The organism is Saliphagus sp. GCM10025334 (genome assembly GCF_042663485.1).
Taxonomy (GTDB): domain Archaea; phylum Halobacteriota; class Halobacteria; order Halobacteriales; family Natrialbaceae; genus Natronosalvus.
Genome location: NZ_JBHTAF010000002.1, coordinates 222297 through 337639 on the forward strand (window position 1 = coordinate 222297; position 115343 = coordinate 337639).

Genomic DNA, 115343 nt, shown 5'->3' on the forward strand with positions numbered 1-115343 from the left:
ATGGGGATTTACGGCGAGTCCGTCGACGTGATGGCGTTCGAGGACGGCGACCACCTCTCGTTCGGCGACCTGGCGCTCGAGGTTCGTCACGCGCCCGGACACACGGCCGGCCTGAGCTGTTTCGTACCCGCCGACGCACCCGACGAGGTCTACACCGGCGACGCCCTCCTCCCCGAATACACCCCGAACGTCGGTGGCGCCGACGTCCGCCTCGAGGGAGCGCTCTCGGCGTACGTGGAGACGCTCGAAACTTTGATCGAGGCTGACTACTCACGCGCCTGGCCGGGACACCGTGAGCCGATCGACGACCCCGCAGCACGCGCTCGCTACATCCTGACTCACCACGAGGAGCGCGCCTACCGGGTCGCAAACGTGCTGGCCGACGCTGGTCCCACAGACGCCTGGACGGTCAGCGCTCGTCTCTTCGGCGACCTCACCGACATCCACATCCTCCACGGGCCCGGTGAGGCGTACGCCCACCTCGAGCACCTGCGTGACCGCGGCGCTTTGACCGCCAACCACGAAGTGGGCGAGGCTGACGACGATACCGCGAGCGTCCACTACCGACTCACGGACGACGGGCGGTCCCGACTCGAGTCCCTGACCGACGGACGGTGGCCGCTCTCGGACGCCGTCCGCTAACCTCGCATCTCACCCGAATCGAACGAGCAACTGACGTGTGAATAAGGTCGAACTGGCCGCGTCACTCCTCGGGAAAAGCCAGCACGGACAAGCTGGAGCCGTCGCTCACGGGTAGTGCTCGATAAAATGGTAGTCAGTGGCGTTCCTTACAGGTCGCGGGGCTGGACCGTCTTCCGGTCGTTGTCTTCGGCACGTCGGGCAGCGTCCTCGAGCAGCTCGGACACTTCCTCGTCGAGTGCTTCGTAGAAGTCCGAAGCGACGTTCTTGTCATCGAGTGCTTCCTTTACGGCGGCTTTGACGATAAGGTCTGCCATACAGAATACCCGTTCCCGTTTCCCTACTATAAAGGTTCTGTTTGTGAGCGGCGAATTCGGGCTCGAGCGGCCCGATAGACCGTCTTTACGCACACCACCCACCAGAAAGTATATGTCGAAGGAAATTCCGGCGGGCGTCGGACCCCCTCGAATCGGCCCAAACTGCCCTCGAACGCGCTCGCGCGCGCTCTCGAGACGGTCTCTGAGTCACCACGAACGCGGCGCCTGGTCGACAGGGGCGGCAGACGATTCCGTTGCTTGTTTCGAGACTGGAAACTCGAGAGTCAGTAACCAAGGGCCGAGACTCGAGACTCAAGCCCGGGCAGTACGAGCGACGGCACAGACAACCAATTTGCCCGCCGAGAGTCGACTGGTGTCGAGAGACGGCTGGGTCGTGAAAGCGACTCCGTCGACGAATTCAGCGAACCGCGAACAGTCCGTCCTCCCCGCCAAGATAGACCGTTCCGTTGCTCACCGCGAGGTGATCACGGAGGACGCGGTGATCGTCTTCGAACTGCGGCACGTCCTCGAGGTGGAGACACCACGCTTCGCTGCCGTCTTCGACGTGGTAACCCTTGAGGAACTCGTTGCCGTTCCAGTCGGCCGTGATCGCGATGACCGTATCCCCCACGACGACCGGGTCGCTGTACAGGCGCATCTCGTCGACGGACCAGCGCTCGCTCGAGCCGTCGGATCCGGTGTCGAGGTTCGTCACACGGAGCGTCTGATCCTCGCCGATCGTTGCGAACGCGAGGACGTCGTCGGCGGCGAAGGTGCTCCTGCGGGACGAAACCGAGCCCACAGTCTCGCCCGTTTCCGGGTCCAGGAGCAGCACTTCTCTGTTGTTTCCGTCGTGAATCAGGACGTACTGATCGGTCGCCACGGGGCGCATCTGCCACATCCAGCCGGTCTCGGATACCCACAGCGTCTCGCCGGTCTCCGGATCGAGCGCGACGACGTGAGCCGTGTCTCCATCGATGCCGACCGTCGCGTAGACCCCGTCGTCCGTAACGGCCAGCGAGTACGCATGGAACGTGTCGAACCGACCGAGAAGGGAATCGCCTTCGTCGATCTCGTCGATCGAATGGCGTTCCCATGCGATCGATCCGTCACCTGGGTTGACGGCGTACAGACGCTCGTCGTCGTCACCACAGACGTAGAGCAGTCCGTTGGCGAACTCCGGCTGGTAGACCGACGGCGTCTCGTCGCCCTCGCCGAACCACTGCCGCCATCGAACGGACCCGGTGTCGGCGTCGAGGGCGGTCAGCGCCTCGCCACCGACGAAGATCCAGTCCCCGACGACGACCGGTGCGAGGTTCGGGCCGTCGTCGACTCCGACGTCGGGGCTCACCCACTGCAGCGAGCCCGTTTCTGCATCGAGGGCGTGAATCCGACCGTTGCCATCGTGGCGGTACACGTGCCCGTCGCTGATGGCGATCCCGTCGTTCGCCTCTACGTGTCCGTAACTCCAGGCGACCCCCTCGAGTTCGCTCGGTTCGTTCGCGGCGGAGACTGCACGCGTACTGCCGCTATTCGCGTAAAACGAGTACCAACCGTCGGACGGTTCGGCGTCGAACGTCGATTCGGTGGCGACCTCCGTTTCGCCGTCGTTGTCCGCGTCGCTCGAGTTCTCCGTGTCGTTCTCGGCGCTTCCCGAACCCACCGTCGCGAAGACGCCAGTCGTCAACAGGGCCGATCCGGATACGATAACGCTTCGTCTGTCGAATGTCGGCATACGCCAGCCACCACAAAGTTCCGTATTGCTATCGGCCTACTAACCGTAACTTTCGCGTCGAGCAACCGTTTCAATCGTGAAACAGTCCCCTTGTCAGTTTGATAAATGGCCGAAGGACGGCGCCACAGGTGAACGTTTGGACCAGCACTCGAGAATCGTATCAAGCCTAGGCCGGGACATTAACGAAAGGTTCAATGTCCCACTTATTAAAGATACCCCAATCAAAACATGCCCGATATCCGAAAGCAGATTACGAACTTGCACGAGAGAATCGAGGAATCTAATGACATCAGTGAGAAAGATAAGCAACTCCTCATCGCGTTCAGCGACGAACTCGACCTCCTCAAATCCAAGTATTCCGACCATCGTCACAACAAACTCCTCCGCCACTGCACCATCATGGCCGAACAAGCAGGGGAGCTCGCCGCGGCACTCGAGGACGAAGACGCCGCGAAAGACATCGTCCGCTGGATCAACCGAACGTACGACAACGAGTACACGAATCACGACTACCGAACAGCCCTTCGCGTATTCGGCAAACGCGTTACCGAGGGTGGAGACTACCCCTCGAGCATCGAGTGGATTCCATCGGGTACGTCCAGTAGCCACGATCCCGTTCCCGATCCGGCGGATATGCTCGAGTGGGAAGCGGATATCGTGCCGATGATTAACTCCGCGAGAAACTCCCGCGATGAGGCACTCATTGCCGTCGCATTTGACGCTGGGCCTCGAGCCGACGAAGTCCGGAATCTTTCCATCGGCGACGTGAGTGATAGCGAACATGGACTCCGGATCTGGGTCGACGGGAAGACCGGACAGCGGTCTGTCGACCTCATACCCAGTGTTCCATTTCTCAAGCGCTGGCTCAGTGATCATCCAGCACCGGAGGATAGTACCGCACCGCTCTGGTCGAAGCTGAACACCGCTGACGGGATTAGCTATCGGCAGTTCCTGAACTGTTTCAAAGACGCCGCAGAACGAGCCGGCGTCACCAAACCCGTAACGCCAACCAATTTCAGAAAGTCCAACGCAACCTACCTCGCGCGGAAGAGTATGAATCAGGCGTTCATCGAGGATCGCCAAGGGCGAAAACGTGGGAGTGACGCGACCGCCCACTACGTTGCCCGCTTCGGAACTGATAGCGAAGCCGAGTACGCCCGGCTCCACGGGCTCGAGGTCGAGGAAGAAGAAAACGAGCCGATCGGCCCGGTTGAGTGTCCTCGGTGTGAAAAGGAGACACCGCGCCATCGGGAAACGTGCGTCTGGTGTAATCAGCCACTCGAGTACGGCGCGATCGAATCGATCGAAGACGATCAGAAAGAGATCCGGGATCAGGTATTCCGGCTCGCGCAGGAAAACCCGGAGTTCCTCGAGGACATCCAGCAAGCGAGAAATTTCTCCGAGATCGTCGACGACAATCCCGATATCCTCGAAGATGCACAAGCGTTCGCCGAGTCCCTCTCGGACGAGTAGCGCCATTATTTGATGTTGCGTCGTATCCGATCGAGTTCTGCCTGAATTTTGTCGATGTCCTCAGCGGAAGCACCGTTCGAGAGGAGAGCCAGAGCATACGCTCGCGCTTCCGTGTCACCGTAGGCGAGAACCCGGGACAGGAACTCTGTGTTTCGATTCGCGTAGTGGCTCACTTCGGAGATTGGATTCTGGCTACTCATTGCTCTCCCTCCGTCTGGACGGTCGATTTGCGGACGGTACGTTCGCTAGAGCGGATGCTAATCGTTCCTGTAGGCATATTCTTGAGTTCGTTGTGTTGCCGGTTACGGCATCAAGTGATTCTCGACTCCGTGGGGAGATCTACTGGCTCTCGATGTGTGGGCCAGCAATCGTTGGTTTCCTTCAAGAGCCGATGCATGCTTCACACTCAGTACGAGGAACCTTGGATAAAAATAGGTTGATGAGGCCAGATAATTGCGCGACCGAAAAATAGTTTGCGCGAGTCGGATAGCAATTCGTATGGAACCTTCAGAGGACATCGTCACCGATATCCGTAATTCATGGGAGGTAGAAAACGACGCGTTTGGCCGCGTTTATGAAGCGATTCTGGGAATTTCTGAATTTACGAGACACGATGATATTGCTGAGGTCGCCAGATGTGCACCCAATACCGCAAAGAAGCATTTGAGACGGCTGAACCAGATGGGTATCACCGAATTCCGCAAATCAGGTCGTGCCCTCATGTTCCGTCGGAACGACGCGTACCTGGAATGGCGAGAGGTTACCCAGATCGCGAAAGATCACTCGATCCAAGATCTTGCTGAATGGGTTCGTGAGCTTGAAGTGAAAGAAGCCGAACTCAAAGAAGAATTCGGCGTTGAAGAACCGGATACCGCCTCGGTATACAGATCCGACAGTGATCGGCCAATACATGAGCTGATGCAGACGATCGGGACATGGAACGGTATTCAACGGGATATCCGCCTCTACGAGGCAGCGCGCCAACTCCAACAGAACGATGGTCGCCTGATATCGGCGTTCGTTGATACCCACACCGATGACCGTGCTTCCTCCGAGTCGCAATGACTACCACGAACCACATCCCGACGGTCAAGCGCTGGGACACCAATCCGGATAGGGAATCCCTGCGAGTGATTTACCGCTTTCTGAGCCGTCGTGAGGCGATCGAGAACGTCAGTCTCGAGCCACGTAGTTCCCACCCGCGTCTGGTACGTGCAACCGTTAGTGAACGGGGTTCGCCGATAGCACCTGGCGTTCTCGAGGTACGATGGTACGAAACGAGAGATTTCATCATCACGTATCAGACGAACCGTGAGAACGGTGACTCCCCACTCCTCCGATGGATACACCCTCCTGACGCAGATAAGATCAACGTATCACACAGCGGATCAGACGACGTGCAAACGCTGACACCGCCATCTCATCATCCAGGCGAGAATCGGTTTCATCCGCTCCGAGTTCTGCCCTACGTGCTTGCTACCATCGAAGAATGTACGAAATAAGGAAATTCACGTCGCCCCGCTCGAGAGCCTCGATAATGGTTGAGGCTCTTACTGAAGATAGTGAAATAGTCTATCAACCACAGAAACGAACAAATCGCCAAACCAACACCTCTAAGAGATTACCAGTTCCTCATGGAGAGTATGGCTAATGGTCCCGAATCTGCCTTCCGAAACAAGGTGACGAAATTTGTCGCCGACCGCCGGATTTTTGCGATCCACTGTGAGGATTGGTATGAGTGGGACGGACAAGGTGTTGCCATCTTCCCGGCCGATCCGCCAGATATGGATGCTGCACAGAGGATATATAATCAAATTGATCCAAATGATATTGTTCTGGCGCAACAAATCAATGACGGTCCCGATTACACCTATGGAATCGGTGTTGTTGATCAGCCGATCGCCCCCGGGCTGGACTCGAGTGAAGACGCTCCGAACGATATTCCGGTTCGTTGGGTGACGATGGCCTCCAATGGTGAGGGACTTAACAAAGCGCCAGTTGATGACTTTCCGACTGAGGCTGTCCAATCGATAGAGGCCGACCTGTTCGTCGATCTCGTGTATGGGCTTGGTCAGGAGAGTATGCCGCCCACTCCCGACGACATTATTAGCGAATTGGAACAGTGCTCACGTACGCCCCGACTCCGAGCACTCGTCAACGACGTACTCCCAGCCGGATGGGACTCATCCATTTCTAAAGAGGAACAACTCCTCGCGGTGGCACGGAACTTTCTTCACGAAACGGATCCCTCGGCAGAACTCTCGAATCGGCGGGGAGAAGCACAGGAAATCGTCGCGGAGCGTAAAAGAGTTGAGAAGAACACAGTGCAATCGAAATGCGGCCGCGAGATTTGGGATGAGAAAGACGAAGAGGATGGATACCAGGTAGGGTATTTCAATCCCGCTCTCAAGGAAATCGAACAGCGCTGGCTAACAGAAACACTTGATAGACCTAAAGAAATCACCCACCTAGCTCTCTCTGGCGAGGACTTCCATGATCTGCAACACGGGGATTTGGGAGAAGACGAGACCACCGTGTTTCCCGACGATATAGTTGATCGTGGACTCTTCGTCGCTCTGGAAGACGAACAGATCATTTCTTGTGGTAGATTTGGCAAGTCAGAGTCATCTATCAAAGACGGGCTCAAAATCCGAGAGTATCATTCACTGGATCGGCCGATTGCCGATAAAATCCCTGGGCACACGCGAGACGATCTCATTGAGTTTGATCAGCCACTGGAAATCGACGCCGAGACATACGACAGCCTACTCGGGATTTCTCGTCGACGTGTCTCGTCGACACAAACACCTAGTGGAGAACCACAAGCAAGCGGCCTTGATCGAAATGCAATCGACGCACTTCTAGAAGCCGAAGCAGCGCAAGCACATATCTATCGCGAGGCGCTGTCCCACCTCGTTGCAGGCAAGAACCTGCTGTTCTACGGTCCGCCCGGAACCGGGAAAACCCGGGCCGCAAGGATGCTGACGGACGCCGTCTGTGCGAACGCGGATCTCGTCACCGCTAACGCAGAGTGGTCTAACCATCACGTGGTCGGTGGCTACGAGCCAACGGGCGACAGTTGGGAATCGACACCTGGAGTCCTTACGGCGTCGGCACAAAGCTGTCGCGAGTCGCTTGCTAAAATGGGGGATCCGTCGTGGCTCATTATCGATGAGTTGAATCGAGCTAACTTGGACGAAGCTTTCGGCGAGGCGTTCACACTGCTGGACATCGACTACCGCGATAGCGTACCGATTGACTACGGGGATGATCCAGTGTATGTCCCGCTGTCCTTCCGCATCATCGGGACAATGAACACCTATGATCAGGCCCAGTTGTTCTCGCTTGGATACGCCTTCCGCCGCCGGTTTGCGTTCGTCGAAGTGCCACCGCTCTTCAACGACTCTGAGACAGGCTCGACCTCGGAGTCCACTCTGGACACACTTGGGGAGTCTCTGTCTGAACGATCGAAACAGGTGACCACAATCGTTGAGAAATCAGTCCCCGAGTTCTTTGAGACGACAGCAGTCGAGTTGTCAGCCGACGTCGCACCCGTGTTCTCGGCGTTCGCTGAAGAAGAGCGTGCAAAAAGCATTCTCGACGACCTACTGGCAGATGACTCGTTCCATCGAGAGGACATGAACTGCATTGAAGCGCTTGCGCTGTTCGGGCAAATCGTCACCGAGACCGACGTGATCGACATCGGGCAGGCGCTGATAATCGACGCGGTACAGTTCATTGTCGCTCACAACCTGCTCTTCCCGGAGGAGACGGGCTGGGAAACTGTCGACATAGCTGTCCGTGCTTACATCGTTCCGCAGTTCGAGCAGTTTATGTCGGAACTTCGGCGGGCAGAGACGGTAGATATTGAAAGCGATGCGCCCGAACGATATGACTACATTATCAATGTCGCCCGGATCCTCGATTGGCCCGACACCGCACGCCAGCTCGAACGTGCTAAAGAATCGAAGCAGATTCTCGACTGATGACTGAAATCGAGACCTACAGCAAGGCGACGCAAGCGCAGCTCTCGCTGTCGGATGCTCAGTGGGACGAATTGAGGACGTATCTTGAGGATCTTGCCAGCGATCTGGATCGAGCTGCAAGCGATGCACTTGGCGTTAGTGATATCGAGGAATCACCACCGGCAATCCGGAACGGCACGTTCGATCCTGGAGGTTGGATCGGGCAGTACCCAGGCGACATCCATGTCGTAGCGAATCGGTTCGATAAAGAGGAACAAAACTCACTCGTCTCGACGGTCGCCGAATGGGCCGATATGATCGGGGCGACAACCTTCGAGGCTGCCTTTCCTGTGTCGCCGGACATCCTCTTGGATAATCGCACGCAATTGGGAGGATACAGCAGCGCACTCATCGATATCACGGAGGTGCTCCGCACTCAACGGCTGCCGACACAGGTCAATCGTGACCAGGAACGAGGTTCCGCCACAACTGGCCGGCCACTCCTTCACGCGACGATGCAGGCCGAAGCACGTGGTACGCCTACGGTGGTCTCGGAAAATCTCCAGTTCTCGTTTAATACGCCTGCAAACCGGCTCTTGGTGCAGTTCCATGCCGTTCTCGCTGACCGGCTCCACGAACTAACAGACCGCTACAAGACGTATGAATCTGCATTCAGCGACCAACTACAGTACCACGAGGCGTTTCTGGAAGAGCCACTCCCGCGACAGCTATACGATGCTGCGATCGAGATGGACGCAGCCGAACCAAATCTCATCACCGCGATTCGAGAGGGCCAGACGGGGCCTGTATTGGAACTTGTAGACCTCTGGGAAACGTTCCAACGTCAACGCCGGCTTGAGCTTCGCATCTCTGATCTGCTCCAAACCGCCGTCAAACCACTCAGCAAATTATACGAGCTGTGGTGTCTTGGCCTGTTGCTTGATATGTTGATGACCCTCACCAACTGCCCGCCCGATACAGGCGAACTTGGCGATCTCTACACGTTCGGTGACACAGGGGCCAAACTCCACTACGATAGCAAATTGCGAAGGCATAGCAACTACTTGAGTCCTGAATTTAATGTTGGATCGGGCCGGCCTGATTTCGCCCTTAGCTATGGCGATGAAGTCGTCTGGATCGGGGACGCAAAGTGCAAGAGCTGGACGACACTGGAACTCAGCGACTACCAACGATTTTTCACGTATATCCTTGATTTTCTCAAAGCTGGCGATACTGGGACGATTCTTTATGCCGACTCTAAGAGACCCCCAGAGAGCCGGGGAATTCGTGATTTCGAAGTACAACACATTCCACTGCGACCGTTAGATCGCGAACCCGGCTATAGTCAGCTCAAGGATGAACTCAAAACGCGACTCATAGACGCAGGTGTCTTCAACGATCCCTCATAGTAAAATCGGCCATGATCCCAATTCACAAAAACTGATTCTGAGAACGACAATTGGAGACCACAACGTCATTTGACGGATTCGGTTGGCTACAGTTTCAATCTCCGCATGCGGAACAACGAGATCATGGTGTACCTCGTAGCCAGAAGATCGCGGGATAGGGAAGCCATCTTTGAACATCTCAGTGAATATCGAGAGGAAATTGAAGGAGCATTCGAGGATCCGTTAGAGTGGAGACCGTCTGATGGAACGTATAAGCTTGTTCTCAGGCGGGAAGCCGATCTTGAAAATAGAAGAGATGAATGGGGGACTACTGTGAGTGGTTGATTGATCGGGCCGAGAGACTCTATTTTGCTACTGGCCCTTACCTCGCCGGTTTCGACGCGAAATAGTAAGCGTCGATATAATCACCAACTCCACCAACTTTACCAACTCGTCTTTCTGGCCAGTGGATGATTTGCAAAGGGGCAGCATTGAACTCTATACCGGAATGGAATAACCCCCTTGTGCCTCAGTGCTATTCGATCTCGTGCTCAGATCAGTTCAACCGCGAAAAGACGCATCTGGGTCGCCTGAAATACATGAAATTGCAGTTTGAAGAAGAGGTCGAGTGATAATAGCCGACTAGCAATAGTCGGGTTTCTTCGATCTCATTACCGTTCTCCCGGCTCGGAGGTTGAACGGCCGTTGAGAAGGAGCATATTGACTCCGCAACCCGACTATCAGGAGTCGGGTCTCGAGTTCGCGTTCTGTCGCCAAAACGAGTATCTCAGTCGGTCGAAATAGCCGTATTCGTATTTAACCTGACGCCAACAAACAGCTCCCGACCCGACCCGGGTCTACGTACCGGTCTCGCCGACTATATCGACTCGGGTAACAAGAGCTACTCCCTTGGAGACGGTATGCTGTGATCCGACAGGAGCGATACCGACTACAGGGAGTCGGGTTCCGAGTTCTCCGTTCTATCGCGAAGACCAGTATTTCAGTCGGTCGAGATAGCCGAATTCGGATTTGCTGTGATCCAAAAAATTGCCACTATGTGCCCCGGCACGTTCCCGAGTCTAACGACCGGCTCGTCCATTGCCACCACCCTGATGAATAATATTTTACTCGCGTACGTGACGCTCGATCGCGACGAGAAGGTCGAAACTACCAACCCGAGGAAACGGTATACGTCCTCTATACAAACTCCGAGATGAGGGGGTAATCGACGACACCACCGAGAATTTGGATCGATATTGGTCGAGATAAATGGGTCAGACCGACCACTCCTTCAAAGCAAGAGGCAAGAAGTAAACTCGCTAAGATCATCGATTCGTCCATTGGAAAACAGACCAACTACCAACTCAACATGCCGGAACGTTATAATCAGTTTGTTAGAGCGATCGAAGCGAGAGCCGTTTCTCGAACTCCCGGTCAGTTTGCCTCCGGATCTGTTCCCGGACACCATGGATGTCGGACGTAAGTCCGAACTCGTCGTTGAGTTGCTCGAACTCTACGATATCGAGTATATTTTCTAGAAGGCCTACACGTCTGTCCTGCAACGCCTCGTACGTCCAGAGGGAATTGAAATAGTCGGCCAAGATAGGATCAATCTCGTCGCGTTTTCCTTGCTGGACGGCTCGAGACTGTTCGAGCAGATCCTTGAGTTTTCCTCGGTCAACCACCCCATCAGTTTCGGTGAAGTATCGGTTCGGGTGAATACTCCGGAAGTCCTTACCAGTGTCAAAGTACTGTGGCATTTTCTCGGCGAGGGGGAGATTACTCGCTCTGATGTTGTCGCTGTCACGGAGCAAGAGGAAGTTTCCGAGGTCGTTGACGAATCGCTGGGTGATGAACTCCTCAATGCTGTCGCGGCGTTGACGCTCGTCTTCGCTGAGGTCGTTGTCGTCCCGCCGGCACAACTCGATATAGGTTCGAATCGCCTCAGTGATTTCGACTTCGTCTTCTTCGAGTTGGAAGAATTCGGTCAGCCATATCGGGTTGTCGGCATTGTGTATCAGACTCTGTGGGAGAACGTGTTCGAGGTGGATACTGTCCATGTTCAGCCGGCGTTCGACGTACATGCCGTCCTCACGGAAGTGCACGTTTGCGATTTTGCCGAATAGTAGTTTCACGTTCTGTGGGTTCCACGCCTGCGCCTGAGTGACGATATCTACGAACCTATCGGAGAACATCGATGGGGTCGACGATCGCATCTCGTCAATCAGGTATCGGCGCGAGTCATCGTATACGTTCTCGCGGTTCTCCATTTCGGGCGAGAGTGAGAATCGGTGGATCGTCTCGATGAAGATCTCCTGGAAGATATTTGGGTCTTCCCCCACGAGAAGCCGTCTGAAGTTGAGTTTCTCGACTGTGTCGAGCACTTCGTAGAGCTGTTCGCCGCTCGCGTTCGACTCCGTTGCTGTGTGGTAGTAGAGCGCCAAGATGAATGGACGCCACTGATTCATCTGTTGGCCGTTGAGACGAATCAGCACCTCATGGCACTTCTCGTGTGCCTCAGTGAGAGCAAGGTCGGTGGGTTCCAGTACTGAATTTGTGATGTCCTTATAGTACTGAACGAGATCGTGGGCGTGGTCGAGAAAGTCTCGGGCGTCGTCGAGATGTCGCAATCGTGGCCGAACGTCGGATTCGAGATTACGGGTCGCGAACGCGTTGGTGAGTTCTGCACTGGCCTCCCCCACGGTCTCGATCTCGGGGTCGACAATGCTGAGGTGGACGGAGAGATAGTCGTCGATCTGGTCGTCGTCTGTAGCGAACGCGACCACGATGTCCTCCCACTTCTCGACGTACTCTTGTCGATCATCGGCATCAAAAAACGCGTTCACAACCGCTGCTCGAATGCGGTCGATCTTAGTGAGTTCAAGCCCACGATCGTTGAGAATTTCGAAGATCTGCATCCGGAAATCCGGTGCTGCGTTCCGGATGATGAACTCGCCAACGTGGTACGAGTTCTGGATGTAGTGGCTGAGGTTAATTAGCGCTAGCGCCTCGCTGTCGCTATCATTTGCCGCGTCGACGGCCTCCCCGACACGGTCTTTGTAGAAGTTGTAGGCGTCGAGCAACCGCCAGTTCGAGTCGTAGACCGGCGTAAAGTTTGAGAACGACGACGTATCAGGATTCTTTTCCTCGAGGACTTGATCGCTAATCCGGAATTCCTGGACGAGTTTCGAGATTCGCGTTGCATCGCCACGTCGACCGTCGACGTATTCACGTTCGTCTGAACAGAGATACTCCAATCGGGTTTCGGGGCCCAGCATGAGGGCTTCAAAGAACCCCAGGTCTGCGTCGTCGTCATCGTCGTGTTTATTGAGCGATAGACGTGGGACGTCTCCCTTAAGAGGGTTCTCGAAGCGGTAGAGGAGTGACTCGATCTGCTTGATGCTCCCTTTCCGTAGTTGATTGACTGTCTCCTGCTCGATCGACTCAGCATCGAGGGAGCGGAGTTCCTCGAGAATGGAGAGTAAAAGGATATTGATCGACGTGAGTCGCTGTTGGCCGTCGATGATCTCGTGTGTGTTGCTGTCTTTGTCGACAGCGAAGTACATCGAACTGAAGAACACGTCGGAGACGTCTGAGTCCTCGACGAGATCGGCCTCCGCAAACTGTTGAAGGTCAGACCACAGTTGTCGATGATGCTTTTCTTTCCATGAGAACAGACGCTGGTATTCCGGAACGTTAAACGTCCGATCTGAGAGAACGTCTTCTAACGTTCTCTTTTCCATCTCGAAATTCTCACCCGCGATTTGCTGCATCGCGACATGATCTGCGACCGCATTGATGTCGAGGTCAACATGGTCGTAGTCAATGTAGGTGTTGTAGAGCGTTCGAGCGTTTTCATCCATACCTGTGTGTCAAAGAGAACCCATATAGTAGTGTCGCGAATCACTACCAACAAGTGGTATGCTTTAACCGGTGAGAAAACGCCGGAGAGATACAGTGGAATACGTCAGTGCTGCTATATTCGGAACCAGCACACGTCAAGCTTCCCAGTCAAGAGCATTCAAGCCTCATCCGTTCCTGGCAAAAACATATATTACCAACATGTACCTTGTCGAAGTATGATCGATCCCGATATTGAGCGTGCACAAATACTCGCCAGACAAGCGAAACACGAGTCAGTCACAGCGGAGCGTTTGACTGAAAACAAGGTCGGGATCCAACGGTACCGGCTACACGACGACCCATTATACCGACTCCTTCGGGGCGATGAACAGCCCCATTTTCTATTCCATTCAAATCGGCATACACCCTCGTTCAATGGCCCTTCAGCCCCAAAGGAGATTCAACGATCACGTCGGTTTCGGGTTCTTCACCTCATCACTGATTCGAGGTGGTTAATGGTCGCTGGTAACCGACACGGAGACCAGAAACACGAAATCGTTCTGGACGAGATCAAAGCTACGAACTACGAAACCGGTAATTCACTTCGTTCGAGTTTTTCGAGAAACCTGTTCGCGTTGGAAACTGAAAGTGCTCACTATACAATTCCAGTTTCAAACGATTATGGGGTGGTAGCTCTCGAACAGTTGACCTACTATCTTCAGGAGACTCACGGAGCGATAGCCGGTGCCGTTGCAATCAATTCGGATGATGCAGGGTACACAATCGCTGGAAACGATTCGATTGAGTACAGTAAAGCCGACGTCCGGGCGAGACTTGATCGGGTTCCAGACGCTGCCATGGACGAAGCCAATGAATTACTGGCAAAAACAAACGATCCCGAGATTCTCGTCCCTCAACTAAATAGCCTCATCGAACGGGAAGAGCAATCGAGCCGATCGCTTGACGAGATGGTAAGTGAGGCGTCATCGGTTGAAGAGCTTCGCCGCGAACTCGAGACGCCGGCAGAACGCGCCCAACGGCGGACAAAAGAGCGGGCTGAACAAAAATATGAACAGGCTCGTGAGACCTTCAAACAGTCGGATCCGGAAGAGGTCGGGAGATGGGGTGCAAGCGTCGGACAGGCGGCCCTTCCATTAGCCATGGTAGCGCCAGGTTCAACACCTCTGTGGCTGGCCGCGTATTTCGTTCTCGGTGGTGCTGCTGGCGTTCACGCCAGTGGGAGTCAAGCATCACCATTAGCTGATGTAGATCCCGAGGCACTCGCTGCCCACATGACCGCGCTTGCACAGGCAGGGAAAGGTCTCGAAAACGTCGATGGTGAGGTAGCCGGTACGTTACTCGGTGCATTCACACACCTTGGAAGCCAACTCGCCCCCGAAGAATACGCAAAATGGATTACCGCCGCTGATCCGGAAGCAATTCTCGCAGGGGCCGAAGCAGGTGCAGAGTTCGCAATGAGTGACGATGTTACCGGTAGTCGACGACAAGGAGCGGTTGCAGGAGCAGGGCTAGGTGTTCTCGGGAGTTATACTACGAATGGCGATTCAGATGCTTTTCGTGAGATACTCGATGCAGATATATACGACGATTATTTGAAAGAGGTATCCACTGATAATACTCGAGCGCTCGAAACGCCATCAAAATAGGCTCTGGTTAGATTACTTTCGGATCGCTTTGAGGTCGCTTGGTAGCGAATTGTCTACCTGCGGTTTACAGCCCCGACCCTCGTTCGACTGACTTGAGGTATAGAGACCAGGCCTCATTATCTTCGGCAATATCGGTATCCTTGATTTTTAGAGTTTGATCTCGAGCCTAGTCTTTGTCGGGTCAAACGCGATGAGCGGACGCAGTAATTCAGCAATTGGCGTAACTCTACAACAACTACTATATTTGTTCGATCAGATGGAAATGTATGGCAGTCCACAACTGGTATCATCTAAGGGTGACATGAATGACAGGTGAGGCAATATCCGACTACATTTCCCCTAGTGAGGAGATCAAGACAGAGGACGGCAAAATCGATCCGACCGGCCTATTAGACGAAGTTAGTCTTTACAATCTCTACGATGAACGCGACTCGCCAGAGCAAGACGCCGAACGAATCCTCGAGATCACGTATCCAACAGACACACTCACGTCGATCATCAAGAACAGCGCTCGAAAAGTCAATGGAAACGATGGCTTCTCAGAAGGCGGGCAAGTAATAGGAGGCGGGTACGGGAGTGGTAAAAGTCACATCGAACTCGTGGTTTACCACCTCTTTGATTCACCAGAACTCGGGCGACGTTGGCTTGATCGACAGGGCATCGGCGTCGACCTTCCGAGCGAAACGCAAACCGCTGCCCTGCAAATGTTCAATCTGGACAGGGAATACAATCGCCTCTCCGAGGCCGTGGGCGACTATCTCGGAATCGAAGAGTGGGCCGAAGGAACCGACCTACCGACTGTCCATCAAATACGAGACGCTCTCGAAGACACACCGACCATCGTTCTCATCGACGAGTTCGAGCGGTGGTTTGGGATGGCCGACCGTGTCGAATACCGAGACGACAACCTTGCCTTTCTCCAGAATCTCCTCGAAGCGGCTGGCAGGGATGATACACAGCTCTCGGTTCTGATTTCACTGCTTTACGAAGACGAAGACGTGCAAGCGATCACGCAACGAACGAACCCGTTCACGCATGACCTCTCGTCTCGACGAGACGAGAAGATCGATTTTATCCTCCACCGACTCGTCGGCGAGGTCAATGACCCTGAGGGTGTAACTTCGCTTGCAAAGGAGTACACAGACGTCTATAGGCAAAACGACCAAATTCAACTCGACGACTATCAGGATCTCCAGGATCGAATAGAGCGTTACTACCCGTTCCACCCAGTCTTATTGACGCTCCTGATGGAGAAGTACTCCGAGCAGCGGATCAGTTCAGACGCGCGAGGTCTACTCCGGTTTCTCACCGAAATCCTCCGCGACAATTATCGTGAAGTCGATCTCATTCTGACGGGGAACGTGGATGTCTTCAAATACACTGATCGTTTCCAGTACATCGACAACGAACTCGTTGGGAAATACGTCAACGACTATCACCGGCTTCAGAAGGCCGACGAGACTTTTGACGAGTTCCACGAGGAGTTGCTGGACATCGTCTTACTACACAGTCTCGCCAGGGCCGGAGAGGAGGGTGCCAACAAGCGTCAGATGCTGATGGGTACGATGCGAAAAGGAATCAATGCCCACCGGATCATCCAGACTTTCACAGAAGATGTCTACGGACACGCGTGGCACATCCATCGTATTAACGGTGAGTACGCATTTGACGTCGACGAGAACCCAGCTGCCAGGATTGAGAAGAAAGCGGAGGACATTCACAAGCACGACGCCATTCATCGAGTCGAGTCTCTCGTCACTGGTGACCTCTTTGACGGACACAAAAACGTCCACATCCTCGATCCAGTGAACACCGAACAGGACATTCCCGATAACAAAGCGCTAAAGGTTGTCGTCACTCTCGGAGCGAAACGCAGCTATAACGAGGACTTCGAAGAGCTCACGACCGGTCAAGAGCGCGAGTTCAACAATACGATCATTCTTGTCACCCCGAGACAGCGGTCGAGCGTTGATACCAATACGGGCATCATAGAACTCGCTCGGAAGGTCGTAGCCGGCGAACAACTCCATCGGGAAGAAGAGGTACTTCCGGACGGCTTCAATGAGATTCACGACCAAAACTTCCAGAACCTCCGTGATCGCGTCCGAGACAAGTTCGGAACAGTTCACACGTCGACTGAACGCGGGCTCTTCCCACAGGATCTCCCGACAGGTGGAAACACGGACTTCTACACGGCGACCATTGAAGTAGTTAAACCCGACAGCAGTCAGCTCCGATCGGAAGTTGAGGATGCTGTCAATGAAGCCGGCGGGAGTGGCATCCAGTACGAACATTTGAAGAACGACTTCTATCGGAATCCGGCGTACACGACGCTCACGAGCGAGGACGAGCTTGAAGAGGCAATCAATTCGCTCTGTCGAGACGGCGTTCTCAAGGTGGGCAATTACTACGAGGAGAGAGTCGGAAGCCTCGGAAACGATACAAATCTCGTTCACGAGCAGTACGTTGCAGAAGAGGAGGATGTGCAAGAGAAAACGATCACGATAGACACAAGGAATACGGAAGAAGGAACGGTTGAAAAAGACGATACGTCCACCGGCGGAGGGGACTCCCGTGAACAGTCGAGCGCCACAACCGCCTTCCAATGTCCGCAGTGCGGTAATCAGCTCGAGGGGAACTCCTGCGAGTGCGGATTCGAGTTCGATGCAACGGATCTCGAAGAAGGGAAGGTAAAGATCGAAGGGGACTCGGACGAGATGGTCAATCAATTCCTTGATGACCTTGGACTGGACGAGCCTGATTCTAGAATCCAGGCCTACCCGATAATGGGTGACATCCAGGCAGACAACAAGCCCGACCTCATCGACGAACTCGAGCGTAAGATCGGCATTGAATGGGAGATTCACGAAGCGACAATTTCAGTCGAGGGAACGCTCACCGCCGGCGACCTCTCCCACTACGGGATCGGTGTCGACGCGTTGGACGGAAATGTGGTGCTCGACGAAACGTTCACTCTCAACCCGGACGAACCGATCTCGCGTCAGGGATTCCTCAGTTTGCTCTGGGATCTGAACGTCCCGGAGCAGGCCTCGCTGGCCGTCAAGTTACAGGTGGACAAGAATGAGTAGTGGGGTGTACGGAACCGAGGAGTTCGAATCCCTTATTCGGGAAGAGAACGTCCTCGACGGTGCGTTCGAATGCCTCCGTCGGATCTGGGACGATCCTGATGCCCTGAGTGACCGCCAGCTTACGGATTCCGAGTACCAGACGCGATTGTTCGAATCGGAATTGGAGAAGTTGTATCCACCACTGTACGACGATTTACTCGAGAAGGTGGGCGATCATCCGATCACGGAACTCGACGACGGGTGCGGCGTTATCATGGATGCGCTCAGCCTTCGAGAGGGATTCCGGCTCGAGCGAGAACTCGCAGACGATCACGGCTGGTCAGTTTCGCTCTCATGGGCACCGATCGAGCGGCTGCCTAGCGAGACCCAGTTCATTTGTCGAGAGTGGTTTGATGCGCAAAGCCCGTCTGCGGTTTCCCGGGATGACTTCCGGTTTGTCGGCGACCTGGACGTTCCGAAGCTTCCGAGCACGAGTCCGGAATACGTCTGGACTCGTCACCCGGATCAGCGCCTCGAGGGCGCACTGAAGGGGAATTACTCGATGGAAGAGGTCGAGGACATCTACGAGGACGTGAAGACGCTCCTAGAGGATATCATCTACGAGAGTGTCCACAACGAGTTCCTCGTGACTAGCGATCACGGATACGTGAATCACCTCGGAAACTCACCCTATTCGCTGACGGACGAGCAAGAGGAGGCATTATCGAACAAATTCAGTAGCCGATTCAGAGAGGTGGCGAATGGGCAAGCGTACCAAGTACTCGAGCGGGCGAAGGTTATTAAGCGAGTACGGGAGCATTACGTGGTACGCGGACATTACAAATGGACGAAACGTGGCGCAACGAAGAAGATCATGCACGGCGGTCTGAGCCTGCCCGAATGTATGACACCGGTACTGCGGATCACGACTTGAGGTAATTATGGAAACCTGGGACAAACTACCCCTGAACCTAATGGACGAATTGGCTGAGAGTGAATCATACCGCCGTGACGTATACCGCCCCATCTACTCACTCCACAAGTGGTGGGCGCGACGCCCCGGCTCCACGTTCCGGTGTCTTGGCCTTGCCGCACTGACCGATGACACCATCTCGAAAAACGATATTCTTACCAAGAGGACAACCGGGAGTCATGACGGCCTATATATAGATTCCTACGATGGTCGGATTAATCCAAATGACGAACACATAGATCGGGATGTGACTATTCTTGACCCCTTTGCGGGGGGAGGAACCACACTAGTCGAAATGAACCGGCTAGGCGCAAATGTCATCGGGTATGATCTTAATCCCGTTGCGTGGTGGACACAGAAGAAGTCGATGGAGGATGTAAACCTTGATGTCCTTGAAGAGGAATTTGAAAGGCTCCTTCAAGAAGTGCGAGATGACCTCAACGAATACTATTTGACTACTGACCCCGCTACTGGAAAGGAGTGCGAAGTTCTATACTACTTCCAGTCGCAGCATATTCCGTGCCTGACCTGTGATGAGGAGGTTCAACTATTCCCACGCTATCAACTTGCGAAGACTAAGAAGACTCGCCCCGGGGCGCTGTTCTGTCCCAATCAAGACTGTGGTGACCGAATAATCGAACTAAAAGATCGGGATAAAGGCCTTGATGAGGGGACAGAGGTCTCCGTTGCTGACGGCGAGACGGTAACCGTTTCTGAAGACGGAAATGAAGTATGTCCCAAATGCGGGCATGAGTTTGATCCGAATGATGGGACATACGGGTACGGCAAGTACACTTGCTCCAACGGACACAAACATGACGTGAAAGAAACACTCAAACGACAAGACATGCGCCCGCAATTTAGCCGGTTTGCTCTCCAATACGTAGACCCACGAGGTAATAAGCGGATTAAAGAATTCGAAGGAGAGGATGCAAAGCGTGCCGCTAGAGCAACTGAGGAATTGGAAAAACGCTACAATGAACTACTAATTCCCGAGCAAAACATCCCTGACGGGGACAAGACCGGTGCACTCCTCAACTACAATTATGGGAAATTCAATGAACTATTCACAGAAAGACATCTCCTGACTTTTGGTCTTCTATATAAGAAGGCAAAAGAGACCAGTCAAAGGGATCTCGAAGGTGCTGATAGCCAGAACATCTCTGAATTCCTGATAACTGCTGTATCTAATGCTATAAGGTTCAATTCTAAACTGTGTAAGTGGCAGTATCAGTATGCTCACGGGTACAACGTCTTTGACCGTCATTCCTATGTACCGAAGGTTCAACCAGTGGAAGCCAATCCCTTGAATGCTGAGGGGACGATCGCCTCGCTCCAACGTGCATTCGATAAAGTGTACAATGCAAAGGCATATTGTGAACGGCCATTTGAAAAGGTTAAAAATACAGTTTCAGGAGATGTTGAGCAGTTCTTCGTAGATAGCGAGTGTATCACATCCAACTGCGTTGAAAGACTAAATTGTAAAACAGGAGAAAGAATCGAGGAGGCAGATGAGTCTATAGACTATGTTATCACTGATCCACCCTATTATGATAATGTTCAATACTCAGAGCTTTCAGACTATTTTTATATTTGGTTAAGGGAGGCTCTCAAAGAGGAATATGATGAGTTCAAGCCGGAACTTGTTCCAAAAGCCCGTGAAATAGTCGCGAACACCAATGCCAATAAGGGCGAAGAGTTCTTCGTAAACTCTCTTTCAAACGTATTCTCTGAGTGTTACCGAGTCTTGAAAAAAGACGGCGAGATGGTTTTTACGTACCACCATAATGAGAACGAGGCGTGGTCTGTGATTCTTCAGGCTCTCGTAGACAGTGGGTTTACCATTACTGGCGCATATCCAGTTCAATCCGAGTTCTCCAACAATATGCACATCTCTGATGTAGACAATACAGAATACGATATTCTCATCTACGCGAACAAGGAACAGGTTGACGAGGAAATCACCTTGACAGAACTCCAGCAAAACTTATTCTTCGAATTGCAGGGCATGGCTGCTGATGAGCGTGAACGCCACGAAAACATCTCCAAAGCAGACCTAGGCGTCATCCTCCGTGGGAAGTGCATGTACTACTACTCCCGGCATTATCCCCATGTCTACTCAGAGGGAGAACAAGCCGGTATAGACGAGGCGCTCGACACGGTCGACTCGATCATTGAACAGGTTCTCGAAGGTTCGGTTAACCTCCCCCAAACCATCGATACCATCACTCAAGCGTACGCCGCGTTCTGTCAGCGCGGCTGGGAGGAGTACAACGACCTAAACAAGCATCTACTCGCCAAGAACCTCAACGTGAGCGACCTCGAGGACGAGAAACTCGTGAAAGGATCGCGCGATAAGAAAGAACCCGTCACGGCAGACGACCGAATCCACTATATCGAGAGCAAACTCAACAAGAACGGTCTCGGGGCCGACACACTCCTGGACATCGATAAGGTTCACTATCTCTATCACCTCTACAAGACCGATCAGAATACGGTCGAGTATCTCAAGGAGTGGAAAACGGACGACCTCGAGGAACTCGCCGAGTTCATGGCCGACGTAACGGACGATGATCGCTACGAGCGGGTAATGGAAATGGGGCTCTCACAGTTCTGACCATGCCACTCCACCAAGGATACAACGTCGTGACCGAACGCGTGGCCGAGACAGATAGCGAACTGGCCGCGCTGGAGTTCTTCCGGCGAGCGGCGCACGACGACGATATCGAGACCCCGGTGACGGTGACCGATCTCGAAGATCTGCTGTACAACACTGACGAAGAGGACCGAGGCGATGTTCTGGCCGAACTCCGTAAGACGCTCCGACAGACGAGGTCGCTTCAGGCGGGCGACGCCGTCCAGTTCTTGATCGACGGCCAGCTCGTCGACGACGTGGAGTTCAGAGTTCGGATCGAGCGGAGTGGCGAAGGGGTCTATCTGGATGTTGGGCAACTCTTCGTCGAAGAGCCAATGACGATCAGTGCAATACAGGCTGTCGCGCGGAAGTAATGGCTATCCATATACTCTGCGTAACCAATACGACTACCTGTTCTGCCATCTCCGGGAGCATCGAACTCACCCGTTTCTGGTACTCCGTGTCGAGGTAGCCGAAAGGCGAATCCATAATCACTGGGTAGATGTCACCGCTGAAGTATATTGGCTCTTCTTCGGAATAGTACCGCTCGCGAGCCAGTGAGACGAGCGAGATGATGGGCGAAAGGCCTGGCGAATGGAGGAGCGTACCGGGTTCTCAAACGAGCGAAGGTTATTAAACGAGTCCGCGAACACTACGTGATACGGGAACATTACAAGTGGACGAAACGTGGCGCGACGAAAAAGATCACGCATGGTGGACTTAGCTTACCCGAATGTATGACACCAGTCCTGCGAATTACGACGTGAGATAATCATGGAAACCTGGGATAAACTACCGCTGGAATTGATGGATGAACTTGCAGAGAAAGAGACCTACCGGCGAGACGTGTATCGCCCCATCTACTCGGTTCACAAATGGTGGGCGCGACGCCCCGGTTCGACGTTCAGATGTCTCAGTCTCGCGGCGATGACAGACGCCACCATTACGAAGGAGGACATTCTCACCGAGCGAACGACGGGAACACATTACGGTCTCTATCTGGACTCCTACCACGAGGAAATTAATCCGAACGACGAGCACATCGACCGCGACGTGACCGTTCTCGACCCCTTCGCAGGAGGGGGAACAACGCTCGTCGAGAGCAATCGGCTCGGCGCAAACGTCATCGGGTACGAGCTCAACCCGGTCGCATGGTGGACCGAGAAGAAGTCGATGGACGACGTGAACCTCGACGTTCTCGAGCGCGAATTCGAACGGATTCTTGAGGAGACGCGCGAGGAACTCGGGGACTACTACACCACTATCGACCCGAAGACGGGCCAGGAATGTGAGGTTCTTTACTACTTTCAGTCACAGCGCATTCCTTGTCTAACATGTGATGAGAAAGTCCAACTGTTCCCTCGCTATCAACTGGCGAAGACGATGAAAACGCGCCCAGGTGCGCTTTACTGCCCGAATCAAGACTGCGACGACCGAATCATCGAACTGGAGAACCGCGATAAAGGGCTTGACGAAGGGACAACGGTTACAGTTGAAAGTAGAAAGCAAGTGACTGTCTCTGAAGACGGGAATGAAGTATGCCCGAACTGCGGTCGCGAGTTTGACCCGAACGATGGGACGTACGGATATGGAAAGTACACTTGCTCCAACGGCCACAAGCACGATGTGAAAGAGACGCTTCAGCGTCGTGATGAGCGCCCTACGTTCGACCGGTTCGCTCTCCAGTACGTTGACCCTCGTGGTAAGAAACGAATCAAGGAATTCGATGAGGATGATAATCGACGAGTCACGCAAGCAGAAGAAAAATACAACGAATTACGTGATAGTCTCCCAATCCCCGAACAAAGGATCCCTGATGGAGACAAGAGTGGTGCTCTATTGAATTACAACTATGATAGTTTCGATGAGTTATTTACAACCCGTCATATTCTCACGTTTGGGCTCTTACTTGAGAAAGCAGATGCAGTAAGTAAACTTGATTTTGGGGAAGCAGATGGGCAAAATATCTCTGAATTTCTGATTACGACTATATCTGCATCATTAGAATATAATTCGAAGCTCTGTCGCTGGCACGCTGGCAATTCTAAAGGAATTAGTGTGTTTGAACGTCATGCTTTCAGCCCTAAGGTACAGCCAGTTGAACCAAACCCACTGAATGGGGCAGGAAACATCTCTTCATTAAAGAATTTCTTTGATAAGGTCTACGAGGCAAAACGATATTGTGAACGACCCTTTGAAAAGGTCAAGAACCGCCAGAAGGGGAAGGTAGAGCAATTTTATGTCGATAGCGAAGATATCTCTGAAGAGCGCGTCGCCGACTTGAACTGCAAGACTGCCGAGCGGATGGATGAAGATGACGAGTCTGTGGACTTCGTCATCACCGACCCACCGTACTACGACAACGTCCAGTATTCGGAACTCTCCGATTACTTCTATGTGTGGCTTCGAGAGTGTCTTCACGAAGAGTATGAGGAGTTCCAGCCGGAACTCGTTCCCAAAGCTCGAGAGATTGTCGCCAACAACAGCGCTAACAAGGACGAGGAGTTCTTCGTCGAATCGCTGGCGAACGTCTTCTCGGAGGGTCACCGTGTATTGAAACCCGACGGCGAGATGGTGTTCACTTACCATCACAATGAGAACGAGGCGTGGTCGGTCATCCTCGAAGCACTCATCCGGAGTGGATTCACCATCACTGGTGCGTATCCCGTTCAGTCGGAGATGCCGAATAACCCCCATATCTCGGATCTCGACAACGCGGAATATGACATCCTCATCTACGCGAACAAGGAGCGAGTCGACGAAGAAATCACGTTGACGGAACTCCAGCAGAACCTCTTCTTCGAGTTGCAGGACATGGCTGCCAACGAGCGCAAGCGTCACGAGAATCTCTCGAAAGCCGACCTCGGTGTCATTCTCCGTGGGAAGTGTATGTACTACTACTCCCGACACTACCCGCACGTCTACTCAGAGGGCGAACAGGCTGGTATTGACGAGGCGCTCAACACGGTTGATTCAATCATTGAGCAGGTCCTCGAAGGATCAGTCAACCTCCCTCAGAGCATCGACGCCATTACCACTGCTTACGCTGCTTTCTACCAGCGCGGCTGGGAAGAATACAATGACCTGAACAAACACTTGCTCGCCAAGAACCTCAACGTCAGCGACCTCGAGGACGAGAAACTCGTGAAAGGACCGCGCGATAAGAAAGAACCCGTCACGGCGGACGAGCGAATCCACTACATCGAGAGCAAACTCAACAAGAACGGTCTAGGGGCCGATACGCTTCTGGACATCGACAAAGTCCAGTACCTCTACCATCTCTACAAAACTGACCAGAACACGATTGAGTACCTCAAAGAGTGGAAGAGTGATGACCTCGAGGAACTCGCCGAGTTCATGGCCGATGTTACGGACGATGATCGCTACGAGCGGGTAATGGAGATGGGGCTCTCCCAGTTCTGACCGTGCCACTCCACCAAGGATACAACGTCGTGACTGAACGCGTGGCTGAGACGGATAGCGAACTGGCCGCGCTGGAGTTCTTCCGGCGAGCGGCGTACGACGACGACATCGATACGCCGGTCACGGTGACCAAGCTCGAAGATCTGTTGTACAACGCGGACAGGGAGATCGAGGCAACGTCCTCGCAGAACTGCGTAAAACCCTCCGGCAGACGAGGTCGCTTCAGGCGGGTGACGCCGTCCAGTTCTTGATCGACGGCCAGCTCGTCGACGACGTGGAGTTCAGACTCCGGGTCGAGCGGAGTGGCGAAGGGGTCTATCTGGATGTTGGACAACTCTTCGTCGAAGAGCCAATGACGATCAGCGCAACACAGGCCGTCGCACGGAAGTAACGGCTACCAATCAAAGATCGATTGCTACAGGTAGCCCGAATTTTGAAAAGCGCATTTCATTACCCTCGCGATTCTCGACACTACTCCGGCGTTTGGAAACTACTGACTTCGTTCTCGATCTGTTCGAGAATACCGACTCGAGCCTCCGTTTCGTCTGCTTGCCGGTGATCGTGGAGGAACGCGACGAGGTTGTCCAGGTTAGTCCCCGGCTCGTCAGTGACCTCGCGTTTGAGGATGCGTGCCCCGCCCGCCGCGTAACTCGTGAGAACGTCGATTTGAACCTCTGGATCGAAGATCGCGTCTGGATCCTCGGTGTGGGCGTAGGCCAAAGCAGCCGTGATGACCGCCAGACGCTGGTTTTGACCGATGTAGTTCCACCGCATTTCGCCATTGGTTTTGTGATTCTCGACCCAATGGTCACGTCTATAACCGACGCTGGCAGCGAAAACGAGGAATGGGATGCGGGACTCAAAGATTGAATCTGATCCTGAGGCGAGTTCTTCGATCGCCTCGTTTTGCTCGTAGTAGAACGTAGTGGGCATTATCGGACACCTCTATTCTCGGAAACAATTTCCGTGTACTCGTATTCGACGGACGGATCCTCAGAGGGGTCGTGGTACTTGAGCCGGTAGCGCTCCCCTGCTATCGCATCCATCTCGCCGGCGACCTCTGCCGTCCACTGACTCTGCGTGACCAATACGACTACCTGTTGTGCCATCTCCGGGAGCACAGAACTCACCCGTTTCTGGTATTCTGGATCGAGGTAGCCGAAGGGGGAATCCATGATCATCGGATAGATGCCGCCGCTGAAGTATATAGACTGTTCCTCGGAATAGTACCGCTCGCGAGCTAACGAAACGAGCGAGGCGATGAACGAGAGGCTAGCGACCTGCCGTTCACCGGTCGACTTCGCCACAGAAATCGTCTCCTCGGAGCCGACGTCCTTGAGAATTCGCAGAGAGTAGTCGTCGTCGATCTCAGCGTAGTAATCCTTTGCAATGATATCGCGGAAGATGTCGTTCACGCGCTCGTTGACGCTCTTTCTGACCTCGTCCTGGTACTTCTGGAATAACTCGTCGATTCGATCCCGGAGATACTCGGCCATCTGCGCGCGTCGCCTCGCGAGATCGGCTTTTTTGTTCTGCTCTTCTACTTCGTCGATTTGTTCCGTAATGTCGACTAATTCCGTTTCGGTATCCTCGATTCGTCCTTTAACGGTTCCAATCCGCTGATCGTATTCCGTAATCTGGTCCTCGAGTTGCTGGCGACGAGTCTCGAGCCGATTGATATCCTCGGTATCGATGTCTTCAAGTTTGCCGCTGATTTCCGATATCCGCTCCTCTTTTCGTTGAATTTCGTCGGTTACGTTACTACGCTGCTCTAAGAGGGTATTGATGTCATCGTAGATCCGTTCCTCGTCTTCTCCAATCTCGGTAAGCCGGCTAGCGATCTTCATCGCCGCTTCTTCTAGTTCCGAGGAGCCGGCTGCCTCTCGCCATTGATCGACATTCTGATACGGTTCGGTCTCCGGAACCAAATCACGCCCACAGATACACTCATTCATCTCGAGGAGGTCGTCGACGAACTGCGTCTTGATCTCGGACGGTATCTCGCCTTTGTCACGCTTCTTCTGCAGCATTTTCGCTGTTTCTTCGACAGCGGGTGCCGCAAACGGGACGTATCCTGCGTTCGAGATGCGCTCAGCGACCTGATCGTTTATACTTTCGATCTGTCCTTGTAAGCTTTCGATGTCCTCTTCGAGCCGTTCTCGCTCTTGTTGGAGATCGCGACTCTCTTCCAGTTCGTTCAACCGTCGTTTTACCTCTTCGAGTTCTTCCTCTGTCTTCTGCTTCGAATCGCGAGTTTCGCTGAGTTCGTCAGAGAGCGACGCTCTTCGATCCTCGAGATCGCTTCGTTCCTGGTATAGTCCGGAGAGTTCGTCGCTTCCGTGTCGGCTTACTTCATCCTCGAACTGTTTCCGAACGACGTTGAGATGACGTTTCCCCCGTTCGAGAATTGTGAGGCCCATTATGTTCTGAATCGCGGTTTGAATCTTCTCCTGGCCCCCGATTTCCGAGAGCTCGTCGATAGTCTCTCCATCGAAGAAGAAGATCTCCCGGAGGCGTTCGGGCATGATATGTCTGAGAGCGTCACCAGCGTTTCCGCGAACCTTTCGGTTACCGGACTCGTCTACAAATTCCAGACGAAGATTGCTGCTAACTTCCGTTCCGGTGAAATCGCTCCGTCCGTTTCGGCGTACGGTTTTCGAACGGGAGGCCGTGTATTCAATGCCGTCGTGGCCGAACGAGAGCCGTACTTCCACGTCGACGGTTCCATCCGATCCGGCTTCAGCCATCGCTCGCTCGCTAGCAACCTGCTCTGGTTTTGGGAGCGTAACATCTCCGTAAAAGAGCCACAAGAATGCGTTCAAGATGGTCGTCTTTCCGGATCCGTTCGATCCATGAATGACCGTGACGTTTTGATCACTACTCCTGGAGAAATCTATCGCTTGGTCGCCGTAGAACTGGCGAAAATTTCGGAGTTCGAGCCGGTCTAGTTCCATCTATTTGATCTCGTCTTCGATAATTGACTTGATTTCGTCGTTGATACCATGAGGTCGATCCATGTGCAGTTTATCTTCCTCTGCTTGAAGGATACGCCGCATGGCTCGTCTGACCGTCTCGTTATCCACTCCGTCTGGCGGGTCGGTTTGGCTCATGTTATCACTCATAGATCTAGAAGGTTAAAGTCTCTTTTCAGATCAGCCAGGGATTCTTGACTCGTGGGGATCGACGTGAGTTCCGCGTCAGGATGGTTCTTTGCACAGTCAGCAAACGTTGATGCGCGTTGTAATTCCTTCTGCACAAGCCGTCGCTCTAGATTGAAGGTTGAGTTTGACTTTTCGTGTCTAATTTCAGATGGAGGAGCGACGATGAAGTCGTGAATAACGGCGTGATCTTTCGACGGATGAAGCCGGAGAATGCGCCCCCTCCGTTGAACGAACTGTCGGGGATTCGATGAACTTGCCAGCACAAACGCGGTTTTGGTCGCAGGGACGTCTACACCCTCGTCTAAACATCGAATTGCCACCAGCACATCCAATACACCGTCCTCAAAGTCCTGGAGGAGGCGTTCTCGGGTCGGTTGATCCTCCTCGTAGGTGAATTTGTGTGTCTTCAAACCAAGTTCTTTGCCGAGTAGTTCGGTAACGGCGTTGAGCTGTCGTATCGTAGCCTCTCCTTCGGCCTGGATTTGGCCGTCACTACAATATACAAGGGTATGATGGATGTCTCCGCTCCGACGAACTAACGAACGGAGCTTAGACAGTTTGTTCTCGGCGACGCCAATCAGCCGTGCTCGTTTGAATAACAGTTGTTGAAGCTGCTCATCTTCTTGTAAATCGGCGTCACCAATATCACCAGAAACGTTCCCCATACGCTTGCCAATCGCCCTCGATAATGCGAGATACCCTTCGGATTCGTCGTCGGTCAAGTTGATGATGTGAGGAACGTAGTAATACTCGCAGAGATAGCCGCGATCTATCGCTTCCTCAAGACCGAATTCAAACACAACACCGTTTGAAAAGTAGTTCATAATCGCTTCAGTACCGTCATCATCGTACCACCGATTTGGAGTCGCCGACAGACCCAGCCGTGCACGGATACTTCGCGGAAGGTTCTTGCGGAGATGTGGCGCACCCATGTGGTGAACTTCGTCTGCAATTAATAGTGACTCAGTCCCGTCGAGCCGCGTTAACAGACTTTGGAAGTGGTCAGAGCCGAATGTCGCGTGCGTAGTGACGACTGCAACAATATCCCTCGCCCCTGTTGCGAATTCCGTAAATTGGCTGGCTAGTTCGTCCGTCCACGTTTTCCTCGATTTGTAGGCTCGTAGTGGAGTGACACCGAAATTGTCTAGCTCTGCCACCCATTGATCAACGAGATGCTGATACGGAGCCGCGATAATCAAAGCTAAACGATCACCCTGAAGCTCCGCAAGCTGGCTTGCTGCTAGCAATGACGTAATCGTCTTCCCAGTTCCCGTCGCCATATGAAGCACGCCTTGGCCTTGCTTCCTCATCCAAGTCTGGACAGCGGTAGTCTGATAATCTCGTGGTTCGAGCCAATTAGGTGGAGCTAGCTGCGACATCCAGTGTTATCTTCTATTACGAACTTCATGGCATATATCTCTACAGTACCGACCTTTTGAGCCGACCCATGATTACAACAGATGGACATCTATAATCCCTAACCCCCGTTTCGTGTGCATCACCTCGAGCTCGCGGAGGCGTAAGTAATTTTTTGAGCACGTGCCCTTAGGCACACTCCGTAAGGGGGGTTTCCCACCCGTTGGGACGAGATTTGACCCAACGAGTCCGATTCGGCGAAGACGCGCAAAACACCCCTCGAGTCGAAACCAAGGGTTAGCCAAAATACAGCGAAAACAGCCGCTAATTAGCCCCGTACGACAGTGTAGCCACTCACCAGGACAGCGCTATCTGAGGGTCGGATTCACCTTTCCGTACGCCCAGGTGTCAGGAGCCGTCTGCCACTGGACGGTCGCCTCTCGAAGCTCGAGCGGGTCACGACCGATCGCTCGCCACGCACGGATCGCTTCCTCGAGTACATCCTGGATGCGAGGGTTGGGTGAGCTCTTCAGCTTCGAGAGCACCATGTCGATCCGCAGCGTCGTCTCACCGCCCTCAGCGACCTCGACGAGGGCGGCCCCGTACTTGTTGCAGAACTTCTGCCACGCGTTCGACGACGCGCCCTTCGTCTCGAGGTTGTAGAGATTCGACACATGGTCGGCTGCGTTCTCGATGCCGAACTCGACCTGGTCGACAATCGCGGCGATATCCTGTTCGAACTTCTTGCTCGCAAACGAGACACTCGCGTTGTCGTTCCGGAGAATACCCCGGAGCCGGTCGAGCGTCCGGTAGATCGTGCTGATGCTCCGTCCTGTCTTGTCCGCCAGCTCGTTCGGGTGTACTTCGCCGCCATCAGTAACGAGCGTCTGGAGAACCCGCTCGTCGCTCTCACGGAGTCCAACGAACGTCTGCAGAATCATCGTGTTCTGCTCGGTCTCGAGTTCCGGCGTTGGATCGGCGAACAGCTCAACGGGATCGTCCGCTGCTGCTGCCTCGAAGTGGTCGTCCGGAATGTACGTCGTGTGGTCAGGTTTGACCGGCACGTTGCTCCAGGAGAGGGCGTTGATGAGCGTCTCGTCGATCTCTCGTCTGAGCTTCCGGTGGTCTGCCCACTGGAACGACCGATTGCTGTTCAGCTTCTTCTTCAGGAGGACGCCCACCTTCGGATGATAGAGCGGATCGGTCTCGTCCTTCTCGCGAACGTACTTCGGGTGGTAGTGCTTGATCTGCTTCCCGTACTGGTGGCCAGAGATCAGCCGTCTCGCGTCCGGCGTCGGTAACCGAACGCGGTGGTTGTATCCGACAATGTCCTCGTTGTCGACGCGGTATTCGAACTTGCTCCCCTTCTCGGTCGCACAGAGGTGCATCAGCCGCTGCATGATGCCGGCTCGACCGACGACCTTGGGACTCCACGACCGATTGAGACGAACGTATCGCTCGTAGGTCGTGATGTTACTCATCTCGTGTGGCCGGCTCGCGAGGTAGTCCGTATTGATCGGCAGACTCCCCACTCGAGCCAGCACCTGAACGAACGTCGGCAGCAGGTGTCGGAACTCGGTCGGCTCGAGGTTCGAGCCGGCGAAGCGGACGTTGATTCCTTCGTCCTCAGGGATGTTGTCGAAGGGCGTCGAGACCCGTTCGCCGGTCTCGTGGTGACGCATGTCGGCGAACCGGGGTTGGATGAGGAAGTTCGCCTTTCGCTCACCTCGTCCGTACCCGCTGATCCGGTACTCGTAGAGTCGGCTGCTCGCTACGTCGTCCTCGAGGCGCGGCGCGATCCCGCTCTTCTGGTATTTGAGATTGATCGTCCACTCTTCACCGTCGACCTCCGTCTCGATCTCGCCGGAGTAACCGTCGAACCGTTGGATAAGCAACCGTCCGAGAATCCAGTAGGGACTGAGGCCATTCTCGGTGAAGATGAGGTTCCCTTCGCACTCGTGAGGCGCGGTGGCGATCTGCCTCACGGGCGACACCCCAATTTATGATGGTTGGGACTGTACGGTTCAGGTAGCTTTCCCCCTTTTACGGGGGAAATTGAAGGAATCGTATTAAGCCTAGGCCGGGATTTGAACCCGGGCTCTCGTCCTTACCAAGGACGCGCTTTACCGCTAAGCTACCCAGGCAGGCATGCGTTGGTTGACCGGAGTCGTCTTTATGGGTTTCGATTCCCCTCTGAGTGTGTGCCGGGATGACAGAGTCTCTGAACGAACCTTCAGTGGTCTCCGGTTGACGTCACACGGTCGGTCGGAATCTCCGTTTCGACCGGCGGTCGCTCGAGGTCGCGTTGGCGTTTGCGGTTGTCTTCGCTTGCGTCTTCATCCGTGTCCTCGCTTGCACCTTCCTCTTCACCTTCACTATCGAAACCGACCTCGAGCGCCTCGAGGTCCGGGAGGCACTCTGCGGCCGGTGGAAAGCCGGATTCGGCGGTGGTAAGGACGTTGGCGGCGCTGGCGTTGGCGGCGCTGGCACTGGCGTCGGCCACGTCGGTGGCAACCGCGAGCAGTTCGGGCGCCGGGTCGGCGTCGGCAGCCGTCGCACCCGTTCGGATCGCGAGTTCGAGGACGTCCTGTTCGAGGTTCGCGTCGAGAGCGGCGGCGTCCGTCTCGTCGGCGTCCGCACGGGCGGTCTGGTCTCGGCCGAAGCGGCGAACAGTCCGGACGGCGGTGTCGGCGGCGTCGGTGCGAGCAAGGAGGTAGAAACCGCGGGCGACGAGGATATCGGCAGCGAGAATCTCGAGGTCGGCGGGGCTGTCGCCCGTGGTTTCGGCCCAGGGTTCGTTGTGGGCGAGCGCCCGGGTCAGCCGCAGGCCCTCGTAGATGAGCTGGACGCCGGCGGCGTGGTGAGCGATTCCCTCGAGGGAGGTGCCGGATTTTCCGTATACCGATTCGGCGGTCGACCGGTCCTCGGTCTCGGTTGCTCCTGGACCCTCCCTGCTCGCGGTTTCGCCGTTCGCTTCGTCGACGTCGTCGCGTCGCTCGTGCTTCCCACCGCTCGAGTCCTGGTCGCCCGCCGGTCGCGGGTTCGCTCGCTCGAGGACGGACGCGGACGCGAGTGTCAACACGCCGGGCGTCATCGAGGCCGTCTCGAGGGTGTCGGTGAGAAAGTCGTGCAGCGCTGCCGGTTCGACGTCCGCGAGCGCGTCGCGAGCGGCTCCTCGGCAGGTATCGACCCGATCCATCATCGGATGGTTACGGCGGAGCAGGCAAAGACCTTTGGAAAGGTGCCACCGACGAGTGGCATGATCGACAGTCGATCGGACGGATCGGTTCGAACGATTCGATTGAACCGCCCGGCCGCGCGAAACGCGCTCACGGTCGACGGGCTCGAGGCGCTCGAGGACGCCGTCCGCGCCGCCCAGGAACCAGTGATCTACCTCGAAGGAGCCGGGCCGGCCTTCTGTGCCGGCGCCGACCTGGACACCGTCGCCGACCTGGATCGCGAGGGGCCGAGGCGTTCGCCCGGTTGGGCCAGCGAGCCGCGCGAGCGCTCGAAACCGCGGACGCCATCACCGTCGCCGGGATCGACGGGCCGGCCAGAGGTGGCGGGCTCGAGCTGGCGCTGGCCTGCGACGTCCGCGTGGGAACGCCGTCGGCGACGTTCGGCGAGCCAGGGGTCACGTTCGGCCTGTTCGGCGCCTGGGGCGGGACGGTTCGCCTGCCGCGGATCGTCGGCGAGGGGAATGCACTCGACGTCGCGTGTACGGGGCGGGTGCTCGAGGCCGAGGAGGCCCTCCGGATGGGACTGCTGTCGAGAATCGAGTCCGATCCGCGGGCGGTCGCGGCGTCGATCGCGACGCATTCGGCCGATACCCTCCGGGTGCTCAAGGAACGCCTGCGCGACGATGCCGATCGAGACTCACAGGAGACACGCGAGGCGACAGCGTTCGGGCGGTTGCTCGAGGCGCACGCGGACGAAATCGCTGCGCGTCGATAGCGCTGGCGAAGGGTCGAACGGTCGAATCGCGGAGAACGCAGACGGTGAAGTTATCGCCAGGTTGTAAGCGTCGGCGCGTCGTCCGCTCGCATCGAGAGCCACGCATCGTCGACGGAGATGTCCGCGATGACGTACTCGTCACGGCGTCCGTTGGAGTCGATCGAACCGAGAACCGTGTCGTCCGACACGGCTGCACCAGAGATGTTATTCGCCACCATGCGAGTAGTTCACTCGCACACGAATATAAACTCGTCGGATGTAGTTCAGAGGCTCGAGGCCGAGCCTCGCGGCGAGCAACCACAGAAGCACTGCCTTTATACCGATTTTGACCGTACCCAGGTGGTATGAACGTAGCCGACGCGATGACGGTCCGCGACGACGTGGTGTCCGTCTCGCTGCCGGGAACGCGAACCGACGTGCTCGAGTACTTTCAGGAGCGGGCGTTTTCCTCCGTGCCGGTCATCCAGTCGACTGACGGGACGGCCGAGTACCGCGGACTCATCTCTCGAGAGACGCTGATCGAACAGCCCGACGAGGACCAGCTCGTCATGCTGATGGAGGATGTACCGACCACGACGGCGGAAACGAGCCTCGAGGAGGTCGCGAGGGTGATGGTCGAAGAGGGTGCGCGGCGCGTCCCCGTCGTGGACGGCGAATTCGAGGGAATCGTCACGGTCACCGACGTCGTCCACGCAATCGCGACGAGCGAGGCGGAGACCGACGCCGACGTCGGCGACTACGCCACCCGGAGCGTGAACACGACCTACGAGGACGTTCCGCTCCCCGTCGCGGAGCGCGAACTCCACTACGCGAACGCCCCGTACGCGGTCGTCCTCGACGACGACGGGCGGATGAGCGGCGTCATCACGGAGGTCGACGTCATCGACGTCGCCCGGATCGTCGAAGGCGAGGAGGAGACTGGCAACAACTTTCCGGACCAGGACGCCGACTACTCATGGGAAGGGATCAAGGGCGTCGGCAGTCGGTCGCTTCCCACTCGCGACATCGAGTTGCCGACCAGTCCGGTCAGCGAGTTCATGACCGAGGACGTGGTGACCGTCTCGCGGTCGAAGTCCGTCGAGGGGGCCGCTCAGTTGATGATCAGCAACGACATCGAGCAGATTCCGATGGTCACCGGCGACGACCTCGTCGGGATCGTCCGGGACATCGATCTGGTTCGGTCGCTGTACGACTGAACGACGTCACTGAGGGATTTCCGACTGCCAACCACCGACCGCCGATCGCTGAGACTCGTCGCGTCTCGACCGGTCCCCGACCCCACTCCCCACGGACTCGAGCCGACTCGACCCTGTGTCCCCGTCACGCAGCCTCGAAAGTGATTTTTGTCCGGCGGGGCTCGAGACGAGTATGAGCGACGAGGCTACGAGCCAGAAACTGACCGAACTCGCCAAGCGCCGCGGCTATTTCTTCCAGTCGTCAGACGTCTACGGCGGCGTCGGCGGATTCTACACGTTCGGTCCGCAGGGCGCCGCGCTGAAGGGTAACCTCGAGGACGCCTGGCGGGATCGATTCGCCGTCGAGGAGGGCAACATGGAGATCGACGCGCCGACGATCATGCCCGAACCCGTCTTCGAGTCCTCCGGCCACCTCGACACGTTCGATGACATGCTGGTCGAGTGCCCCGAGTGCGGCGAGAGCCACCGCGCCGACCACGTCGTCGAGGACAACACCGAGTACGAGGACGCCGAGAGCCTCCCGATCCCGGAGGTCGAGGAGATCGTCGCCGAGTACGAACTCGTCTGTCCGTCCTGTGGCGCCGGCCTGGCCGGCCAGGCCATCGACGACTTCAACCTCATGTTCGCGACGAACATCGGCCCCGGCGACTCCCAACCGGGCTACCTCCGCCCCGAGACCGCCCAGGGCATCTTCGTCGAGTTCCCGCGGCTCAAGGAGTACGCCCGCAACACGCTCCCCTTCGGCGTCACCCAGATCGGTCGCGCCTACCGCAACGAGATTAGCCCCCGGCGCTCGATCATCCGCACCCGGGAGTTCACCCAGGCCGAACTCGAGTTATTCGTCGATCCCGAGGGCGACGACCCGAACCTCTCGGCGGTCGAGGACGTACCCGTTCGGCTCTACCCGGCGACCGAACAACAAAACGAGGACGGCGAGATCCTCGAGACGACCATCGGCGAGGCCGCCGAGAGCGGCACCATCGCCAGCCCGTGGATCGCGTACTACCTGGGCGTCGCCCGCGAGTGGTACGCCGCCGTCGGCGTCGACATGGATCGCTTCCGGTTCCGCCAGCACCTCGCCGGCGAGCGCTCCCACTACGCGAGCGACTGCTGGGACGCCGAGGGCCTGATCGACGGCAACTGGATCGAGCTCGCCGGTTTCTCCGACCGGGGCGACTACGACCTCTCGAAACACGCCGAGGGGTCGGGCGAGCGCTTCACCGTCTTCCGCCAGTACGACGAACCCCAGACCGTCGAGCGCGCGAGCGTCGACCCCGACATGAGCTACCTGGGTCCGGAGTTCGGCGGCGACGCCGGCGCCGTCGCCGACGCCCTGAAATCGCTGGCCAAACGCGACCGCGAGGCATTCTCCGGTGACGTCGTCGAAATCGACCTCGAGGGCGAGAGCCACGAGATTCCCGTCGAGAAGACGGGCTTCGCCGTCGGGGACGAAACAATCGCGGGCGAACACGTCACCCCCCACGTCATCGAACCGTCCTTCGGCGTCGACCGGTTGCTCTACACCGTGCTCCACCACGCCTACGCCGAGGACGAGGTCGACGGCGAGGACCGGACCTACCTCGCCCTCGAGCCCGAAATCGCCCCGACCTTCGTCGGCGTCTTCCCGCTCCAGAGCGACGACGACCTCGAGACGACGGCAGACGAGATCGCGACGGCCCTGCGTGCCGAGGGCCTCTCGGTCACCTACGACGATTCGGGCAACATCGGTCGGCGCTACCGCCGCCAGGACGAGGTCGGCACCCCGTTCTGCGTCACGGTGGACTACGAGAGCCTGGAGGACGGCACCGTGACGGTTCGTGAGCGCGACTCGACAACCCAGACGCGACTGGCGATCGACGACCTCCCGGAGATGCTGGCGACGCTGCGGGCCGGCGACCTCGAGTTCGCGGACCTGGCGTAGGCGCGACCAGGGCTGGTGCTCCGTCTCCGTTCATCACAGCACGTAACTCGCGATCCCTCGAGTCCAACGGTAGAGCTGACCGATGACCGTTTTCCCTCGTTGACCGTTGAGGCCGTTTTCGACCCGCTCGACGCCCATCGACTGTACCGACGCGAGCACCCAGTGTCCTCGTCTCGTGAGTCAACCGCCACCGCAGCGATCGATCCACACAGATGTCACCACCGACGTTCATCAGCACCGACCGACTCGAGTTACGACCGCCCGAAGAATCGGACGTTCCCTTCCTCCTGGAGGGAGTGAATCACCCGAAGGTACGCCGGTACATCAGCGCCTTCAGGACTCCCTACAGCGAGGAGCGCTACCGAGACGAGCTGTGGGACCGCGACGTCGACGCCGATCCGACCTTGCTCGTCGTCCCGAAAGCGGGCGAGTTCGCGGGCGACCCCGTCGGCTCCGTCTCGCTCTCGCCGTTGATCGAGCGCGACGGCTACGCCAACTTCGGCGTCTGGTTCCACCCGAAGGCCTGGGGAAACGGTTACGCCCTCGAGGCCAGCGCCCACCTCCTCGAGTACGGCTTCCGGGAACTCCGCCTCCATCGCGTGTCGGCGACCGCGATGGCGCCGAACGACGCCTCCCGGCGTCTGTGTGAGCGCCTCGGATTCGTCCACGAGGGGACCGCCCGCGAGGCGCAGTTCGCCGACGGCGACTACGTCGACGTCGAGCGCTATGGCCTGCTCGAGCGCGAGTGGGATGATCCGAACACCGTGCTGGACGCCGATTGAGGCGAACGAAACCTACGACGGACGACGAAACCGGAAGAGACCGGGCGCAAGGCCAACCGTTTTGTTCGAATTCGTCGATATTCCTGGCATGGTGACGGATTCGGACGCGACGTGGGAGTACGAGACGGTCAGGCCGCCTCGAGAGGTCACCATGCGCGAAGCCGCCGATCCGAAGGATTTGCTCAACGAGTTCGGTAGCGAGGGGTGGGAGTTCGTCGACACGATCGACTACGCCGAGGGTGGCACGAAGTACCTCGTCTTCAAGCGACGGCGCACCGGTGACGACGATGACTGACGACCAGGTCAGCACCGCTGACACGATGCGCGAGCGCGCCGACGAGAGTCGGATCAAACTCTGGCTGCTCGTCGGCGCCAACCGACTCGTCGTCACCGCGGTCCTGACGGCCACGTTCTTCGTCCTGTTCTCGCTCGGAGCACTACTCGAGCCGGGCCTCTCGACGCTCCTGCGGGACCGGGCCGTCATCGAGGGGTTGTTCACCTCAATGATCACGGCGGTCATCACCACTGCCACCCTGGTGGTGACCATCGGACAGCTGATCGTCTCCCAGGAGAACGGGCCCCTCGGCGAGCAGCGACAGCGCATGAGCGCGACGATGGACGTCCGTAGCTACGTCGCCGAACTGACCGGTCACCCCGCACCCGCCGACCCCTCGGCGTTCCTCCGGGCACTCGTCGTCGCGACGCGCGAGCGGGCGACCGCACTCGAGGAAGCCACCGCAGATCTGTCGAACGAGACGGCCAGGGGCGAACTCGAGGAGTTCGTCGACAGCATCCTGGGAAACGCAGATACCGTCACCGACAAACTCGAGGGAGCTCGCTTCGGCACGTTCGACGTCGTCCACGCCGCCCTCGACTTCAACTACGGCTGGAAGGTCTTCCAGACCGAGCGACTCGAGGACGAGTACGCCGACGTGCTCGACGAGGACCAGCGAACCGCCCTCCAGGACCTTCGCCAGTCGCTCGCGATGTTCGGCCCCGCTCGCGAGCACGTCAAGACGCTGTACTTCCAATGGGACCTGATCAACCTCTCGCGGCTGATCCTCTACGCGAGCGTGCCAGCGTTGCTCGTCAGCGGCATGATGGTGACGTACGTCGACGCGATGACGGTCGTCGGAACGACCCTGGGCGTACAGAACCTGCTCTGGCTCGTCGCCGCCGCGTTCACGCTCACGCTCGTCCCGTTCTTCCTCTTGCTGGCGTACATCCTCCGCGTCACGACGGTGGCCAAGCGGACGCTCGCCATCGGTCCGCTGATCCTCCGTGACTCCCAGCGGTGACCGATTATCGATGTCGTAATCGACGAACTAAATATGCCGGCCGGTGAGCACCCACGGGATGGCCGATGAACTCAAGCGACGGCTGGTCCACGCCAGCGGGTCGGGGCTCGTCGCGCTCTATCTTCTCGCGGACCCCCTCGAGCTTGGGCTAACCTGGCCCCGGTTTCAGGTCCTGATGGTAGTTCTCGCACTCGGTACCGTCGTCCTCGAGGTCCTTCGCTTGTACGTGGGTCTCGAGTGGTGGCTCTACGAGAAACTCACCCGCGAGTACGAGCAGAACCAGTTCGCGGGCTACGGCTACTACATGGTGAGCATGACCATCGTCGTCCTCCTCTTTCCCGAGGACATCGCCCTGCCGGCGATGTTGATGCTCGCCATCGGCGACCCAATCGCGGGCTACGTCTCCGCGGACACCCTCACGCGATTCAAGGACCGCAAGACGCTCGTCACGATGTTCGTCGTCAGCACCCTCCTGGCACTGCCGTTCTTCCTCGAGACGCCGCTGGTCGCCGTCGCCGCGGCACTCGGCGCCACGATCGCCGACGGGATCACCATCCGCGTCCGCGAGTTCGTCGTCGACGACAACCTGACGATTCCGCTGTACGCGGCCGTTCTCGGTTCGGTTGCGCTCGCGATTGTGCCAATCTGAGACGGCGGGTATCGCCGACGGTTGTGCCGATCGCTACCCGTCGCGAGCGTCGTTACCAGCGAAACGTATCCGGCACCCACTTGCGGTTTGGATCCTCGGTGCGCTCCATCCACTCCTCGAGTCGATCGGCCATCGCGTCCCGGACGTCGGCGTAGGCCGGGTGGTCCACGAGGTTCTGCAGTTCGGCGGGGTCGGCCTCGAGGTCGTACAGTTCGTTCCGATCGGGGCCGTTGTAGACGAACTTGTGCTCGCGCGTGCGAACCATTCGCTGGGTGTAGAGGCCGAACTCCTCGCCGTGGTACTGGGAGAACGTCGAGTCGGGCCACGCCGGGTTCTCGCCCGCGAGCAACGGGGCGAGACTCCGGGAGTGGAACGATTCAGGTACCTCGAGGCCGCCAATCTCGAGAAACGTCGCCGCCAGGTCGTGGAGGTGAACCGGCTCGTCGCGAGTCGTACCGGGGTCGGTGACGCCCGACCAGCGAATCTGCAGCGGAATGTGGTAGGTCTCGTCGTACATCAGCGGCCCCTTGTTGAACTGACGGTGTGAGCCCGTGAAGTCGCCGTGGTCGGAGGCGTGGACCACGACCGTCTCCTCGGCGAGGCCGAGTTCCTCGAGCGCCTCGAGAATCCGCCCCGTCTGGTGGTCGATGAGCGTCACGAAGCCGAAGTACTTCGCGACGGCCTCCGCCCAGGTGTCCCAGTCGAAGTCCTCGACACCCCGGTAGTGCAGGAACTGTTCGTGAACCGCTGGTTTGCCCGCGTAGGTCTCAGCGTAGGTGTCCCAGGGCTCGAGGTCCTCGGGGTCGTACATCGAGGCGTAGGGTTCGGGGACGACGTAGGGGTGGTGTGGGCCGTAGAAGTCGGCGCGGTGGAAGAACGGAGACCTGCCGTCACCTGCGGACTCATCTCGGCCGTCGGCGTGCGCCTCGAGCGCCTCGATCGTCCGCTCGGCGAGGAAGTACGCCCGCGTGTCCTCGATGTCGACTGGCGTCTTCGCCGCGACGAGCGTCCCGTCGTCGGGATCGTCGTGGGTGTAGATTGCGTCCTCGAGGTCGGTCTCCTCAATGGGGGTGCCGCGGTGCTCGCGGTACTCCTGGTACGCATCGTCGATGTCGTCGTGATGGACGTCGCTGCCACCGAGGTACTCGAAGCCGAAGTCCTCGGGCGTCTGGTCGCGTCCGACGTGCCACTTGCCGGTGTAAGTCAGGTCGTAGCCGCTCTGGGCGAGCAGCTCCGAGAAGGTCGGTAACTCGGGCGGGAGGTTCGGCTGGATCGCGTCCGCCTCGTGGGAGTTGTTGAGCATGCCGTGGGCGTGGGGAAACAGCCCCGTCAGCAGCGATGCGCGGGCGCTCGTGCAGATGCTGATCGGCGTTACGGCGTGAGTGAACCGGACGCCCTCGCTCGAGAGGCGGTCGAACGTCGGCGTCTCGACCGGCGGGCCGTCGGGTGCCGTACAGTCGTACCGTTCCTGGTCGGTGAGGACGAACAGGACGTTCGGGTTCGGCGGCGAGTCGGTCATCGGGTTCGATACATCGAGCGGAGGGAAAAGCCTGGTCGGTCGATTCAATCGTCGCTCGGTCACTCCGTCACGAGGCCGTATCGAAATCCTCGAGCGATGATGAGTTCAAGCAGTCGTGCTGAATACACAGCGCGAATGTGGCACGAGACGATAGACGATCTACGAGAGTTGATGATCGGTTAGCAAAGTGTCAAAACTGATCACTCTAAGCTTTCAATCGCCTTAAAATCCGATCCTCCGCACGTACAGCCACTTCTTCCAGAGAGTCTAATGGGTCCATCAACCACTCGTTTGCCGGAATGCACTTTTCCACAACGAGTACACATTGCGATGACTACATTTTTGGCTTTTCCCATCGGTATAACGGAAAGTACTACGGACCTTCTAACTAGTGTTAGCCAACATTCACGACATTATGGAGAAGTAGATACCGCACCGACCAACAGAGACAAGGGTAGAGAGACCTTTTGAGAGTGATATGGGCGACTCTGACGATTTACCGGGCTCTGGCTCTGATCTGGCTATCGAGCGAGGTGAAACCTACGACCACGCTGAACATGGCCAAGTCAAAGTTACGGGGATTTGGAAAGGAGTCGAACAAGTAGACAAGGCTCGTCACACCGATGAGAGGGACATCTTCATTGTCCGCTACTCCGCTGAAATTAATGGAGAACAAGTTGATGAACTCACCGATACGTTAGATGAGTTTCTCCAAGCGATCAACTGAATGTTCCGCGATCAATGAGCATCCGAACGTATTGGCTGGTTCGATCCTAATCGAATGAAATAAACGGCGCCGCTGTGCTGCATCCATCCTCTAAGTCGGCCACCTCAATTCTGACAGAAATCAGGTGGTTTGTTCGGCGTCTGCTGAACTCAGAGCGCGACTGGAGCACGAGCCGAGGGCCGATCTACGGAGGGTGGTGATCGATTACTACATCGCTAGATAATATCGGAGATAAGAGATCTCATCGACGGCTAGTAAAAGCACTCTGCATGTTTGAACCGGCCTGAGAGAACGGATTTCCGTACAAAACCGTTAAGTCTAAATGCGAATAATTGACAGTATGGATCTCGATCCGCACACCGAAGATCAACTCCAACTTCTCTGTGAGGGCCGCAATCGCACCGTATGTGACCTCCTCACCGAGGCAGATGGGCCGCTCCATGTAACGGAGCTAGCGGATCAACTCGTGGCTCGTGACGTGAACGTAGTCAATTCAGCGACCTACGACGAAAAACTCGACAACGTGACGTTCGAACTCCACCACGTACGGTTGCCGAAGTTAGCAGAGGTTGATCTGGTCGAGTACGATCTTGACGCGAATCTCGTCTCCCAGAAACCCTCACCGGCGTCCATGGTGGAGTGGCAGGACGAGAAGGCTCTCGCAACACTGGTAACGCACCTTCCAACCACTCACGGAAGCGAAGCGGGCGATGTGGGGGTGGTCGAAGGACTTGACTCGGCCTTCGAATACGCACGGAAACTGGCCGACGAAGCCGAGGAAGAGTTGTTCGCCTTATACGCCACCACCGATCTCCTCGAAGACGAGTGCGTCCGTCACGGCGAGCGCGCCCTCGATCGTGACGTGACAATTTCCATCGGCTCGCAAAACGAGACAGTTCGTGAACGGTGCCGAGAGGGACTACCAGAAGCCACCGTGTGGGAACCGCAACTTGACTGGCTCAATACACCGACCTATCCGCGGGTGGGTCGGCTCATTCTCATAGATCGGCGGAAAGTCATGTTTTCCGTCCTTACGGAACCGCCATCCGAGAAGGGGTCTCCCGAGGAGATTGCGCTCATCGGCGACGGCAAGGAGAATCCGCTCGTCGTTCTCGTACGCGAACTGCTCGGGCCGCGGCTCGACCACCTCGACTACCAAAACGACGACGTTCGAAGCCACCTCCCCACGTACAATGACTGACGAGAACACCCCGCCCGAGCCAAACGACGCGACGCGGACGAAGAGTCTCAGCTATGAACTCGATGCGGACGAACGCCCTAGCAAAGCAGTCGTCCACGCCGTCGCAACACTAACCGACACGCCGATGCTCAATCTGAACCCGTTATACCATACTATCGATCCCGAACACTTGGATGGCCTGATTACCGGTCGAAAGAACGGCGAATCCATCACAGAGAGTTCAGTTTCCTTCCATTACAACGGGTGTCAGGTTACTGTGGATCAACACACGGTTCGGGTGCAGATTGATCACGACTGAAAACACCAGCAACGTCATTTCGCGTCGATAGAACTCTCAGTGTTACGTTCGCAGCTGTATGTGCCGGCTGGTTTCGGTGCGAACGTGTGAAATAAACGAAGGCTGCGTGCTGTATCCATCCTCTGTATCTTGCACGCCGCTTCTGACAGCAGCTTGTCGATTAGTCACGGCCTCTGCGAGATACAAGGCGCGAATGTTGCACAGGTTGAGAGTTAACCAGGAGGTAGTAATCGCTCAGGACAAGTGGACCCGTTACCGTTACCGTCATCCGTGAACGCCCCCGCCGAAACGGGTGGAGCCCGAGCGGGCGGTTTTTAGCTTATTGCAATCGAGCGAACGGAGTGAGCGAGGCCCGTAGTAAAAAGGTCGCGTGTGACATGCCTTAGACGCCCCAGATCGCGACGATGCCGAGCGTCGTCACGATCGTCAGGAGCAGTTGCAGGGGGGCACCGAGCCGTGCGAAATCGGTGAACCTGTAGCCACCCGGCCCGTATACCATCAAATTCGTCTGGTACCCCACGGGAGAGAGCAAGGGTGTACTCGCCGCAAACATTACAGCCAGCATGAACGCGTACGGGTCGCCGCCAAGGCGAACGGCGGCGTCGAACGCCACCGGAATCATCAGTATCACACTCGCGTTGTTGCTCAGCATTTCCGTCAACAGCGCTGTGAACAGGTAGAATAACCCGAGGACGACCACGATGTGGAGGCCACCAGCGAGGCCGATGACGTGGGCAGCGAGAAAGGCCGCCGCACCGGTTTCTTCCATCGCGACGCCCAGGGGGAGGACGCCGGCGAGCAGGAAGATCACGCTCCAATCGATCGCATCGTACAGTTCCCCCGGTTCGAGGACGCCCGTTGCAACCATTGCGATCACGCCGGCGATTGACGTGATGAGGATCGGAACCACCTCGAGAGCGGCCAGTCCGACAACCCCAGCGATGATGGCGATTGCAAGCGGGAGTTTTGCTCGGCGGAACGCCGGTTGCGTAAATTCTTGGGCGACGATGACGTCTCGATCAGCCCCTAACCGATCGAGTGCTTCGCGACTCGCTTGCACCAGCAAGATATCGCCACCGCGGAGCGGTCGCCGATCCATTCGTGTGTGAACGATTTCCGGGCCGCGACGAATCGCCAGTACGGTCGCTTCGTACTGTTCACGAAACCGGGCGCTCGCCAGCGTCTCTCTGACGAGCGCCCCGTCGGGTGCAATTACCACTTCCGCGAGTACCTGCGGCGTCGCCCGCTCCTCGTCGGTTGCGTCCGCTCCGTGCGAGACGGCATCTACGCCGGAGACCGCTTTGGCATCGATTTCGAGGTTCGCGTCGTGAACCACGCTCTGTGAAACGTGGTCAAACCCTTCGAGGTCAACCACGTCGAGAATCGCCTCCTTGTCGGTCCGAACGAGGAGAACGTCCTCGGTCTGGAGCACCTTCTCCTCGATCGCCGCACCGAACGTGTCACCGTTGCGGAGGAGCGTCACGGCTTCGACCTCCACGTCAACGTCCGCTAACGCTTGTTGGACGGTTTGGCCGATCACGGGTGACCTGTCAGGGACGGCGACCTCGGTGAGGTACGGCGCTACCTCGAACTCGTCGGTTAACTCTCTCCGTGGAGTGAGGCGTTCCGGGAGCAAGTAGGGGGTCGCAACGAGCAGATAGAGCGACCCCGAGGCTAAGACGAGCGCCCCCAGCGCGGTGAATTCGAACATGGAGAAGGGCCGCCCCAGGTACTCTGGTCGAGCCACGATCGAGCTCGCGAGGAGATTAGTCGAGGTGCCGATCAGGGTGAGCATCCCGCCCAGCATCGAGGCGAACGACAGCGGGATTAGGAGACGAGATGGCGACGTATTCGTCCGGCGTGCGAGATCGTTCACCACCGGGATCATGATCGCTACTACCGGCGTATTGTTAACGAAGCCCGCAGAGAAGCCGGAGACGCCGATGATCGATCCAAGTTGTCGTCGCTCGCTATTCCCGGAGAAGGCGGCGAGTCGTTCACCCAACAATTGCACTGCGCCGGTTCGGCGCACCCCATCGCTCAAGATGAACATCATCAGCACGGTGATCGTTGCGGGGTTGGCGAAGCCGGCAATACCTTCCTCGGGAGTGATCGTCGTCCACGGCTCGAGGAGGACGAGAACGACGATCAGGAGCAGCGCCGTCACGTCGATCGGGATCGGCTGCGTAATAAAGAGTGCGAGCGCGACGGCGATGATGCAGAATACGATTAGCATTTCGATCGTTAGAGAGGACATCACCCCCACTTGTCGAAGCGGGTACTCGGTGACGCACTGCGCAGTTACTGCACCTCGATCACGCGAGAGTGCGGATGAGCAGACCGTTCGAAGAAGCACAAACCCTGTACCATTCGGCAAATACATACCGCACTCACTACCTTCGGGATGAAGTGTTCCGGTCAAGTCGAATCGTCGATTTCGATGAAGTCGTTTCTTCCACAGTGACAGGTCGCACGACCCAGCAGTGTGAGCCCACCATCCACCAAGCGAAACCCGGTGTGGACTGTATCACAATGGGTGCAACCCACCAGAACAACGTTGTCTCGGTTGAGCATGACACGATAACCATTGGTAGTATCAGAAATCATCTTTTCTGAACTAACCGTATATTATTAATTCGAGTGTGAATAAGCGGAACTGGTAACTTGGCTCTTCGATACTGTGTTCAGTTCGCATCCGTATGTCTCGGTTGGTTCTGCCTCGCGTGAATGAAATAAACGAGGCTGATGTACTGCATACCTCCTCTGGGCCTTGTTTAGACGCGACCGAGATCGGCACTAACGCTTCGTTCTCAAAGTATGAAACCGTACTGTGAGGTGCTTACCACCGGATTCTGTTTAGCCAAAATGACTCCTGACCCGCTCAACTGGGAGCGTCTAAACAAGGCCCACCCTCTGTATCTCGCACGTCGTTTGTGACACTTGATGAATAGGTTGAGAGTAGTATGCAAGATACATAGCGCGACTGTGGAATTAGATGAGAGTCGATCAACGAGAGTCGATGATCGGTTAGCACAGGTGAAGTACATAGAATATCAGTCAAAAATATATTCTTTGTCTGACAAAGTCAGCGTGCGGAGTAGAGAGTGAATATCCAATAGCGATCTTTCCTTAATTCGAACTATTCAAACTACAACTGAAGATAACGTATTTTCCGCGAGTAGACGCCTTTCCCTCGCAAGTACAACCTTTCAGAGTAGCGGTGTAGCCGGACAGATTGCGGTGTGGTACGATTAAGGAGATAACGAGGGCTCAAGCCGCGATGGGTCCGATTGGAGGGTAAAACCCATGAAAAACGATGGAAACAGCACAGAAATAAGCCGACGTTCAGTGTTACGAAAATCAGGCGGTGCAACCGCTGTGGGTCTCGGAGTGGCAGCTACAGCAGGTTCAGCCAGCGCAGATAAGAAGAAAAAAGGGAAGAAGAAGAAGAAGCTAGATTGTCCTACATGTGACGAGCACAAAGGCGGTCCAACAAGATACCTGATCGCCCACCGACCACCGGGAAACCCTGACAATTGTCAAGAACTTTGTCTTCCCGAACCTGCAGCAAGAGCACACCTAGAACAGCACGAAGAGGACACCTGTGGGCATTGTTAGAAGATGAACGTGCCGTAGATTCCCACAGGGCTCATATTTTTGGCAATTATACAGAGTTTTGAACAGGGATCGGTGAGTACCTGTACCCTTAATTGAGGATTTTAGCCTGGTTTATTGAATATTTTAGTAAAGTCCATATTTGGGTTTGTATTCGTACTTTCGCAGGTCTACTGAGTGGGTAGTTCACTGGTTTAAGCGTGAAACAAACGAGCCCGTCGTGCTGAACTCTTCCTCTATATGCAGCACACAATTCCTATCAACGGTTGAAAATTTCACCAGAACCGGTCACGAGCAACCCAGCGCAGACGAGCGTCGCGACGGCGACGGTCCCCGCGAGGAGCCAGAACGCCGGTCGGAAGCCGGCGGTTTCCGAGAGGATGCCGACGACGGCAGGGGCAATCGCCCCCGCGCCCATCAACAGGGTTCGGACGACGCCGAGACTCCCGCCAGCGATCGAGTCGGGAATGGTCTGGACGAGGTAGGCCCCGCGGACGGGCCGGAATCCGTGAGACCCCAGGCCGATCCCGACGAGCGCAACGCCCAGCGCGAGCGCGGATCCGGTTCCCGTGAGCGCCACGAACACGACCGTGGCGACCGTGGCCAGCGCCAGTGCGGCGACGATCACCGGCAACGTGCCAACGCGGTCGCTGAGTTCGCCACTCGCGAGCTGGACGACACTGACGGCGAACAGGGCGCCGTAGAGGAGGTTCGCCGTGGCCGACTCGAGGCCGGCCTCGTTCGTCAGGTACAGCGGCGCGAACGCGACCAGGCCGTTGTAGGTAAACGAGAAGCAAATCGTCGCGAGGACGAACGCGGTAAACCGGCGGTCGCGAAACAGGCTCGCGTATCGACGGAGGCCGGGGTCAGACGGTGGTCTCGAGGCATCCGACTGGGATTCGTCGGAACTCGAGTCGACGCCTCGAGCAGCCCCCGGTAATCGTTTCGGCACCCGAACGAGAAAGAGCGCCCCCAGGACGAGCCCGATCGCGCCGGCGACGAGAAAGAGGAGGCGCCAACCGACGATTGCGAGGGACAGCCCCGCGACGAGGACGACCGCAGTCGGGGCGACGACGCCCGCGTAGGTGCCGAGCGTGTCGAGAAACCCCAGCGCGCGGCCCGTCCGCTCCGGGTAGGTTCGCGACAGCAAGCGGACGGCGACGGTCTTGTGCGCGCCGGTGCCAGCCCCCATGACGAGCATCGCGCCCACGAGCACGACGAACGGGGAGTCGACGACCAGGACGAGCGCCCCGGCGGAAGCGAGGACGACGCCACCGACGATCACCGTCACGGCGCCGATTCGGTCGGCGAGCACGCCCGAAGGGAACTGCATGGCGGCGTAGACGAGCATGAAGCCAGTGAACGCGGTGCCGAGGACGGCGTTCGAGACGCCGTAGCTCGCCTGGAAGGCGTCGAACAGCGGCGGGAAGGCGTATCGGAGGAACTTCGCGAGAAACCAGATCAGGGCGGTCAGGACGAGCGCGTCGTAGTGGGCGAGCCCCGCCAGCGAGGATCTCGACAGCGCCGCCCCAACTCTGGCCATCGCCTCGAGGTCGAGGGGCCAGCCACGAGTACGCATCGGTTCCGGCAGCGGGCGCTGGTCCGACTGCGCGTTCGGCTGGCAGCGGATACTCATTCGCCTGCGCGTTCGTCCGACAGCGGCCGTCACCGTGACAGGAACCGACGGCGCCGACTCGAGCACCGATCCCCTACTCCGTCGTCTGGGAGTACTTCGCAACCCACTCCTTCAGCGTGATCCCCATCGTCGCCTGGGTGATCGCGTTCGAACTCGCCGAGTTGGCGCTCTTGACCAGTTCCGCCTCGAGCGTCCGGGTCGGCACCTCCCCGAGGAAGTGCGGGATCGCCCGCTGGACCGCAAGTGGACAGCCGACCTCGTGAGCCAGCGCGTATCCCGAGATCGAGTGAGGAATCTCCTCACTGCAGTAGGTCGGATCAGGGTCGACCAGATCGTCGCCCACGAAGTCGACGTACTCGTAGCACTTACCCACGTCGTGGAGCAGACAGGCCGCGACCAGGACGTCCTCGTCGGGGTCGGCGCCGTGGAACTCGCGCTGGATCTCAGCGGACTCGAGGGCGACTTTCGTCGTCCCGCGGACGTGCTCGACGTTGTCGACCTCGTGGATGTTCCAGGCGTAGGGAACGTCGTGGATATCCTGCCAGCCCCCGCGCTCGAGCGCTAGCGTCCACGCCTCGATCACCTGCTCGCGGAGGTCGTCGTCCGCGATGGCCTCGAGTTCGGGGAAGGCGTCGCGGACCTGGCTCTCGGAGTCGCGGTCGGCGTCGTCACTCATCCGTCAGTCTCCATCCGTCCGGTCGACCTGCAGCGTCTCCTGACCGATGAAGCGCGGGCGCTCCTCGATGGCGAGGAAGTTGTCCACGTCCTCGCGGGCCTCCTTCGCCTTCCCGCGGTCGGGATCGTAATCCCGGGATCCTTCGCTCCCGAGGGCGTCGTAGAGCGCCTCGAGGTCCTCGAAATAGAGTTCCGCGATGCCGTCGAACTCCGCGTTCTCGGGGTCGGCGGGGAGGACGGTCGCGTAGCGGACGACGCCCTCGATCTCGCGGGCGATCGGCGTGTGGTTGTTTTGCCAGTGGTCGACGAACTCCTCGTGGGTCATGCCCTCCTGGCGGACGAGGAACGCCGAGTGCTTGTACAGGCCCGTCGTGTCGCCGTCGGTCTCGTCCTTCTGGACGATCTCCTCGCCGATGAAGCGGGGGCGACCCTCGAGGTCGAGGAAGTTGTCCACGTCCGCGCGGGCCTCGGCGGCGACCTCCTTCGTCGGGTCGTAGTCCCGGGAGCCGGAGCTGCCGAGCGCGTCGTGGAGGTCCTCGAGCGTCTCGAAGTAGAGTTCGGCGAGGCCGTCGAACTCGGCGTGCTCGGGTTCGGTGGGGAGCACGGTCTGGTAGCGGACGACGCCCTCGATGTCGCGGGCGATGGGCGTGTGCTCGTTCTGCCAGTAGTCGACGAACTCCTCGTGGCTGAGGTCGTCTCTCCGGACCAGCAACGCGACGTGTTTGTACATACGTCTCGAGAGACGGCGCGTCCGTTCAAAAAAGGTGCTGAACTGCGGTCGGGGTCAGGCATGGCGAATCCGGGGTGTCAGGAGTGGCGCAGCCAGGAGGTGGCGGTCGGGCGCTCCTGCGGTCGTCCGATCGACGAAAACGAGGCTCGAGACCGGCCGGTAGGATTAACCCTGTCGCGCTCGGCTTCTCGAGCGAACGCCGCGGCGACCAGCCCCGGCACGGTCCCGAAATCATGGCTCGCACCGCCCTCGTCCACCTCGTGCTCTTCATCGCGGTCGTGAGCGTCGCCACCCTCGCCGTCGGCGTGCTCGTCACCGAATCCGGGCTCTACGCGGACGCCCTGTCCGACGAGAGTGACCGCGAGCGCGCCGTCCTGGCGACCGAACTGACGATCGTCAACGATCCCGAGTCGGGCGCGACCTACGACGGGAACGGAACGACCACGATCTACGTCAAGAACGTCGGCGGCAAGACCCTCGAGCCGAGCGACCTGGAGGTCGTCCTCGACGGCGAGTACGTCACCGCACCGGAAACCAGGGCCGTCGAGGGCGACCATTGGCGCGAGGGGACGGTCCTCGAGGTAACGATCGACCGCCAACTCGAGCGCGGCGATCATCGCGTCGCCGTCTCCTTCGACGAGGCGCGGGCGACGCTCGAGTTCGTCCACCGCGTCGTCTTCTGGCTCGATAGCCAGCCGCCAGCGACGTGTTCGGCCGACGAGTGTACCGTCAACGCCAGCGAGGAGACCCTGACGCTGACGATGGGGACCGATCCCGTCGAGGAAGGCGTCGACGTGACCTACTCGCTGAACGACTCCGCGGACGAAAACGTCACGCTCGAGCGCACCACGGGGACGACGGACTCGAGCGGCGAGAACGCCACCGTACTCGACTTTAGCCCGCTGGCCAAGGAGACCGACGTCTCCGAATCGGTGCTGGTGACCGTCGACGCGGGCTGGGATACGCAGACGCTGGTCGTCCGGATCGAATCCGAAGGGTGACGGCCTTCGCCGCTCGCAGCGCTATTGACTGCCACCCGCTTGCAAAGCGGTTATTCGACCGGCCGTTGAGGGTCACCTGTGCGACTCGTCCAGCTATCGGTTCCGGAGGGAAAACTCGAGGCCGTCCGCAAGGCCCTCGACGAGGACGAACTCCCCTACGTCATCACGGACGAAACCAGCGGCCGCGGCCACGAGGCGCTCGTCTACATTCCGCTGCCGACGGGGATGGTCGAATCGACGCTCGATACGCTGCGCGCCCGCGGCATCGGTGAGGACGCCTACACGGTCGTCGTCGACGCCGAGACGGTCATATCCGAGGAGTTCGACGCGCTCCAGGACGAGAACGACGCCGGGGACGTCGAGTCCGAGCGTATCTCGAGACAGGAATTGCGGACCGAGGCCACCGAACTGACGCCGCCGCTCGACGTGTTCGTCGTGATGACGGTCGTCAGCACCGTCGTCGCCACGGCAGGACTCCTCCTCGACTCGGCGGCCGTGGTCGTCGGCTCGATGGTGATCGCGCCGCTGATCGGGCCCGCCCTGGGCGCGAGCGTCGGCTCCGTGATCAACGACGAGGAGTTGCTCGCCACGAGCGTCAAGTACCAGCTTCTCGGAGTCGTCCTGGCGATCGTCGCGGCGGCGGTCTTCGCCTGGCTCGTCAGGCTGGGGAACATCGTGCCGCCGGGGCTCGCCATCAGCGGCGTCGACGAGATTGAAGAGCGCCTCACCCCAGACCTGCTCTCGCTGGCCGTCGCGCTCGGGGCCGGTGTCGCCGGCGTGGTGAGCATCACGACGGGCATCTCTGTCGCTCTCGTCGGGGTCATGATCGCCGCCGCCCTTATCCCGCCGGCCGCCGCGGCCGGCATTGCCATCGCCTGGGGCGAACCGATGGCCGCCGTCGGCTCGACCGTCCTCGTCCTCGTGAACGTCCTCTCGGTGAACCTCGCCGGACTCCTCACGCTCTGGTACGCCGGCTACCGACCCGAACGGCTCTTCGATCGCGGCCTCGCCGAACGTCGCGTTCGCAAACAGGTCGTCGGCCTGATCGTCGTCGTCCTGGTGTTCTCGACGTTCCTGGGTGGGATCACCTACTCGAACTTTACGACCGCTACCTTCGAGGACGACGCTCGGACCGAAACCCAGGAACTGCTCGAGCAAGAGCAGTACGCGGCTTACGAACTCATCGCCCTCGATATCGAACTTACCGACGACTTCCCCTTCCGCGGGCCCGAACGGGTGATCGTCACCATTGGTGGCCCGCCCCAGGACGCCCCGATCGGCATCGCGACCGACCTCGAGGAACGCATCTCGGCACAGACCGACGACCCCGTCGCGGTCACCGTCCGCTACGTCGACGTCATTTCCCTCGGTCCGGAAAACGACAGTGACGAGGAGACGACCGACGGCGACGGGGCGGGTGTCGGTGAAGACGGGACGACGTCGCTTCAGCAACCGACGTCACTTCAGCAATCGACGTCGCTCGAGGTGCACGAGTGGACGCGAGAGAGGACCCGAGAAGTGGGAGTCGATCAGCGATCTCGAGACGGCAACTCCGGCTCGTACCCGATGGCATCGACGGCGGCCTCGAGCACCGCGTCGACGTTCTCGCCGGTCTCGACGCTCATGTAGAAGTCGGCCTCGACGTCGCGTGAGCGGTCGGCCTTGTTACAGACCGTGAACACCGGCAGGTCCGCGAACTGGTCGGCGATGGCGTCGCGCAACTCGAGCTGGTCCGCGAGCGGGTAGCCACACTCCTCACTGGCGTCGACGAAGACGAGGACGCAGTCGCCGAGGTGCTCGAGGGCGCTGACGGCCTGGGACTCGATCTCGTTTCGTTCCTGTGGCGGCCGGTCGAGCAGACCCGGCGTGTCGATGATCTGGTGGCGGATGTGGTCGCTGGTGAAGTGACCCAGGCCGATGCCCCTCGTCGTGAACGGGTAGGAAGCCGTCTCGCCGCGGGCGTTGGTGACGGCATTGACGAACGAGGACTTGCCGACGTTGGGGTAGCCGGCGACGACGATGGTCGGCTCCTCCGGGTTGATCTCGGGCAGATCCCGTAGGTCGTTGCGCGAGTCGTTGATGTAGCGCAGTTCGTCGTCGACCTGCTCGACGATGTCCGCCAGGCGGGCGAAGGCCTGTTTCCGGTACTTCCTGGCCGTGTCGACGTCGGTCTTGCGCAGCTTCGGCTGGTACTCCTGGTGGATCTCGCGGGTCTTTCGGCTGGCCCACATCACCTCCGAGAGGCTCTGGCGGAGGCGGTCGACGTCGACGATAGCGTCGGCCAGTTCCTCGTAGAACGGGTGGACGTCGTACTCGAAGTCCGGCCAGGAGGTGACGACGTTCTCGAGGTTGTCCGAGAGGATATTCGCCGCCGTCTGGAGCATCGACTGCTGGGCGTCGAGCCCCTTCTGAGCCCGACCGGCCCGCGAGGCCCGGGAGAACGCCTTGTCGATCAGCTCTTCCGACGTGGGCGTGGTCGGAAGGTCTTCGAAAATCATACTCACACTAGCGGCAGGGAGCTTAAAAGGTCGTTCGATACGCGGCGGTCGCTCACGAGCGGTGCGGTCTCGAGCGATTTGCCCTGCCGCAATCGCCGCGGGCCTCGAGTTCGCGGACCGAACAGTCGATTCCGGCGGACGATATATGCGCCTCGAGTCCCATACTACGGGTATGACAGACTGGCGTGCGGCAGGGATCGGCTTCCTCACGATCGTCGTTCTGAGCGTCTTCGGCGTCGTCGCCCCCGGCCTCGGCCAGCTGACCGCGGGGCTCGTCGGCGGCTTCGTCGCGGGCTACCTCGCCGGCGGCGGCCTCGGGTCCGGGTTCTGGCACGGCCTGCTCGCCGGCTCGCTCGGGGGCATTATCGCCGGCGTGATCCTGGCGCTCGTCGTCGCCGTCGCGGGCTTCGCGCTCGGTCCCGTCGGCGCCGCCATCTCGAGCGCCGCTGGCGTGGGGATATTCCTCGTCGCCCTCGTCCTCGCCATCGTCATGGCGCTCGAGAGCGCCGTCGCGGGGGCACTTGGGGCCGTGCTCAATCCCTGAGACGGCTTCCGGATCGCCACCCGGGTCACCTCAGGCCGTCTGCAGGTAATCGACGACCGACCAGCCGACAGAGCCGTCGTTCCACTCGATGTGCCACCACTGGTAGCCGTCGCCGGTCTGTGGCCCCTGGGTAACGACGCCGCGGGTTCCCCCGGAAACCGTCGAGCGAACGTCGTCGTAGACGCTCGGACCCGAGCGGACGTTCAGATCTGTCGTCGACTCGACGCGCGTTCCGTGACAGAACGTGGGGCAGGCCTCGAGCCACGGCTCGGCACACCAGGCCCAGACGTCGTCCGCGTGGAAGTGCAGCCCCCACCAGGTGTAGCCGTCGGCGGACTCGGGCCCGTTGATGACCCGCCCGACGGACCCCTCTGGCATCGTCGCGACGATGGTCGAGTCGGTGCCGGGCTGTTCGCGGGCGTTGAGGTCGGCCGTGGTGTGGACAGCCTGGTCCATTGCGAACGTTGCGCCACCGCCGCCACCGCCGTCGCCCACGAAGTCCATCAGCCGCGACCCCGACCAGTCGGGTCCCGGACACGCCGTCGAATTCGAACTCGAGCAGTAGCTATTGGTCGGCGCGTGGCGGTGCTCGATGATCCCGCCGCTGGCGTTACACGGCGCCGACATCGACGTGTAGTAGTTTCTCGGAATGTCGTAGGTGTCCGCCAGGTAGTCGATGAGGGCCGCCGAGCGCTGGTACATCGTGTCCGAGATGTATCCCTGTGATTCGGTCCACTCGTGTTCGATGCCGATCGCACTCGAGTTGAAGCCGCTGGCGTGCCAGGCGACGTTCGACTCGTCGACCATCTTCGTCGTGTGCCCGTCCGAGTTGCGGATCACGTAGTGGGCGGAGACGTTCGCATCGGGGTTCTGGAACCAGCTGATTGCGCCCGAGTACGACCCGACCGTCGTGTGCACGACGATCCAGTTGATGTCGTCGACACCGCGGTCTGCCCACGAGTAGTTGCTCGAGTCCGCCGCGACCCAGCGATCGACCAGTTCCTCGGCCGCGAGTGCCGACGTGCTGGTCGCTGCAAGCGATGCCGCGCCGCCGACCGAGAGGCCGGCCGCTTTCAGGAGTGTTCGCCTGTTTGCATCCATACCATTTAACATATAAGATAATTAAATAAATAATTTTTGTCTGGTCAGATATAGGAATTTTAGAAGGCACGTCCGGTATCGAGTGACTGCCGGGGCTCGAGAGGACGCTGTTGCACGAGGACGGTACCGCTGGACGATCACCTACCATTATACGACGGCGCACGTACTGTCCGCCAGCGAAAACGCATGTTCGACGAGATCATGGAGAAATTCGAGGGGTCGCCGAGCCAGCAGGCGGTCATCCGCCTCCTCCTGGAGCGGGGCTTCTCGGTCAACGACGAAGGCCGGGTCGTCTCGGGCGGAATCGAGATCCCCAACACGGGCATCGCTCGCGAAATCGACGTCGACCGGCGCGTCGTCGACTCGACGACGGACGTCATCCTGGATGATCCCGAGTTGCGACGGATTTTCCAGAACATCTCGCAGGTGCCGAGCCTGATGGACCTGGCACCCGTTCTCGACCTGACGGTGCTCTCGATCGAGGTCGCCGACGCCGAACAGGAAGGTATCGTTTCCTCGGTGACGGGAATCCTGGCCGACCACGGCATCTCGATCCGTCAGACGATCAGCGAGGACCCGGAGTTCACCGACGAACCGCGCCTCCACCTCGTCACCGACGAAGACCTACCGGGCGAGGTCATCACCGATATCCGCACACTGTCGTTCGTGCGCTCGATCGAGTTGCAGTAGTCTCTCGGATTCGTCGAGTTCCGGATCGTCTCGAGTCGTCGTCCCTTGGCGCTGATTATGCTATAGAACGTATAGTATTTTGATGTAAAATATATAGTAAAGACAGTCCAGCGAATCGGAAACCGTTCGTTATTCACCGCTGCACTCGAAGCCCCACGTATGGACCGACGCAGACCGCCACAGACCGAGGAAGGCTGGTACGTGCTACACGACTTCCGGTCGGTCGACTGGGACGCCTGGCGAAACGCCCCGGAACGCCGACGCGCACGCGCACTCGAGGAGGGCGTCGACTACCTCTCGAGTGCGACGTCCCTGACCGACGTCGACGCCGAGGAGGGTGGTTCGGCCGTCTTCTCCGTCATCGGCCACGAAGCCGATTTCATGGTGCTCCACCTCCGGCCGACGATCGCCGATCTCGACGCCCTCGAGCGCCGGTTCGAGGGGACGGCCCTCGCCGAATTTACCGAGCACACCGACTCCTACCTCTCGGTCACGGAGGTCTCGGGCTACATGTCCGAGGAGTACTTCGAGGAGGACGGGGAGGCAGACTCCGGCATCGCCCGCTACATCGAGTCCCGGCTCGAGCCCGAGATTCCCGACGCCGAGTACGTCTCCTTTTACCCGATGGACAAGCGCCGCGACGCCGAGTGGAACTGGTACGACCTGCCGTTCGACGAACGCGCGGAGTACATGTCCGGCCACGGTGACATCGGTCGGAAATACGCCGGTCGCGTCACCCAGATCATCTCCGGAAGCGTCGGCCTCGACGACCACGAGTGGGGCGTAACGCTGTTCGCCGACGACCCGGCCGACATCAAGGAACTGCTCTACGAGATGCGGTTCGATCCCTCGAGTTCGCGCTTCGGGGAGTTCGGCCGGTTCCGCTTCGGGCGCCGGTTCGCGCCCGAGAATTTGGGGGCGCTCCTGGCGGGCGAGCGGGTGTCGCAGGACGTGGACGACGGAGACGGGCACGGAAACGAACACGGACACGGCTCGAGCCACCACGACGAGGACGGACGCGGTCACCACCACGGGGGTGCCGACTCGAGCGGCCACGATCACGCACACGGGAGCGACGACGGAGACGACAGCGACGTCCGCGACGAACTCGAGGACCTCGGCGTCTACGCCGGGAAGCCCCACGGCGAGGACGTCCACGCGGTGGTGCTCTACTCCGCCGCCGACGTCGACGACCTCTTCGAGGAGGTCCAGGGCCTCCGGGCGAACTTCGATCACTACGACAGCCACGTCAAGACGGCCGTCTACGACGCCGAGGGCGACGGAGACGAGAGCGAGGCCGCCGTCGTCAGCCTCTGGGAGACCGAACGCGCCGCAAACACGGCTGCCGGCTTCCTCGGGGACCTCCCCGACGTCGTCCGACAGGCGGGCGACGACGGCGACTCCTGGGGCACGATGGGGATGTTCTACGCCGTCGAGCCGGATCACCGCGGTGACTTCGTCGGAACCTTCGAGGACGTTGGCGACGCGCTCGCGGACATGAACGGCCACCGGAAGACTACCCTACTGGCGAATCTCGAGGACGAGAACGACATGTTCATAGCCAGCCGTTGGGACGCCCGCGAGGACGCGATGGCGTTCTTCCGGAGCGACGCGTTCGCCGAGACCGTCGAGTGGGGCCGCGACATCCTGACCGAGCGCCCGCGGCACGTGTTCCTGGCCTGAGTGCTAGATACCTGCCTCGGGCGACTCGTCGTAAAAGAAGTAGCCGGCGACCCCCGCGAGGCCGAGCGCGAGGGTCACCAAGGGCCACTTCCCGAGTTCTCTGCCCGTGAATTTCGCGTGGATCGTGACGAAAATCGTGAGTCCGACGTGGGCGCTGAGGGTCGCCGCGAGGAACGTCTGGATGTCCATCGCTCGCAGGTTCGACCGCGAGCGGATAGGGATGGTGATTTCGACTCGATGAGCACGACGAGAGGGAAAAGTACACTTCGATCCACCCTCGAGAGTCGAGTGTGAACCGCCGCGCGTTCCTCGCTTGCGCCCCCGCCGTCGCCCTCGCCGGCTGTTTCTATCGTCTCGGACTCGCCGAGCGCGTCGTCGTTCTCGAGAAATCGATCGAGGGGGTCGAGGTCGACCTCGAGACCGCCGAACGACGGACGGTCACGCTCCTCACCAGGCGCGACGGCCCCGAGGGGCCGACCTACGAAACCGTTCACGATGACCTCGAGGGGGCGGTTTCCGACGACGAGCCGCTGACCTTCGAGGGCGACCTCCGCGAGGACCTCGAGTCCACGTACCCCGAGATTCGGCTCCGCGCTCGAGTTTGCGATTCGGCGCCGCTCGAGGACCCCGACGCCGTGAGTGGCTGTCGCTCGGTCTCGATCGTGAGCGAGGACTTCAACGAGGTTCGCGTCGGCGACGTGATCGACGTGCGCGAGAGCGACGACGGAATCGGGCTGCTCGAGGTTCACCAGCGGCGCGAGGATCGGTGAATTGGAGCGGTTTGGACTCGAGTTCTCGAACGACCTACCGGGCCCAGTAACAGCGATTCACCACGGCGTGGCCGCGAGAGAGCATCGCCGAATAGGCGATGGTCGTGAGCCGGGGAAGGGCAGGCGGTCAGTCGCCGTGGCGGTCCAGAAATCGCACCGCGAGCGAGGCGTCGCCGAGCGAGCAGACCGACGACTGACCCGCAGGGCAAGGAGGAGTGTTTTTGGTCTCTTGGCGAGCGCAGCGAGCCCAGGTCAGCGAGCACGTATGCTCGCCAGACAGCTTTTGCCGAGTGACGGCGAACCGTACGGTAGCAAAGCTACCGTCGGTGAGCCAGAACGCAGCGCAAAAGGTGGTTAGAAATCGTGGTCCGGATCGTCCTCGACGGCTCGCTTGAGCGACTCGCGTCGGGACTTGGCGTCACGGCCGGTGGCCTCGAGCAGGAAGTCGTTCTTCGCGGAGACGGCCTCGCCGGCGGCCTCGAGTTCGTCGGGGCCGAGTTCGGTGGGGTCGCGCTCGACGAAGTCGACGGCGAGTTTGTCCTTCTTGCCGGAGTACTGGACGGCGCCGACCGTGATGCGCTCGAAGACGGGGTTGTCGGGTTCTTCGACGACGTAGAGGTCGCTTCCCTTGAACTCCTCGGTGTCCGTGATCGAGCCGAAGTAGTCTTCGACGGTGGCTTTCATGTCGGGGATTCGGTCCTCGAGATGTTCGCCGCGGCGCATCTTGTACTCCTTCATGGCAGAGCCATATACGGGGTAGTGTTTACCTCTTTTCATCGTCGCCAGCGGCTGTGAGGTGAGAGTCCGTTCAGGCGTCGTCCCGGTCGCGATTAGGTCGCTTGGCTCGAGGGTCGAGGGTCGCTTGGCTCGAGGCTCGAGTCGTCGAGAGGGGTCTGTTCGGTTCTCGAGGCCTCGAGCGCAGCGAGGTCAGGAAAATCGAACCTGGGCCGACCGAAGCGCTACCGCTCGCGCTCGCCGAGGTATCCCTTGCGGCACTCGGGACAGATGTCGCCCGCGCGAAGGGAGCCGCGGTCACCAGGGGCGACGAACGAACACTGCGGACAGAAGAACTCGGTGTTGGCACCACCCTGTGTCGTGGCTTTGCTGGGGTCGGGCGCGGCCTGTGCGCTGGTGATGCCGGTGTACGACTCCGACTGCTGGGGCGACGGCTCCGGTTCGGCATCGACGAACACCGCGTCGTCGGTGACCGGTTCGTCTCGAGTGGCTTCGTTCTCGTTCACGGGTTCGTTTTCGCCTGGGTTCGCGCCAGAGCTCGAGCTCACACCCATGTCCTCCTCGACGAACGTCGTCTCGATACCGTCGGACTCGACGGAATCATTCTCGTCGGCGTCCGCACCGTCCTCCTCGGGCCAGGCGGTCGGTTCGGCTGCCGAACCGACCGGCGGGCCGACGTCGTCCGAATCGGGCCACTCGCCGTGTTCCCGGTCGCCGTCGTCGGGGTCGGGCTCGGGCTCGGAGAGGATTTCGGCGTCGTCGGTGATCGGGTCGCCGTTCTCGTCCGTGGGAAGCTCGAGGTCGTCCTCGGTTTCGTCTCCGTCCTCGGTTTCGGCTTCCGCCCTGGATACGGCTTCGGCTTCGGCTTCTGCCGCCGCCGCGTCTTCTCCTCCAGCTTCGGCGCCACGCTCTCCGGCGTTCGTGGCGGTTTCCTCGGTCGAGTCACCGTCCTCGAGACCGCCACTGGCTGCGTCGTCAATCCCGGGAGACGGGGGCTGGTCGGGTGCAGATTCGTCTGAGGAACGCGCGGCCGCGTCGGGGCCGAGTGCGGTAACCTCGGTGTTCTCGCTGGTGACGTTTTTCTCGCCACAGCGCTGACACCGCTGGTACTCGGTCACGGTAACGACGACCTCGCTTCCCCGTTCTTCGCGCTCGCGGTCGACCTCGGTCTCGTCGAAGTCGTGTCCGAGCAGCGAACATCGAAGGGCCATTGTGAGACCGTTCCAACCCAGGCCATAAAAAACGTACTGCAAGAACCGCCGTCGAGTGGGACAACGGCAAACGTCAAATCCCAGCGTCACGAAGGGCAGATCGGATGAGAGCGAAACGGGAGTTCCGGGACCGGTCCACGACGGAGGTCGCCGTACTCGACGCGCTCGTCGACCGAACCGAGAACGGGATGACGGTCTTCGAGCTTCGAGCCGAGGTCGCCGTCAGCATCGACGACCTCGAGGAGGCGCTCGCGACGCTCAAGGACGACGGGCTCATCGTGATCGACAACCAGACGAGCCGGACGGTCATCAAACCGGACGAGCGCGTCGTTCCCGACGAGAACGATCTCGACGAGGAGGACTCCCTGCTCGAGCGGTTGCGCGAGCGTTTTTCGTTATAGGTGGCCCCGGAAGCCTCGGTGGCGGGCGTTCTCGGTTCTAACTCCTGACTGCGCCAGGACGAGGCGAAGATGCGAGGCAGCCGTCGGTTTCGATTGGCTCGAGCGCCTCGCTCAGCTCGAGCGAAAAACGCGCCACCTAAACCCGACCGACCCCTCCACCGGAGCGTGCCCGACACGACGCCCGCAACCGACGCCGATCCCGCGTTCCCGACCGAACGACACGTCCTGGAGACCGACTGCGCGCGCTGCCCTCACCTCGTCGAGCACCGCGAGTGCATCTCCTGGGGGACCGGCCCGCTCGAGGCCTCGGTGCTCGTCGTCGGCGAGGCCCCCGGTCGGGGCAACCCGGAGGCCGAGCGCTGGCGCGGCGGCAACTGGACCGGCATGGCCTACACCTCACGACATTCCGGTCGACGCATTCGCGAACTGCTCGAGGCGGTGGGCTACGACGACGACGCCTTCTACACGAACGCGGTGAAGTGCTTTCCGGCGGATCCCGAGGAGCCGACGACGAATCGCGAGCCGACCGCCGAGGAACGGTCGGCTTGCCGGGGGCACCTGCTGACCGAACTCGAGCGGATCGACCCCGCCGTGATCCTCGCGACGGGTAAACACGCGACGACGACGGTACTGGCGTTCGAGGACGACGAACTCGACGGGTTTCTCGAGACAGTGCTCGAGCCCAGATGGTGTGATCGCCTCGAGGCGTGGCTATTGCCGATCCTGCACCCCTCCTACCAGGACGTCTGGCTCGGACGGCTGGGGTACGATCCCGAAGAGTACCGCGCGGACCTGCGGGCGCAACTCGACGCGCTGGTCGAGGACTGAGTCTCGGAGCGGCCACTGCTTGGACGCGAACCTGCTGCCTGGGCGCTAAACCACTGTCCGGAACGCGCCTCTGCAACTCGAGCAGAGCGAGGGTCGTCGCTCGAGTCGACCCCGCGACCCCGCCATCGCCGGCGGTGGTAACGTTCTTTGACCAGGCCGTCCCATCGTCTCGTATGTCGACGATATTCAGCCAGATCGTCGCGGGTGACATTCCTGCGCGAGTCGTGTACGAAGACGAAACCACGTTCGCCTTCCTCGACGCCAACCCGCTCGCACCGGGGCATACCCTGGTGATCCCGAGAGACGAGTACGAGCGGCTGAACGACGTCCCCGAGGACGTCGCCGCCGACCTGTACGCCACCATCCACCGCCTCGTGCCGGTGGTCGAGGCGGCCGTCGACGCCGATGCGACGACCGTGGCGTTCAATAACGGCGAGGCCGCCGGCCAGGAGGTGCCTCACGTCCACTGCCACATCGTCCCCCGATTCGACGGCGACGGCGGCGCCCCGATTCACGCCGTTGCGGGCGAGACGCCGGACCTCGAGGACGACGAGCTCGACGAGATCGCGGCCGCGATCGACGAACGCGTCTGAAGCCGTTGCGGTGAACCGGGTTCGGGCAAAACGGACCGCTGGACGTACCACCCTGCGACCGAAGGCCGAGAGTATTATTTCGTTCGACCGCGAGCCTCGAGCCATGCGCGGAATCGCCGGTATCGGGGCACGGTTTCGAGCCCATCCGGTCGCGACGACGATCGAGCTCGGGAGCTTTCTGACCTGTTTCCTCCTGTTGCTCGCGACCGTCGCGGCCGTCGCGAGCGGGCCGCCGACTGGGACCGTCACCGGCGATCGGCTGTGGCTCGTCGTGATCGCCGCCGGCGGCTTCTTCGTCGTGTTCTGGACGCTCGTCGTGCCGTTGTACGAACGGCTGCTCTGACAGCCGAACGGCTGTCCGGGTGGCAGGATCCGGACGATGCCGATCACTTCACGCGACGCCGATACGCAGTGCCACACCGTACGGAGACCACGCTGCTTACATACCACCCGGTTCAACCACGAGGTAATGAGACGACGCACGTTTCTCACGAGTACGACTGGCGGCGCGATTGCCGGCGTAGCAGGATGCATTCAGGATACGTCGGATGGAAACGGAAACGGCGGCAACGGCGACGATGGAAACGCCACCAACGGAAACGGCGACGCGAACGACAGCAATACCAGCGGCAACGGTGGCGACAACACGCTCCACGTCGCCACCTACACGTCGTTCGTCGACGCCCCGAGTGACAGCCCCGGCGTCTGGATCAAAGAGGAGTTCGAGCAGCGCTACGATGCCACCCTCGAGTGGCACACGCCACAGGGAGAACTCACACACTACGTCGAACGGTACAACGAGAGCGCCGAGTTCGAACCCGAGCTCTACTACGGGGTGAGCCCTCACGACCTCGTTCGCGTCGACGAGAACACCGACGGCGGCCTCTTCGTCGAAACCGACCGGTCGAAGCTCGAGAACGCCGAAGACATCGGCGAGCAACACGAGTTCGATCCCCAGGGACGCGTGATTCCAACCTACCGCGCTCTCTGTGCGATCGTCTACGACGGCCGGAACGTCCCGACGCCGGAGACGTTCGAGGACCTGCTCGATCCGGCCTACGAGGGACAGATCGGTATCCCGACACCACAGGACACGACCGGCCTGCTGTTCCTGCTGTGGACGCTCAACGAGTTCGGCGAGGGCGGCGAGTACGACTACCTCGACTACTGGTCGGACCTGCTCGACAACGGCGCGCGCGTGCTCGACTCCTGGAGCGACGTCTACACCCAGTTCGAGAACGACGAACTCCCAGTCATCGTCTCCTACGCGAACGATCGCGTCTACGCCAAGCGCTTCGGCAACGACCTCGAGAAACACCGGGTCGCGCTGCTCAACGGGCAGTCGTACGCGAACTACTCCGGCGTCGTCCGCTTCTCGAGCGGGACGAACGACGACCTGGCGCACAAGTTCATGGACTTCGTCCTCGAGCCGGAGGTACAGGCGGTCGTCGCCGAGCGAAACGTCACCGGCCCGACCAACGAGAAGACGGAACTGCCGGAGGTGTTCGAGGAGTACGCCAGAGAACCCGAAGAGCCCGTCTTCTACGACTACGAGGAGCTCAGCGGCAACCTCTCGGGGTGGCTCGACGACTGGAGTCGCATGGCCGCCGGTGGTCGCTGAGCGCGAAACGAAAATCGAGATGTTCGCCTCCGTCCCGCCGTATCACGTCCCCTCGCCGCACAGCTCGAGAGTAGCGTCGGTACGTCCCTCGAGCACAGCGTTCGCGTCACCGACGACGTCACTCCTCGCGCTGACTCCTGGCGTCGCGTCCGAGTTCGCCTTCAACGGCGTCGACTTTGTCGCTCGCGGTCATCTCGACCTCGCGCTTGTCGTCGACCTGCACGAGCGTCTGGACGTGCGCGCGGTCGACGGCCTCGTGAGCCGCCGCACACGCCGCGAACAGTTCGTGGACGTCTTCCGCCTCGAGCGTCGTCGCCATCGGCGTCGTCTCGTAGGTGACGTCGAACTCCTCGAGGGCGTCGATGGCGGCGGCCACGTCGGGCGTGATGTCGTCTTCGGTGATGGGCGAGACGCGAAGCAGTGCAAAGACGGTCATGGGTGGGCGTTGGCGCGAGCGGGAGTTAGTGGTGACGGTCGCCGACGTCGGTTCCGTTCTATACGGTTCAGCGTCCGGCGTCGCTCTCGGCCCCGGGCTCGAGTCCGAACGCGGCCACGGTCGACGGAGGTGCCAACGTGACGACCGATTCCGACCGTGCGAGTCCCGACGGCGGTGACGCGGGCGCGGCGATGCCGGGGGTCCCCTCCGCCGACGGTTCCGCGAGCCAAACGGCCGATCGGCGAACCGTCCGCGACCGCCTCGAGCGCCGGGCGCTCGCCGCCGGCGCCGTCGTCACGGTCGGGTTGCTACTCGCGATGTTTTACTACCCCGTGGCGACGGTGTTCGTCGAATCGGTCGTCGTCGAGGGTGTCCTCACGATCACGGTCTTCGCCGATCTGTTGACCGATCCGTTCTACTTCGGCGACTTCGCGCGGCTGCTCGCCGGCGAACCCCCGCTCGAGGTCCTCTCGGACCTCGTCTCGAGCGACCGTCGACTGGGCATCGTCGGCTTCACCGCCTACCAGGCGCTACTCTCGTCGCTCCTCTCGCTCGCGCTCGGCCTGCCGATGGCCTACCTCCTCGCCCGCTACGAGTTTCGTGGCCGGCGGACGCTGCGCTCGCTGACGATTCTCCCCTTCGTCATGCCGTCGATCATGGTCGCCGTCGGCTTCGTCGCCACCTTTGGCCGGAGCGGCACGCTCAACGCCGTCCTCGGGCCCCTCGGGCTGGGGCCGGTCTCACTCATGTACAGTCTCGAGGCGATCCTGATCGCTCACGCCTTCTACAACGCGCCGCTGGTCGCGCGGGTGACGACGGCGGCCTGGGAGTCCGTCGACGCGAGCGCGTTTGAGACCGCCCGCAGCCTCGGCGCCGGGCCGTTCCGGGCCTTCCGAGACGTGGTCGCCCCACAACTGTACCCCGCCGCGCTAATGGGCGCGGCGCTGACGTTCGTCTTCACGTTCGGGACCTTTCCCATCGTCCTCGCACTCGGTGGCATTCGGCTGTCGACCGTCGAGGTGTTCGTCTACCAGCTCGTCCAGAATCTCGACTACGCCGACGCCGCCGCGCTGGCGATCGTGGAACTGGTGATTTCGCTCGGCGTGCTCTACGGCTACCTCCGCTACGAGGCGAAACACACGGTTCGCTCGAGCGGGATTCGACCGCTTCCCCGGAAGTCGCTCGCGCCGTCGGCGTTCTCTGCGCGCGAACTCCTTCCCCGAATCGGCCTGGCCGTCTACGGCGTGATCGCCCTGTTCGTCTTCGTCGCTCCCATCGCGAGCCTGCTCGTCCGGAGCGTCACCACCCCCGGTGGCGAGTTCACCCTCGCACACTACGGCTTCCTCATCGAGCGCCAGGCGACCGCGGCGGCGTTTCAGGTTCGGCCCTGGCCCGCCATCCGTAATTCCCTGCTGTTCGCCGCCGCGGCACTCGCCGTATCCCTGCCGATGGGCGTCGTCGTCTCGGTACTGACGACTCGGCGCTACCGCGGGCGGAAACTCGTCGACGTGATCGCCATGGCTCCGCTCGCCGTCTCCGGCATCGTCGTCGGGATCGGCCTGCTCCGCGGTCCCGTCTTCGGGTTCGAGGTCTGGCACTACCGGATCACCGTCACGGGCGCGGTGGCCATCGTCGCCGCCCACGCCGTCGCGTGTTACCCGTTCGTCGTCCGCACCGTCGCGCCGGGGCTCGAGTCGATCGATCCCAGTCTCCTCGAGTCCGCTCGTGCGCTCGGGGCCTCTCGAACCAGGGCGCTTCTCGACGTCGAGTTACCCCTGGTCTGGCCGGGCGTGGTCGCGGGCGCGGCGTTCGCGGTAGCCATCTCGATGGGGGAGTTCTCCGCGACGGTGATCCTCGCGACCGGCACCGACCAGTACACGATGCCGATCGCGATCGAACGATTCATCGGGCGCCGCCTCGGACCGGCGACCGCCATGGGCGTCGTCTTGCTCGTCGTCACCGCGTTCAGTTTCGTCGTCATCGACCGCCTCGGGGGTGATCGCGTTGGCCTCTGAACGGAACGGGCTCGAGCGAGCGCAGGTGGCCGACCGCCAAGTCGACACGGTTGACGCGGACGCACCAATCGCGCTCGAGCTCGAAGGGGTCTCGAAGACGTACGACGAGACGACGGCCGTCGACGACGTCTCGATCCGCGTCCACGAGGGCGAGTTCTTCACCCTCGTCGGCCCCTCGGGCTGTGGGAAGACCACCACGCTCCGGCTCGTCGCCGGGTTCGAAGCGCCGAGTGTGGGAACCGTCCGATTCCGCGGCGAAGACGTGACCGACGTCCCGCCCGAGGATCGCGACGTCGGCGTCGTCTTCCAGAACTACGCGCTGTTCCCACACATGACCGTCGGCGAGAACGTCGCCTACGGGCTCAACTTCACCGACCCGCCGGGGGACGTCTCGCGCGAGGAACGGGTTCAGGAGTTGCTCGAGCTGGTCGACCTCGAGGGGATGGCCGACCGCGACCCCGACGAACTCTCCGGCGGCCAGCAACAGCGCGTGTCCATCGCCCGCGCGCTGGCGCCCGGCCCGGACGTCCTCCTGCTCGACGAGCCGATGAGCGCCCTGGACGCGCAACTCCGAGAGCGCCTTCGCGTCCAGGTGAAAGCGATCCAGCGGGAATTGGGGATTACGACGGTGTACGTCACCCACGACCAGGAGGAGGCCCTCGCCATCTCCGACCGCGTGGCCGTCATGCGCGCGGGGGCGCCCGAGCAGGTCGCCCCGCCGCGAACGATCTACCACCGCCCCCAGACGCGCTTCGTCGCCGAGTTCGTCGGGGACAACAACGTCTTCGAGGGCGAGGTGGTCGACGTCGACGTCCACGGCTACGGCGGCGAGACGCGGGCTCGAGTCGACGTCGCCGGGACCGAGTTCGACGTCACCGTAGCGGGGACCGATCCACCGAGCCGGGGCGAGTCGCTGACCTTCTGCGTTCGCCCCGAACACCTCGCGCTCGAGGCCCCGACCAACGCGTTCGCGGGAACTGTCGAGAGCGCGGAGTTCCTCGGGGAGACCACGCGCGTCCGCCTCGCCTGGCAGGGCCGGGACGTCGTGTTGCGAACGCGCGAACCGCTCTCGGGCGAGGTTCGAGTCGGGTTCGATCCGGGGGACGCGCACGTCGTCGGTCAGTGAGCGGTGAGCGGCAAACTCGCGTGAGCAGAGACAGACGGCGTCGAACGCAGCCGTATCCGATCACCCGAATAGATTCATCACCCTCGAGTCGAAGGGACACGTATGCCAGTCGAGCGACTCTACCGGCTGAACACGGCGACGTGGACCTTCGACAACAGCGCCGCGACCCAGCTACAGAACCCCGGCGAGCCCTACGTGGGCTGGTGTCCGTGCTACCTGCTCGAGCACCCAGAGGGACTCGTCCTGTTCGACACGGGCGTGAGCCACGAGATGGCGACGGCGCCGCTCGAGTACGGCCCGGCGGGAGCGCCCCACATGGCCGATTTCGCCGAGACGATCGACCTCTCGGCGGGGAAGCCTCCGGTCGAGCACCTCACGGACCTGGGTTACGAGCCAGGGGACGTGGACACGGTCGTTCTCTCACACCTCCACACCGACCACGCCGGCAACCTCGATTCGTTCCCCGAGGCGACCGTCGTCGTCCGGAAGGAGGAACTACGCTACGCGTTCTGGCCCGACGGCCCCCAGCGTCTGTTCTACCTCGAGGGCGACTTCCGCCACCTCCGCGAACTCGATGCGGACGTCGTCGCGATCACGGACGAGTACGACGTCTTCGGCGACGGATCGGCCGTCGCCTTCCCGACGCCCGGACACACGCCGGGTCACCAGTCGCTCGAGGTGGACCTCTCGTCGGGGACCACGATCCTCGCAGCCGACGCGGCGAACAGTCGCGCGGGCTACGAGCAGGAACTGGCGGCCTCGTTCGCGTGGTCGCTCGAGGCGTCGGTCGACTCGATCGCCGCAATCAAGGATCGTGCCCGGGTCGCCGACGCGGACGTCGTCGTCCACCACGATCCAGACGAACAGCGACGCCTGCCGGACCCGCCGAACGCGCTCGAGTGAGTCGTGTCACCTGAACGTACAAAATAACACATGGTTATATTTATGAGGTTGTCACACGCTACTATGGCCCATAGCGCGCGCCACCCTGTCAACTGACACCGACGAGTCGCACCCTCGGTGACACCTCGGACCGAAAAACGTCCTTCGTCGTACCGACCCCCTATATAATGACCACACGGAACACAAATCTCACCAACGCGATCCACCTCGAGCGGATCGAGCGAACGGCCCTCCCCGCGTCCGTTTCGACCCTTCTCGAGGCCTACGAGGAAACCGTCGACGAACGGGACCGGTTCCTCTGGAAGTGGCTCTATTACCTCTTTCCGGAGATTACCCTCTCGTGTGTCCGCCCCGACGACAGTCAACAGGTTCGAGAGAGTAAGCTGCTCGCGTCGCTGTACGTCACCATCCTCGACGACCTCGCGGAACGCGACGAGGACGTACACACGTTTCGGGAGGCCGCGAAAGCACCGTTCGACCACCAGACGGCCGACGAGACGCGTCCGGAGGTCGACGCGGCGGCCGTTACACTCGCTCACGAGGTCTGGGAACACGTGGACGACGGGCTCGCGTCGGCACCCCGATACCCGGAATTTAGCGACCTGCTCCGGTTCGACCTCGGCCGCACCACCACCGCCATCGAGTACACCTACCTGCTGAACCACCACCTCGAGCTGGCGTCCCTCGAGGAAACCACCGTCTACGACAGTTACAACATGATGCTGTTTCCCTACGCCACCATCGACCTGCTGTACTCGCCGGCGTTCGACCGTTCCGAACTCGGACGGTTACGGGACGTACTCAGACGCGCCCAGCAGATGACGCGCATCGGCAACTGGGTCACCACGTGGGAGCGCGAACTCGAGGAGGGAGACTGCAGTTCCGGCGTCGTCATCTCCGCCGTAGAACGGGACGTCGTTTCGCGCGAGCAACTGGAGCGCTTGCGGGCCGACCCCGCGACAGCCGATCGGGCCGAGATCGTCGCGCGAATCCACGAGGCGAATATCGAAGCCCGATTACTCGAACGATGGTCGGAGCACTACGATCACGTCGAGGGGTACGCCGCCGACATCGAGAGCGTCGACGTCGGAGCGCTTCTCGAGGGACTCGAGACAGTGCTCGCGTGCCATCTGGAAAGTCGGGGACGAAAATGAAGGGGCGTGTGAAAACGGAAGCGAACGCAAATGCGAAGGCGAGAACGACCGTCCGAAGAGCGACGTCGTCACCGCATCGCCGGACAGACGGGCACCGACTCGCCACGACCGGGGGCAGCCGACCCCACGAACGTCCCACTCTGGTGGTGATGGAACGTGACTGACCAGGAGCCAACCGATCAGGAACCCCGCTGGGATCGAGACTTCGTCCAGGAGGTGATGACCCGGTCCGAACTACTGGAACTGCTGGCCGATCGGCCGCGGACGGCCCGCGAACTGGCCGACCAGCTCGAGATGGCCCGGTCGACCGTCCACCGGGCGGCCGATACGCTCGAAGCGCACGGGCTGGTCGAGAAGCCGGCCGACCGCTTCGAGAGCACCGGTCTCGGCGACGTCGTCGCCGACGAACTCCGCACGTTTCGAACGAATCTCGAGGGCGCGCGACGGCTCGAGCCGTTCTTGAACACGATCGACGACTCGGCGCCGGAGGTCCCGGTCGAGCACTTCACCGACGCGACCGTGACCTGTTCTCGCCACCGACAGGCACACGTCGGCATCAAGCGCATAACCGAACTCATCGAAGCGACGGACTCCCTCCGGATGTTCTCGAGCATCATCTCGCCGCTCTACGTCGACGTGGCGCGACGGGAGATCCTGGATGGTATGGAAATCGAGGTGATCTTCGATCAGCAGGTCATCGAGATCATCCTCGAACAACACGTCGAGGAGGCGATGGAGGCGTTCGAAACCGGTCGGTTCGAGGTTTACGTCGCCGAAAACGTCCCGTTCGAACTCTTTCTCTTCGACGAGCGAGTGGGCCTTGCGGCCCACGACGAGTCGGGCATCGCCCGCGCGTTCGTCGAGACGACCGATCCCGGAGCGCGGTCGTGGGCCGAATCGCTCTACGCGGAGTACGCAGCGGACACGGACGCGTTTCGGCTGGAGTGACAACGGCGTGGTCACCACGTGCGCGACTGGAATCGCGACCGCTGGCGTCTCGAGACGGCCGTCAGTAGTGATTCGGCGCCGCCTCGACGGCCCTCGAGATCGGCGCTCCAGCGCATCCCGTTCGATAGATACAACTCGTTCGACTGGTGCAAATCCGTCGAGCGTTCGAAAACCTCCCGTTCGTGCTATTCAGCCGATCTGTCGCCGAATTATTCCATCGGGTATATACGACTCGCTGGTGTCCCTCTCGAACGATGGGACCTCGGTCCCTTCGAACGGACTACTCACAGGAATCTACCAATGACCAGTATGGACCGTAATCTCGATACCGCGGCACGGGACACCTCCATGGACGCGCACGAATTTCGACTCGACGACGATCGCGAAACGACGGTGTCGATCGCCGAGGCCATGGCGACGATTCGAGGCTGTTCGTCGACCGATCTGCGACCGCTCTACCACGACGTCGATCCGGCCCTGCTCGAACGCGTCGGCTCCCGGTCGAGCCGACAGTCGTTTCACTTCGTCAGCAACGGATTCGACGTCACCGTCCACGGCACCGGTACGGTTCGAATCGAGTCTCTCGAGTGATCGTTCGAGCGGTCGAGCGAGCAGCGGGCACAATCGTTCGAGTCGTAACCGGTGTACAGCGCGACCAGTCGTTCACGAACAGCCGTCGATTGCTGACCGACGGGTCCGGGAGCCACCGATTTTTAGCCGGCGAGTCCGGGAGCCGTCGGTCGTCGGCTCCTCGAGGAACGTTCACGTGGTTCGAACAGTACGGAAAATCCGATCAAAACACGTAGGAACCGAGATTATTCCCGTCACCACCCAACCCAGGGTACGATCAGCACATGACGACGAACATCCCATCACCAGCGCTGTTCGAGCAGGCCGGTGGAGTAACCTCGACGTTCGACCTTCTGGCCGACCAGCGGCGCCGCGTGGTGGTACGATACCTCGAGGAAACGACCGGCCCGGCGACCCTCGAGGAACTGGCCGAGGAAATCTCGGCTCGCGAATCGAGTGGTCGATTGCACTCGATCTCCGACCACGCGGACGCCCAGCACGACCACCTCCGGTCGATCACGATCTCGCTCCACCACGTACACATTCCCAAACTCGCCGACGCGGATGCAATCGACTACGACCCGGAGACGAAGACGGCCCTCCTCACCGAAACCGGGGAACGCATCGCCGACCGGATGGACGCAATCTGTGGCGAACCACGGGATACCTACGACCGCTCGTCGTAGTCTCCGCGACCGAACTCGACAACCGGTACCGTTTTGCACGGCCGCGTGACACAGTGAGGTATGAACCACGCCAGAGGACCGCTGCTCACGATCGACCTCGAGGACCGTTCGTGGGAGACCGAATCGATCGACGACGTACTCGAGCGCTACGTCGGCGGTCGCGCAGTCGGAACGAAACTCGCTCACGACCGGATTCCGTTCGACGCGGACCCGTTCGGGCCCGAGAACCGCCTCTTCTTCGCGACGGGGCCGCTCCAGCACTCGACGATGAGCTTCACCGGGCGGATGTCGGCGACCGGGCTCTCGCCGCTGACCGATGGCCTGCTCTCCTCGAACGCCGGGGGCTTCCTCTCGCGGAACTTCACGGCGACGGGCTACGGCGCCGTCGAGATCGCGGGCGAGAGCGACGACCTCGTGATCGTGCACGTCACGGACGACGGTGTCAAATTCGAGGACGCGTCGGCACTCGAGGGAGCCGAGACGAGCGAGATCTGTGAGTACATCGAGGACGAACACGGCCTCGAGGCCGAGCACACGGTGACGATCGGCCCCGCAGGCGAGAACCGGGTTCGCTTCGCCTCGATCATGACCTCGCGCGAACGCGCGTTCGGCCGCGGTGGCCTCGGAGCCGTGCTCGGCGCGAAGAACGTCAAGGCGATCACCTTCGACGGCGATTCGACTCACGACGTCGAGATTCCACCCCTCCAGATGGACGTCCACCGGGAGGCCGCCCAGTCCGACCACATCATGAAACGGCAGGGCACATCTTCGATGACCGAGTTCGCGAACACGGTCGAGGCCCTGCCCACGCGGTACTTCTCGGAGCTGAGCTTCGAGGGCGCCGAGGGCATCAGCGGCGACCGCGTCGAGGAGAAGAAGTACAAGAAGGGAACCTGCTCGGCGTGTGCGTTCGCTTGCAAACTCCCGACCAGGGACGACGAATCCGACCTCGAGACCGAGGGCCCGGAGTACGAGACGGTAATGGCCTTCGGCTCGAACGCCGGCGTCGACGACATCGTCGACGTGATGCAGTCGAACAAACTGTGCGACGAACTCGGGATGGACACCATCTCCGCGGGCGACGTCGTCTCGGCGTACCTCGCGAGCGAAGACGCCTTCGGCGACGCCGACCTGATCCACGAGACCGTCGAGAAAATCGCCCATCGAGAGGGAATCGGCGACACGCTCGCCGAGGGCGTCGACCGCATCCACGACGAGTTGGGCGTCGAGAACTGGTCGGTCAAAGGGCTCGAGTTCCCCGCCCACGACGGCCGGACGCTCAACGGGCAAGGTCTGGCCTTCGCCACCTCGAACCGCGGCGCCGACCACATGTACGCCGAGTTCTACTCGCTCGAGTACCCGCTGGTCGATCAGGACCAGGCGCTGGACAAGGCGGGACTCGAGGGGAAACCCCCGAAGGTCGTCGAGAAGGAGAACCTGAACGTCATCAAGGACAGCGCGGTGCTGTGTAAGTTCTCCCGGGACTTCGTCGACGCCGACCGCCTCGAGACGCTGCTCGACGCGGACTACGACGACCTGCTGGCCATCGGCGGCGAGGTCGTCGCGATGGAGCGCCACTTCAACAACCGGCGCGGGATGGACCGGGCTGACGACCGACTGCCCTACGAGCTTCCGGGCTTCGAGGACGCCCTGTCGGCGTACTACGCCGAGCGCGGCTGGAACGACGACGGCACCGTCCCGACAGAAGCCGTCGGTGCGGGCGAGGCGGTCTCGAGCGACGACTGACTGGTTCGGCTGTTTCTGCCGCTCTCGCCGTTCTCGCCGTTTCAGCTGTCCACGCCGGGTTCGAACGCCTCGAGCCGCCGTCTCGCGTACCGATAGCCGCCGAGCCCTGCGACCCCTCCAAAGACGCCACAGAGGGCTACTGTCGCCGCGACTCCCGCGAGCGAGTCGGCGACCCCCATGCCGAACCCGACGAAGAGCGGGCTCGCGACGACGACCATCGCGGCGAGATACGCGAGCATGGCGTACAGTTCGGGCGGCGACAGGGAGGCGGGCGTCGGTCCCTCGAGGTTCGGGAGGAAGGCGCCGACGGCGAGCGAGAGGCCCGTCCCGCCGACCGTCACCAGCGTCGCGGCGGCCGCGAACCCGGCGACGATCAGGGGCGGATAGCCCGCAGCAGCGCCGACGAGGAGCGCCGTGGCGGCGACGACTGGCGCGCCTGGAACGAGCGCGGCGAGGGCGTGCCCGCGGAGAATGGCGTCCGGCCCGCCGGGCGTCGTCCGCACGAGCGACAGGGCGACCCGTTCGTTCCCGAGGGGGTTGAGCGTCGTCCCGAGGCCGACCGCCGAGGCGGCGTACAGCACGACGAGTGGTGCGAGCAGGGCGGGCGCCGTCGCCGACACGTCGGCCGTCACCGGACCCACGAACGCCAGCGGCAGGACGACGTAGAGCATCGCCCGCGGCGACCGGCGCATCCGACGCCACACCGTGGCAGTCGCTCCCGCCGTCGCCCGGCCGAATCGCGCTTCGAGCGCCCGCCCCACGACGCGCGTCCGCTGGTCGGAGCGCGAGTCGGAGACGGTGCCGTCGTCGAGGACGGTCTCGGCGAACCACAGCGAGCGACCGGACACGAGGGTCGTTCCCAGAGCGAGCGGGATCACACTGGCGGCGACGAGCAGTGCAGCCCCGGCCTGGACGGGCACCGCCTCGAGGCCGGGCGTGGTCGCGAGCGCGAGGTCGCCGTACCACCCCAGCGGCGTCGAGCCGAGCAGGCCAGCGGCCCGACGACTGACGGCGAGCCCGACGAACGTGACGAACAGGAGGAGGACACTCACGGCGTACCGGGCGCTGTAGAGTCGCGGGGATCGCCGGATGGCGGCCCGGATGGCGACGCCAGCGGCAGTTCCGGCGAGCAGGCCGGTCAGGAGGATGGCAACGCCGCCGACGGCCGCGCCGACGAGCGTCACGACCGAGCCCGTCCCGGCCGTGAACGCCAGGGCAGCCCCGAACGTGGCCGGGGCGACGAACCAGCCGTGCTCGAGCAGGGCTGCCCCCAGGACGCCGGTGATCGCCGACGAGAGCGGGACTGCGGTGACGGCCTCGGTCGGTGGGGTCTCCCAGCCATCGCTCGTCGTCGCCCCCAGCGCGCCGAGACCTGCCGTCAGAACGAGTCCCGTGGCCGCGAGTTCGCGCGTACGCTCCAGGACGCGGTCGCTCTCGGTGCCGACGAGGGTACCGTAGTGGTAGGCGCCGGGTTCGGGCCAGACGGACTCGTAGATGGAGATCGGAACGGTGCCGACGAGCAACAGCGTGGCGAACGTCGCGCCGAGCACGACCGCGGCCGCCAGTTGCGGGTGGCGACGACGGCGCCGGAGTTCGACGCGATGGCGAACCGCCGCAATCTGTCCCGCGGCGCGGGCGGCGGCGAGGACGCGCTGACTCGAGGAGGTCACTGCTCGAGGTTACACCGGGGGATGGTTCACTCTCACGGTTTGGCATTTGATGCGACCGGAGGATGCGACAATAGTATAGAACATATAGGAATTGCCTTCAGACAATATTATAGAACTTATAGTAATGGGCTATGCCAAATACTATAGAAAACATGGTAACAGTCTGTGTCGAGGTGGGTGGCTAGCTGGCGTGGCTCACCAATCGCTGGAGACGCCGTACTCGTCACTCGACCTGACGTCGGTGGTCGCCGTCAGTCCGTGCCGTCCGAGTGTCCCGGCGAGGTCCGGCGCTCACTCGCGGTCGCCGTCGTCGGTCCCGGGGTCCTCAAGGTCCTCGAGCGGGACGGGATCGTTCCACTCGTTTGCGGGTTCGTCGCCGTCGTCTCCGCTTCCGCCCTCACCCGCGCCCTCGTCGTTTCCTGACCGAACCGTCCAGGGCACCTCGTCTGCCCGCGAGGGGTGGACGTTGACGGCGCCGCCCCGGTAGGGATCCGTCTCGGGGTCGTAATCCAGTTCGCTGCGAGCGAGCAGGTAGACGATCGCGCCGTAGACCGGCACCGCGAACACGATCACGGCCCACTTCCGCGGGTTGGACATTCCGACTTCGCGGGCGTCGCGGTAGACGTACGCGGCGAGACCGGCAAAAAACGCGAGCGAGGCGAGAACGAGTGCAGCGATAGTCAGCGGTCCCATACCATTCGTTGGTCCTCGAGGCCCCTAAACCGATTGCCGCCGAGTACGGGCCCCTAGTTGTACCAGTCCCGCCGCGCCCGAAGCACACGAGCGATCAGCGGCAAATCCCGAACGCCGAGGAGTCTCGCGAGCGCGAGCCGACTCCCTTTGTTGGCCTGAGCCAACGTGTCGGTGTCGAAGCGGTTCAGGTCCGCCATGAGGTCGTCGTAGCGGTCGTTCGAGGCGAGGTAGAGCAGGTGGGTCATCAGGAGCCGCGTGTCCACGTTCGGAGCGACGTCCCGGTGCCAGAGCGTGTCGTAGACCGCGAGATTGTCGGCGGTGGGCTCGATCTGGCCGTGTTTCAGACAGCTGTCGGCGGCGACGGCGGCCGCCCGGCCGGATTTCATGCAGGTGTGAATCCCCTCGCCCCAGAGTGGGTCGACGGTCGGGACGGTGTCGCCGATGGCCATGAACCGGTCGGTGTGGATCTGACCCGGCGGCTGGATGTGTGCCGACCCGCGGTGCTGGCGGCCTTCGATTCGCTCGGCCTCTGCGAATCGGGGGTCGGTGTCGATCCAGTGCTGGAGGTAGTCGTCGATGTTGAAGTTGTCCCGGCCGTGCTGGTGGTGACTGTCGTTCTGGATGTAACAGACGCCCACCTTCGCGGTGTCCCCGCCGGTGTGGAAGATCCAGGAGTAACCCCCCGGCGCGATGTCGTGGTCGAGGCGCAGCATCATCGCGTCGGTCAGGTCGGCGTAGTCGGGGTGGTCGACCTCGATCCCCTCGAGTTCGTACTCGATCCCGATGGCGTGGTTCTTCCGCTTGAGGTCGCTCACGCCGAGTTTCTTCGCCAGCGGCGCCGCGGGACCCGTCGCGTCGATCACGATGTCGGCGTAGAGTTCCTCGGAACCACTGTAGGTGACGCCGACAGGCTCGCCGCCCTCCGTGATCGGCGCCGTCGCCCGCGAGTCGAAGCGGTACTCCGCACCCTTCTCGCGGCCGTCCTCGACCAGGTACCGCTTGAACTTCCCGAAGTCCAGCACCGCACCCGGCTGGTCCTGTACGTAGTAGTCGTTCGGCGACTCGAGCACCACGGATTCGGTGAACTGCTGGACGACGTCGTCGGGAATCCCGAACGAGGCCATCATCGACGGGAACGTGCCGGCCGTCGACTTGTTGCTCTGTTTCGGGAACTCCGCTTCCGCCTCCGTCTCGAGGACGACGACGTCGTACCCGCGGGCGGCCAGGTCCCGCGCACACTGCGCACCAGCGGGCCCGGCCCCGGCGATCACTACGTCGCAATCTCCGTTCATAAGGCACAGACTGTGCTGGAGCATTATGAGTATACCCAGTTATGTTCGCGAATGAACGTCACACTCGCGTGAGATATGCGACCGACTGGCACCCGTCGGCCGAACGAACCGGCCGTCACGCCTGCAATCACCGGTGGCGGTACTACATATCTCGGCCCCGTAGCACGACGCATGTCACTCGAGACGCTCGCCCGGAGCGACGTCGTCACCGCGTCGCCGGACAGTTCCATCCGAGACGTTGCATCCATGATGGACGAGGAGATGGTCGGCAGCGTGGTCATCACCGAAGGGGACGAACCCGTCGGCATCGTGACCGACCGTGACCTCGCGCTCGCAGTCCTGGTCGACGGCGACGACCCCGAATCGACGACCGCCGAGGACGTCATGTCCGGAACGGTTCACACGATCGGCGTCGATGCGGGATTCTACGACGCGACCGAACGGATGAACGAACGCAACGTCCGGCGTTTGCCGGTCGTCGACGACGACGGCTCCCTCGTGGGGATCATCACGCTCGACGACCTGAGCGAACTGCTGGCGGACGAACAGAGCGAACTCGTCGGCGTGATCCGCGAGCAGCGCGCACCGTACTGATGGTGTTCGCACTCACTTCTCGAAGAGGCACTCGGCGACGACCTGCGTCCGCGCCGTGAGCGCCGTCGTCGTCTTCGAACTCGCCTGAAGCGAGTCGTTGATCGCCCCGTAGAGCGCGTCGAACGCGAGGTCGCCGTCCGCATCGCGCCAGTCTTCGAGGGCGGGCGACTCGAGGCCACAGGTCGGGCACTGGCGGGACGAGTCGGGGTCGAGAACGGCGGGGTCGTCCGCGCCCTCGAGCCCCGTGAAACAGCCATAACAGCACCCGAGTCCGACCGCGATACCGTCCGAGAGTTCGACCACCTCGCGTAGGTCGCGCTGGAGGCTCCGCGCCGCGGTGCAGAACGCCTCGAGCGCCGCCGAGAGCGTGTCGACTGGCGGGTCGTCGTTCGCTTCGCCACCGTCGTTCGTCACCGCTTCGCCCGTTTCGTCGGCCGCTCCCGCTGCGAGCGCCTCGAGATCAGACTCGGCCGGTGCTCGCTCGAGCGGGTCGAGGGTCGCGTCGACCATCGCGAGCGCGAGGCAGGCGTCCTGGCGAGCGGTGACGTAGGTCGCGCGGTCGTTCTCGCCCTCCTCGATCGCCGCCGGCAGCTGCGTCGCGAGTGAGGCGAACGAGGCGACGGTCGAGATGGCGTCGCTCTGTCGTCTCGTCACGTCGCGAATCGTCTCGAAGAGGCGCGTTCGCTCGTCGAAGACGCCGTCCTGAGAGCGGTGCAGCGTCCGAAAGCAGTCGTCACAGACGGTGACGAGCGCGCTCTCGTGAACCGTGCCCTCGAGGGCGACGTCGCCGACCGCCGCGACGCGGCAGGACGACGAGTCGGTACGGGAGCCGGAATCGCTGTCGCAGTATCGGCACGCGTGACCGTCGCGTTCGAAGATCACCTCGCGATCCGCCTGCCAGGGTCGAGCGTCGGGTTCCACGACTGCTGGTCACGCCGGCAGCGCAAAAACGCTCCGGCTGTCGGTGCGCGAGACCGGGCGCTTCGTCGTCACGTCAGACTGTCGCCGTCGTGGTCGTCGACACTTCCGCGAGGAACGACGTGAGTACGTCGTTCACCCGCTCGGCCTGCTCGAGGAAACAACCGTGAGAACCACCTTCGATCTCGAGGAACTGGACGTTCGGGAGTTTCGCCTCGAACAGACGACCGTTCTCGACCGGGACGATCCGATCCTCGCTCCCGTGGATCACGAGCGTCGGCAGGCGAATGCCCTCGAGGCGGTCGCTCACGTCGAACCCTGTCATCGCTCCCAGCTGGGACTCGAGCGCCGGGTTCGACGGCGCCTGGGCGAGTTGCCACTCGACCAGTCGATCCAGCAGGTGGGGGTTGCGGTTGGTGAAGCGTTCGGTGAAGAGTGTTCGGAGGCGCTCGCGAGCGGTCTCGCGCGGCGAATCGGCACTCGCGATGAGTTCCGACAGGACGTCCTCGTCCATCGCCATCGCGTCGACCCCGCCGTGGCTCGTCCCGATCAGGGTGAGCGAGGCCGAGCGCGAGTACTCGAGCGCGTAGCGCTGGGCGACCATCCCGCCTAGGTCCAGACCGACGAGGTGGGCGTCTCGAACCCCGGCGTCCTCGAGTACGGCCTCCAGGTCGGCGGCGAGTCCGCCCACGGAGTAGCTCAGACGCGATCGCAGGAGCGGCGACCGGAGGCGTCGCGGGAGTCGACCGACGAGCGGGGGGAGTCCGGCGTCGGAGCGATCCGTACCCCGCGTGTCGGGGGCGATCAGGTCGTACTCGCCGGCACCGGCGAGCGCCTCGCGCTGCCAGCGCCACTGCCAGCGCCCGAGGCCCAGTCCCTGCAGGAAGACGACGGGAACCCCCTCCCCTCGTCCGTCCCCTCGCTCGCGCTCGTAGTGAATCGACACGCCGTCTCGCGTGACCCGTGGCATGCCTCGAGGTACGAGGTCCGGCCTCTTGAACGGACACCACTGCCGACTGCCGACTCGGGCCCAGGTCGAGCGCGTTCTGGCACCTGGCCGGTAAGATAAATGGCCGAACTGGTAAACCGTGTGTTTAACCATCCCCGGCGGAATGTATGGATTGATGAAACGGCTCCACGCTCGCTACCCCTTCCTCGAGGCCGCCCGCGAGGCCGTCGCCACCGAGGCGGTCGACCTGGCGACGGTCGTCGAGCAGGACCGGGCGGTCGTCGAGCGCGCCCGCGAGCGCGTCGTCGCCGCCCTCGAGGACGGCGGAACGGGCGAGCCGAGTCGCGACGCCCGCGTCGAACTGCTCTCCTACCCGGTCGCGCGCGTCCTCGTGTCGCTGGTCGCCGAGAACGTCCTGATTCGAAAGTACGCCCGTGCGGAGGCCGAGACGGCGTTCGATCGGTTCACGGCCGACTTCACGGACACGACCGAACTCAAGAGCGTCGAGTCGACCGGGGTCGACCTCGAGACGCTACTCGCGGAGTTCGACCTCGGGCCGTCGGTGCGGTCGGTCGCCGACGACCCCCCGACGTACCGAATCGACGTCGGCGCCTACCTCCCGCTCGCGGACGACCTCTGGGCGGATGAGTGGCGGCTGGTCAACCGAGCGCTCGCCGGCGGCAAGGTGCCGATCACCGAGGCCGAACTCCTGACGCTCGTCCGCGAGGCCGTCCGGACCCGCGTCGAGGACGGCCTCCCCTTCGACGTGCCCGAATCAATTGCGGCCGCGCTCGAGGACGAAGCCGCCGAAATCCGCGAGGTGCTGGCCGAAATGGATCTCACCCGGGAGATCGACACCGTCGTCCCCGACCTGTTCCCGCCGTGTATGAAGGCGCTGCTCGACGACGTCCAGAAGGGCGAGCACCTGCCTCATCACTCGCGGTTCGCGATCACGGCCTTCCTGACGAGCATCGGGATGACCACCGACCAGATCGTCGACCTCTACCGGGTCAACTCGAGTTTCGGCGAGGAGATGACGCGCTACCAGACCGACCATATTCGGGGCGATAGCTCCCCGACGGAGTACTCGCCGCCGTCGTGTGCCACCATGCAGTCGTACGGCGACTGCGTGAACAAGGACGACCTCTGTGAGCGGATTCCGCACCCGATGGCCTACTACGAGCACCGCATCGACGACGCTGACGAGGACGACCTCGAGGACTGGCGCGCCGAGAGTGGGCAGTCGGCCGAGGGCGACTGACGACTGACGTCTGGCGCCGCGGGTTCTCGGAAATTGTGTCTCGACGGAACGAACGCGAAAAGACGAACGCGAAGAAGCGAGCGCGAAGCGTGGCGGTTCGAACGGGGACGAACCGACTCGAGTTACAGGCTGACGTGTCAGTTGTTCAGGCCGACGCGTCGGTAGAATCGTTCGTCACGTACGCGAGCGCGATGCCGACCGCCAGCATGAGTACGACGAAGCCGATGATCGTCCCCACGAGGAGCTGTCCGCCCTCGGGCGTGAGCGTCCCGTTCGTCTTGTGATTCTCGCCGACGACCATCATCGCACCGATCATGATGGCCACCATCGGGATCGCGACGCCGATTTCGATGAGTCGGTCGCGCTCGAGCATGATAGCGTGGATTTCGTCGCTGCGATCAAAAGCGCTTCGAAGGCGAAGGGTCGGTCGGGGTCGAAAGACTTAGTGTGGGGCTGACGTATGATCGAGTATGGATAAAGGTCAGAACACCGGCGGACTGATGTCCAGTGCTGGACTCGTTCGCTACTTCGACTCCGAGGACGACCGCGGGATCCGTATCGATCCGAAGACCGTGATTGCCTTCGGCGTCTTGCTCGGCGTACTCGTTCAGCTGTTGACGTTCGTCGCGTAGATTACTCGTCGCGCGCTTCGGACGCCTCGGGCCGTCGAGTACCGAATCCTCGAATCCCCGGCGAGTCACCACTACACGGCCCTGCGGCCGTTCCGATCGATTCCGAGACCACCATTCCGCATTCGTGACGCGTTCTTTTTCTCCCCACCCCCACTACGGTAAGCTATGACACTGGTTGCGGGCGTCGTCGGGGTGCAGGGGAACGTCAGCGAGCACGCGGCAGCGATCGAACGCGCCTGCGAGGCTCGAGGCGAAGATGTCGTCGTCCACGAGATTCGAACCGCCGGCGTGGTACCCGAGTGCGACCTGCTCGCGATGCCCGGCGGCGAGTCGACGACCATCTCGCGGCTGGTCCACCGCGAGGGAATCGCCGAAGAAATCGTCGACCACGTCGACGCCGGAAAGCCGTTGCTCGCGACCTGTGCAGGCCTGATCGTCGCTGCGGCCGACGCCCAGGACGACCGCGTCGAGACGCTGAACCTCCTCGACGTCCACGTCGAGCGCAACGCCTTCGGTCGGCAGAAAGACAGCTTCGAGGCTCCGCTCGAGGTCGCAGGGCTCGAGGAACCGTTCCCCGGCGTCTTCATCCGCGCCCCGGTGATCGACCGTGTCGGCGACGCGACGGTGCTCGCCGAGTGGAAGGGACGCCCGGTTGCGGTTCAACAGGGATCGGTCGTCGCCACGTCGTTCCACCCGGAACTGACGCAGGACGACCGAATCCACGAACTGGCGTTTTTCGAGTGAGCCGAGACAACGTGGGTCAGCAGCTACGGTAGTCGGCCGGCGCCCTCTCCCGCCGCAGGAAGACGGTTCGCTCGAGAGGAGCCGTTTCCACGGGGGAGAGCCGACAAACCCACTATATTTAGGTCTGCCTAAAGATCGAGGGAGTTATATTGGTTTAGGCGAGCCTAACTCGTATGTCGAGAGAAGCGGGGACTCGCCGAGGGCTGACCCGGCGAGAGACGATCGCGTACAGTGGAACCGTCCTCGGCGGTAGCGTACTCTCTGGCTGTCTGGCCGGAGAGGAGAACGGAGACGGGGGTTCGCCCACGTCGACCGGATCGGGTGCCGAAGGCGATCCGGACGACGAAGCCACCCGTTCCGAAGACGAACCTCACACCGCCACGCTGGCGCCCGTGGGTGAGGTGACGTTCGACGCAGTTCCGGAATCCGTCTTCACCGTCTTCCCCTGGTACGCCGACATGGCGGTCGCGCTCGGACACGGCGACAGTATCAACTCGCTGTGGTGGGCCGAGGAGTTCGACGCGATCATGCAGTACTTCACCGCGGGTCTCGAGGGCGTGTCGGTTTCCTGGGCGGACCTCGAGGGCCAGTACGGGGCGAACGAGGAGCGACTGTACGAACTCGACAGCGACCTCCACCTCGTCGACCCCGCCTGGCTGTCGACGCAGGATGGCTGGGACCGCGACGCCATCGATCGAATCGCCGACACCGTCGCGCCGTGGTTCGGCAACCAGTACAGCACCCTTCACCAGACGCCGCCCGAGGCGTGGGCCGCCGACTACGAGTACTACACGCTCTGGGAACTGTTCGAACGGGTCGCCGCCGTCTACCGCGAGCGAGCCCGATACGAGGCGCTGGCGTCGGTCCACGCTGACCTCCTCGACAGAATCGAGCGCGATCGCCCGGCACAAGCGGATCGTCCGACAGTCGGCTACCTCCAGCTCCCGACCGACCTCAGCGCCGTCTCCGTCCTCCGGTTGAACGCGCCCGGCTACTACAACGCCCACACGCGACCGCTCGGTGCGACCGACGCGTTCGCGGACCTCGAGATCACTGGCGAGTTCGCCTCGGTGGACTTCGAGACGCTGCTCGAGGCCGACCCCGACGTCCTCCTCGTGCTCTGGGGGATGACGTCGTCGGTGGATCTCGAGGCGTTGCGCGCAAATCTCGAGGATCACTCCATCGGCGGCCACCTCTCCGCGGTCCAGGAGGGGCGAGTGTACACGCAGGGAACGCGGTTCCAGGGACCGCTCATGAACCTGTTCCAGCTCGAGATGACGGCCAAACAGCTCTATCCGGAGCAATTCGGCGAGTGGCCGGGATACGAAGACGGTAACAGCTATCCCGACTTCGACGCGGACGAGCAGTTGTTCGATCGCCAGCGGGTGAGCACTATCGTTACGGAGGGGAGCGACGCGTGAGCAGCGACGACTCACGTCCCCGGAACCGACAGCGCCGGTCGGATCGACCGCGAGCGAAAACGGGATCCGGCCCGTCGACGTCGAGTGGTTTCGCTGTCAGCAGGCGTGGCTTCCCGTGTCCGCAACCGCGAGCGATTCGACGAACGGGTGGCGGATTCGAGGTCGTTCGCGCACCCGAGCGTCTCGAGGCCGCGGGTGTGGATGGGGCGAAGAGCCCATTCGCGCCGCGCATCTCCTGATCTTCATCCACGGTCCGAGCGCAGACTCGGCCGCGTTCGAACGAGGGCGCCGGCCGCTGCACCGTCTCCGTGGACGATTCGAATTCGACGAGACCAGCACGTACCTACTCTTTTTCTCACCCGCCGTCGTGAGAGAGCGTATGAAGGCATCGATCGACGCGGTTCGCGTCGCGGGGACCCCGCAGGGACCGGTCCCGGTCGTCGTCCTGGGGGTCGAGGGAGAGACGGACGTGATCCCAATATTCATCGGCTTCGAGGAGGCGACCAGCATCGTCCGCGGCCTCGAGGCCGAAGACATCGGTCGGCCGCTGACCCACGACCTGTTGCTCGACGTGATGGAGGAACTGGGTGGGCGGGTCGACCGCATCGTCGTAAGCGAACTCGCCGACAGTGACGACGGGCAGGGCGGCACCTACATCGCGGACCTGCACGTCCAGACGCCCCGGGAGACGGTCGTCGTCGACGCCAGGCCGAGCGACTCGCTGGCGCTGGCAGCCCGGACGAACGTCCCAATCGAGGTCACCGAAGGCGTCTTCGAGGCCGGACGAGACGACAGCGAGAAGTTCGAACAGTTACAACCCCTCGACGAGACCGGTGACCTGTAAATGGACGACACGCTCGAGGCCCTGTTCGCGGTGATTGAGGATCGCAAAGAAACGCTCCCGGAAGATTCGTACACGGCGTCGCTGTTCACCCACGAAAAGGGAGAAAACGCCGTCCTCGAGAAACTCGGCGAGGAGTCGACAGAACTCGTACTGGCGGCCAAAGACGACGACCGCGAGGAGATTGCCCACGAGGCCGCGGATATCGTTTACCACCTGCTCGTCCTGCTCTCGATGAAGGACGTGGAACTTTCGGAACTCGAGGCGGAACTCGAGGCGCGTCGCTGACGGCCGTTTCTCGTAACTGTGTCTCCGACGACCGTCGCGACGACGCTCACCTTCGTCCGCCACGCCCACTCCCCCTACGTACCGAACCGGGAGGCCGAACGAGGACTCTCCGAGCGAGGGCGTCGCGACGCTGCTCGGGTCGCCGACGTGCTCGCTCGTGACGACCGTACCGTCGACGCCGTCGTCTCGAGCCCCTACGCACGGGCAGTCGAGACCGTCCAGCCGATTGCCGACGCCGCCGGAACGAGCGTCGTCACGGATGACGGGTTTCGGGAGCGGGCGCTGGCGGGGGACCACGTCGAGGACTTCGAGGCGGCGATTGAGCGAGTCTGGACGGAGCCTACGTTCGCCTGGCCGGGTGGCGAATCCAACGACGAGGCGCAGGCGCGCGGCCTCGAGGCCGTCGAGCGAACGCTCGAGCGGTGGCCCGGCGACCACGTGATCGTCGGCACCCACGGCAACCTCCTGGCACTGGTCTTGCGGGCCTACGACGACCGGTACGACTTCGACTTCTGGCGCGAAATGGTGATGCCGGACGTGTACCAGGTGACTTACCGGTGGGGAACCCCGGAGCGGATCGCGAGGATCGACCCCGGTGCTCGAGGCGCCGGCGATTGACGGAACGGGCGCGCCCGCGGGGATTGCCGGTAGAACCGAACGGCTGAGGCCGACGAGCGATCTCCGCAGGGAATCACCAGGAGTCGAGAAATTCGCTGGGCCTCCGGTCCGGAACCACGTCGTCCGGCAAGACGTCCCAGTCGAGGCGCGCCTCGTCCGGATTGATGTCGGTCTCGAACCCGGGGTCGTTGGCCGGCGGGCCGCCGCGTTCGGCCGGAGGCGGCGCGCCATGAGCGTGGGTGCCGTCGGGGTGCGGAACGGTCCAGACGTGCAGCACGCACGGCGTCCGACAGGGGAGTGAGACGTCCCCCTCTCGGTAGTCGCGCTCGTACACCTGGCGGTAGTACTTCCACGCGAAGCGGCCGGGCAGGCCGCGGTGGTAGTGCCAGGGTGAACACCGGTGCCCCGCGGCGGGCGAGTCGTCGGTCGTTTCGTTCTCTGCGTCTTCTCGAGCGTAGAGCACGGGCGGCCGCTCGACCGGGTCGCCGTCGACGGTGGCGATAAACATGACGCCGATGGGTCGCCAGAACTCGTTGTCGACGAGGACCGCCTCGGGACGGTCGGGATCCAGGACGACGTCGTCGCCGATGTGAGCCGGGTGCAGCCAGTGTGACCACCCGTTCTCGGACTCGAGGCGTGCGGCGTCGAAGTAGGGAACGAATCCCCGATCGAGTAGGTCGCCAACGGTGGCGTACTGGTCCTCGATCGCCGCCTTCGCTCGCTCCCTGAGTTCGGCCGTTGTCGGATGGTCGTCCGCACACCCGTCCGTGCTCGCACCGTCGCACGGGGCCGCGTCCGGTTCGATCGTCGCCTCCGGACAGCGTCGACTCGAGCGTTCGGACCGCTTTGCGGTCGCGGTTCCGATCACGGACGAACCGCCCACCGAGGCGGCGGCTGCGAGCAGCGTCCGGCGCCGAATCGTCGGGGTGTCGCGCTTGCGCTCCATGACAATATTTAGCACGACAGTACGAACTGTAAATCGTATCGGCGGTCGATCGAACTGTCGTATCGTCCGAACGGTCACCATCCGCCACCGAACGCCCCTCGCCTATTGCACAGCCAGCGCCGCGTACTGCATATCCCAACCCCGCATACTGCACCTCCGGCTCGACCGAACTCGGATGGCGTCGATTTCGATCACGACCGGCGACGCCGTCAGAACAGATCCTGCGTGATTTCGAGCGTCTCCTCCCGGTCGTCCCAGTCGACGAAGATGGCCACGCTGGTCGCCGAGGTGATGAGGTCGTGGACGTTAATTCGGGCGTCCGCGAGCGGGCCGACGATGCCCTGGATGACCCCCGGCTGGTTCGGGAGTTCGCCGCCGGTGACGCGGACGACGGCGAGTGGGGCGTCGACGGTGACGCTCGAGAGTTCGTTCCGGGCGATGACCTCGCGGTGGAGGATGTTCTCGGCGCGCTCGGAGGCGTCCTCGTCGACGTAGAAGGTCACCGAGTCGAGGCCGCTGGCGACGGCGTCGATGTTGATGTCGCTCTCCCCGAGGGCGGCCGACAACGACTGGAAGACGCCCGGCTTGTTCCGAATCGCGCGCCCGGCGACGGTGAGACAGGCCAGGGGTTCCTCGCGCATGTCCACGAGGCTCTGGAACTGGCCCTCGATGTTCGTCCCGCCGGCCAGCAAGTCGCCGTGCTGGTAGTGGACGACACGAACGCCGAGTTGCCCGTGCTTGTACGAAAGTGCGGAGGGGGCGACGACCTCTGCGCCGCGGAACGAGAGGTTTCGAAGTTCGTCGACGGATATTTCGCCGACGTTGCGGGCGCCCTCGACGACTCGTGGATCGCCCGTCATGACGCCCTCGACGTCGGTCACGATGACGACCTCGTCGGCGTCCATGTAGTTGCCGAGCATGACCGCGGTCGTGTCCGATCCGCCGCGTCCGAGGGTCGTCACGGAACCGTCCGGCCCCTCCGCGAGAAAGCCCGTGATGACCGGCACGGTGTCCCCGAGTTCCGCCGAGAGGGCGGCCGCACGGCGCCTGGTCTCCTCGACGTCGACCTCGCCGAACTCGTCGGTGATGACGGGCCAGCCCTCGCTCCCGGGTTCGTAGAAGGCGGCGTCGACCCCGCGGGCGGAGAGGGCCGCCTTGAGCATCCGGACGGAGGTTCGTTCGCCCATGCTGACGATCTGGGCGCGGTCGGCGTCGTCGGCCTCGAAGGTAATCTCCTCGAGCAGGTCGTCGGTTGTCGAGCCCATGGCGCTGGCGACGACGGCGATCTCGTGGCCGTCGGCGACGGCGGCGGCGATGGAGTCGGCCGCGCGATTGATCCGGTCGCCGCTGCCGAGGCTCGTCCCGCCGAACTTGGCTACGACGCGCATCGACTCACCCGCGCGGTCGACGGCGTCACGGTGGCATCGCTCATATGCCAGACCGTTACCAGAGCGGTCAGATAACTGTGTCCTTCCGTCGCATTTTTACCGTCGTTTAGTCGCCTCGAGCGGCCCTCTAGACCCCCCGTCACTGATCGCGTTTGCCCGTCGAATCGACAAAACCGATCGGCCTCACGTCGAGAGCGACCGAGCTCAGGCCGACGACGGCTCCCGAAAGAATTCGTCGCGCTCGAACGGTTCGTCCTCGCCCTCGACGGCGGTCACGTCCAGGGCCGTCACCTCGGCGCCGACCTCGAGCAAGCCCGCCAGGCTCGGCTCCGTCCGGCCGTTGTCGCCGCTGATGAGTTCCTTGATGTAGAGACCACCCTCCCCGTGGACCGACACCTCCGCGCGGGTCGGCTCGAGCAGGTCGCCCTCGATGGCGTGGACGGTGCGCTCTCGAGTGAGGCTCGCCCGCCGGTGGTCGACCCGCTCGGGCGTGTACTGCTCGAGGGTCGCTCCGTCGAGCGCCTCGAGGGCCGCATCGAACGTCGCCTGGTCGACGGGCTCCTCGAACGCGACCTGTGCCCGGTAGCGCTTGCTCGCGTCGTGTTCCTTGACGCGCTCGACCATCTCGTAGGTCGCCAGGCGCAGTCCCTCGACCTCGACGGACCCGTCGGCGGACTCGTTGATCGCCGCCTCGAGCGCTTCCGGGTCGGGCGATCGTATCCGTGGGTGTTTCACCTCGAGGACGAACGGCCGGCCCGTCCCGAGCATCAGCGCGTCGACGTCCTCCCGGCCGGCGCCGTGGAAGGTGCCGGACTCGCCGTCCATCGCGTCGACGACGTGGGGACGGACGAACTGCTCGACGCTCTCGTCGTAGAGGTAGCCCGAGCCGCCGCAGTACTCGCAGGGCTCCTCGCCCTCGTCGCCGAGCTGGACGCCGTCGCCGCCGCACTCCCGGCAGGGCCACTCCGTCTGGGGGATGTCGCGCTCGAGTTTGCGGTAGCGGCCGTAGACGAACGCGGGGTTGACCTGCAGGTCGACGGCGTGGCTCGTCACGGGTACGCGCGTGTCGTCCGTGCTGGCGCTCGCGCTTTCGCTCTCACCCTCGTTCACGGCCTCGCTCTCGCTCTCCTTCACGGCCTCGAGCACCTCGAACGGATCGAACGCCTCGAGGTCGATCACCGCCAGCACGTCGGGGCGCTCGACCTCGAACGCGGCGCCGGTCCGGGCGCCAACGCGGCGGCCGACCTCGCGGTTGAACTCCCGTTTCAGCGGTTCGCCCGCGTCGAGGTCGAATCCAGCGTCCTCGCGGAGCAGGCGGTCGTTCTCCTCGACCAGCGGCGGAACGCGCGTCCCCACCTGGTAGGTGTCGAAGTCGATTCCCTCGAGGGCCGCGACGACGGTGTCGGCGACGGCTTCGAACGTCCCGCAGTAGCCCTCACAGACCCAGCAGTCGAGCGGGTCGACTGGCTCGAAGTCCTCGTCGTCGGCCAGCGCGACCGTCGTCCGCAGCGCCCGCCCCCGTTCGGCGTTGGTCAGCCCGAAACTCCGGTCGGCGACGGGCCTGCCCAGGCAGGCGTCACAGACCGGTCCCGACGCGAGGAGTGCCCGGGCGTCTTCCGTGAGCGTCATGTCCCGGTATGGGCAGGCCGGGGGTAACACGCTTTCCCTTCCCGTCCGGACTCGAGTCGCGACGAAACCGTGGACCACGAATGGGAAACTGGAGAGCAAAAATCCGACACCCTGCGGAAACCAGTTCACTGATAGGCGATGACTTTTACACGCCTCTGGCCCGTCTCTCCTGTATGACCGACCCACGACCGACCCGTCGCCGCGTCCTCTCGATGGCCGCAACTGGCGCGCTCGCCGCCGTCGCCGGCTGCGCCGAACCCGGCTCCTCCTCGAGCGCGGTGCCGTTCGACCAGGGGAACACGACGGTCGACGTCGACCAGGAAGACCGGGCCGATGGCTCTGCGTACACCGAGGTGTACGAGGCCACGAGCGACGCCGTCACTCTCGTCCGCGTGGCGGAGAACGGCCAGGACGGGAGCCGGATCCCGACACAGGGCGAGGGATCGGGGTTCCTGTACGGCGACGGCTACCTCGTGACCAACGACCACGTCGTCTTCAGCAGCACGGACGTCGACGTCTCCGTCCAGTACGCCGACGGCCGTTGGACGAGTGGTGAGGTGATCGGCACCGACTTCTACAGCGACCTGGCCGTCGTCGAACTCGAGGAGGTTCCCGATTCGGTGACGCCGCTCTCGTTCGCCGAAGAGCGGCCCGTCGTCGGCCAGGAGGTGCTCGCCATCGGCAACCCGGTCCGCCTCGACGGCTCGATGTCCCAGGGCATCGTCAGCGGCGTCAACCGGGCCGTCTCGCCGGGCTGGCACGACTTCTCCTACCCGAACGTCGTCCAGACCGACGCGGCGGTCAACCCCGGCAACAGCGGCGGCCCGCTCGTGGACATGAACGGCGCGGTCGTCGGCGTCGTCCACGCTACCCAGGGCGACAACATCGGCTTCGCCATCTCCGCGGCACTCTCGCGTCGCGTAGTCCCCGCGCTCGTCGATCGAGACGAGTTCCGCCACTCCCACATGGGGATTCGTCTCGTTCCGGTCGACCCCACGCTCGCCGAGGCCAACGACCTCGAGCGCGCTCAGGGGGTGCTGGTGGTCGAGACGCCGGATGGTGGGCCCGCGGACGGCGTCCTCGAGCCGAGCGAGATCGAGAACGTGATTCCGGTCGGCGGCGACGTGATCCGGGAGATCGACGGCGAACCGATCCCGGACAATCACGCGCTCTCGACGTACCTCGCGCTCGAGACCGACCCCGGCGATACGATCGCGATCGTGGTGATGCGCGACGGCGAGGAGCGAACCGTCGAGTTGACCCTCGGCGAGCGACCCGAGCCGGATTTTGGTCCGTTCTGAGTTCGTTCTAAATCCGTTTTGAGCCCGTTCAAACCAAACCGGCTCAAACGAAATCCGCCGATCTCCCGGAGAAGGCAATCCCTACGCTCGAGTGTGCGGTCCTCGCTCGAGTAAGCCACCCGTACAGATCAGTTCTCGTGAGCGTCGGTATCGGTGGACGAACGGAATCGAAACGCTCGGTTGCTGGAGTAAATCCACGACGGACGGCCGTTAACTGGTCGATAACAATAGTGATCGGTGTCGACACTTCGAACTGTCGCTCCCGCCTCAGCCATGAATCCCCCTCACTCGAGCCGTACCGTACCGCCTGCTCGCGCCGGTTCGTTCGACGGGCCCCGCACCCGTCGAGCCACCGACGCGACAGTGACCGCATTCCCCCCGAAACAGGAGATGCCGTGACCATGTACCTCGGAGAGACCGTGACGACCGTCGGGTTCTGGGTCGGCACCCTCCTTCCGTTCGTTTACGTGCCGGTGTTCCTCACCGGCCTTAACTCGACGACCCGACTCGGCGTCTTCTTCGCCCTCGTCGCGTTCAACGTGCTCGCGCTCGTCGTGGGCCACGACTATCAGGGCTCTCAACCCCAGTAGCGGTTTTCCGTTTTCCGATTTCCAGTTCTTCAGTTTCCCAATTTTTCGGTGGGCGATTGATAGTCCTGGGCCGCCAACCACACGACATGCGGGTGTACTGCCAGGGCTGTGCCGGGTGTTGCATCGACTGGCGACCGTTGCTCGAGGGCGATCAGCGAGACACCATCGAGCACGAGCGATGCGGACTCGGTGTCTCGGGTGAGGGGGCTGGGGAAGAAGCGGAGACGGGAGGAGAGACTGCAACAGGAACGGAGACGGAGGCGGAGACGGAGACGAGAACGGATGGCACCCCAATTCGCCGTCGCAGCGCGATCGACGACGTCTACAACCTCGTGCCGCTCACCCGCGACGAGATCCGGGCGTTCCTCGAGGCCGGGTTCGGCGACGTACTGATCCCACGGCTGTGGGAGGCCGACACAGTCGACGAGTCCGTTTCGATCGACGGCTACGACGTCGCTGCCATCGCCGGCCATCCGGCCTTCTTCGTCGGACTCCGGAAGCCGCCGAAGCCGGTCGCTCCTTTCGGCCGCGAGGACGCCGACTGGTTGCCGACCTGTACGTTTCTCGACCCCGAAACCCTCCAGTGTCGCATCCACGGCGGCGACCTGTACCCGAGCGAGTGCGCGGAGTACCCCGCCCACAACGTCGCCCTCGAGCAACAGACCGAGTGCGAACGCGTCGAAGAGGCAATCGGTGGCGAGCGAATACGGTTCGAGGACTCGAGCGACGATGAGCAAGGGAGCAGAAAAAAAGAAGGCGTCACCGTCGACGTCGAAGCCACCGACGGCCTGCTCCTCGGCCCCCAGGCGATCGGCCAGAAGCTGTTCGTCCACCCCGACCCCGACGCCCTCGAGGGACGCCTCGAGCGCCTCGTGTCGGGCGACCTCACGACCGAGGACCGGGCGGCCTTCGTCGCCGTTGCCGCCGCCTCCGCCCCCGGGACGCTCGCGATCTCCGATCATCACTACGACCAGGCGTACGAACAGGTCCTCGAGGCCGGCTCCTGGGCGGGCGCGGCCATCCGCGAGTGGGAACGGCGCGCGTCGGAGACGTCGGCCGACCCGTCCCAGGGCGAGGCCGTCGAAGTCGCTCGCGGCGCTCCCGAGACGCCGGGCTGGCCCGAGTGAGGAGTAGCGACCGCTACGGACGACTCTCGAGGGGCAGTATCGTCGAAAATGGGCCGCAGCCCTCAGTTCGACTTTATCTCGCGGAACTTATCGAGTAGCGCGTCAGCGGAGTCGCCGGAGTCGTACTCGATCGTTCCCTCGTGGATCGTTCGTTCGTCGTCGAAGTCGGTGTCAACCCGGGACACCTGGCGTTCGCGGCGCTCGTGTTCGTCTTCGTCATAGGCACCCATTGACATGGCAAGTACACTCATTGTAGGAACGATCGCCATATGAATGTAACGGTCGTTCACATCACCAGGTCGGAAGAAAGGAAGACGTATGCCGATCCGGGTCGTAGGATCGCTCGTGGCACGGCCGCTTCGCTTTCGATACTCGCCCCAGCGCTGGTCCGACCAGCGCGTCAGACAGGAGATTTTCAACCCACTAAACGGTAACATCGGGGCTCGAGACGCCGGTCCGTGGTACGCCATCGGCGGTCAGTGGGACACCCACCGATTCGAGATGGCCAACGGCGACGTCGCCCTCTTCGCTCGCTCGGACGACGACGCCTACTGGATGGGCAACACCGAGACCCCGTCCTCGCTGTGGCGGACGGACAAGTTCGCCTGGGAAGACGTCCCCTACCAGGTCGCCCGGTGGGCCCAGCGGGAACTCCTCGCGACGCTCCACGAGCGCGAGGCCTGGTTGGCCGACTACCCCTACATCTCGTGGTTCTTCCTCCCGGTGTTCATGTCCAAAGACGGCCGCAAGTCGACGCGAGCGTTCTTCCGGGAGCACGCCGCCGGCTTCCCCGACGCGGGTCGACGCGAGGCGACCCAGTTCATCGAGGAAATCCTCGAGACCGGCGCACTCGACCCCTACCGCGACGTGATGGCGGGCAAACTCGGCACGAGCCCACACGTCGACCGGGTTCGCATGAGCGCGGCGATGGCGGAGTTCATCGCGGCGAAGATCCTCGTCGACGCCGGCTACGAGATCACCCCCGAGATCGAGGTGACGACGGGCCACTCGCTCGACTATCGAGCCGAGGACGCCGCGACCGGCACGAACGTGCTGGTCGAGGTCACCCGACCACAGCCGCCAGCGAACCGCGCTGCCGCCGGCCCTGTCGCTGCCGTCAGGGACACCGCCGAGACGAAGACCAGCGGCCAGCTCGCGAATCACGGCGGCGGCGCGACCCTGTTCGTGGACTGTTCGAGTTTCCCCGACGACGCCTGGGCAGCCGTCCGAGGCGAACAGCCGGACGTTCGCCACCGGCCCGCGGTAGTCTACCGCGCTCGCCCCGACGGGCGCGTCGAGGGGTATCAGAAGGGGTCGGTACCGCTCGACCTCGAGGACGCGATTTCGTTCGTCGACTGACTCTGTATGAGCGAGGTCTCGATACTCGAACGGAACGGATACTCGAGCGAGTCTGATGCTCGGTAACGATCAATTTTCGCTATCCGCCAAAAACGACGGGTTCGAACGGCGTCTAGAACGACATCGGCACGGGCGCGTACGGACTGCCGAGCGGCGTCGGATCCCGGTCGGAGTAACCCACGCGACCGACCGCCTTGTCGCTCACCGCGGAGTAGACTGCCAGCTGGGCGTCGTCGGCGGACTCGAACGTCTCGCTCTCGAGGCGGCCGAGTACGTCGCCGAGTTGCTCGGACCCGTTCGGGAGCTCGAGGTCCCGGTCGCCGTAGGCCTCGATCAGTTCCTCCGTCGTCGCGGGGTACTCGTGGGCGTCGATGAACTCGCTGGTTCGGTTACGGAACATTACAGCCAGACTAACCTGAACAATAATTATAAACATTGTCCATAAACATCTCCCAGGAGGGTCGTATTCCTTTGATTCATTAATGACCCTAGAGTGTAGCCGTCGGTCGGCCCATTTCTCGCACGAGAGGCAATCTACCTATTGGTATATAAAATATAGTAAGGATCTCCGATCGACGTGCTCGTCGATGGCCCTCGAGACGAGCACCCGGCCCGTCCCGAAGGAACTGACAACCGCTTTAACGTCGGCCCGTCAGCACCCACTATGCCCTACGCCGACCTTCACGTTCACACGACGCGCTCGGACGGCAGCCTCGAGCTCGCCGACGTCCCCGCCGCCGCCCGCCGCGCCGACGTCTCCGTTGTCGCCATCACCGACCACGACCGCCTCCAGCCGTTCGACGAAACGGTCGTCGAGCGCGACGGCGTCACGCTCGTCCAGGGGATCGAACTCCGCGTCGAAACCGACGGGGGCCAGCGCGTCGACCTGCTCGGCTACGGCGTCGAGCGAACCGACGCCCTGGTCGCCGAAACCGAACGCATCCAGCGAGATCGGCGCGAACGCGGACGGAGGATCGTCGAGCACGTGGAGGAACGACTGGGGATCGACCTCGGTCTCGAGGTCGACACCGGCTTCGGCCGTCCGCACGTCGCTCGAGCCATCGCTAGCCATCCCGATTCGGGTCACGACTACAGGGGAGCGTTCGACCACCTCATCGGGAACGACGGGCCGTGTTACGTGCCGCGGGACGTCACGTCGTTCTCGGAGGGACGCGAGATCCTCGTCGAGGCCTGTTCGATCGTCTCGCTCGCTCACCCTCTGCGATACCCCGATCCCGAATCCGCACTCGCGCTGGCGGCCGACCTCGACGCCGTCGAGCTGGCCTACCCCTACGGTCGCGAGGTCGACCTCGAGCCGGTCGAGCGAACCATCGAGCGCTACGACCTGCTCGCGACCGGGGGGACGGACGCTCACGAGACGGAACTGGGCGTCGCCGGGTTGTCGCAGGCGGAGTACGAGGCCCTCGAGTTGCCCGTTCCCGTCGAGGGCGTCTGAGGGAGCGGATACTTACGTCTCGGTCTCAGTTCCGGTTTCCTCGGTCTCAGTCTCGGTCTCGGATGGCTCACCCTGCTCGTCTCGAGTCGCCTCCTTCGCATCCTCGAGCCACTCCGGAGCCGTGACGTTCAGGTCAGGGTCACCGACGCGAGCGGTCGACAGTTCGACGACCTCCGTGAACGTCTCCCGTCCGCCGAACTCATACTCCCAGCGAAAGGACGCCACGTAGCCCTCCTCGTGGACGACCGCGCGCATCGAAGCGTTCTCCGTGTTAGAGAAGTTCGAGCTGAGATCGGACGACTCGAGGACGTAGTACGTCTCGCCCTCGCGTTCGGCACGCGCTACAGACACGTTCTCCATCGAGTCGAAACCCTGCTCAACGACGCGCACACCCAGGAATTCCGGGGAGAAACGGGCCGCTCGATCGTAGTGAACTGATCCGTCCGTCCTTCGGGTGCGGAGGTGCGTTTCGTTCGCGTGCCAGACGTCCCGTTGTCTCACGTACCGGGATTTGTTCGCCGTGTCAGCGAAGTCAAAGCGCAAGTGACTGATTACCGGCCCGCCAGCTTCACTGGTCGTGTTCAGTCGGTGCTCACGGACGACCGAGCCGTTCGACCGATAGCTCGTCGTGGTCTGTTCGAGGCTGAACCCTCGCTCGGTGAGCGCATTGGCGTGGGCCCCAGCGAGCTTGTGTGAACTCGTCACGCCCTCGCTAGTGAGTCCTGGAAGCAGTTCGTCCGACTCCGGGGGCTCTGGATCCACTGGCTCGTCGACGCCGTATGGCTCTCGGTCGATCACCTCGACGTCTGCACCGAACGCGCTGCAACCGGCGAGGAGGACGACCAGGAGGATCACGAGACCAGCACGGGAGGCGGTACCTTGCATTACTGACCTGTATTAGTGGTGTTATCTTACACGTTTGGGTTGGGCGCGTCGTGTCGGCGGACATCGGAGTGAGCCCGTCGGACGAGAACGGAGGGTTCAATGCAACTGGTGCCATACAGGGCCGTATGAACTGCCACTACTGCGACCAGGAAGCCGCTTTCGCCGCCGAGTCCGACGGGCTCAGGGTCGGCCTCTGTGAGGAGCACTTCCGGGAGCGGTTGCAGGAGCTCGCCGAGGCAGACGGTCTCGAGACGCTGAAAGAACGAGTCAACGTCGACCGCGCGGAGTGAAAAAGCGCCGTTTGCGCCCTTTTTACGCCGTACGACCCGCGTCTACGTCGATCGCATCTACCGGACAGACGTCGACACAGAGCATGCAGTCGATGCACTGGGCCTCCTTCGTTGGTTCAGCCTTTTGATCGCTCTCGGGGTGACCTGGCGTGTCGACCCAGGTGAAGACGTCGACGGGACAGTCCTCGAGGCAGGCCCCGTCCGCGATGCAGATGTCGTAGTCAACGGCGACGTGGGTGCCGTGGATCCCGAGTTGCTCGGGTTCGTCGACCGGCCCCCAGACGGCGACGCCGTTCTCCTCGCCGACTTTCTCTCGATTCTCGTGGAACTGCGGATCAATGGCCATTGCTAACGTGCACATCGTTCGATGGGCCCTTAACTGTATCCCTCCATTTATATACTCCGTGTCGAAATTTCGAGTTAGGTGTGCCTAAAAGTGCAGGACGGGAACGCCTCTCGAGTTTTTGACGATTCTTCGCGACGGTGGCCTATATATTGGGTGAGAGGGAGTGCCGTCGGTCGATGATCTCAACAGACCGGCTTCGGGTTCGCCCCCAGTCCTTCGAGGGTCTCGACGTACTCGCCGTAGGCCGCCTCGATTGCTCCCGTCGCGGCTTCTTTCGCCCGGTTCCAGTCCTCCTCGGATTCACAGACCGTCGAGAGCGCCTCGAGCGTCGTCTCGCGCTGGGTCTCGAGGTCGTCGCCGAAGTCCCGGAAGACCTGGGCGGTCCGGGGATCGGCGCTGCCGACGAAGAAGCCGACGGTCTGGCTCTTCGAGCGGTCACTGGCGAGGATGCGGCCGAGGAGGCTGCCCAGCCGCGAGACGGTATCCTCTCGCTCGCGAAGGTACTCGTGGAGCGCGGGCGTCTCCGCGTCCTCGGGGTCGTGATCGTCCTCGAGGAGGTCGGTGACGGTCTCGTAGTGGTCGCGCTCGTCGCTCGCGGCCGCGGCGAAGGCCCGGCGAGCGCCGTCGTGGGGTTCGTCGTCGACCCACGCCTCGAACGTCTGCCAGGCGGCGTACTCGGCATCCGCGGCCGCCCGGAGGACGGGTTCGGTGTCGATGTCGCCCTCGGTCGCGGCGTATAGCGACTTCGAGGAGCCGAGTCGCGAGAGGGGAGTCCGGTTCTCGTCTTCGATGGTCTCGAGGAACGTGTCGGTGTCGGTCATGAGTCTACGTGAACGATAGACGCGGAGAATCGTGTTTCTATCGCCGTGATCGGCGAGAGGCGCTCACGACGGCGGACGAATTTAGCGGGTTCGGTCTCGTTCAGCTCCCGTCGCCGGTCTCGATTGGCGCGTTGACGAGGTTGCCCCACTCGGTCCAGGAGCCGTCGTAGTTGACGGCGTCCTCGTAGCCCAGCAGTTCGTGCAGCGCGAACCAGGCGACCGAGGAGCGCTCGCCGATGCGGCAGTAGGCGACGGTCGTCTCGTCGCCATCGATGCCCTCCTCGGCGTACAGTTCCTCGAGTTCGTCGCGGCTCTTGAACGTGCCGTCGTCGTCGGTCACGGCCGCCCAGGAGATGTTCTTCGCGCCGGGGACGTGGCCGCCACGCTGGGCGGTCTCCTGCAGTCCCGGGGGCGCGAGGACTTCGCCGGAGAACTCCTCGGGCGAGCGGACGTCGACGAGCGGGAGGCCCTTGTCGATGGCGTTCTCGACGTCGTCGCGGTAGGCGCGGATGGACTCGCGCGGGCCGGAGGCGTCGTACTCGACGGCGGAGAACTCGGGAACCTCGTCGGTCGTCGGGTAGTCGTTCTCGAGCCAGTACTCGCGGCCGCCGTCGAGCAGGCGGACGTCGTCGTGGCCGTAGTACTTGAACTGCCAGTAGGTGTAGGCGGCGAACCAGTTGGCGTTGTCGCCGTACAGGACGACCGTCGAGTCGTCGCTGACGCCGTGACTGCCCAGCAGGTCCTCGAAGTCCTCCTTCGAGAGGATGTCGCGCGTCGTCTGGTCCTGGAGCTGGGTCTCCCAGTTGAACCCGATAGCACCGGGAGCGTGGCTCTCGTCGTAGGCCTCGGTGTCTACGTCGACCTCGAGCAGCCGGTACTCGGGGTCGTCGCTCTCGAACTGGTCGAGTCGGTCGGCCACCCAGTCGGCGGTGACCAGGACGTCGTTGGCGTAGGTGTCGTCTGCCATGGTCGGTACTATGGGGACGGCACGGAAAGCGACTGGCGAATCGGCCAATACGGTCGTCGCTCGACCATACTGGCCAATCTTGCCGCCACTTCGAAGCGCCTCGGGACCGCGACGGGCGTTCTCGAGACGTTTCCGACCGATCGAGTCCGGGGTTCGGAAATTGTTGCCGCTACCTCGGTCAGACGGGGACACCTGCCGTGATCGGTGGTCTCTGGAGCCTCGACAACGAATCCTCGTCGATGAGCGAGACCATCGTCGCCTCGGTCGACTGGCTCGAAGCCCACCAGGAGGACCCGTCGGTCCGCCTCCTCGACGTGCGAGACGCCTGGGAGTTCGACGGCATCGGTCACCTTCCGGGAGCGGTGAACCTCCCGTTCGACGAGTTTCGCGACCGCGAGAGCGACGACCCGGGGACGCTTCCGGGGCAATCGGTCATCGAATCCCTCCTGGGTTCGGCTGGCGTCGAGCCCACGGATACCGTGGTCGTCTACGACGACACCTACGGCGTCTTCGCCGCCCGGGTGCTCGTCACTCTCCAGCTCTACGGTCACGAGGACGTCCGCCTGCTCGAGACCGATTACAGCGGCTGGGCCCGCGAGCACGAGACGTCCCAGGAGACCGAGACGGTCACCGAGACGACCTACGACGCACGATCGCTCGACCTCGAGTCGAGCCCCTTGGTCGACGCCGAGACCATCGAGGCTGTGCTCGAGGAACCCGACTCGGACGATCACGTCCTGGTCGATACGCGCGAGCGCGAGGAGTTCGAGACGGGGCACCTGCCGGGGGCCGTCCGCTTCGACTGGCGCTCGACCGTCGACGAGGACCGCCGTCGGCTCAAATCCAGGGACGACCTCGAAGACCTGTTCGCCGACTACGGGATCACGCCCGACAGACGGGTGATCCTCTACTGCAACACGGCGCGCCGGATCAGCCACACGTACGTCGTCCTCCGGTGGCTCGGGTTCGATCGGGTCGGCTTCTACGAGGGGAGCCTGACCGAGTGGGAAGCTCGAGACGGCGTGATCGAGCGGGGAGCGAGCGGGTGAGCGTACGTCCACGAGCACGTGAGCGTACGACGCGAAACCGGGCCGTGTGGAGGCGTCCCGCACGGACAAAGGGCTTAACCGGCCCGACGAAGTACACACGAGGCATGCAGCACGTGAAGATTCCGCAGGACCGGATCGGCGTCCTCATCGGCGAGGGTGGCGAGACGATGCGTCGGATCGAGTCCGAAGCCGAGGTCCGTCTCGACATCGACTCCGAGAACGGGTCGGTCGCGGTCGAGACCGTCGGCGACCCCGTTCGCGGCCTCAAGGGGCCCGAAATCGTCCGGGCCATCGGCCGCGGGTTCGCCCCCGACGACGCGCTCCGTCTGCTCGCCGACGACATGATGCTCTTCGATCTGGTCGACATCGACGCTGCCGCCCGCAACAAGAACGACCTCCAGCGACAGAAAGGCCGACTCATCGGCGAGGGTGGGCGCACGCGCGAACTCATGGAGGAACTCTCGGGCGCCTCGGTCGTCATCTACGGGTCGACGCTCGGCATCATCGGGACGCCCCCGGAGGTCGACGCCGCCCGGACTGCGGCCGAGATGTTGCTCGACGGCGCCCCCCACGGCGCGGTCTACTCGTTCCTCGAGGACCGGCACAACGAGATGAAACACCAGGGAATGCAGTACCACCGCTTCCCCGGCGGCGAATCCTGAACGTCCTTCACCGTCGCATCCGTTCGTTCTTCGCTGCGTTCCCTCGCCGCAGTTTGCCTCGCTCGAACCGTAGCGCTCGAGCGCCCACTCACTCGAACCGCAGGAACCGTCGATCGTACTCGGGGTCGCCGGTCCGCGGATGGAGCAAGACGAACGAGCGCGGCGGAAGCTCCGTCAGTTCCCGCGGGAAGCCCGCCAGCTCCTCGTGCCAGCCGACGTCCCCCCGTCGGGCAGAGACGACCGTGACGAGGTCGTTCGAGCCGGCCTGCGCGGCGAGAGTCCGGCGTAGTTCGTCCCACGAACCCACCGTTTCGAACGTTCCCGACAGCTCCGGTTCGACGAAGTCGAACAGGCGTTCGTACTGCCGCCCCCGACCGCCGACCGCGAGGACGGTCGGCGAGACCCCGAGATCGCTCGCCAGTTTCTTGACGTGGTAGACGCTCTCGAAGAACCCTTCGTGGTGGTCGATTCCCTGCGGGAGCACGACGAACAGTTCCTCGGTTGTGTTGATAGGCGTGTCCAGCTGAGCGACGTGGACCGGGAGTTCCGTCCCCTGAAGCACGCGATCGATCACGTTTCCGAACATCCACCGGCTGATCGATTGGGACGGAGACCACCCGATCAAGACGAGGTCCGCCCGCGTCTCGAGCGCGCCGTTGACGATTCCCGACGCGGGGTTGTGATTGACCCGGACCTCCGTGTCAACGGGAATTTCTGCCCCACTTCCCATGCCCGCCAGTTCGTCCAGGTCGGCCTGGACGTCCTCGACCACGTCGTCCGTATCCTCCTCGCCGGGCGAGACGACCGTGAGCAGGTGGATCGGGTCCGAAGCCGACGATTCCCGGAGCAAGAACGCGAACTCGAGCAACTGTCGCTGTCGCTCCCCGACGTGAGTAACTGGCAACAGAATTCGGGATGCGATGTCGAAGTCCCCCTCGGGATCGATTTCGCTCGCGAGTGCGAGTCGGTTCCCCGCTCGCTTCGTTGCCCACGGGCTCAGGATGGCTGTCACCAGCAACATCAATACCACGGCGTTGAGGATCGCTGCGTCGAACAACCCCGCGTCGTAGCCGATGAGCGTGATGGCGAGAGCCGCCGCGGCCTGTCCGATCGAGAGTCCGAAGATCACACCTCGCTCCTCCGAAGTGTAACCCTGCACCCGACTGACGAGCCACGCGGCGACCCATTTCAGCGCCACCATGACTCCGATGATGACCGCCGCGACGAACAGCGTCCGCGTTCCCGAGAAGAGGACCGAGAAGTCGACGAACATCCCGACGTGTAACAGGAAAAACGGGATGAAAAGCGCGTTCCCGACGAACTCTATTCGTCGCATCAGCGTCCCGGCTTCCGGTACGAGCCGGTTGAGCGCCAGGCCGCCGACGAACGCGCCGAGGATCGCCGCAACCTCGAGCAGTTCGGCGATACTCGCCGCTGCGAAGAAGACGAGGGCGACGAAGAGGAACTCGAAGTAACTCTCCTCGCTGAAGTTCTGGAAGAACCATCGCGCAATCGGGGGAACGACGAGCCAGATGCCGCCGATCAGGACTACGAGCGTGAGAACCTTCGAGAGCGCGACGAGAAGGCTCAGCTCACCTTGTTCGACGGCCGCCCTGACGAGCGCGAGAACGAGGAGCGCGAGCGTGTCAGTGAAGAGAATACCGCCGAAAACGGCGGTGACGGCCCGGTTTTTGGTAATCCCGTATTGGTTAACGACCGGATAGGCGAGCAGCGTGTGCGAGGCGAACACCGCAGCCAGGAGCAATCCCGCTAGTACGTCCAGTCCCAACACGACGATCACGAGCGCCGATCCGGCGATAAATGGAAGTCCGAAGCTCACAAGCCCGAATAGTGCTGCACTCCGGGGATCCTCGAGAAACCGGCGAAGGTCGAGTTCGAGTCCGACGGTAAACAGCAAGTAGATGAGTCCGACGTTCCCGAGGAGCACGATCGCGTCGCTATGGGCGACGAGATTCGTTCCGCCCGGCCCGAGGATCGCACCCGCCAGAACGATGCCGACGATGCCCGGCTGACCGAGTCGTCGCATCACCAGCGGGCCGAACAGAAACGTCGCCAGCGCGACGGTGAAGACCATTACGGGCTCCTCGAGCGGCAAATTCGGAACCGTGACAACTCCGGGATGACCGGAAGAGAGGGGGACGAGCATCGGAAAACTGATTACCAATTTTTTGGCGAAGCGAATCGATCCACGTTTTCAACGGTTTTCGGCTCGTTTTTCGGTTAATCGGAATTAACAGTGTCGTTTCATCCCGGCCGCTACTGCGCGCTCGCCCCTGCTTTAGCCGTGCAGTTTCCTCACGAGTCTATCTATTTTGGGCGTGTCGCTCGTGAGGCTACCTGGTGATTGATTCACAGATGCCGGCTTTAGCCCGTTCTCGGGCGACCTCGTCGCGTCTACATCCACTCACTGGCTGTATCGGACTCGTCGACGGCGAGTACGTCGACTACGTCGGCGACGTGATCGACCTCGAGCGATTCAACCGGGCGCCCGCCGAGGCGCGAACCGATCGGTAACTCGTAGCGATTAGTTCCACGATATTGCCCGAGCGGCTGTGACGTCCACACGTATATAGTCACGATACTCATCGTTCGGAAACGCAAGACTCGAGCGTTGTGTCTCGAGTTGACAAACTCGATAGCGAAGTTTTTATATAGAATAGCAAACAATCCATCTATGACTATGTCACAGCAGCAAATGGGCAACCAGCCCCTCATCGTACTCTCCGACGACAGCCAGCGGACGTCCGGCAAGGACGCACAGTCGATGAACATCACGGCCGGGAAAGCCGTCGCCCAGGCGGTACGCACGACACTCGGCCCGAAGGGGATGGACAAGATGCTCGTCGACTCGACGGGCAACGTCGTCGTCACGAACGACGGCGTCACGCTCCTCACGGAGATGGAAATCGATCACCCCGCCGCCAACATGATCGTCGAAGTCTCCGAGACCCAGGAGGAGGAAGTCGGCGACGGCACCACCTCCGCCGTCGTCGTCGCCGGTGAACTGCTCAAGCGCGCCGAGGACCTCCTCGAGCAGGACATCCACGCCACGACCCTCGCTCAGGGGTACCGCCAGGCCGCCGAGAAAGCCGGCGAGGCCCTCGAGGAGATCGCCATCGACGTCGACGAGGACGACGACGAAATCCTCGAGCAGATCGCCGCGACGGCGATGACCGGCAAGGGCGCCGAGAACGCGAAGGATCTCCTCTCGGAACTCGTCGTCCGCGCGGTCCAGACCGTCGCCGACGAGGACGGCGTCGACACAGACAACGTCAAGGTCGAGAAGGTCGTCGGCGGCTCCGTCGAGAACTCCGAACTCGTCGAGGGCGTCATCATCGACAAGGAGCGCGTCAGCGACAGCATGCCCTACTTCGCCGAGGACGCCAACGTCGCTCTCATCGACGGTGCCCTCGAGATCAAGGAAACCGAGATCGACGCCGAGGTCAACGTCACCGACCCCGACCAGCTCCAGCAGTTCCTCGAGCAGGAAGAGGCCCAGCTCAAGGAGATGGTCGACCAGCTCGTCGACGTCGGCGCCGACGTCGTCTTCGTCGACGGTGGCATCGACGACATGGCCCAGCACTACCTCGCCGAGGAGGGCATCATCGCGCTCCGCCGGGTCAAGTCCAGCGACATGAACCGCCTGGCCCGCTCGACCGGCGCTCGAGCCGTCAACAGCGTCGACGACCTCACCGAGGACCACCTCGGCTTCGCCGGTAGCGTCGCCCAGAAGGACGTCGCCGGCGACCAGCGCCTCTTCGTCGAGGACGTCGAGGACGCGAAGGCCGTCACCCTCATCCTCCGCGGCGGCACCGAGCACGTCATCGACGAGATCGACCGCGCCATCGAGGACTCCCTGGGCGTCGTCCGCACGACGCTCGAGGACGGCAAGGTCGTCGCTGGCGGCGGCGCCCCCGAGGTCGAACTCTCGCTAGCCCTGCGCGACTTCGCCGACTCCGTCGGCGGCCGCGAACAGCTGGCCATCGAGGCCTTCGCGGACGCGCTGGAAGTCATCCCGCGCACGCTCGCCGAGAACGCCGGACTCGACCCCATCGACTCCCTGGTCGAGCTTCGCAGCGCCCACGACGGCGGCGACACGGCCGCCGGACTGGACGCCTACACCGGCGAGACTATCGATATGGCCGAGGAGGGCGTCTACGAGCCCCTGCGCGTCAAGACCCAGGCCATCGAGTCGGCCACCGAGGCCGCCGTCATGCTGCTGCGCATCGACGACGTGATCGCCGCCGGCGAGCTGAAGGGCGGTAGCAGCGACGACGACGAGGACGAGATGCCACCCGGCGGCGGTATGGGTGGCGGCATGGGCGGCATGGGCGGTATGGGTGGCATGGGCGGCGCGATGTAAGCGAGGCCAGCACCACCACTCCCCATCACTGCCGCTCTCGAGTACCGCCCGCGTAGTCGGCCCGTATTTTCCGATTTTCGTATCTGACAACGGTTCGTTTGGCGTCCTCGATTCGTCGAGGACACCTCGAAACCCAACTATAAATCCTATAGTTATAATCCAGGCTGCCAACCAACCCCTCGAGCACGCAGTACCTACGCTCGCGGTTGCCGCCTCAAACCCGCTTCTCGAGCGCCGTTGCCAGCCGATCGTAAAATCCCGGTTCGTACTTCGTCGCGGCGTCGATCGTCGGACGGGCGTTGGTTTCGTTGACGACGGCCTCTCCGGACTCGGAGCTCGACACGAGGAGATCGACGCCCAGGAACGGAATCTCGAGTTCCTCGGCAACCGCGAGCGCGAGGTCCCGAAGATCGTCGGACAAATCGACACTCGTGGCCCGCCCGCCGCGGTGGACGTTGTGCTTCCACCGGCCGTCAGCTCGAGCACCCTCGGGGAGTCGACGCTCGACCGCGCCGACGTACTCGCCCTCGAGGACCATCACGCGGTAGTCGCTCGCGCCGGGGACGAACTCCTGGACGAGGAAGGACTTGTCGCCGGTCGCCCGGTAGTCGTGGACCAGCGAGAGGTACTCACAGATCCCCAGGAAGGAATCGAGATCGTGGGCTTTCGCGACGCCGACACCGCGAGTCGTCGAGTTCGGCTTGACGACGACGGGCGGCTCGAAACGCTCGAAGACGGCCGCCAGTTCCTCGTCGCTCACCGGGTTGGAGACGTAGACGGAGTCGGGGACCGGGAGGCCGGCGCACTCGAGGCGGGCGAGTACCCCCGCCTTGTTCCGGGAGGTGACGACGGCCTCGAGGTCGTTGAGCCACGGGACCTCGAGCAGGGCATCGGCGACGCCGCCTTCCATCAGCCGGCCGGGGTAGACGAAGCCGAGGTCGTACTCGTCGGGGGTCCAGGGCGGTTCCCTTAGCGGAACGGTTCGCGAGCGAACCGGCACGTGGTGGCAGGTGATCCCTCGTTCGGCGAGGGGCTCGCGCATGCGCTCGAAGGTCTCCTGCCGGTTGGCGACGGCGAGGTCGATCATACCGGTAGTGGGTGCGAGTCGGTAAAAGGTCCAGCGCCTCGTCGACCGGCATCTGGGGCGCTCGAGCGATTAGTACACGTCCCGGAGGACGGCCTCGAGCTCCTCGGCGGTCGGCTCGAGTCCGGGCGGAGCGTTGCCCATGAACGAGTCCTCGAGGATCGCCTCGGCCACCGCGGGGAACGCCTCGGGTTCGGGGCCGTCGACGTCGCGCAACCGCGACGGGAGCGAGAGCGCGTCGCGGACGTCCTCGACCGCCTCTACGACCGCGTGGGCGGGGTCGCCGTCGCGGTCGGGTGCGAGTGCCTCGGCCAGCAGGTCGCGCCGCGCGTCGACGCGGTCGAACAGGTACCGGAGCACCCGCGGGGCGACGATAGCGTGGGCGGCACCCTGCTGGACGTCGTACGTGCGGGTCAACCCGTGACCGAACGCGTGGATGATCGAGAGCGTCGTCTCCCCGGGTCTCGAGACGCCGTACTGGACGAGTGCGATGCCCTCGACGACCGGTCGCAACAGGTCCTCGTCGACGGGCCGCTCGCCGAGTGCTTCCAGTCCGTCACCGAGCAATCGCAGGCCGCGCATCGCCGTCGCGTCGGTGATCGGGGTCGCGTTGCGGGCGTAGAGCGTCTCGAGGCCCTTGTCGAAGCCGTTCATCGCGGAGGCCGCGAGGATCGGTTTCGGTGTCGTCGCGAACAGCGACGGGTCGTACACGACCGCGCGCGGCATCAGTCGCCGGTCGGAAACGCCGCCGCTCGCCGGTTCCTCGACCAGCCCCGACTCGGGCGAGGCGGTGACGCCAGCCACGTTCGACTGCTCGGCGCCCGCGAGCGTCGTCGGCACCGCGACGATCGGCGACAGCGAGCCGTCGGGGACCGAGATCGAACCCACTTCGGCGAGTTCCCGGCCAGCCTCGGCGGGGTCGCGGTCGTCCGCGGCGAGCACGCTGATCACCGTCGCCACGTCGAGACTGCTGCCGCCGCCCAGGCCGACGAGGACGTCCGCGTCGGACGCACGCATCGCCTCGAGGCCGTCGACGGCCGTCGACAGGCGCTTGCTCGCGGTCGTCTCCGCGAAGACGCCCGCCAGCCGCTCTCCCAGTCCCCGCTCGACGGGGTCGATCACCTCGGGTGTACTGCCCACCGTCGATCCACAGACGACGAGCGCACGGTCGAACCCCTGCTCGGCGAGTTCGTCCGACAGCGCGTCGACACAGCCCGTGCCGAACCGCAGCACCCCTGGATCGTACTCGAACCGAAACTGGTCGTCACGCGCCACGTCAGTTCGCCCCCGTCCCGGATCCGATCGTCTCGGGGTCGAACTCGGGAAGCTGTGCCTCGATCCGGTCGCGCTCGCTTTCCAGCCACTCCGGGAGCATCAGTCCCGATCCTAGGTCGTCAACGTCCTCGTCGACGGTGAATCCGGGTTCCGTCGTCGCCATCTCGAAGAGGACGCCGCCGGGTTCGCGGGAGTAGATCGAGCGGAAGTATTTGCGATCGATAATCTCGGTCGCGTTCAGTCCGTGATCGGCGAACGCCTCCCGCCAGCGTTCCTGTTCCTCGAGGTCGGCCGCCTCGAACGCGACGTGGTGGACGGTGCCGACGCCCATCCGCCCACGTGCTGCGTCGGTCTCGACGAGGTCGACGATCGATCCGGGTCCGCCGCCCGTCGCGCGGTAGCGGCGACGCCCGCCCGCTTCGGCCTCGAGTTCGAACCCGAGGACGTCCGTGAGGACCGACGCGGTCGGTCCGAACGCCGAGACAGCGAGCGTGACGCTGTGGAACCCGCGGGCCTGGTGGTCCGCCGGAACGGGACTCTCCGGCCACGGCTGTGCGTCGGCTTCGAGCGCCTCCTCCGAGGCCACGAACTCGAGGCCGATCCCGTCCGGCTCGTCGAATCCTATAACCGGCTCGCTGAAACGTTCGTCCTGGTCGACCTCGACCCCCGCCGACTCGAGACGGTCGATCCAGTACTCGACCGAGTCGGGAGGAATCAGGTAGGCGGTGTCCCGGGTCTGTCCTGCACCGAACTGGCCCCGTCGACCGCCGTCGGTCCAGGGGAAGAACGTAATGTTCGTCCCGGGCGTTCCCTCCCCGTCACCGAAGTAGAAGTGGTACGTGCCCGTGTCGTCGTGGTTGACCGTCCGCTTGACGAACCGCAGTCCCAGCGTCTCGACGTAGAACTCGGCGTTTCGTTGCGGATCGCCCGCGATGGCGGTCACGTGGTGAATTCCCGGCGTGGTCGGTTCCATTGTACGCTCAGTAGGGGCTGGAGGTACGTAGGGGTTGTTCGGACACCGGCGTTATCGGGTGACGAGGCGGTTATCACCGGACGTCGTCGTCGCCGAATCGTTATTGGGGCGGCCCGTGAAGGACTCACATGACCTGCCCGTTCCTGGAGTACCGCGACGAAGCCGACGGTCGACAGTTCGACCGACCGCGAGCGTACTGTACCGCCGCAGAGCGGTTCGTCCAGCCGATGCGCGCCGACATCTGCAACGACCGGTACGCCCTCGAGCACGAGGCCCACTGCGAGATCTATCGCGCACACGCCGAGGGGCCGGAGCCGTGAGCTACGCGGACTATCTCGCCGGCGAGCCGCTGATCGTCACCGCCGCGCTGACCGGCGGCGTCCACGGCAAGGAGGCGAATCCGAACCTCCCGGAGACGCCTGAAGAGATTGGCCGCGCCGCCGCGGCCGCGGAGGAGGCGGGCGCCGCCGTGGTCCACCTCCACGCCCGGAAGCCGAACGGCGAGCGCTCGTTTGCCACCGAGCGATTCCAGGCCATCGACGACGCGGTGCGAGCGCACGCCAACGACGTCATCGTCCAGCACTCGACAGGCGGGACGGGCGCCCCGGCCGCGGACCGCCACCTGCCGCTTCGTACGGACCCGCCGCCGGAGATGGCGTCGCTGGACATGGGACCCCTCAACCGGTACGACCACCTGACGAGCGAGAACACCCGCGGCATGGTCGACGCCCTCCACCAGGAGATGCGAGACCGCGGGATCAAACCGGAACTCGAGGTGTTCAACGACGGCCACCTGAACGAGGTCCACGACCTGCTCGAGCGCCGCGACCTCGCCGACCCGGTGTACGCCACGCTCATCTTCGGCGGCGGCACGCTCACGCGCCCCCGACCGCGAAACCTGCTGAACGCCGTCTCCAACCTTCCCGACGGCGCGCTGTTCAACACGCTCGGGTTCGGCCGCCACCAGTTGCCGCTCACGACGATGGGGATTCTCCTGGGCGGGCACGTCCGGGTCGGCCTCGAGGACAACGTCTACTACCGCCAGGGCGAACTCGCGACGAGCAACGCCCAGCTGGTCGAGCGAGTGGTTCGGATAGCGGGGGAACTCGAGCGGGAGGTTGCGACGCCGGCACAGGCACGGGAGATTCTCGGGTTGTAGGCGACTCGAGTGTTGGTCCGCTGGCCTCGAGTGAGGAGTGATCGCTCGGTAGAGAGTGGAGCATCAATAGCCGTCGTTGCCCTGGAGGTCCGGGAGTTCCACCGTCCACTCCCGGAACCGGGTTTCCAGGGGGAACACGTCCGTGGCGACGAGCGGGAGGTGGAGTCCGACCGCAACGATCAGCAGCCCGAGATTCGCCCACATCGAGTCGTACGAGACGACGCCGATTTCGAACGAGGTTTCGAAGATCGGCCAGAACGGTTCGATCGGTTCGGCCCAGTCCGATGCGAGGGCGTCTGCCAGCAGGTGACCGAGTCCGCCCAGTGTGAGCCCGCCGATCACGAACGCATAGATCGTTTCCCGGCTCACATCCTCTCCCTCGGACGTCTGCCACCACCGTCGGAGCAGCGGGCTGAGCACAGCGGTGAGGAGGAACCCGGCGACGATGGCGAACCCGACCACGAACACTACGGTGTGGGTCACGCCGTGGTGTTTCACTGGGAGGCCGAGTGATTGTAACGCGAGGTCGATGTCCGGCAGGCGCGACGTCACCAGGACGAACGCGATAAATGCGACGCTCGTCCGTCCATCCCAGAGAATCCACGCGGGCAGTGCGAAGAGCAATCCGACAGCAACGTGTCCCAATGGTTGTACCATCTGGTATTTCTAGCGTCTACTGAGAGTAGGTGACGAGGGAATTGGTACCCTCGAGTTTCTATTCTCTCGGTCACTGTCGCGGAATGCTCGATCCATTCGCGTAGAAAGTCATGGTGGGAAATAATAAGTGATAACGTTGCCACTGCCATTGTGACGGGAGAGCACGCAGTGACACGAATCCTCCATATTCAGCAGGCCGTTTGTCTCAGCTGCTGCAGATTTCGAGGGGCGACTGATTCGAAACAGCCTGCAATCGGTGCCACCTGAAGCAGTTATCCCGCTCGAGCATCGAGTACCGATATGCAGTGGTGCGACCAGTCAACAGGATTATCCGGAGGCGATAGTGTGAGCGCCCGGAACCGAAGCCAGGAGGGGCACGTGGCGTGACTGACGACCCCCTCCCGGCCGGACACCTCTCACCGCTCGCCACGCTCGTCGACGAGGTGCTCGCGGGCGTCGGCTACGAGATGGCGGCCGCCATCGACGCCATCGACGACGCTGTCCCCGGGTACGGCGGTCTATTCGACCCCGAAACCACCCCGGCCGAGTTACGTCGCGCACTCGAGAGCCTGCTGGCGTCAGAACTCACCCGTTCACCCGTCCCCGAACCGACGAGCGATACGTTCGTCCTCTACGTTGACGGCAGTTCACGCGGCAACCCCGGCCCCGCAGGGGCGGGCGCCGTCATCGTGGACGCTGCGGAGAACCAACTCGCCCGTCTCGGCCGACCCGTCGGCTCCCGGACGGGAAACAACACCGCCGAGTACGTCGCCCTCCAGCTCGGGCTCTCCGAACTGGTGGCTCGCTACGAGCCACGCAGGCTGGACGTGCGCATCGACTCGATGACGGTCATCCGAGACATCTGGGGTGGCGAGGACCCGACGGAACCGGGCGTCGAGACGTACAGCGATGCCGTCATGGCGGCACTGTCGAGCATCCCGGACCACCAGTATACGCACCTGGCCGACAGCGACCCGAACCCAGCCGACGCACTGGCGACAGTGGGAGCCGATATCGCAGCCTTCGGACCTGGATAGCAGTTGATTCTCTCAGGCAGAAAGGGTGACAAACGGGTCACGACGACTCCTGTAGATTCGTCGTGTTCGTTCACCATGGCGTCTATTGAACGTTGAACGGTCCGAAAGTCGACACACGAGAAAGCGACCGCTCGAGCACCTGAACACGCCGAAAATCGAGGAACCGATCAGGAGATCAGCTGCTCTTCGCCGCGCTCGACGACGATCCGGCACGGGGGCGTGATCTTGTTGTACGCCCGGCGGAACGCGTCCTTCGCGAAGTCGGCGTCTTCGACGTCACACCAGACGGTGAACAGGCGCTCGCCGCGCTGGATACGGGCGGCGGTGCCGACGATCTTCCCGAACGACTGGCGCATTCCGTCGGAGACACGGTCTGCGCCCGCACCCGTCGCCTGCTTGTTCTCTCGCAGGACCTGGTGGGGGAACTTCCGGAGAATCATCTTGTACTGGAACTCGCCGGCGTTCTTGATCATGTGGCGGTTCGCCGAGAGGCGGGCGGCCTCGAGGCTCCCGTGGCGGATCTGGCACTCCTCGTCGACGACGAGGCTGATCTGGACGGGGTAGTCCTCGGGCTCGGCGCTGGTGTCGCCCATCTTGTGCTGGGCGATCTTCGAACCGGGGATCCCGGTGATGTACTCGCGTCGCGTGTAGGCCGGCTTGTCGATTTGCCGGTACATCGAGGCAGGTTTGTCGGACATGGTTACTTGGTGGGAACGAGGCCCACCGCGGGAATAAAGGCTTCGAACCGTTCCTGCGGTACCGTCGGCTGTGAGAGGCCGGGATTCGGTTCGGGACTCCCAATCGTCCCGCTGGTTCGATCCTGCGGAACGCGAGCCGGTTCGATCGAAATACGTCCCACCGACTGCCGATCGACGGCGCGTTTAAGGGGACTGCCCCGTTAGTCTCTGTCATGACGAGTTTCCGGATTGGGTCGCTGTTCGGCATTCCTATCAAACTCGACGTGACCTTTCTCCTGGTGCTCCCCTTCTTCGCGTACTTGATCGGGGTCCAGATCGAGCCGGTCGCCGACCTCCTGAACGAGGTGATGGGCGCGGGCATCTCGAGCGAGGCCATCACCACCGGCACGACGCCGTGGGTACTCGGCCTCGTGGCCGCGATCGGGCTCTTCGTCGGCGTCGTACTCCACGAACTCGGCCACTCGCTGACGGCCCAGCGCTTCGGCTTTCCGATCGAGTCGATCACCCTCTGGCTGCTTGGCGGCCTCGCGGCGCTCTCGGAGATGCCCGAGGACTGGCGACAGGAACTGGCGATCGCGATCGCCGGGCCGATCGTCTCCGTCCTCGTCGGATTCGCCTCCTACGGTCTCTTTACCGTGACGCCGGCCTCGCTCGACGGGGTTCGGTTCGTGCTCGGCTACCTGGCCGTGCTCAACGTCGGCCTGGCGATCTTCAACATGGTCCCCGCGTTTCCGATGGATGGGGGACGGGTACTCCGGGCGCTGCTGGCGCGCAACCAGCCCTACGCCAGAGCGACCCAGCAGGCCGCGAGCGTCGGTAAACTGTTCGCCGTACTCATGGCCCTCTTCGGCGTGCTGACCTTTCGGGTCCTGCTCATCGCCGTGGCCTTCTTCGTCTACATCGCCGCCTCCGGCGAGTCCAGGCAGGTGACGATGAAGGCCGCCTTCGAGGGCGTCACCGTCTCGGACATCATGACGCCAGCGACGGACCTCCACACCGTCAATCCCGGGACGAGCGTCGCCGACCTCATCCGCCGCATGTTCAGCGAACGCCACACCGGGTATCCCGTCCTCGAGGACGGCTACCTGGTCGGTCTCGTTACCCTCTCTGACGCCCGGGACGTCAAACCCGTCGAGCGGGACGCGTTCACCGTCTCGGACGTGATGAGCACCGAGTTGAAGACCATCGAACCGACCGCCGACGCGATGACGGCCCTCGAGCGGATGCAACAGGACGACATCGGTCGGCTCCTGGTCGTCGACGGCAGGGGTGAGGGCGACCTCGTCGGCCTGATCACGCGGACAGACCTGATGACCGCGCTGAACATCATCCGCGAAAGCGGGGCGTTGAACCCGGCGGCCGAGGTCAGTACGGCCGACTGACGGCTCCCGGGTTAGAAACCCACGAACCATGTGGCCGAGCGGTGTCAGGCTTCCTTCTCGAGAAACGCCACGTAGTGCGCCTCGCGCTCGAGCATCTCCGCGAGCGTCCAGGGCGTTCCGATCGTAGCTTCCCGTAATCGGTCGGATGAACACAGCAGGAAGTGCAGCGTCGGGCCGACCAGTTGCGAGCCGTCGCCCGCCGGGAGATACTCGAAGTGAAAGCACCGGTGGGCGACCCCGTCGCGGGGATCGGACCGATATCCTAAGAACGACTCGTCGAGCCGTCGCGGATCGTAGTTGTCGACCACCGCGAGCGCGCGGTCGTCGGTCACCCGAGCGAACGCCGCGAGGAGCGCCGAAATTCCCTCGAGGGAGCCGCCCAGTCCGAGCTGGGTGCCCACGCACTGAAGTGACCGGAATTGCCCGTTCTCGAAGGGGAGGTCGAACATGTCACCGACCAGCACGTCGTCCGCACCACGCGCTCGAGCGGTCGCGACGGCCCATCGGTCGACGTCGATTCCCGTTATCGCACAGTCCCGATCCTGGAACCAGCGGACGTGCTGGCCCGACCCGCACCCCACGTCGAGCACCGGGTCGCCCCGGGCGGCGAGTCGCTCGAGCCGTTCGACCGTCTGGTCGGCCCATTCAGATCGCGGTTGGAAGTAGAACCCCTCGACGTTGCCGTCTCGAGTGCAGGGCCCGTCGCGATAGCGGAGGGTCCCGCCGGCTCCGCGATGGTGATCGTACATCGCCCGACCGAGCGGGTCGCTCGCTCGCAATGGATCGATCGCCATGCTCGAGACGACGGATCGGACAGTAATAAAATCATTATGATATATGATCCCAGGTAACGCGTGACACGACACCAACTAACACGAATTGGTGCTACCGACCAGCCTCCTCATCTCCGCCTCGAGTTCGCCAAGGTGATCTGCCCTCCGTAATTCTGTTCTCGACCTTCATCGTCCGTGATTCCGTTCTCGACTCCGCCATCCGCAACCCCATTTTCGACCCTGCTGTCCGTCACCGATATAGGCTCGCCGCTCGAACCGTCGAGCATGCGAGTCGAGTTCGACGAAGAGACGTGCATTGGGATGTACCAGTGCGTCGCCGAGTGGAGCGCCTTCGAGAAGGACAAGTCGGCGGGAAAAGCCGTCCTGCTCGACGCCGAAGAGGTCGAAGACGGTATCTTCGTCCGCGACGTGCCCGAGGACGCCGAACTCGACGCGAAGTTCGCCGCCCGGACCTGCCCCGTCGACGCGATCACGATCTACGACGACGACGGCGAGCAACTAATCCCCTGACGCCGTCGCTCGAGCGTTCGTCGTCGGCCAAGAAATCGTCGTGGTGTGCGACCGCGACTTACTCGTCGAGGTGCTCGATGCCCTTCTTCGAGACGTTCGCCTCGGTAATCTCGCCTGGCATCCAGTCCGGCTTGTCGTCCGGCGCCTCTTCCTCCCAGGCCCAGCCGTCGTAGATGTGGACCTTCTCCGTACCTTTCTCGCGGAGTCGGAGTTCGACGCGGTCGGCGCTGTCCTCGCTGCTTCCGGGATCGAGTCGTCGAGCGGCCTTCAACGCAGCCTGTCGGGGCGTATTGCCCGAGAAGACGCTCGATTCGTCGCCGCCGTTTTCGCGCAGTGCAAAGTTTCGCTTACCGTCTTCACGTACCATGGTTTTCGACCTCCGTGTCAACCCAGCACACGGTTTACTATAAAGATATCCCCCAAAACCGGACGACGGCGCCGGTATCTTTAAGTGGGTAGCGAACACCACCTCTCGGCAAGACTCGTAGACGACGCCGTGGTAAGCGAACTGACTGATTCTCTCTCCCGTGTGAACGCGAGACAGTGGTTGTGGCGTAGAAAACACTTAAGTATATCCTACGGCGAAGTTCGTTCTAGAAACCCGCGATGGTACGGAAAAAGAAGCTGAGTCCAAGCGGTGCGAAAGACGACGACGGCAACTATCACAACGTTCACCTGAACCTCCACGAAGACGAACTCGCGGTCGCGGGCATGGATATCGGCGACGAGGTATTCGTCCGCGTCAGGGACGGCAAGATCATCATCCAGAAAGCCGACGAGGACGACGTCGAACACGAGTTCTAACGCACTCCGCCGGCCGGTATCGAATTACTCTCGAGCGCGCCGCTCGTCGGTGAGTATGCGGTCGATACACCCAGGCGGTTGTCATCGCAGGGTGGTGGTTATATTCTACTCGTTGGTGTACTCCCGGAGAGAGTGGGCTATCGAACGGGTACGCCGACGCCGCGTCGACTCCTCGGCGTCGAGAGATCGGCTGCGATCGGAACCGTTCTCCGCCCGCATCGTCTGAACCGAATCGACCGAAACCCGGCCGTGACCGACGACGGCGCTACAGACCACGTGCCAGCTCCCGCAGGTTACCACGCGACTCCCCACCCCCCACCCCCCACACCGTGACACACACACGTTCACCGAACCTCTCCGGGTACGCGATCGACTGGTTTCGCGAGCACGACCGGGAGTCGTTTCTGGACCTCTACGCGACCGTTTTCGACCGCCAGCGAACCGCCGAGTGGTTTCGGTGGAAGTACGAGGCCAACCCGTACGTCGATCACGTTCCCATCGCCGTCGCGAGGCGACAGCCTTCGGGGACCGTCGTCGGCTGTCGCGCCTACTTCCCGCTCGAGGTCAGCGTCGACGGCGAGACACACCTCGCGTTCCAGCCCTGCGATACGATGGTCCATCCGGATCACCGCCGCCGCGGGTTGTTCACGGCGATGAACCGCTGGGGCCTCGAGCAATACGACGACGACGGGCCGGCCTTCTTCTTCAACTTCCCGAACGCGCAGTCGAAGCCAGGTAACGAACG

Annotated in this window: 110 protein-coding genes, 1 tRNA gene and 3 pseudogenes (2 of these 114 cut by a window edge); 68 read left to right on the top strand and 46 right to left on the bottom strand. The window is 62.0% G+C overall.

From position 1 onward, the window contains the following. Positions 1–642: the 3' portion of an MBL fold metallo-hydrolase gene (locus ACFQO4_RS09410; RefSeq protein ID WP_500260673.1), read on the top strand. It extends 402 nt beyond the left edge of the window; only the last 642 of its 1044 coding nucleotides appear in the window; its start codon lies beyond the left edge, outside the window; the stop codon is at positions 640–642. Between the two features lie 146 nt (positions 643–788). Here ACFQO4_RS09410 and ACFQO4_RS09415 read toward each other — a convergent pair whose 3' ends face one another. Continuing rightward, positions 789–956: a DUF1931 family protein gene (locus tag ACFQO4_RS09415; RefSeq protein WP_253430449.1), complete on the bottom strand. Its 168-nt coding sequence runs from the start codon at positions 954–956 to the stop codon at positions 789–791. Between the two features lie 418 nt (positions 957–1374). After that, positions 1375–2691, bottom strand: a complete 1317-nt coding sequence (locus ACFQO4_RS09420; protein WP_500260674.1) for an outer membrane protein assembly factor BamB family protein — start codon at positions 2689–2691, stop codon at positions 1375–1377. Positions 2692–2949: 258 nt separating this feature from the next. Between ACFQO4_RS09420 and ACFQO4_RS09425 the strand changes: the two genes are divergently transcribed. Continuing rightward, entirely contained in the window at positions 2950–4164 is a 1215-nt protein-coding gene (locus ACFQO4_RS09425) for a tyrosine-type recombinase/integrase (RefSeq protein ID WP_500260675.1), read from the top strand. A gap of 5 nt (positions 4165–4169) precedes the next feature. Here ACFQO4_RS09425 and ACFQO4_RS09430 read toward each other — a convergent pair whose 3' ends face one another. Further along, positions 4170–4364, bottom strand: a complete 195-nt coding sequence (locus ACFQO4_RS09430) for a hypothetical protein (protein WP_500260676.1) — start codon at positions 4362–4364, stop codon at positions 4170–4172. Positions 4365–4662: 298 nt separating this feature from the next. Between ACFQO4_RS09430 and ACFQO4_RS09435 the strand changes: the two genes are divergently transcribed. From ACFQO4_RS09435 to ACFQO4_RS09450, 4 genes and pseudogenes are all read left to right on the top strand, one after another. Next, positions 4663–5229 (top strand): DUF7342 family protein, encoded by a 567-nt coding sequence (locus ACFQO4_RS09435; RefSeq protein WP_500260677.1) that lies wholly within the window; start codon positions 4663–4665, stop codon positions 5227–5229. A 578-nt stretch (positions 5230–5807) separates the two neighbouring features. Continuing rightward, a complete protein-coding gene (locus ACFQO4_RS09440) occupies positions 5808–8150 on the top strand; it encodes an McrB family protein (protein ID WP_500260678.1) in 2343 nt (780 codons plus the stop codon). Next, a complete protein-coding gene (locus tag ACFQO4_RS09445) occupies positions 8150–9538 on the top strand; it encodes a hypothetical protein (protein ID WP_500260679.1) in 1389 nt (462 codons plus the stop codon). Before ACFQO4_RS09440 ends, ACFQO4_RS09445 begins: the two co-directional genes overlap by 1 nt. A 36-nt stretch (positions 9539–9574) precedes the next feature. Continuing rightward, a pseudogene (locus ACFQO4_RS09450) lies at positions 9575–9862 on the top strand (DUF4268 domain-containing protein); the annotation flags it as partial. Between the two features lie 1049 nt (positions 9863–10911). On the opposite strand, the gene ACFQO4_RS09455 reads toward ACFQO4_RS09450, so the two are convergent. After that, positions 10912–13380 (bottom strand): GmrSD restriction endonuclease domain-containing protein, encoded by a 2469-nt coding sequence (locus ACFQO4_RS09455; RefSeq protein ID WP_500260680.1) that lies wholly within the window; start codon positions 13378–13380, stop codon positions 10912–10914. Between the two features lie 216 nt (positions 13381–13596). Between ACFQO4_RS09455 and ACFQO4_RS09460 the strand changes: the two genes are divergently transcribed. From ACFQO4_RS09460 to ACFQO4_RS09495, 8 genes are all read left to right on the top strand, one after another. Next, positions 13597–15027 (top strand): hypothetical protein, encoded by a 1431-nt coding sequence (locus tag ACFQO4_RS09460; protein ID WP_500260681.1) that lies wholly within the window; start codon positions 13597–13599, stop codon positions 15025–15027. Between the two features lie 305 nt (positions 15028–15332). Beyond that, positions 15333–18116, top strand: a complete 2784-nt coding sequence (locus ACFQO4_RS09465) for a hypothetical protein (RefSeq protein WP_500260682.1) — start codon at positions 15333–15335, stop codon at positions 18114–18116. Between the two features lie 145 nt (positions 18117–18261). After that, positions 18262–19029, top strand: a complete 768-nt coding sequence (locus ACFQO4_RS09470) for a PglZ domain-containing protein (protein ID WP_500260683.1) — start codon at positions 18262–18264, stop codon at positions 19027–19029. Positions 19030–19036: 7 nt separating this feature from the next. Beyond that, entirely contained in the window at positions 19037–21685 is a 2649-nt protein-coding gene (locus tag ACFQO4_RS09475; RefSeq protein ID WP_500260684.1) for a DUF1156 domain-containing protein, read from the top strand. A gap of 2 nt (positions 21686–21687) precedes the next feature. Beyond that, positions 21688–22077, top strand: a complete 390-nt coding sequence (locus ACFQO4_RS09480) for a DUF8076 family protein (RefSeq protein WP_500260685.1) — start codon at positions 21688–21690, stop codon at positions 22075–22077. 400 nt (positions 22078–22477) lie between these two features. Then, the gene (locus tag ACFQO4_RS09485; RefSeq protein ID WP_500260686.1) at positions 22478–25126 is read left to right on the top strand and encodes a DUF1156 domain-containing protein; all 2649 of its coding nucleotides are present in this window, start codon (positions 22478–22480) and stop codon (positions 25124–25126) included. 2 nt (positions 25127–25128) lie between these two features. After that, a complete protein-coding gene (locus ACFQO4_RS09490) occupies positions 25129–25377 on the top strand; it encodes a DUF8076 family protein (protein ID WP_500260687.1) in 249 nt (82 codons plus the stop codon). After that, a complete protein-coding gene (locus ACFQO4_RS09495) occupies positions 25374–25517 on the top strand; it encodes a hypothetical protein (protein ID WP_500260688.1) in 144 nt (47 codons plus the stop codon). The genes ACFQO4_RS09490 and ACFQO4_RS09495 overlap by 4 nt, the downstream gene beginning before the upstream one ends. 80 nt (positions 25518–25597) lie before the next feature. Here the strand turns inward: ACFQO4_RS09495 and ACFQO4_RS09500 are convergent, their stop codons facing one another. The 7 genes from ACFQO4_RS09500 to ACFQO4_RS09530 form a co-directional block, all read right to left on the bottom strand. Continuing rightward, positions 25598–26059: a DNA phosphorothioation-associated 4-like protein gene (locus tag ACFQO4_RS09500; RefSeq protein WP_500260689.1), complete on the bottom strand. Its 462-nt coding sequence runs from the start codon at positions 26057–26059 to the stop codon at positions 25598–25600. Beyond that, positions 26059–28080, bottom strand: a complete 2022-nt coding sequence (locus ACFQO4_RS09505) for an AAA family ATPase (RefSeq protein ID WP_500260690.1) — start codon at positions 28078–28080, stop codon at positions 26059–26061. Before ACFQO4_RS09505 ends, ACFQO4_RS09500 begins: the two co-directional genes overlap by 1 nt. After that, complete coding sequence (locus ACFQO4_RS09510) at positions 28081–28236, bottom strand: hypothetical protein (RefSeq protein WP_500260691.1); 156 nt, start codon at positions 28234–28236, stop codon at positions 28081–28083. An 8-nt stretch (positions 28237–28244) separates the two neighbouring features. Continuing rightward, positions 28245–29666, bottom strand: a complete 1422-nt coding sequence (locus ACFQO4_RS09515; RefSeq protein ID WP_500260692.1) for a DEAD/DEAH box helicase family protein — start codon at positions 29664–29666, stop codon at positions 28245–28247. A gap of 345 nt (positions 29667–30011) precedes the next feature. Continuing rightward, on the bottom strand, positions 30012–31628 hold the full coding sequence (locus ACFQO4_RS09520) for a DUF7845 domain-containing protein (RefSeq protein ID WP_500260693.1): 1617 nt from the start codon (positions 31626–31628) through the stop codon (positions 30012–30014). A gap of 87 nt (positions 31629–31715) precedes the next feature. Beyond that, positions 31716–31787, bottom strand: a tRNA-Thr gene (locus tag ACFQO4_RS09525). Positions 31788–31876: 89 nt separating this feature from the next. Beyond that, entirely contained in the window at positions 31877–32842 is a 966-nt protein-coding gene (locus ACFQO4_RS09530) for a DUF7114 family protein (protein ID WP_500260694.1), read from the bottom strand. Between the two features lie 60 nt (positions 32843–32902). Here ACFQO4_RS09530 and ACFQO4_RS09535 point away from each other — a divergent pair. Then, positions 32903–33597, top strand: a pseudogene (locus ACFQO4_RS09535) (enoyl-CoA hydratase/isomerase family protein). 50 nt (positions 33598–33647) lie between these two features. On the opposite strand, the gene ACFQO4_RS09540 reads toward ACFQO4_RS09535, so the two are convergent. After that, a complete protein-coding gene (locus tag ACFQO4_RS09540) occupies positions 33648–33815 on the bottom strand; it encodes a DUF7556 family protein (protein WP_500260695.1) in 168 nt (55 codons plus the stop codon). 126 nt (positions 33816–33941) lie between these two features. Between ACFQO4_RS09540 and ACFQO4_RS09545 the strand changes: the two genes are divergently transcribed. The 6 genes from ACFQO4_RS09545 (at position 33942) to ACFQO4_RS09570 (ending at position 39443) form a co-directional block, all read left to right on the top strand. Further along, positions 33942–34793, top strand: a complete 852-nt coding sequence (locus tag ACFQO4_RS09545) for a CBS domain-containing protein (protein WP_500260696.1) — start codon at positions 33942–33944, stop codon at positions 34791–34793. 172 nt (positions 34794–34965) lie between these two features. Next, on the top strand, positions 34966–36714 hold the full coding sequence (gene glyS, locus ACFQO4_RS09550) for a glycine--tRNA ligase (RefSeq protein WP_500260697.1): 1749 nt from the start codon (positions 34966–34968) through the stop codon (positions 36712–36714). A gap of 212 nt (positions 36715–36926) precedes the next feature. Beyond that, positions 36927–37496 carry a GNAT family N-acetyltransferase gene (locus tag ACFQO4_RS09555; RefSeq protein WP_500260698.1) on the top strand — a complete coding sequence of 190 codons (570 nt, stop codon included), beginning with the start codon at positions 36927–36929 and terminating at the stop codon, positions 37494–37496. A gap of 88 nt (positions 37497–37584) precedes the next feature. Continuing rightward, the gene (gene sp36 / locus ACFQO4_RS09560; RefSeq protein ID WP_500260699.1) at positions 37585–37791 is read left to right on the top strand and encodes a Sp36 family protein; all 207 of its coding nucleotides are present in this window, start codon (positions 37585–37587) and stop codon (positions 37789–37791) included. Next, a complete protein-coding gene (locus tag ACFQO4_RS09565) occupies positions 37784–38794 on the top strand; it encodes a DUF7972 family membrane protein (protein ID WP_500260700.1) in 1011 nt (336 codons plus the stop codon). Before sp36 ends, ACFQO4_RS09565 begins: the two co-directional genes overlap by 8 nt. Before the next feature lie 58 nt (positions 38795–38852). After that, entirely contained in the window at positions 38853–39443 is a 591-nt protein-coding gene (locus ACFQO4_RS09570; RefSeq protein WP_500261170.1) for a dolichol kinase, read from the top strand. Between the two features lie 52 nt (positions 39444–39495). Here the strand turns inward: ACFQO4_RS09570 and ACFQO4_RS09575 are convergent, their stop codons facing one another. Beyond that, the gene (locus ACFQO4_RS09575; protein WP_500260701.1) at positions 39496–40962 is read right to left on the bottom strand and encodes a sulfatase family protein; all 1467 of its coding nucleotides are present in this window, start codon (positions 40960–40962) and stop codon (positions 39496–39498) included. Positions 40963–41440: 478 nt separating this feature from the next. Here ACFQO4_RS09575 and ACFQO4_RS09580 point away from each other — a divergent pair, with 478 nt between their 5' ends. From ACFQO4_RS09580 to ACFQO4_RS09590, 3 genes are all read left to right on the top strand, one after another. Continuing rightward, on the top strand, positions 41441–41689 hold the full coding sequence (locus ACFQO4_RS09580; RefSeq protein ID WP_500260702.1) for a hypothetical protein: 249 nt from the start codon (positions 41441–41443) through the stop codon (positions 41687–41689). 340 nt (positions 41690–42029) lie between these two features. Further along, complete coding sequence (locus tag ACFQO4_RS09585; protein ID WP_500260703.1) at positions 42030–42890, top strand: DUF7344 domain-containing protein; 861 nt, start codon at positions 42030–42032, stop codon at positions 42888–42890. Next, positions 42883–43188, top strand: coding sequence for a HalOD1 output domain-containing protein (locus ACFQO4_RS09590; protein ID WP_500260704.1), 306 nt, complete (start codon positions 42883–42885; stop codon positions 43186–43188). Before ACFQO4_RS09585 ends, ACFQO4_RS09590 begins: the two co-directional genes overlap by 8 nt. A 382-nt stretch (positions 43189–43570) precedes the next feature. Here the strand turns inward: ACFQO4_RS09590 and ACFQO4_RS09595 are convergent, their stop codons facing one another. The 4 genes from ACFQO4_RS09595 to ACFQO4_RS09610 form a co-directional block, all read right to left on the bottom strand. Next, positions 43571–45445, bottom strand: a complete 1875-nt coding sequence (locus ACFQO4_RS09595) for an SLC13 family permease (protein WP_500260705.1) — start codon at positions 45443–45445, stop codon at positions 43571–43573. 1617 nt (positions 45446–47062) lie between these two features. After that, a complete protein-coding gene (locus tag ACFQO4_RS09600; protein WP_500261171.1) occupies positions 47063–48346 on the bottom strand; it encodes an MFS transporter in 1284 nt (427 codons plus the stop codon). 166 nt (positions 48347–48512) lie between these two features. Continuing rightward, the gene (locus ACFQO4_RS09605; RefSeq protein WP_500260706.1) at positions 48513–49115 is read right to left on the bottom strand and encodes an HD domain-containing protein; all 603 of its coding nucleotides are present in this window, start codon (positions 49113–49115) and stop codon (positions 48513–48515) included. 3 nt (positions 49116–49118) lie between these two features. Next, positions 49119–49844 carry an EthD domain-containing protein gene (locus ACFQO4_RS09610; RefSeq protein WP_500260707.1) on the bottom strand — a complete coding sequence of 242 codons (726 nt, stop codon included), beginning with the start codon at positions 49842–49844 and terminating at the stop codon, positions 49119–49121. 233 nt (positions 49845–50077) lie between these two features. On the opposite strand from ACFQO4_RS09610, the gene arlG reads away from it, so the two are divergent. Together arlG and ACFQO4_RS09620 are read left to right on the top strand one after the other, a co-directional pair. Further along, complete coding sequence (gene arlG / locus ACFQO4_RS09615; RefSeq protein WP_500260708.1) at positions 50078–50845, top strand: archaellum stator protein ArlG; 768 nt, start codon at positions 50078–50080, stop codon at positions 50843–50845. Between the two features lie 78 nt (positions 50846–50923). After that, positions 50924–52207, top strand: a pseudogene (locus tag ACFQO4_RS09620) (TIGR00341 family protein); the annotation flags it as partial. Positions 52208–52374: 167 nt separating this feature from the next. On the opposite strand, the gene ACFQO4_RS09625 reads toward ACFQO4_RS09620, so the two are convergent. Beyond that, entirely contained in the window at positions 52375–53343 is a 969-nt protein-coding gene (locus ACFQO4_RS09625) for an NOG1 family protein (protein ID WP_500260709.1), read from the bottom strand. A gap of 172 nt (positions 53344–53515) precedes the next feature. Between ACFQO4_RS09625 and ACFQO4_RS09630 the strand changes: the two genes are divergently transcribed. Further along, entirely contained in the window at positions 53516–53887 is a 372-nt protein-coding gene (locus ACFQO4_RS09630; RefSeq protein ID WP_500260710.1) for a DUF5518 domain-containing protein, read from the top strand. A 30-nt stretch (positions 53888–53917) separates the two neighbouring features. Here ACFQO4_RS09630 and ACFQO4_RS09635 read toward each other — a convergent pair whose 3' ends face one another. After that, the gene (locus ACFQO4_RS09635; protein ID WP_500260711.1) at positions 53918–54988 is read right to left on the bottom strand and encodes an N-acetylmuramoyl-L-alanine amidase; all 1071 of its coding nucleotides are present in this window, start codon (positions 54986–54988) and stop codon (positions 53918–53920) included. Between the two features lie 186 nt (positions 54989–55174). Between ACFQO4_RS09635 and trpY the strand changes: the two genes are divergently transcribed. Further along, entirely contained in the window at positions 55175–55678 is a 504-nt protein-coding gene (trpY, locus tag ACFQO4_RS09640) for a TrpY family transcription regulator (protein WP_500260712.1), read from the top strand. Positions 55679–55837: 159 nt separating this feature from the next. After that, on the top strand, positions 55838–57361 hold the full coding sequence (locus tag ACFQO4_RS09645; protein WP_500260713.1) for a heme-binding protein: 1524 nt from the start codon (positions 55838–55840) through the stop codon (positions 57359–57361). 3 nt (positions 57362–57364) lie between these two features. Here ACFQO4_RS09645 and ACFQO4_RS09650 read toward each other — a convergent pair whose 3' ends face one another. Continuing rightward, a complete protein-coding gene (locus ACFQO4_RS09650) occupies positions 57365–57550 on the bottom strand; it encodes a hypothetical protein (RefSeq protein WP_500260714.1) in 186 nt (61 codons plus the stop codon). A gap of 101 nt (positions 57551–57651) precedes the next feature. Here ACFQO4_RS09650 and ACFQO4_RS09655 point away from each other — a divergent pair, with 101 nt between their 5' ends. Continuing rightward, positions 57652–58131, top strand: coding sequence for a hypothetical protein (locus ACFQO4_RS09655; RefSeq protein ID WP_500260715.1), 480 nt, complete (start codon positions 57652–57654; stop codon positions 58129–58131). Positions 58132–58485: 354 nt separating this feature from the next. On the opposite strand, the gene ACFQO4_RS09660 is transcribed toward ACFQO4_RS09655, so the two are convergent. Together ACFQO4_RS09660 and ACFQO4_RS09665 are read right to left on the bottom strand one after the other, a co-directional pair. Continuing rightward, a complete protein-coding gene (locus ACFQO4_RS09660) occupies positions 58486–58869 on the bottom strand; it encodes a DUF5611 family protein (RefSeq protein ID WP_500260716.1) in 384 nt (127 codons plus the stop codon). Between the two features lie 221 nt (positions 58870–59090). Further along, the gene (locus ACFQO4_RS09665; RefSeq protein WP_500260717.1) at positions 59091–60077 is read right to left on the bottom strand and encodes a DUF7093 family protein; all 987 of its coding nucleotides are present in this window, start codon (positions 60075–60077) and stop codon (positions 59091–59093) included. Positions 60078–60181: 104 nt separating this feature from the next. Here ACFQO4_RS09665 and ACFQO4_RS09670 point away from each other — a divergent pair, with 104 nt between their 5' ends. From ACFQO4_RS09670 to ACFQO4_RS09690, 5 genes are all read left to right on the top strand, one after another. Next, positions 60182–60478, top strand: a complete 297-nt coding sequence (locus ACFQO4_RS09670; RefSeq protein ID WP_254158398.1) for a DUF6432 family protein — start codon at positions 60182–60184, stop codon at positions 60476–60478. A 165-nt stretch (positions 60479–60643) separates the two neighbouring features. Further along, positions 60644–61306 carry a uracil-DNA glycosylase gene (locus tag ACFQO4_RS09675; protein WP_500260718.1) on the top strand — a complete coding sequence of 221 codons (663 nt, stop codon included), beginning with the start codon at positions 60644–60646 and terminating at the stop codon, positions 61304–61306. Positions 61307–61479: 173 nt separating this feature from the next. Further along, a complete protein-coding gene (locus ACFQO4_RS09680) occupies positions 61480–61899 on the top strand; it encodes an HIT family protein (protein ID WP_500260719.1) in 420 nt (139 codons plus the stop codon). A 103-nt stretch (positions 61900–62002) separates the two neighbouring features. Further along, a complete protein-coding gene (locus ACFQO4_RS09685; protein WP_500260720.1) occupies positions 62003–62242 on the top strand; it encodes a hypothetical protein in 240 nt (79 codons plus the stop codon). A gap of 126 nt (positions 62243–62368) precedes the next feature. Then, positions 62369–63520, top strand: coding sequence for a thiamine ABC transporter substrate-binding protein (locus ACFQO4_RS09690; RefSeq protein WP_500260721.1), 1152 nt, complete (start codon positions 62369–62371; stop codon positions 63518–63520). A gap of 118 nt (positions 63521–63638) precedes the next feature. Here ACFQO4_RS09690 and ACFQO4_RS09695 read toward each other — a convergent pair whose 3' ends face one another. After that, positions 63639–63956 (bottom strand): thiamine-binding protein, encoded by a 318-nt coding sequence (locus tag ACFQO4_RS09695; RefSeq protein WP_500260722.1) that lies wholly within the window; start codon positions 63954–63956, stop codon positions 63639–63641. A gap of 191 nt (positions 63957–64147) precedes the next feature. Between ACFQO4_RS09695 and ACFQO4_RS09700 the strand changes: the two genes are divergently transcribed. From ACFQO4_RS09700 to ACFQO4_RS09735, 8 genes are all read left to right on the top strand, one after another. Then, complete coding sequence (locus tag ACFQO4_RS09700) at positions 64148–65971, top strand: ABC transporter permease (RefSeq protein ID WP_500261172.1); 1824 nt, start codon at positions 64148–64150, stop codon at positions 65969–65971. Between the two features lie 25 nt (positions 65972–65996). Next, positions 65997–67097: an ABC transporter ATP-binding protein gene (locus tag ACFQO4_RS09705; RefSeq protein WP_500261173.1), complete on the top strand. Its 1101-nt coding sequence runs from the start codon at positions 65997–65999 to the stop codon at positions 67095–67097. Between the two features lie 102 nt (positions 67098–67199). Further along, entirely contained in the window at positions 67200–68000 is an 801-nt protein-coding gene (locus tag ACFQO4_RS09710; protein ID WP_500260723.1) for an N-acyl homoserine lactonase family protein, read from the top strand. Positions 68001–68167: 167 nt separating this feature from the next. Further along, positions 68168–69154 (top strand): hypothetical protein, encoded by a 987-nt coding sequence (locus ACFQO4_RS09715; RefSeq protein WP_500260724.1) that lies wholly within the window; start codon positions 68168–68170, stop codon positions 69152–69154. Positions 69155–69310: 156 nt separating this feature from the next. Next, positions 69311–70102, top strand: coding sequence for a helix-turn-helix transcriptional regulator (locus ACFQO4_RS09720; protein WP_500260725.1), 792 nt, complete (start codon positions 69311–69313; stop codon positions 70100–70102). Between the two features lie 309 nt (positions 70103–70411). After that, complete coding sequence (locus tag ACFQO4_RS09725) at positions 70412–70693, top strand: HalOD1 output domain-containing protein (protein WP_500260726.1); 282 nt, start codon at positions 70412–70414, stop codon at positions 70691–70693. Between the two features lie 263 nt (positions 70694–70956). Beyond that, positions 70957–71358 (top strand): DUF7344 domain-containing protein, encoded by a 402-nt coding sequence (locus ACFQO4_RS09730; protein ID WP_500260727.1) that lies wholly within the window; start codon positions 70957–70959, stop codon positions 71356–71358. A gap of 60 nt (positions 71359–71418) precedes the next feature. Next, positions 71419–73104, top strand: a complete 1686-nt coding sequence (locus ACFQO4_RS09735; RefSeq protein ID WP_500260728.1) for an aldehyde ferredoxin oxidoreductase family protein — start codon at positions 71419–71421, stop codon at positions 73102–73104. Positions 73105–73145: 41 nt separating this feature from the next. Here ACFQO4_RS09735 and ACFQO4_RS09740 read toward each other — a convergent pair whose 3' ends face one another. The 3 genes from ACFQO4_RS09740 to ACFQO4_RS09750 form a co-directional block, all read right to left on the bottom strand. After that, entirely contained in the window at positions 73146–74774 is a 1629-nt protein-coding gene (locus ACFQO4_RS09740) for a hypothetical protein (protein ID WP_500260729.1), read from the bottom strand. Between the two features lie 291 nt (positions 74775–75065). Beyond that, positions 75066–75467 carry a hypothetical protein gene (locus ACFQO4_RS09745; protein WP_500260730.1) on the bottom strand — a complete coding sequence of 134 codons (402 nt, stop codon included), beginning with the start codon at positions 75465–75467 and terminating at the stop codon, positions 75066–75068. 53 nt (positions 75468–75520) lie between these two features. Next, complete coding sequence (locus ACFQO4_RS09750; protein WP_500260731.1) at positions 75521–76759, bottom strand: digeranylgeranylglycerophospholipid reductase; 1239 nt, start codon at positions 76757–76759, stop codon at positions 75521–75523. A 171-nt stretch (positions 76760–76930) separates the two neighbouring features. On the opposite strand from ACFQO4_RS09750, the gene ACFQO4_RS09755 reads away from it, so the two are divergent. After that, positions 76931–77353: a CBS domain-containing protein gene (locus ACFQO4_RS09755; protein ID WP_500261174.1), complete on the top strand. Its 423-nt coding sequence runs from the start codon at positions 76931–76933 to the stop codon at positions 77351–77353. A 12-nt stretch (positions 77354–77365) separates the two neighbouring features. Here the strand turns inward: ACFQO4_RS09755 and ACFQO4_RS09760 are convergent, their stop codons facing one another. Both ACFQO4_RS09760 and ACFQO4_RS09765 read right to left on the bottom strand, forming a co-directional pair. Beyond that, positions 77366–78274, bottom strand: a complete 909-nt coding sequence (locus ACFQO4_RS09760; protein WP_500260732.1) for an HNH endonuclease — start codon at positions 78272–78274, stop codon at positions 77366–77368. Between the two features lie 73 nt (positions 78275–78347). After that, positions 78348–79241: an alpha/beta fold hydrolase gene (locus ACFQO4_RS09765; protein WP_500260733.1), complete on the bottom strand. Its 894-nt coding sequence runs from the start codon at positions 79239–79241 to the stop codon at positions 78348–78350. Between the two features lie 154 nt (positions 79242–79395). On the opposite strand from ACFQO4_RS09765, the gene priL reads away from it, so the two are divergent. After that, positions 79396–80481 carry a DNA primase regulatory subunit PriL gene (priL, locus tag ACFQO4_RS09770; RefSeq protein ID WP_500260734.1) on the top strand — a complete coding sequence of 362 codons (1086 nt, stop codon included), beginning with the start codon at positions 79396–79398 and terminating at the stop codon, positions 80479–80481. A 145-nt stretch (positions 80482–80626) separates the two neighbouring features. On the opposite strand, the gene ACFQO4_RS09775 is transcribed toward priL, so the two are convergent. Continuing rightward, positions 80627–80854, bottom strand: coding sequence for a DUF7472 family protein (locus ACFQO4_RS09775; protein ID WP_500260735.1), 228 nt, complete (start codon positions 80852–80854; stop codon positions 80627–80629). Between the two features lie 97 nt (positions 80855–80951). Between ACFQO4_RS09775 and ACFQO4_RS09780 the strand changes: the two genes are divergently transcribed. From ACFQO4_RS09780 to ACFQO4_RS09805, 6 genes are all read left to right on the top strand, one after another. Next, a complete protein-coding gene (locus ACFQO4_RS09780) occupies positions 80952–81113 on the top strand; it encodes a preprotein translocase subunit Sec61beta (protein WP_254158420.1) in 162 nt (53 codons plus the stop codon). 165 nt (positions 81114–81278) lie between these two features. Next, the gene (gene pdxT, locus ACFQO4_RS09785) at positions 81279–81857 is read left to right on the top strand and encodes a pyridoxal 5'-phosphate synthase glutaminase subunit PdxT (protein ID WP_500260736.1); all 579 of its coding nucleotides are present in this window, start codon (positions 81279–81281) and stop codon (positions 81855–81857) included. Positions 81858–82030: 173 nt separating this feature from the next. After that, complete coding sequence (locus tag ACFQO4_RS09790) at positions 82031–83278, top strand: ABC transporter substrate-binding protein (protein ID WP_500260737.1); 1248 nt, start codon at positions 82031–82033, stop codon at positions 83276–83278. Between the two features lie 379 nt (positions 83279–83657). Next, positions 83658–84122: a bifunctional nuclease family protein gene (locus ACFQO4_RS09795; RefSeq protein ID WP_500260738.1), complete on the top strand. Its 465-nt coding sequence runs from the start codon at positions 83658–83660 to the stop codon at positions 84120–84122. Next, entirely contained in the window at positions 84123–84407 is a 285-nt protein-coding gene (hisE, locus tag ACFQO4_RS09800) for a phosphoribosyl-ATP diphosphatase (protein WP_500194661.1), read from the top strand. A gap of 18 nt (positions 84408–84425) precedes the next feature. After that, positions 84426–85025, top strand: a complete 600-nt coding sequence (locus ACFQO4_RS09805; RefSeq protein ID WP_500260739.1) for a histidine phosphatase family protein — start codon at positions 84426–84428, stop codon at positions 85023–85025. 73 nt (positions 85026–85098) lie between these two features. On the opposite strand, the gene ACFQO4_RS09810 is transcribed toward ACFQO4_RS09805, so the two are convergent. The 3 genes from ACFQO4_RS09810 to ACFQO4_RS09820 form a co-directional block, all read right to left on the bottom strand. Continuing rightward, positions 85099–85971 carry a hypothetical protein gene (locus tag ACFQO4_RS09810; RefSeq protein ID WP_500260740.1) on the bottom strand — a complete coding sequence of 291 codons (873 nt, stop codon included), beginning with the start codon at positions 85969–85971 and terminating at the stop codon, positions 85099–85101. Positions 85972–86180: 209 nt separating this feature from the next. Then, entirely contained in the window at positions 86181–87359 is a 1179-nt protein-coding gene (locus tag ACFQO4_RS09815) for an aspartate kinase (RefSeq protein WP_500260741.1), read from the bottom strand. Between the two features lie 204 nt (positions 87360–87563). Next, a complete protein-coding gene (locus ACFQO4_RS09820; RefSeq protein WP_500260742.1) occupies positions 87564–88988 on the bottom strand; it encodes a tRNA pseudouridine(54/55) synthase Pus10 in 1425 nt (474 codons plus the stop codon). Positions 88989–89161: 173 nt separating this feature from the next. Here ACFQO4_RS09820 and ACFQO4_RS09825 point away from each other — a divergent pair, with 173 nt between their 5' ends. The 3 genes from ACFQO4_RS09825 to ACFQO4_RS09835 all read left to right on the top strand — a co-directional run bounded on the left by ACFQO4_RS09825 (position 89162) and on the right by ACFQO4_RS09835 (position 92006). Then, the gene (locus ACFQO4_RS09825) at positions 89162–90289 is read left to right on the top strand and encodes a S1C family serine protease (protein ID WP_500260743.1); all 1128 of its coding nucleotides are present in this window, start codon (positions 89162–89164) and stop codon (positions 90287–90289) included. Between the two features lie 401 nt (positions 90290–90690). After that, on the top strand, positions 90691–90879 hold the full coding sequence (locus ACFQO4_RS09830) for a DUF8028 family protein (RefSeq protein WP_500260744.1): 189 nt from the start codon (positions 90691–90693) through the stop codon (positions 90877–90879). An 86-nt stretch (positions 90880–90965) separates the two neighbouring features. Beyond that, the gene (locus ACFQO4_RS09835; protein ID WP_500260745.1) at positions 90966–92006 is read left to right on the top strand and encodes a YkgJ family cysteine cluster protein; all 1041 of its coding nucleotides are present in this window, start codon (positions 90966–90968) and stop codon (positions 92004–92006) included. A gap of 62 nt (positions 92007–92068) precedes the next feature. Here ACFQO4_RS09835 and ACFQO4_RS09840 read toward each other — a convergent pair whose 3' ends face one another. After that, the gene (locus ACFQO4_RS09840; protein ID WP_253438040.1) at positions 92069–92242 is read right to left on the bottom strand and encodes a DUF5786 family protein; all 174 of its coding nucleotides are present in this window, start codon (positions 92240–92242) and stop codon (positions 92069–92071) included. 109 nt (positions 92243–92351) lie between these two features. On the opposite strand from ACFQO4_RS09840, the gene ACFQO4_RS09845 reads away from it, so the two are divergent. After that, positions 92352–93365, top strand: coding sequence for a DUF5784 family protein (locus ACFQO4_RS09845; protein ID WP_500260746.1), 1014 nt, complete (start codon positions 92352–92354; stop codon positions 93363–93365). A 112-nt stretch (positions 93366–93477) separates the two neighbouring features. Here the strand turns inward: ACFQO4_RS09845 and ACFQO4_RS09850 are convergent, their stop codons facing one another. After that, positions 93478–93765 (bottom strand): DUF5789 family protein, encoded by a 288-nt coding sequence (locus tag ACFQO4_RS09850; protein WP_500260747.1) that lies wholly within the window; start codon positions 93763–93765, stop codon positions 93478–93480. 264 nt (positions 93766–94029) lie between these two features. Between ACFQO4_RS09850 and ACFQO4_RS09855 the strand changes: the two genes are divergently transcribed. Further along, on the top strand, positions 94030–94821 hold the full coding sequence (locus ACFQO4_RS09855) for a PHP domain-containing protein (protein WP_500260748.1): 792 nt from the start codon (positions 94030–94032) through the stop codon (positions 94819–94821). A gap of 12 nt (positions 94822–94833) precedes the next feature. On the opposite strand, the gene ACFQO4_RS09860 is transcribed toward ACFQO4_RS09855, so the two are convergent. Next, a complete protein-coding gene (locus tag ACFQO4_RS09860) occupies positions 94834–95706 on the bottom strand; it encodes a hypothetical protein (RefSeq protein ID WP_500260749.1) in 873 nt (290 codons plus the stop codon). Positions 95707–95831: 125 nt separating this feature from the next. Between ACFQO4_RS09860 and ACFQO4_RS09865 the strand changes: the two genes are divergently transcribed. Next, the gene (locus tag ACFQO4_RS09865; RefSeq protein ID WP_253430648.1) at positions 95832–95996 is read left to right on the top strand and encodes a DUF6757 family protein; all 165 of its coding nucleotides are present in this window, start codon (positions 95832–95834) and stop codon (positions 95994–95996) included. 22 nt (positions 95997–96018) lie between these two features. Here ACFQO4_RS09865 and ACFQO4_RS09870 read toward each other — a convergent pair whose 3' ends face one another. The 3 genes from ACFQO4_RS09870 to ACFQO4_RS09880 all read right to left on the bottom strand — a co-directional run bounded on the left by ACFQO4_RS09870 (position 96019) and on the right by ACFQO4_RS09880 (position 98130). Beyond that, entirely contained in the window at positions 96019–96342 is a 324-nt protein-coding gene (locus ACFQO4_RS09870) for a 4Fe-4S dicluster domain-containing protein (protein ID WP_253430650.1), read from the bottom strand. A 182-nt stretch (positions 96343–96524) separates the two neighbouring features. Beyond that, positions 96525–97163: a rubrerythrin family protein gene (locus ACFQO4_RS09875; RefSeq protein ID WP_500260750.1), complete on the bottom strand. Its 639-nt coding sequence runs from the start codon at positions 97161–97163 to the stop codon at positions 96525–96527. A gap of 100 nt (positions 97164–97263) precedes the next feature. Then, a complete protein-coding gene (locus tag ACFQO4_RS09880) occupies positions 97264–98130 on the bottom strand; it encodes a sulfurtransferase (RefSeq protein WP_500260751.1) in 867 nt (288 codons plus the stop codon). A gap of 239 nt (positions 98131–98369) precedes the next feature. Between ACFQO4_RS09880 and ACFQO4_RS09885 the strand changes: the two genes are divergently transcribed. Beyond that, positions 98370–99179: a sulfurtransferase gene (locus ACFQO4_RS09885; RefSeq protein WP_500260752.1), complete on the top strand. Its 810-nt coding sequence runs from the start codon at positions 98370–98372 to the stop codon at positions 99177–99179. A 104-nt stretch (positions 99180–99283) separates the two neighbouring features. Next, complete coding sequence (locus ACFQO4_RS09890; protein WP_254158441.1) at positions 99284–99841, top strand: KH domain-containing protein; 558 nt, start codon at positions 99284–99286, stop codon at positions 99839–99841. An 88-nt stretch (positions 99842–99929) separates the two neighbouring features. Here ACFQO4_RS09890 and ACFQO4_RS09895 read toward each other — a convergent pair whose 3' ends face one another. Further along, on the bottom strand, positions 99930–101936 hold the full coding sequence (locus ACFQO4_RS09895; protein WP_500260753.1) for a cation:proton antiporter domain-containing protein: 2007 nt from the start codon (positions 101934–101936) through the stop codon (positions 99930–99932). Between the two features lie 281 nt (positions 101937–102217). On the opposite strand from ACFQO4_RS09895, the gene ACFQO4_RS09900 reads away from it, so the two are divergent. Together ACFQO4_RS09900 and thsA are read left to right on the top strand one after the other, a co-directional pair. Then, entirely contained in the window at positions 102218–102376 is a 159-nt protein-coding gene (locus ACFQO4_RS09900; protein ID WP_500260754.1) for a hypothetical protein, read from the top strand. A 181-nt stretch (positions 102377–102557) separates the two neighbouring features. After that, positions 102558–104225, top strand: a complete 1668-nt coding sequence (gene thsA / locus ACFQO4_RS09905; protein WP_500261175.1) for a thermosome subunit alpha — start codon at positions 102558–102560, stop codon at positions 104223–104225. Between the two features lie 214 nt (positions 104226–104439). On the opposite strand, the gene ACFQO4_RS09910 is transcribed toward thsA, so the two are convergent. From ACFQO4_RS09910 to ACFQO4_RS09920, 3 genes are all read right to left on the bottom strand, one after another. Further along, positions 104440–105312, bottom strand: a complete 873-nt coding sequence (locus ACFQO4_RS09910) for an ATP-grasp domain-containing protein (protein WP_500260755.1) — start codon at positions 105310–105312, stop codon at positions 104440–104442. Between the two features lie 69 nt (positions 105313–105381). Beyond that, on the bottom strand, positions 105382–106584 hold the full coding sequence (locus ACFQO4_RS09915) for an iron-containing alcohol dehydrogenase family protein (RefSeq protein ID WP_500260756.1): 1203 nt from the start codon (positions 106582–106584) through the stop codon (positions 105382–105384). A 1-nt stretch (position 106585) separates the two neighbouring features. Next, positions 106586–107557, bottom strand: a complete 972-nt coding sequence (locus tag ACFQO4_RS09920) for a ring-cleaving dioxygenase (protein WP_500260757.1) — start codon at positions 107555–107557, stop codon at positions 106586–106588. A gap of 128 nt (positions 107558–107685) precedes the next feature. Between ACFQO4_RS09920 and ACFQO4_RS09925 the strand changes: the two genes are divergently transcribed. Together ACFQO4_RS09925 and ACFQO4_RS09930 are read left to right on the top strand one after the other, a co-directional pair. After that, positions 107686–107877 (top strand): hypothetical protein, encoded by a 192-nt coding sequence (locus ACFQO4_RS09925; protein WP_500260758.1) that lies wholly within the window; start codon positions 107686–107688, stop codon positions 107875–107877. Next, on the top strand, positions 107874–108716 hold the full coding sequence (locus ACFQO4_RS09930; RefSeq protein ID WP_500260759.1) for a beta-keto acid cleavage family enzyme: 843 nt from the start codon (positions 107874–107876) through the stop codon (positions 108714–108716). The genes ACFQO4_RS09925 and ACFQO4_RS09930 overlap by 4 nt, the downstream gene beginning before the upstream one ends. A 63-nt stretch (positions 108717–108779) precedes the next feature. On the opposite strand, the gene ACFQO4_RS09935 is transcribed toward ACFQO4_RS09930, so the two are convergent. Continuing rightward, entirely contained in the window at positions 108780–109373 is a 594-nt protein-coding gene (locus ACFQO4_RS09935; RefSeq protein WP_500260760.1) for a metal-dependent hydrolase, read from the bottom strand. A gap of 383 nt (positions 109374–109756) precedes the next feature. Here ACFQO4_RS09935 and ACFQO4_RS09940 point away from each other — a divergent pair, with 383 nt between their 5' ends. Beyond that, positions 109757–110410 carry a ribonuclease HI family protein gene (locus tag ACFQO4_RS09940; RefSeq protein ID WP_500260761.1) on the top strand — a complete coding sequence of 218 codons (654 nt, stop codon included), beginning with the start codon at positions 109757–109759 and terminating at the stop codon, positions 110408–110410. Between the two features lie 167 nt (positions 110411–110577). Here ACFQO4_RS09940 and ACFQO4_RS09945 read toward each other — a convergent pair whose 3' ends face one another. Continuing rightward, entirely contained in the window at positions 110578–111108 is a 531-nt protein-coding gene (locus ACFQO4_RS09945) for a 50S ribosomal protein L16 (RefSeq protein ID WP_500260762.1), read from the bottom strand. Positions 111109–111320: 212 nt separating this feature from the next. Here ACFQO4_RS09945 and ACFQO4_RS09950 point away from each other — a divergent pair, with 212 nt between their 5' ends. Beyond that, complete coding sequence (locus tag ACFQO4_RS09950; protein ID WP_500260763.1) at positions 111321–112490, top strand: CBS domain-containing protein; 1170 nt, start codon at positions 111321–111323, stop codon at positions 112488–112490. A gap of 44 nt (positions 112491–112534) precedes the next feature. On the opposite strand, the gene ACFQO4_RS09955 is transcribed toward ACFQO4_RS09950, so the two are convergent. Next, a complete protein-coding gene (locus tag ACFQO4_RS09955; protein WP_500260764.1) occupies positions 112535–113284 on the bottom strand; it encodes a class I SAM-dependent methyltransferase in 750 nt (249 codons plus the stop codon). Positions 113285–113548: 264 nt separating this feature from the next. On the opposite strand from ACFQO4_RS09955, the gene ACFQO4_RS09960 reads away from it, so the two are divergent. Further along, positions 113549–113794 (top strand): ferredoxin, encoded by a 246-nt coding sequence (locus ACFQO4_RS09960; RefSeq protein ID WP_500260765.1) that lies wholly within the window; start codon positions 113549–113551, stop codon positions 113792–113794. Positions 113795–113852: 58 nt separating this feature from the next. Here ACFQO4_RS09960 and ACFQO4_RS09965 read toward each other — a convergent pair whose 3' ends face one another. Next, positions 113853–114161, bottom strand: a complete 309-nt coding sequence (locus ACFQO4_RS09965; protein ID WP_500260766.1) for a non-histone chromosomal MC1 family protein — start codon at positions 114159–114161, stop codon at positions 113853–113855. Between the two features lie 239 nt (positions 114162–114400). Here ACFQO4_RS09965 and ACFQO4_RS09970 point away from each other — a divergent pair, with 239 nt between their 5' ends. After that, positions 114401–114598, top strand: a complete 198-nt coding sequence (locus tag ACFQO4_RS09970; RefSeq protein WP_008013187.1) for a hypothetical protein — start codon at positions 114401–114403, stop codon at positions 114596–114598. 329 nt (positions 114599–114927) lie between these two features. Next, positions 114928–115343: the 5' end (the start) of a GNAT family N-acetyltransferase gene (locus ACFQO4_RS09975; protein ID WP_500260767.1), read on the top strand. It continues 829 nt past the right edge of the window; the window shows 416 of its 1245 coding nt (coding positions 1–416); it begins with the start codon at positions 114928–114930; its stop codon lies beyond the right edge, outside the window.

Coding starts and splice junctions, on each gene's coding strand:
- ACFQO4_RS09415 (WP_253430449.1), bottom strand. CDS start 956: ATGGCAGACCTTATCGTCAAAGCCGCCGTAAAGGAAGCACTCGATGAC.
- ACFQO4_RS09420 (WP_500260674.1), bottom strand. CDS start 2,691: ATGCCGACATTCGACAGACGAAGCGTTATCGTATCCGGATCGGCCCTG.
- ACFQO4_RS09430 (WP_500260676.1), bottom strand. CDS start 4,364: ATGAGTAGCCAGAATCCAATCTCCGAAGTGAGCCACTACGCGAATCGA.
- ACFQO4_RS09435 (WP_500260677.1), top strand. CDS start 4,663: ATGGAACCTTCAGAGGACATCGTCACCGATATCCGTAATTCATGGGAG.
- ACFQO4_RS09440 (WP_500260678.1), top strand. CDS start 5,808: ATGGCTAATGGTCCCGAATCTGCCTTCCGAAACAAGGTGACGAAATTT.
- ACFQO4_RS09445 (WP_500260679.1), top strand. CDS start 8,150: ATGACTGAAATCGAGACCTACAGCAAGGCGACGCAAGCGCAGCTCTCG.
- ACFQO4_RS09455 (WP_500260680.1), bottom strand. CDS start 13,380: ATGGATGAAAACGCTCGAACGCTCTACAACACCTACATTGACTACGAC.
- ACFQO4_RS09460 (WP_500260681.1), top strand. CDS start 13,597: ATGATCGATCCCGATATTGAGCGTGCACAAATACTCGCCAGACAAGCG.
- ACFQO4_RS09465 (WP_500260682.1), top strand. CDS start 15,333: ATGACAGGTGAGGCAATATCCGACTACATTTCCCCTAGTGAGGAGATC.
- ACFQO4_RS09475 (WP_500260684.1), top strand. CDS start 19,037: ATGGAAACCTGGGACAAACTACCCCTGAACCTAATGGACGAATTGGCT.
- ACFQO4_RS09480 (WP_500260685.1), top strand. CDS start 21,688: ATGCCACTCCACCAAGGATACAACGTCGTGACCGAACGCGTGGCCGAG.
- ACFQO4_RS09485 (WP_500260686.1), top strand. CDS start 22,478: ATGGAAACCTGGGATAAACTACCGCTGGAATTGATGGATGAACTTGCA.
- ACFQO4_RS09500 (WP_500260689.1), bottom strand. CDS start 26,059: ATGCCCACTACGTTCTACTACGAGCAAAACGAGGCGATCGAAGAACTC.
- ACFQO4_RS09505 (WP_500260690.1), bottom strand. CDS start 28,080: ATGGAACTAGACCGGCTCGAACTCCGAAATTTTCGCCAGTTCTACGGC.
- ACFQO4_RS09510 (WP_500260691.1), bottom strand. CDS start 28,236: ATGAGCCAAACCGACCCGCCAGACGGAGTGGATAACGAGACGGTCAGA.
- ACFQO4_RS09515 (WP_500260692.1), bottom strand. CDS start 29,666: ATGTCGCAGCTAGCTCCACCTAATTGGCTCGAACCACGAGATTATCAG.
- ACFQO4_RS09530 (WP_500260694.1), bottom strand. CDS start 32,842: ATGGATCGGGTCGATACCTGCCGAGGAGCCGCTCGCGACGCGCTCGCG.
- ACFQO4_RS09540 (WP_500260695.1), bottom strand. CDS start 33,815: ATGGTGGCGAATAACATCTCTGGTGCAGCCGTGTCGGACGACACGGTT.
- ACFQO4_RS09545 (WP_500260696.1), top strand. CDS start 33,942: ATGAACGTAGCCGACGCGATGACGGTCCGCGACGACGTGGTGTCCGTC.
- glyS (WP_500260697.1), top strand. CDS start 34,966: ATGAGCGACGAGGCTACGAGCCAGAAACTGACCGAACTCGCCAAGCGC.
- ACFQO4_RS09555 (WP_500260698.1), top strand. CDS start 36,927: ATGTCACCACCGACGTTCATCAGCACCGACCGACTCGAGTTACGACCG.
- sp36 (WP_500260699.1), top strand. CDS start 37,585: ATGGTGACGGATTCGGACGCGACGTGGGAGTACGAGACGGTCAGGCCG.
- ACFQO4_RS09565 (WP_500260700.1), top strand. CDS start 37,784: ATGACTGACGACCAGGTCAGCACCGCTGACACGATGCGCGAGCGCGCC.
- ACFQO4_RS09570 (WP_500261170.1), top strand. CDS start 38,853: ATGGCCGATGAACTCAAGCGACGGCTGGTCCACGCCAGCGGGTCGGGG.
- ACFQO4_RS09575 (WP_500260701.1), bottom strand. CDS start 40,962: ATGACCGACTCGCCGCCGAACCCGAACGTCCTGTTCGTCCTCACCGAC.
- ACFQO4_RS09580 (WP_500260702.1), top strand. CDS start 41,441: ATGGGCGACTCTGACGATTTACCGGGCTCTGGCTCTGATCTGGCTATC.
- ACFQO4_RS09585 (WP_500260703.1), top strand. CDS start 42,030: ATGGATCTCGATCCGCACACCGAAGATCAACTCCAACTTCTCTGTGAG.
- ACFQO4_RS09590 (WP_500260704.1), top strand. CDS start 42,883: ATGACTGACGAGAACACCCCGCCCGAGCCAAACGACGCGACGCGGACG.
- ACFQO4_RS09595 (WP_500260705.1), bottom strand. CDS start 45,445: ATGTCCTCTCTAACGATCGAAATGCTAATCGTATTCTGCATCATCGCC.
- ACFQO4_RS09600 (WP_500261171.1), bottom strand. CDS start 48,346: ATGGCCAGAGTTGGGGCGGCGCTGTCGAGATCCTCGCTGGCGGGGCTC.
- ACFQO4_RS09605 (WP_500260706.1), bottom strand. CDS start 49,115: ATGAGTGACGACGCCGACCGCGACTCCGAGAGCCAGGTCCGCGACGCC.
- ACFQO4_RS09610 (WP_500260707.1), bottom strand. CDS start 49,844: ATGTACAAACACGTCGCGTTGCTGGTCCGGAGAGACGACCTCAGCCAC.
- arlG (WP_500260708.1), top strand. CDS start 50,078: ATGGCTCGCACCGCCCTCGTCCACCTCGTGCTCTTCATCGCGGTCGTG.
- ACFQO4_RS09625 (WP_500260709.1), bottom strand. CDS start 53,343: ATGATTTTCGAAGACCTTCCGACCACGCCCACGTCGGAAGAGCTGATC.
- ACFQO4_RS09630 (WP_500260710.1), top strand. CDS start 53,516: ATGACAGACTGGCGTGCGGCAGGGATCGGCTTCCTCACGATCGTCGTT.
- ACFQO4_RS09635 (WP_500260711.1), bottom strand. CDS start 54,988: ATGGATGCAAACAGGCGAACACTCCTGAAAGCGGCCGGCCTCTCGGTC.
- trpY (WP_500260712.1), top strand. CDS start 55,175: ATGTTCGACGAGATCATGGAGAAATTCGAGGGGTCGCCGAGCCAGCAG.
- ACFQO4_RS09645 (WP_500260713.1), top strand. CDS start 55,838: ATGGACCGACGCAGACCGCCACAGACCGAGGAAGGCTGGTACGTGCTA.
- ACFQO4_RS09650 (WP_500260714.1), bottom strand. CDS start 57,550: ATGGACATCCAGACGTTCCTCGCGGCGACCCTCAGCGCCCACGTCGGA.
- ACFQO4_RS09660 (WP_500260716.1), bottom strand. CDS start 58,869: ATGAAGGAGTACAAGATGCGCCGCGGCGAACATCTCGAGGACCGAATC.
- ACFQO4_RS09665 (WP_500260717.1), bottom strand. CDS start 60,077: ATGGCCCTTCGATGTTCGCTGCTCGGACACGACTTCGACGAGACCGAG.
- ACFQO4_RS09670 (WP_254158398.1), top strand. CDS start 60,182: ATGAGAGCGAAACGGGAGTTCCGGGACCGGTCCACGACGGAGGTCGCC.
- ACFQO4_RS09680 (WP_500260719.1), top strand. CDS start 61,480: ATGTCGACGATATTCAGCCAGATCGTCGCGGGTGACATTCCTGCGCGA.
- ACFQO4_RS09685 (WP_500260720.1), top strand. CDS start 62,003: ATGCGCGGAATCGCCGGTATCGGGGCACGGTTTCGAGCCCATCCGGTC.
- ACFQO4_RS09690 (WP_500260721.1), top strand. CDS start 62,369: ATGAGACGACGCACGTTTCTCACGAGTACGACTGGCGGCGCGATTGCC.
- ACFQO4_RS09695 (WP_500260722.1), bottom strand. CDS start 63,956: ATGACCGTCTTTGCACTGCTTCGCGTCTCGCCCATCACCGAAGACGAC.
- ACFQO4_RS09700 (WP_500261172.1), top strand. CDS start 64,148: ATGCCGGGGGTCCCCTCCGCCGACGGTTCCGCGAGCCAAACGGCCGAT.
- ACFQO4_RS09710 (WP_500260723.1), top strand. CDS start 67,200: ATGCCAGTCGAGCGACTCTACCGGCTGAACACGGCGACGTGGACCTTC.
- ACFQO4_RS09715 (WP_500260724.1), top strand. CDS start 68,168: ATGACCACACGGAACACAAATCTCACCAACGCGATCCACCTCGAGCGG.
- ACFQO4_RS09725 (WP_500260726.1), top strand. CDS start 70,412: ATGGACCGTAATCTCGATACCGCGGCACGGGACACCTCCATGGACGCG.
- ACFQO4_RS09730 (WP_500260727.1), top strand. CDS start 70,957: ATGACGACGAACATCCCATCACCAGCGCTGTTCGAGCAGGCCGGTGGA.
- ACFQO4_RS09735 (WP_500260728.1), top strand. CDS start 71,419: ATGAACCACGCCAGAGGACCGCTGCTCACGATCGACCTCGAGGACCGT.
- ACFQO4_RS09745 (WP_500260730.1), bottom strand. CDS start 75,467: ATGGGACCGCTGACTATCGCTGCACTCGTTCTCGCCTCGCTCGCGTTT.
- ACFQO4_RS09750 (WP_500260731.1), bottom strand. CDS start 76,759: ATGAACGGAGATTGCGACGTAGTGATCGCCGGGGCCGGGCCCGCTGGT.
- ACFQO4_RS09755 (WP_500261174.1), top strand. CDS start 76,931: ATGTCACTCGAGACGCTCGCCCGGAGCGACGTCGTCACCGCGTCGCCG.
- ACFQO4_RS09765 (WP_500260733.1), bottom strand. CDS start 79,241: ATGCCACGGGTCACGCGAGACGGCGTGTCGATTCACTACGAGCGCGAG.
- priL (WP_500260734.1), top strand. CDS start 79,396: ATGAAACGGCTCCACGCTCGCTACCCCTTCCTCGAGGCCGCCCGCGAG.
- ACFQO4_RS09775 (WP_500260735.1), bottom strand. CDS start 80,854: ATGCTCGAGCGCGACCGACTCATCGAAATCGGCGTCGCGATCCCGATG.
- ACFQO4_RS09780 (WP_254158420.1), top strand. CDS start 80,952: ATGGATAAAGGTCAGAACACCGGCGGACTGATGTCCAGTGCTGGACTC.
- pdxT (WP_500260736.1), top strand. CDS start 81,279: ATGACACTGGTTGCGGGCGTCGTCGGGGTGCAGGGGAACGTCAGCGAG.
- ACFQO4_RS09790 (WP_500260737.1), top strand. CDS start 82,031: ATGTCGAGAGAAGCGGGGACTCGCCGAGGGCTGACCCGGCGAGAGACG.
- ACFQO4_RS09795 (WP_500260738.1), top strand. CDS start 83,658: ATGAAGGCATCGATCGACGCGGTTCGCGTCGCGGGGACCCCGCAGGGA.
- hisE (WP_500194661.1), top strand. CDS start 84,123: ATGGACGACACGCTCGAGGCCCTGTTCGCGGTGATTGAGGATCGCAAA.
- ACFQO4_RS09810 (WP_500260740.1), bottom strand. CDS start 85,971: ATGGAGCGCAAGCGCGACACCCCGACGATTCGGCGCCGGACGCTGCTC.
- ACFQO4_RS09815 (WP_500260741.1), bottom strand. CDS start 87,359: ATGCGCGTCGTAGCCAAGTTCGGCGGGACGAGCCTCGGCAGCGGCGAC.
- ACFQO4_RS09820 (WP_500260742.1), bottom strand. CDS start 88,988: ATGACGCTCACGGAAGACGCCCGGGCACTCCTCGCGTCGGGACCGGTC.
- ACFQO4_RS09825 (WP_500260743.1), top strand. CDS start 89,162: ATGACCGACCCACGACCGACCCGTCGCCGCGTCCTCTCGATGGCCGCA.
- ACFQO4_RS09830 (WP_500260744.1), top strand. CDS start 90,691: ATGTACCTCGGAGAGACCGTGACGACCGTCGGGTTCTGGGTCGGCACC.
- ACFQO4_RS09835 (WP_500260745.1), top strand. CDS start 90,966: ATGCGGGTGTACTGCCAGGGCTGTGCCGGGTGTTGCATCGACTGGCGA.
- ACFQO4_RS09840 (WP_253438040.1), bottom strand. CDS start 92,242: ATGTCAATGGGTGCCTATGACGAAGACGAACACGAGCGCCGCGAACGC.
- ACFQO4_RS09850 (WP_500260747.1), bottom strand. CDS start 93,765: ATGTTCCGTAACCGAACCAGCGAGTTCATCGACGCCCACGAGTACCCC.
- ACFQO4_RS09855 (WP_500260748.1), top strand. CDS start 94,030: ATGCCCTACGCCGACCTTCACGTTCACACGACGCGCTCGGACGGCAGC.
- ACFQO4_RS09860 (WP_500260749.1), bottom strand. CDS start 95,706: ATGCAAGGTACCGCCTCCCGTGCTGGTCTCGTGATCCTCCTGGTCGTC.
- ACFQO4_RS09865 (WP_253430648.1), top strand. CDS start 95,832: ATGAACTGCCACTACTGCGACCAGGAAGCCGCTTTCGCCGCCGAGTCC.
- ACFQO4_RS09870 (WP_253430650.1), bottom strand. CDS start 96,342: ATGGCCATTGATCCGCAGTTCCACGAGAATCGAGAGAAAGTCGGCGAG.
- ACFQO4_RS09875 (WP_500260750.1), bottom strand. CDS start 97,163: ATGACCGACACCGACACGTTCCTCGAGACCATCGAAGACGAGAACCGG.
- ACFQO4_RS09880 (WP_500260751.1), bottom strand. CDS start 98,130: ATGGCAGACGACACCTACGCCAACGACGTCCTGGTCACCGCCGACTGG.
- ACFQO4_RS09885 (WP_500260752.1), top strand. CDS start 98,370: ATGAGCGAGACCATCGTCGCCTCGGTCGACTGGCTCGAAGCCCACCAG.
- ACFQO4_RS09890 (WP_254158441.1), top strand. CDS start 99,284: ATGCAGCACGTGAAGATTCCGCAGGACCGGATCGGCGTCCTCATCGGC.
- ACFQO4_RS09895 (WP_500260753.1), bottom strand. CDS start 101,936: ATGGTCTTCACCGTCGCGCTGGCGACGTTTCTGTTCGGCCCGCTGGTG.
- ACFQO4_RS09900 (WP_500260754.1), top strand. CDS start 102,218: ATGCCGGCTTTAGCCCGTTCTCGGGCGACCTCGTCGCGTCTACATCCA.
- thsA (WP_500261175.1), top strand. CDS start 102,558: ATGGGCAACCAGCCCCTCATCGTACTCTCCGACGACAGCCAGCGGACG.
- ACFQO4_RS09910 (WP_500260755.1), bottom strand. CDS start 105,312: ATGATCGACCTCGCCGTCGCCAACCGGCAGGAGACCTTCGAGCGCATG.
- ACFQO4_RS09920 (WP_500260757.1), bottom strand. CDS start 107,557: ATGGAACCGACCACGCCGGGAATTCACCACGTGACCGCCATCGCGGGC.
- ACFQO4_RS09925 (WP_500260758.1), top strand. CDS start 107,686: ATGACCTGCCCGTTCCTGGAGTACCGCGACGAAGCCGACGGTCGACAG.
- ACFQO4_RS09935 (WP_500260760.1), bottom strand. CDS start 109,373: ATGGTACAACCATTGGGACACGTTGCTGTCGGATTGCTCTTCGCACTG.
- ACFQO4_RS09945 (WP_500260762.1), bottom strand. CDS start 111,108: ATGTCCGACAAACCTGCCTCGATGTACCGGCAAATCGACAAGCCGGCC.
- ACFQO4_RS09950 (WP_500260763.1), top strand. CDS start 111,321: ATGACGAGTTTCCGGATTGGGTCGCTGTTCGGCATTCCTATCAAACTC.
- ACFQO4_RS09955 (WP_500260764.1), bottom strand. CDS start 113,284: ATGGCGATCGATCCATTGCGAGCGAGCGACCCGCTCGGTCGGGCGATG.
- ACFQO4_RS09960 (WP_500260765.1), top strand. CDS start 113,549: ATGCGAGTCGAGTTCGACGAAGAGACGTGCATTGGGATGTACCAGTGC.
- ACFQO4_RS09965 (WP_500260766.1), bottom strand. CDS start 114,161: ATGGTACGTGAAGACGGTAAGCGAAACTTTGCACTGCGCGAAAACGGC.
- ACFQO4_RS09970 (WP_008013187.1), top strand. CDS start 114,401: ATGGTACGGAAAAAGAAGCTGAGTCCAAGCGGTGCGAAAGACGACGAC.